The organism is Bradyrhizobium icense (assembly GCF_001693385.1).
GTDB classification, from domain to species: domain Bacteria; phylum Pseudomonadota; class Alphaproteobacteria; order Rhizobiales; family Xanthobacteraceae; genus Bradyrhizobium; species Bradyrhizobium icense.
On sequence record NZ_CP016428.1, the window covers coordinates 6,007,604 to 6,122,946 of the forward strand.

Genomic DNA, 115,343 nt, shown 5'->3' on the forward strand with positions numbered 1-115,343 from the left:
ACCGAGCAGGATGCGAACGAAACCGGAGATCAACAACACCAGGCCGAGGACGTAGGTGAGAATCAGTGCGCTGGCGACCGGCTGGCCCACCAGCACGGCGCCAAAGGAGATGTACAGGATGCCGAGAAGCACCTGCCACACAAATCCTCCCCATCCCTTGGTCCAGAACGCGTGGATGATCTCGAACCCGCCCGCGATGATGGAGACCCAGCCGATGAAGATGGTGCTGATCATGGTGACGAGCATGACGTCTCCGAGAACCAGGAAGCCGGCCAGCATCAAGGCGAGTCCAAGCAGAACACAGATCCAGAATGGCGGCGCTGGCAGGTTGGTGACGCCCATCGGCGAGCTATTGTCAATTGTGGTCATGTCAGCCTCCTCACTTCACGTCTCATCGCAGCCTCGAGCAGCGTGGCCATCACCGCCATCGCCAGCCGCACCGGCGACGGCCGCGGTGCCACCAGCAGACCCAACGGCGACGCCGACGACGATGCCAGTGAGGGGGAGGACGCGATGGCCGCGTGGGCGGCCGTCCCGGTGGCCGTCCAGCCGGTGATCCGGGCGGCCGCGTGCCAGGGCCTTGAGCCTCGAGCTTGAAATCTCCGGCGTTCTTTCCAGGATCCTTCTGCACCGCGAGCGGCGCCGCCTCGGCCATGCCTGGTGGCAGGCTTGTGGCCAGGCCGATAGTCACGGCACCGCACACCAGAGTCCGCAGCGCAGTGCGACGGTCGATTGCATCCATTGTTGTTCTCCTTCTTGCGACGCCCCTTTCCTCGCAAGCTCGTGCTGATCAGCCGGACCTCAATCGGTTGCCGGGCGCATCGCTCGGTATCTCGCCCGGCAGATAGTTCGGAAGCCGGCCCGCCGGGATGATCGCCAGCAGCGCAAGACCGGCCATGATCAGAAGTCCGATCTTCAGGGCACGCAGCCGCGCCTCGGTGTTCACACGCACGGCTTCCTCGACTTGCTGCGGCGTCGCGGTGGTTCCTTCCATCACGCTGCGCAGCCGGTCGTTGCTGACGAAGGTGATGCTATCGAGATCGACCTGGCTCTGGATTTCCTTCGGCAGCACGGGGTTGGCCGCGATATTGCTGAGTGCGATCGTACTCAACAGACCGACCAGAAGCGCACCCGCCACCGCCGTTCCAACCGCAGCGGCAAGATTCTGCGTGGTGCCGCGCAGCGACCCGACGTCGCCTGCGAGCTCCTTGGGCGAGGCGGTGACCAGCACGTTGAACAACAGCGTGACCAGTGAGCCCTGCCCGATGCCGAACAGAACCAGGCCGATCAGCACAGGGACCTCGCTCCAGTCGTTACGTACGACAAAGGCGAGCCACACCAGGCCTATGGTGCAGAGAATGAAGCCGTAGCGGCCGATCTGCCGCGGCGTCAGGCGGTCGTAGACGTTGACGATCAGCATTGCCGTGAAGAACACCGTCAGATTGAACGGCATCATTGCGATAGCAGTCGCAAGCGGCGAACGGCCCTGCACGATCTGGATGTAGAGCGGCACCGAGAAATTCAGCGCCGCCTCCAGCGCGACCACGGCAAACAGCGCATAGACCGCGCAGCGTTCCTCCGGCGAGTCGATCACCTCGAGCGCCAATAGCGGGGTCTTCCCGGCCGCCTGACGCCGATGCGTCCACATCAGGAATGCCTGCCCGAGCACGACACCGAGAACGATCATGATCGGCGCCGGCGAAAGGCCGAGCAGATCGAACGGCGCATTGGCGGTGGCCAGCGCCAGCCCCCATCCGTTCAGGTTGTTGAAGCCGAAGCTGATGAGAACGATCGCCGATGCGGCCAAAACCACACCGAAGACATCGATATGCACATCTGGCCGGCCATAGTCGCGCTTGAGACGGAAACTCAGGAGGAAAACAATCGCGGAAACCGCGATCAAGATGCCGAATGCCGGCCGCCAACCGATATAGGTGCCGAGCACGCCGCCGATGATGAACGCCAGCACGCCGGCTGCCGCGCGCGCAGAGCCAAGCGCGCCCACCGCCGTCGCCTGCTGCCGTCCGGTGTAATTCTCGGCGATCAGCGCCACCAGTGACGGCACGATCACGGCGCCGGCCGCGCCGCAGAGCGCCTGCGCTGTGATCATCAACGTCGCCGTGGGGCTGAATGTCATCAATATCTGCGACGCGCAGAACAGGACGACGGCGAATCGGAACACCTGCAACGCGCCGAACCGCTGCGCGAGCTTGGCGCCCAGCATGACGAAGCCGGCCACCAGCATGGAATAGGCCACGATGCCGGTCGCGACCGTTGTCGGCGGCACCCCGAAACTCTTGACCATTCCGCCGAGTGCGACCGGCAGAGAGGCGACGTTGAAGGACATGATCATCTGGCCAAGCGCGATGGCGATCATCGGCACCCAGGACTCCCGCGCTCCTTCGCGGATTGCTCCGATCGGTATCGAGTGGGTCGCCATGATGTCCTCCCGATTCACTCGGTTTCGGATCGATTAGGCCGTTGGCTCGATCAAGCCGCTCTTTGCATCTGCCTCAGTTTTCCGGTTGCGATACGAATAGATCCATTCCCAGCCGTTGCGACAGGAACTTCGCCGCAAGCTGCCCCTTCACGCTGTTGCCCGCCGCATCGAGCGGCGGCGCGAAGGTGCCGAAGCCGCCCTTGCCGGGAGAGACTGCGACGATGCCGCCGCCGATCCCGCTCTTGCCCGGCAGGCCAATGTCGTACAACCAATCGCCCGAGGTCTCGTATAAGCCGGCGGTAATCATCACGGTCAGCGCATAGTGGCAGACCGCAGCGTCCACCACGCGCTGCCGGGTAACCGGATTCACGCCGCCGTCCGCCAGCGTAGCGCCCATGACCGCCAGATCACGCGCGCTCACGTTCAGCGAGCACTGCTTGGTATAGAGATCGGTCGCCTGCTTGGCGTCGCAATAGATGCGGTCATAGCTCTGCAGCAGCCGGGCGATACTGCGGTTGCGATAGTTCGTTTGCGACGCAGAGGCATATACCTCTTCATTGAGCGCGAGCTTGCGGCCTGCAAAACGCGACAACCCGTCGTGAATGAATTGCCATTGGCCTTCCGCCGTCAGGCCGGGCACGAGGCTGGTGGTCGCGATCGCGCCCGCATTCACCATCGGATTGGTCCGGCCGCCGCCCTGCTCGATGGCGGCGAGCGAATTGAACGGCAAGCCGGTGGCGTTCGCCCCAAGTCTCGCGCGCGCCTCTTCCGGACCGATCGTCTCGCAAACCAGCGCGAACACGAACGGCTTCGACACGCTCATGATCGAGAATTTGTACTCGGTGTCGCCGGCCTCGTAGATGCGCCCGCTGGTGCCGACGACGCAGACTCCGAACAGTTCTCTCGGAACCCTCGCGAGCGCCGGATAGACTTGTGAATTGTGCCCATCGCCGTTCGACTTGAACCGCCGATGCGCGTCGGACACCAGCCTCTGCACCATCTCTGGCTCAGGCAGATGTCCGGTCGAGATATATGGCCGTTCTGTTTGTTCCGAGACCGAAGGCAAGTCCATGGGACACCTCCACCCGGCTCGAGCGATCCTGCTCGCGGATTGTCGAGCCGTTCGGCAACACGAATTGCACGCCGATAAGCGGTCATCGTTGATCGCCTCAGCTTCTTCTCATTGGAACGGAGCAAACGCTCGAAAGTGTACCGAGTCAACTACACAACCTTAAAGAAGGTTTGTGGCGCATGAGTTTGGCTTCAAAACTTTGTGACAAATCGCGGTCACGCCGACGATGCATCGACAAACGTCGGCTAATTAAAAACCAACTTGACCGAGAGCCGTCACGGTTTGATGGGCGCGATCAGCGAACCGTGATCCACTCGCTCGCAGGTTGTGATACGGTCAAAGCCATGCCGTACACCGCCGGCTGAAGCTGCCTGCCTCGGCAAGCCACGGCTCTGCGGGATCGTCCTCGTCGGCCGTTTTCCCGACAGTCGCGTTGTTCGCTTCATTGCCGCAGAAAGGAGCTGATCCATTCAAGCGTCGCGTATGGCTCGGACCATCCATCACATCGAATTGGAGGATACGAAGATGTCAGATCTGATCGCAATCATCTATCCATCCGAAGCAAAGGCTGAAGAGGTGCGGCAACGCCTGTTCAAACTGCAGAAAGAATATCTGATCACGATCAGCGATGCCGTGATTGCGGTGAAGACTGAAGCCGGCCCCGTCAAACTCAATCAGTTCGTCAATACGACCGCGGTGGGTGCGGTATCGGGCAGCTTCTGGGGACTGCTGATCGGCGTGCTCTTTCTCAATCCCATACTGGGTGTCGCCCTGGGTGCGGCGTCCGGCGCGCTCGGTGGCGCGCTATCCGACTACGGGATCGACGACGCCTTCATGAAGGATCTCTCGACAAGTCTGCAGCCAGGCAACGCTGCGCTGTTCGTTCTCGTCAAGAACATGACTGCGGACAAGGTGCTGCGGGAAATCCAGGATGCAGGAGGCACCGTGCTCAAGACGTCGCTCGACGACACCAAGGAGCAGAAGCTTCGTGACGCGCTGGCGAAGGCGAGCGCCGAACAGCCGCCGCCACAGACCAACGCGGCGTAGCTTTCGCAGTCAGTTCGGCGGGACTCGTCGGGCCGCGGTACCGATGCCGCGGCCGGTCCTCCACCGAGCGCGCTCAGCAAGGACGGGCTGTCATGCACCGCGCCACCAAAGCAAGGACTGAAGCAGTAAGGTCCACTACGCCCGCCATAACCGGGTTGGCGACGGGCCGATGAATTCGATCACTCCGCTCGATCCCTACTTCGCGCTCGTTGTCGGCTTTGCCCAGAAGTACGACCGCAAGGCAGGCGTTGGCACCGTCCTCGCGCTGATGTTGCCTTACGTGTTCTGGATGTCAGCGCTTTGGACACTTCTTTTTATCTTGTGGTACCTGTTGGACCTCCCTTGGGGCGTTTAACCCGAGACGGCGCGGGCGACAGGTGCGGGATGGAGCAATGACGAACCCGATCTCCGAGCGAAACGTCGCCAAAGCCGTAGCGAATATGCTGGTAGATCCGCGCGACGGCGATATCGAGGATGATGCCGCCAGTCCGGGACAGCGGTCGCTGCTGGCAATCGCTGGAAGCCTGCTGGTCGAAATCAGTTTGCCGAAGCTCGTGTTCGCCTGGGCGGTCTTGCTGTTGTTGCCGTCGGTGCTGCTCGGTCTGGCGCCGTTGCTGGCTTCGGCCTGGTTCTCCACCTTGTCCGAACAGCTTGCGGCGCTGACCGAAGTCGGCACAGCGCTATTGCTGGCCGCGATCGTCGCGGTGGGATGGATCGGTTGGCGCCCGCTGCTCCGGATCGCCGAGATCAATTTCTGGTCGCTCAATGCACTCGCGGTGCAGCCCGGCTATGCGTTTACGCGCGAAGCCTTGCGTCATGTGACGGAACTGATCGCGGGGAAAAATTTCACCCCTGACGGCCGGGCGCGCTTGCGCAGCGTCAATTCGCTCGGCGCCGGTATCATGTTGTCCGCATGCGCGGTGGTGATCGCGATACTCGCTTGGCCTGCCTCGCGTTGGGCTGGTAACTGGAGCGATCTGATCCTGATGCATCGGCTCGCCGTGCCCACGCTTGCGAACGCCGTTGTACTGATGGCGGGCTATCTGGCCGTCGCATCGCTGATTTGGGGTTTTGCCGATGCCAGCATGCCTCAACCGCTCGATCTTGCCATGTTCGATACCGCCTCGTCGGAAGGCCGGATCTGGCGCGTTGCGCATCTGTCGGATCTTCACGTGATCGGCGAACAATATGGCTTTCGCATCGAAAGCGGACGGGCTGGTCCGCGCGGCAATGGCCGGCTCAATCGAATCCTCGCGCGGCTGGCCGCCATCCACGCCAGCAATCCGCTCGATCACGTGCTGGTCACCGGCGACATGACCGACGCCGGCCGCGCCAGCGAATGGGCGTTAGTCCTCGAAGCGCTGGCGCGCCACCCGGAGCTTGCCGCGCGCACGACCCTGTTGCCAGGCAATCACGACGTCAACATCGTCGACCGCGCCAACCCGGCCCGGCTCGACCTGCCGTTCAGCACCGGCAAGCGGCTGCGGCAAATCCGGACGCTGTCAGCGATGGCGGCCGTGCAGGGCGAACGGGTGCATGTCGTCAATGCCAAGGGGAGACCGGCCGCTACGCTGCAACAGGCGCTGGCGCTCCACCGCGACGCGATCGTGGCCGTTGCTGAGTTTGGAGGTTTGCGCCGTATCGCCGCGCTGCGCCGCCTCTTCGACGACCAGTTTCCGATGATCCTGCCGCCGGAGCCGGAAGATGGCCTCGGAATAGCTATCCTGAACTCGAATGCAAAGACCCACTTTTCCTTCACCAATGCGCTCGGACTGGTATCCGTCGAACAGGCGCATCGCCTCGAGGCAGCCATCGGACATTATCCACGGGCGCGCTGGATCGTCGCATTGCACCACCACCTGACGGAATATCCCATGCCGGTGAAAGCGTTTTCCGAGCGCGTCGGAACGGCGCTGATCAACGGCAGTTGGTTCGTCCGCAGATTGGAAGCATTGGGAGATCGCGCCGTCGTGATGCATGGGCACCGTCATATCGACTGGATCGGCGCATGCGGCGAGTTAAAAATCATCTCCGCTCCGTCGCCCGTGATGGGCGCGACCGACGCTGCGGCGACGTACTTCTATATTCATTCGCTGACCGCCGGCCAGGATGGCAGTCTCGGCCTGTTACCGCCCGAGCGGGTGGAGATCGAGGGCGAGACGGCCGACTAGAGCTTGCCGGCTTTTTCCGGCCCCGGTCCGCCGAGCAGATCCGCAATCCAGCGACTCGACGGATGCTGGGCACAGAAGGTGAGTATGGCGAGCGTGATGGGCACGCCTATAAAGGTTCCGAACAGGCCCCACAGGAATGTCCAGAAGAAGATCGCAAACAGCACCACGACAGGCGAAATCGACAACATGCTGCCGGCAACCCGCGGCTCGATGTAGCTGCCGACCGCGAACTGAATGATGTTGAGGCAGATGAAGACGCCGAGCACCGCCGGCCAGCTCTCGAACTGCGTCATCGCCAGCAGGGTCGGAAACAGTGTCGCGACGAACGGGCCAATGAACGGAATATAGTTCAGCACGAAGGCGATCACGCCCCATTCGAACGCGAATGGCAGACCGGTAATCCAGGCGAAGCTGCCGACCAGCAGGCCGGTGACCGCGCTCATCTGCGTCCGCACCAAGAGGTACTTTCGGAATTTCGCCGCGGTCGCCACGCCGCCGTCGAGCAGCACGCGTGCTGCGGTACGGTTATCCAGCCGCTCGATGTTTCGCCTGATGTGTTCGACTTCGAGAAGCCCCAGCATCACGTAAACCAGCGCAATCACCCAGAAGCTGAGCGTCGTGTTCACCCGTCCGGTGATATATTGCGTGGCGCGCAGCAGCCAGCTTACGTTGAAATGTTCAGCCCACAGGCCCGCAACCGAGACGCCGTGGCCATCCAGCCAATCTACCGTCGCCGCATAAAGGGCCTGGTAGCGTGCCACGTCGGCGAGCAGCGATTGCCCTACCCGACCAAATCCCCAGGCTGCGAGCGAGGCGAAGCCGAGGCAGACTGCCACGGTGGCGATGATGGTGATCGCCAGCGCGGCAAGTTTTGGCATCCAGGACTGCAACTTCTTCTGGATCGGCCACACAATTGCAATGATGAACAATGCCGCCGCAAGCGGCGCGAACACCTGGCTCGCCTGAGCCAGCGCCGCCGCGACCAGCACCGCCGCAATGATTCCTGTGGTGGTCTTTAGCCCGAAGCCCATTTTGGGTTCCTTCGACCGTTCAACAACCCGAGATTGTCAGCGGTATCGTGCGGCGGCAAGTGTGGAAGCGCCGCGCGCTGAACCGTGATCGCGGTCACGTACGACAGCCCGCATTCGGCTTAGCGTCCCAGCAGCCAATCTCGCAACGAGGTCTCGCCTGAGGAGGCAGCCATGTCCCGTTTCAAGTCATTGCTATTGGGTGCCGGCCTGCTGGCAGGCCTGCTGAATTTCGCCGTTACTGGTGCGGCGTTGGCGGAAGCCCCGAACGTCGACATCCGCAACGGCATGCAAACGCCGCCGGCGGACCAGCGCGTCGCGCTGGTGATCGGCAATTCGAATTACCAGATCGCGCCAAAGCTCGCCAATCCCGGCAACGACGCGCAGTCGATGGCGCAGCTTTTGAACTCTGCCGGCTTCGAGGTCACCCAGGCGACCGACCTGACGCGCAGCGACATGGTCAAGGTGGTGCAGGACTTCTCCGCCAGGGTCGCCGAGCGCGGCCCCGGGACCGTCGCCATGATCTACTATGCCGGTCACGGCGTGCAGGTGGCGGGCGAGAACTATCTGCTTCCGGTCGATGCGAAGATCGCTTCGCCGTCCGATCTCGACGGCAATTCGGTCCGGCTGGTCGACGTGATAGGCACGCTGGAATCGATCCCGAGCCGGATGCGCATCGTGGTGCTCGACGCCTGCCGCAACAATCCGTTCCCCGAGATCAACGACGCCGGGCGGGGCTTGGCAATCGTCGATGCGCCCCGAGGCTCGATCGTCGGCTACTCGACCGCGCCGGGTATGGAAGCCCAGGATGGCGACGGCAACCACAGTCCGTATACGTCAGCTTTCCTGAATGTCGCACGCGAGCCGAACCTGCCGATCGAGCAGTTGTTCAAGCGAGTCCGGCTCGAAGTGAACAACACCACCTCCGGAAAGCAGACACCGTGGGAAAGTTCGTCGCTAACCTCCGACTTCTATTTCTTCGGCGATACCGCGCTCGCCGCAGGCCGCGCGCCGGATCGCCGCCCGATCATGCAGACCGCCGCGAATCTGCCGTCGCGTTCGGTGCGCCAGGCTTACGATTACGTGCTCTCGGAAGGCTCGCCCGAGTACTATGAAGAATTCATCCGCCTTTACCCGCACGATCCGCTGTGCGACCACATCCGCCTGCTGCTCGACAATCTGCGGATGGCGACGGCGTGGCACAAAGCTGTGGTCGCCAACTCGCCGTTCGCCTACAAGACGTTTCATGACAATTATTCCAACAGCCCCTACGCCAAGTCCGCGCTCAAGCTGCAGGTCGCGCCGAAGTCCGTGCCCCTGATGCAGTTCACGCATCTGGCGAAGCAGTCTCCGAACTTCAAACCGGGGAACATCGGCAATTCATCCATCCTCGGCATCTCCAAGCACAATCTTGGTGCCCAGGCCCACATGCCGGTGCCTTCCAAGATCATCACGCTGCCTGCCAAGGGCACGGCAACGAATAACCCGATCAATGGCATCAACAACGGCAAGACGGGCAAGATCACGACCCTGCCTGGCAAGCTCACTGGCAACAGTAATGGCATTGGCGGAAAGGCCACGACCCTGCCCGGCAAGATCAACCCGATCCCTGTCAACGCCGGCAACAACAACAGCAAGGTCGGCAAGGTCACGACCTTGCCGCCCAGGATTCATAACAATCCGATACGGGTCACCAAACCCATCACGACCAGGCCCATGACGACCAGACCCATGATGACCACCGCGCCGCGTCGGTTCAGCAGCGGCATGGGCGGCGGAGGTTTCAGCCAGCGCTTCGGCTCAAGCCCGTCCCGCAGCTCGTTCGGCGGGTCATTCGGCGGCGGCTTCAGGCGCTGAATAAGGAGCTCCGGGCAACAAAAAGCGGGCAGAGCACATGCTCTGCCCGCTTCCGTTTAAGATGTGATGATCAGGCGACTAGTTTAGCGAACAGGTCCGCGTCCACATTGCCACCGGAAAGCACGATGACGACGTTCTTTCCCCTGGCATCGATGCGGCCAGCCAATAGTGCGGCGAGGCCGACAGCCCCGCCGGGCTCGACCACCAGTTTCAATTCCCGGTAGGCATAGGCCACCGCCGCGCCGACTTCCTCGTCGGATGCCGTCACGCCGTTCGCCAGCAGCTTGCTGTTGATCGAGAAGGTGAGTTCGCCCGGCATCGCCGCCATCAGCGCATCGCAGATGGTGCGGCCGGCGGCGTGATGGGCCTCGCGATGGCCGGCGCGGAGCGACAGGCCATGATCGTCATAGTCCTTCGGCTCGGCGACGATCACCTGCGCTTGCGGGAATTTGGCCTTCACGGCCGTCGCAACGCCGGCGATCAGCCCGCCGCCGGAGGCCGGCGCCACCACGATATCGGGCACGAGCCCGAGCGCTGTCATGTCCTCGGCGATTTCGCGGCCCGCAGTACCCTGCCCTGCAATGACGATGGGATCGTCATAGGGCCGGACCAGCGTCGCACCGCGTTTGCCGGCAATGCCGTTGGCGATCGCTTCGCGGTCTTCCTTGTCGCGGTCGTAGAGCACCACCTCGGCGCCGTAGCCCTTGGTGCGCTCGCGCTTGGTGACCGGAGAGTCCGCCGGCATCACGATGGTGGCCTGCATGTTGAGAATTTGCGCGGCCGCCGCCACGCCCTGGGCGTGGTTGCCGGACGAGAATGCGACGACCCCGCCGCTACGCTTGTCCTGCGGGATCGAGGCCAGCTTGTTGAAGGCGCCCCGGAACTTGAACGATCCGGTCCGCTGCAGCATTTCGGGCTTGAGAAAGACCTTGGTCCCGACGCGCTCGTTGAGAACGGGGAACGACAGCAGCGGCGTCCGCACCGCGAACGGGGCAACTACTCGCGCCGCCGCATCGATATCTGCAGCACCGACCGGTGCCGTTGAGGCTTTTTCCGTCATGCGCACTTTGTATCGCGCAAGCGGACCGGCGGGCAATACAGATTCAGGTGATGTCAGGCGGCGAAATGCGGGTCCTCCGCCACAAATTCGGCTAGCTCGCCTTCCGGCTGCATGAGGCGAAGATTGAGGGCATGGTCGACAAAAGCCCGTGCCGAGGCCTGCCAAGTATGGGCGGCGGCAAATTCCACGCATTCTTCCCGCGAAATCTGCAGCACCTCCAGGCAGGCCGTGCGCAAATCCTCGTTCAGCACGCCAACCGGCGCCGAGCCGATCACGTCGCGCGGACCGGTGACCGGAAACGCGGCGACCGGCAAACCGCTGGCCAGCGCCTCCAGCAGCACAAGGCCAAACGTGTCGGTCTTGCTGGGAAACACAAAAATATCGGCGGCCGCATAGATTCCGGCCAGTTCCTCGCCATGCCGCGCGCCGAGGAACACCGCGTCAGGATATTTCCGCTCCAGCGCCATCCGGGCCGGCCCGTCGCCGACGACGAGCTTGGTGCCGGGCAGATCGAGATCGAGGAAGGCCTCGAGATTCTTCTCCACCGCGACGCGGCCAACGCTGAGGAACACAGGCGTCGGCAGGCAGAGATCGACGCTGCGCGGATGAAACACCGAGGTATCGACGCCACGCGACCATAGCACCACGTTGCGAAAACCGCGCATGCGTAACTCGGCCGCCAGCGCCGGCGTTGCCGCCATCACTGCCCGGCTCGGCCGGTGGAAGGCACGCAGCGCCCGCCAAACCCAGGACTCCGGAATCGGCGAGCGCGCCGAGACATATTCCGGAAACCGGGTGTGAAAGCTCGTAGTGAACGGCAGGTCACGGTTGCGGCAATAGCGCCGCACCAACAGCCCGATCGGCCCCTCGGTCGCGATATGAATGCTGTCGGGCTTTGCCGCTTCGATCAGTTGCGCGATCTTCCCGGGGAGCGGAAGAGCCAGCCGCAGGTCGGGATAGCTCGGCATCGCAAACGTGCGAAACGATTGCGGCGTCAGGAAACTCACCTCCACGCCAAGTCCCCTGGCCGCCTCCGCCGTCGCGATCAGCGTGCGCACCACGCCGTTGACCTGGGGATGCCACGCATCTGTCGCGACCAGGATATGCGTCATGCGGCGCGCGCCGCAACGCGGGGAACCGGCGCAACCTTTCGCACCGGATCGGTCCAGGTGATGATCTCGAACCGGCCGTCCTCGTGCTCGGCAAGCGCGGTGCAGCTTTCCACCCAGTCGCCGCAATTCATATAGCGGATGCCATGCTCGTCGCGGATGGTGGCGTAGTGGATGTGACCGCAGATCACGCCGTCGGCACCGTGCCGCCGCGCCTCGCCGGCCAACGTCTTTTCGAACGCGCCGATATAGTTCACGGCGTTCTTCACCTTCAGCTTCGCCCATTGCGAAAGCGACCAATAGGGCACGCCGAACATGCGGCGAAAGAAGTTGACGAGGCGATTCATCTGAATGGCGAAGTCGTAGGCTTTATCGCCGAGATGCGCGAGCCAGCGCGCGTTCTGCACGACGAGATCGAAGATGTCGCCGTGGATGACGAGGTAGCGCTGGCCGTCGACACCGGTGTGAATGGTGTTTTCCACCACATCAATTCCGCCGAAATGCGTGCCGTAATAGTTGCGCAGGAACTCGTCGTGATTGCCCGGCACGTAGATGACCTTGGCGCCCTTGCGCGCCTTGCGCAGCATCTTCTGCACGAAGTCATTGTGCGATTGCGGCCAGTACCAGCTCGACTTCAGCGCCCAGCCATCGACGATATCGCCGACGAGATAGATGGTATCGGCGTCGTGGCTTTTGAGGAAGTCCAGCAAACGGTCGGCTTGCGAGCCGCGGGCTCCGAGATGGACGTCGGAGATAAACAAGGTACGAAAGCGCCGTTCGGGGCTCTCTTCACTTAGGGAGTCACTGCCCATATCTGTGCACCTAGCAGATTTCTGTGACAGGGCGATGACCGTTCACGCGGCGTATAGCCCCACGAGAATCAATGCCGCGCCCTTGGCTCTCGCGGATAGCAGCGCGATGCGACAGGCAAGCGACACGGCGTCGGCAACAACTTCTCGTCGTCCCTGCGAACGCAGGGACCCATAACCACCCCGATGCTTATTGTTGGAGAAGACAACGAGCCGCCGCTTCAATTGATAAGCCGCGGCGCCGCGATGAGCGCAATGGCGCTCACGCTCCGGGTCCCTGCGTTCGCAGGGGACGACGGCTAATAAAACGTGTGAAAATGATGCACGGGCCCGTGACCGTGACCGACGCTGAACCGGTCTGCCGCGGCAATCGCAGCGCTGACCCAGGCCTTGGCGTTATGCACGGCGGTTTCCATGTCCTCGCCTTTCGCGAGCTCCGCTGCGATCGCCGAGGACAATGAGCAGCCGGTGCCGTGGGTATTTTTCGTCGCAATGCGCGGCGCGGCCAGTGCGATGGTGCCGCTCTTGCCGAACAGATAGTCGACGCACTCGGCGCCCTTCCCGTGGCCGCCCTTGATTAGCACTGCCTCGCAGCCCATGGCCAGCAATCGCCTGCCCTGACTTTCGACGGCGGCCTCATCCGTAGCCACCGGTTCGTCAAGCAGCGCGGCGGCCTCAGGCAAGTTGGGCGTAATGACCGAAGCAAGCGGAATGAGTTTTGTCCGCAGCGCTTCGACCGCTTCCGCAGCCAGCAGCCGGTCGCCGGAGGTTGCGACCATCACGGGATCGAGCACGACATGCTTCGGCGACCAGCGCTTGAGGCCGGCGACGATGGCGTCGATGACTGATGGCTGCGCCACCATGCCGATCTTGACCGCTCCGACGTCGAGATCGGAAAACACTGCATCGATCTGGGCGGTCACGAACTCCGCCGGCACCTGATGGATGCCGCTGACGCCTTCGGTATTCTGTGCGGTCAGCGCCGTGATCACAGAGGCGCCGTAAACGCCGAGCGCGGCAAACGTCTTCAGGTCGGCCTGGATACCGGCGCCGCCGGAGGAATCGGAGCCGGCGATGGTCAGCGCGATCGGCGTCGTCATCGCAAGCCTCGCGCACATCGTGGGTTGGGAGCCATGGATTGTCCTACCGCGCCATGGCATGGGCAGCAAGCTGGCTTGCCATTATCAGCGGTTTTTGGCCTATTGGGACCAGCCAATTCGGAGACGACAGCGATGGTTCCCTTCTTCGTGCAGTTCAAATGCAAGCTCGGCCAATCCTATGCCGTCGCCAATGCGCTCGCGGAGGCCGAGATCGCCTCGGAGATCTATTCCACCGCCGGCGATTACGATCTGCTGGTCAAGTTCTACGTCGATAAGGACACTGACATTGGCCATTTCGTCAACGAGAAGGTGCAGGTGATTCCAGGCATCCAGGACACCCACACCATCATCACCTTCAAGGCGTTCGGCACGGGTTAGGCAAGGCCGCGTCCCTGGCGCGCCCGATCGGCTCGCTTGTGATGGAGGGGCTGCCAGCCTACCCTCCGGCCACGCCAGATGAGCGTCCAACCGCAACGGATGGTTAACTACGTTAACCATGGCATGCTTTTGCCATAAGAGGATCATCCTACCGCCTTGATATTTTTGATTACCTAGGGCGTCGTCAATCGGAAGCTCCGCAGCCGGGGGACGTTCCGAGGGGGAAGCAGTCGCGAGTACCACCATGGGGACGCTGTACGATTTGCTCGGCGCGCTTCCGAGCGATGACGCCGAGGAATTGCGGAAGGCATTCCGCAAGGCCGCGAAGGCGACCCATCCCGATATCAATCCCGACAATCCCGATGCTGCGCTGAGGTTCAGGGAACTGGTGCGCGCCTATGACATCCTGACCGATACCGAACAGCGCGCGACCTACGATCAGTTGCTCGCCATTGCGTTGCAGCCGCCTGCCACGAAGGCGATCCAGACATACGAGACCGTACGAAAAGTCGCGTCCAATACGATGGCGGCAACGATCATTTCCGCGGTGCTGGTCGGCGGCTACACCGTGTTCGGATTGTTTTCAAAACCGCCAGGCGCCGCCGAAATGCTGAGCGACAGAACCGCCGCCGGCGCGCAGGAAGTTGCGGCCGTGCAGCCCGACGCTCCAGCGCAGGACGAATCGCGCATCCAGCGCGGTGGAGGGGTCGCGCTCGCCTCCGCAGTACCCGCAGCCAAGGAATCGGGCGCCGCCCCCATCGGCCGCTTCGAACCTGTCCCGGCGTTTGCCACGTACAATCTGGGCGTTCACTATTATCCGCGCTTCGCAGCCGCCTATTTCGATCGCGGCGTCGTGCTGTATCGGATGGTCGATTTCGATCGCTCGTTCGCCGATATTGCGTCGGCCAAACCTGCCACGGAATTGAAACGGACCAAAAACGCCGCGCCCGCGCCGCGCAAGCCATTGACGATCGTGCCTACCCTGCCAGAAAGGCGTGAGCCGGTCACAGCCGCCCTGACGCCCTGACGGCGCGCGAAGCTATTTTTCCGTCAGGACTTTTCTGCGTCCTTCTTCTTTGGCCGCGGCGGTCCCTCGACCGGCGACAGCGACTTCAGATATTCCGCGACAGCCTCGCGATCCTCGGCTGACAATTGCGACGTGTTCCTGATGACGCGCGCCATCGATCCGCCCGCAGTGTCACCATCGGGCGTTTGCCCAGTTTCGAGGAAGTAGGCGATATCCTTCGCGCTCCACTCCTCCAATCTTTTCTGGGTGATGTTGGGCACCCAGCCCTCTCCTTCGGGATTGGGCCCGCCTGCAAAGCGCTGCGCGTCGACGATGCCGCCGAGCAAGTTGCGCGGGCTGTGGCACTCGGCGCAGTGGCCAAGACTGTTGACGAGGTAGGCGCCGCGATTCCATGACGCCGAACGTGAGGCATCCGACGTAAATGGTTTGCCGTCCGCGAACAAATGTTTCCAGACGCCGATGTTGCGGCGGATGTTGAACGGGAACGGCACATCATGGTCGCGCGGCTTGCCAGCCACCGGCTCCAGCGTCTTCAGATAGGCGAAGAGGTCGCGAACGTCCTCGACCTTCGTGTGCCGATAGGACGCATAGGGAAAAGATGGGAAATAATGCGTGCCTGCCGGTGAAGTGCCCTTGAGCACCGCGGTGACGAAATCCGCTTCGCTCCACCGACCAATGCCGTAAGCGGGATCAGGCGAGATGTTGGGGACATAGAAGGTGCCGAACGGCGAAGGCATGGCGAGCCCGCCACCCAGCTTCAAACGATCGGGCTGATTAGGCACCGCGTGGCAGGAGGAACAACCGCCGGCATTGAACGCTGCGAGGCCGTTGGCAAGGTTCGGCGCGTAAGGCGTAAGCTCGGATGAAGCCACGGCCGCGGGCACCGTTAGCCACCAGAAAACACCGAAGCCAGCAGCGCCCGCCAAAATCACGCCAAGGAGAAGTCCTCGCAGCATTCACCGCACCATCGTCAGCGCCTCGACCACAACCAGTATGGCCGCACTTTATGTCATAAGCTGCCATGAAATTTCGGGCATTTGGCAGCCTTCCGGGAATAAAACCGGAAAATCGTTGTTTTGATGCTGACACTGCCGTTTGATGGCAACAGGGAGAAACGCCATGTCGAACAAGACCATGCTTGCTACGCTTGCGTTGGGCGCTGCGATTGTTCTTGCCGGTCCCGCTTTCGCCGAGAAGCTGAAGGCGAAACTCGACGGCAAGGCTCAGGTGCCGCCGAACACTAGCGCTGCCACCGGGTCCGCCGACCTCGACTACGATCCCGCCAGCAAAAAGCTGAGCTGGAAACTGACCTATTCCGGCCTGTCCGGGCCTGCCACCGCCGCGCATTTCCACGGCCCCGCGGAATCCGGCAAGAACGCCGGCGTGGCTGTTGCGATCCCCAACGCGACGTCGAGCCCGGTCGAGGGCAGCGCCACGCTCACCGATGCGCAGGCCGCAGACTTCGTGGCCGGCAGGTACTACATCAACATTCACACCGCAGCCAATCCGGCCGGCGAAATCCGCGGCCAGGTCACTAAGTAACGACGGACAAGATCGCGAGGCCAACACTAAAGGGGCGGACACCGCAAGGGTTCGCCCCTTTGTTACGATTCGACGGCTGCGTCGTCAGCCCTTGACGCGGAATTTTTCGTGGCAACCCACACACACCTTGTTGAGCTCGGGAAATTCCGCCTTCAGGCTGTTCGCATCCTTGATCTTGGCCTTGGCTTGGTCGACCGCTTTCACGAATGTCGCAGAGTGCGCCTCGAAATCTGCTCGCTCCGTCCATACCTTGGGCGATGCGTAATACTCGCCCTTCGTCGGCTTCAACCCCTTGATGCTCTCCGGGAACAATGACGGGAAGCGCTTCGCGACGTCATCGAGCTCTGCCAGCGCCTTGTCGACGGCAGCCTGATCGTAAGGCTTTTTGTCCTTGGCTATATCCGAAAGCGCAATCGCGCTCGTGAGGTTGGACTTCATCGCGAGCTGGGTCTTGTCGACCTGCTCCTGTGGATTCTGCGCCAGCGCTACACCGGCACCAAGCAGTAGGGTTCCAGTCAGAGTGATGGTTCTACGCATCGGCAAAATCTCCGTTTCCAGCCTCATGGTGGTTTTTGCGCGGGATATTCCTGATCCACATACGCCGCACCGGCAGGCGCGACGTCGCATCTCTTCAACACCATGCCCGGTGTTTCATTCCATGGGCAGCAGCAAACGTCAGAGATTATGCCGTTTCTGTGCCTCGCGGATTGCGATCCAGACCCGCTCGGCCGTGGCCGGCATGTCGATGTGATCGATCTTGTACTCGCGCCACAGGCCCTCGATGATCGCGTTGACCACCGCGGGGCAGGAGCCGATCGCACCCGCCTCGCCCGCACCCTTGACGCCGAGCGGATTGGTCGTGCACGGCACGTTGTGCGTCTCGAAATGGAATGACGGACCGTCGGAAGCCCGCGGCACCGCATAATCCATGAAGGTGCCGGTGACGAGTTGGCCATCGGTTGCACTATAGACCGCCTGCTCCATCAAGGCCTGACCGATGCCCTGCATTGCCCCGCCATGCACCTGGCCGGCCAGCAGCAGCGGATTGAGCGTCACGCCGAAATCGTCGACGATGACGTAGTTGTCGATCCTGATGATGCCGGTTGCGGGATCGATCTCGACTTCTGCGAGATGCGTGCCGTTCGGGTAGGTGCCGTCGGCCTGCGCAAACGTCGCGCTCGCATTCAGTTTCGAGGGATCGACGCCAGGGCGCTTCGCGAGGTCGGCAAAGCTGATCGATCGATCGGTGCCGGCGATACGCACGACGCCGTTGCTGATCTCGAGGTCGCCCGCGCTGGTCTCCAGCGCCTCTGCGGCGATCTCCTTTAGCTTGTGGCCGAGTTCGCGCGTGGCGCGCTCGACGCTGACGCCGCCGGTCGGAATCGACGCCGAGCCGCCGGTGCCGAGACCGTTGGCGATCTTGTCGGTATCGCCCTGCAGGACGTGGACGCGCTCCGGCGGCACGCCGAACTGCTCGGCGACCAGTTGCGCGTAAGCCGTCTGGTGACCCTGCCCGCTCGACTGCGTGCCGATCAGGATGTTGATGTCGCCGTTGGGATCGAGCGCGACATTGGCGGTCTCCTCGCCCATCGTACCGCAGATCTCGACATAGCAGGACATGCCGATGCCTCGCACCAGACCTTGCTTCTTCGCCGCCTTGGCGCGCTTCGGAAATTCCTTCCAGTTGGCGACTTCCATCGCGCGTTTCATATGCGCGGTGAAGTCGCCGGAATCGTAGACCTTTCCAGTCGCGGTCTTGTAGGGCATCGCCTTCGGCGGAATGAAATTCTTGCGCCGGATCGCATCCGGCGTCACCCCGAGCTTTCGCGCGGCCGCATCGACAAGGCGTTCGACCACATAGGCCGCTTCGGGACGCCCTGCGCCGCGATAGGCGTCTACCGGCACGGTGTTGGTGAACACGGTACGGACGCGGCAATGGAAGGCCTGGATATCATAAAGCCCCGGCAGCATGCCGGCGCCGCCATGAGGGATATAGGGCCCGAAGGTCGAGAGGTAGGCGCCCATGTCGCCCATTAGGTCGACGTCCATGCCCAAAAATTTGCCGTCCTCGGCCAGCGCCATCTTCGCGGTCGTGACGTTGTCGCGGCCCTGCGCGTCGCCCATGAAGTGATCGGAGCGATCGGCGGTCCACTTGATGGTCTTGCGCAGCTTGCGCGCCGCCACCGAAATCAGCGCATATTCGCGATAGGGAAACAATTTGGTGCCGAAGCCGCCGCCGACGTCGGGGCAGATCACCCGCATCTTCTCCATCGGAATCTTCAGCACCATGCCGCACAGGATTTCGCGCAGGCGATGGCTGCCCTGGCTGCCGATTGTCAGCGTCAGATGATCACGCTTGGCGTCGTATTCGGCGACCGCGGCGCGCGTCTCCATAAAGTTGGTGATGACGCGCGGGTTGACGATCGATATCTCGGCGATCGCATGCGCCTTGGCAAAGGCGGCCTCAGCCGCCTTCTTGTCGCCGATCGACACGTCGAACAGCACGTTGCCAGGCTTGTCGGGCCAGACCTGTGGCGCGTCCTTCTTCACGGCATTGACGACGCCGACCACCGACGGAAGCGGCGTCCATTTGACGTCGATCGCCTCGATCGCATCTCGCGCCTGGTCGATCGTGTCGGCGACCACGAAGGCGACGGCGTCGCCGACGTGGCGAACTTCGTCCTTGCAGAGGATCGGGTATGGCGGGCCGGTGAACGGATCGGTTTCCAGGTTGAACAGGCACGGCAGATCGCCGAGATCGGCGACTTCAGCCGCGGTCAGGATCAACGACACGCCCGGCATCCCGCGGGCCTTGGCGACGTTGAGGGTGAATTTCGCGTGCGCATGCGGCGAGCGCAGCATCAGCGCATGCAACGCCGGCTGCGGCGAGTGGTCGTCGGTGTAGCGGCCCTTGCCGCGAATGAGCGCATCGTCTTCCTTGCGAAGAACGCTTTGACCGACGCCAAACTTGATGGGAGTTGCCATCGTATCTCCAATTCCCGGTTTTCCAGCGGCGCCATATTGCAGCGGTTCCCTGCCCAGCGCAAACCGCTTTCGCCCGAATTGCCACAGCACCGGCGCAAGCGAATCGCCGCGCAGCGCGACCCTTTTCGCGCCTGCACAACAAAAAGCCCCGGACAATGCCGGGGCTTTGGTCTTTATGGAAGGAAGATAACGCCGCAATCAATACTTTGCGACCACCGGGCCGCCGAACGTGTAGTTCAGGCCGACACGCAGGACATGGTCGTGGAAGCGCGTATCCACGTCGGCGCGAATCGCACTGGCTGGTGCGAGCGAGAAGCTACCCGCGCGGAAGCTGTCGAAATCCATATAGAGGTATTCGAGCTTGGCGCTCCAGTTGTTGGTGATCTTGCCTTCGACACCAGCGCCAACCGTCCAGCCGAAGCGGATATCGTCGTTCGAGGCGACCGAGACGACCGCAACACCGGCCGGCGTCACGCCAGCCATCGTGCCCGTGGTCTTGAACGAGCCATAGGCGAGACCGCCGGTGCCGTAGAACAGAACCCGGGGAGTTGCGAGCACACCGACGCGGCCGCGCAGGGTGCCAAACCACTCAAGGTGCGTATCGACGGCAAGGCTGGTCCCCGTCACGCCCGGCGGCAGGAACGTCAAGCCGGGAAGGCACGGTCCGCCGATGCCCGTCGCGGCGCAGCGAAACACGCCTCTGCCCTTCTCGTCCGACCACTGCGCGTCGGCTTCAATACCGAACACCCAGTTGTTGCTCTGCCAGTTGTAACCGATCTGGCCGCCAGCGATGGCGCCGTCCATGTCGTAGCCGGCACTGGTAATGGAGCCGGCCGGCGGAGCAATCGGCAGTCCGGTGGCCGTGTTGAAGTAAGAAACGTCCGAGTGGCCGCGGCCCCAGCTATAGCCGGCGTTACCGCCGATATAGAAACCGGTCCAGTTCCAGACCTCGACCACAGGCGGCGGCGCCTTGGTGTAGCGCGGCGCCATGTCGGCTGCGGACGCGACCGAAGTCGCAGCCATTACAGCCAGTGCCGAAGCCGCAATTGCCTTGAAAGCTGAAGCGCGCATGAATGCCCCTCTCCGAAAAACCGTTAATTAAATCTGGGATCAACTTAACGCGGAGTCGCGCCCCAATCATTTACGGATCGGCCGCAAATGGCGTTTTGTGGACGCCTGTTGCAAAAATGCCCTAATGCAGCCATAACGCGCCTTATTCATTATTCCTTTTTATTTACAGCCGTTTAAGGACCAGACCTCCGGTCACGCAGCAGCGAGAATATCCAACCCCGGCCAAACAGCAGCATGATCACGACCCCGTACACGAACGCACCGGTCACGATCAGCAACGCCAATGCGGTCTCATCGCGGAACGTGTGCATCTGCGCGAAGTAGACGTTTGCGAATCGCGCGGTGGCCCACAGCGCGGCGCCGAGTACGATACCGGCCGCGGCGAACTTGGCGAGCGACGTCATCCAGGCGCGGTCGAGTTCGAGGTAGCCCGCCCGCATCGCGAAGGCGAGCACCAGCAAAAGATTGACCCAGGCCCCAATGGCGGTGGCGAGCGCCAGGCCGATTTGCGCCAGCGCGCCCATCAACGCGACCTTCAGCGCCACGTTGACAGCAACACCGGTCAGCGCTGCCTTGACCGGCGTCGCGGTATCCTGACGGGCATAGAAGGTTGCTACCGCACTGCGGATAGTCACGAACGGAATGAGTCCGATGGCGTAAGCGGCCAGCGTGGCGCCGGCAGCCACCGCATCCGCGTTCGAGAACGCGCCACGCGCAAACATCGCGCGCATGATCACATCAGGCACGGTCAGGAAGGCGGCGACGAAAGGCACCGAAAACAGCAGCGAGAATTCGAACGCCCGCCGCTGCGCGGCGGATACACCGGTGATATCGTTCGCCGCAAGGCGCCGCGACATTTCCGGCAGCAACACGGTGCCGATGGCAATCCCGATCACGCCGATCGGCAACTGGTTGAGACGGTCGGCGTAATACAGCGCCGAAAGCGCGCCCGCCGGCAGAAAGGTCGCGATGATCGTATCGGCGAACAACGCGATCTGCGTTCCCATCGAGCCGACGGTCGCAGGCCCCAGCGCCCGAAAGAACGCGCGCACGTCTTCATCGAATTTGATCGAAGCGAATTTCGGCAGGATACCGGTCTTTGCCGCATCACCTGCCAGCAGCAGGAATTCGAGGATGCCGGCGAGTAATACGCCCCATGCTGCGGCGTAGCCCGCGCCCGGAAAGAACGCCGCCAGCGCCAGCGTCGCCATCATCGACAGGTTGAGAAAGATCGGCGCGGCGGCGGCGCTAGCGAAACGGTGCATCACATTGAGCATGCCGCCATACAACGTCACCAGCGTGATCAGCAGCAAATACGGAAACGTGATCCGCGTCAGCGAAATCGCCAGTTCGCCACGCGCCGGATCATCCTTGAACCCCGGCGCGAGAATGGCGATCACCTCCGGCATGAACACCCAGGCCGCGACGAGCAGAACCACCTGGGCAGCAAACAGCAGCGTGAAGATGCGGTCGGCGAACAGTTTTGCCGACGTTTCGCTCTTGCCATGCAGATGCGCGTAAGCCGGCACGAAGGCGGCGTTGAAGGCACCTTCGGCGAAGATCGCGCGAAAATGATTGGGCAGCCGCAGCGCCACAAAAAACGCGTCTGCAACGGGACCCGCGCCGAGGATGGCGGCGAGCATGATATCGCGCGCGAATCCGGTCAGCCGCGAAAGCAGCGTGTAACCGCCGACGGTGAAGATGCGTCCGAGCATGCGCCGCTTCTAGCGCATATCGCGAGACGGGGAAATCAGGCAGCTAACGTTTAGGCATGATCCAGTCCGAAAACCGGAAGGCCACCTTGCGCTAACGCGGCCCTTCGGGTCGCCATTATGCCTGAAGCGCGCCGCGCACCGCCTCGATGATGCGATCCTGCGTCGGCTCATCGAGATAGGCGTGAATCGGCAGGCTGATGACATCGTCCGAGAGCTTTTCGCTCACCGGCAACCCGCCATCCGCAACCGGAAAATTCCGATAGGCCGTCTGCTGATGCATCGATTTCGCGTAATAGACCATCGTCGGCACGCCCTGCGCCTTCAGCGCTGCCGCAAAACCATCGCGGTCGATCCCCTTTGGCAGGCGGATGGTGTACTGCGCCCAAACCGAGGTGCATCCGGAAGCCAGCCGCGGCACCGTCACGAAATTGCCGAGACCGCGCGCATAGCGTTCCGCAACGCGGTTGCGGGCCGCGATCTCGTCCTCGAAAATCTTCAACTTCTCGATCAGCACCGCCGCCTGCATCGTATCGAGCCGGCCGGTCAGGCCAAGACGTACGTTGTCGTATTTGTCGGAGCCCTGGCCGTGCACGCGGATACTGCGCAGCGTCTCGGCAAGTTTGTCATCGTCGGTAAAGATGGCGCCGCCATCGCCGAAGCAGCCGAGCGGCTTGGTCGGGAAGAAGCTGGTCGCGGTCGCAAGTCCCAAGGAGCCGATATGGCGGCCCTTGTAGCTCGCGCCAAAACCCTGCGCGGCATCATCGAGCACGAACAAACCTTCTGCCGCTGCGACCTCGGCGATCGCATCGTGGTCGGCGCTTTGGCCGAACAGGTCGACGGGGATCACGGCGCGCGGCTTCAGGCCGCGCTGCTTGGCGGTTGCGATGCCGCGCTTGAGCGAGGCGGCATCCATATTGAAGGTTGCTTCGTCGACGTCGACGAACACCGGCGTTGCGCCGGTCAGCGCGACAGCTTCACCGGTCGCGCAGAACGTGAACGATGGACACAGGACAGCGTCCCCCGGGCCGACTTCCTTGGCCATCAGCACCATCAAAAGCGCATCCGTGCCGCTTGCGCAGCTCACGACATGCTTGGCGCCGCAAAAATCGGCCAAGGCCTTTTCCAGCACGGCGACTTCCGGACCATTGATGAAGAGGCAATGGCTCGTCACACGCGAGATCGCCTCATCGATCGATGTGCCAAGCCGACGGCGCTGCGAGGCGAGGTCATAGAAGGGAACGGGTTCTGGACGCATGTGCTGGTTCATGGAGCCTTGCAGAAATCTAACGTGAGAGGTTCTCAGCCGGCGATGCGGCGCGGTCCCTTGCGCGCAGCAGACGCCGCGGGCTTGGCGGGCTGCTCGAGGCAGCGGATCGCGATTTCGAGGCTGGCGACGCCCTCGTCGCCGGAAACTGCCGGCATATTGCCGGTGCGGACGGCGTCGAGGAATGCGATTAACTCGGCGCGCAGCGGTTCGTCATGGCCGACCGGCAGATGCCGCATCGAGTAGCTGCCGTCGGGCTTGAAGCCGAAGCACTCGGTCACCTGCCGTGTCAACAGATCGCCCATTACATATTTGCCGCGGGTTGCGACCGTGACGCTGCGCGCCTTGAACGGCGTCAGCCAGTTGGTGTTGATATGGGCAAGCACGCCGGAGGCGGTGCGGAATTGCAAGAGCGCGATGTCCTCGCGCTCGGCAACCGCGCTGGAAAGCTGCGGCTGCACCTCGACGATATCGGACTCGGTAAACCAGCGGATCAGGTCGATGTCGTGCACGGCGAGATCGATCACGACGCCGACATTGGACATCCGCGGCGGGAACGGCCCGACGCGGGTGATGCCGATCGAAAGAATGTCCTCGCCCGAGATCGCCTGCTTGATGGCGGCGACCGCCGGGTTGAAGCGCTCGACATGGCCGACCATCAGTGTCACGCCGGCGCTGCGTGCGGCGTTGACGATGTCCTGCCCCTCCTCGACCGTGGTCGCGACCGGCTTCTCGACCAGGATGTGGATGTTACGCGTGATGCAGGCCAACGCAATCTCGTGATGGAGATGAGTCGGCGCCGCGATCGTCACGGCATCGACGCCCTCGTCGAACATCTCGTCGAGCTCAGCGAAGGCGCGGCCGCCGGCGAGCGCGGTGGCGCGCGCACGGTGTTCGGGCAACGGATCGACGATGCCGACCAGCGTCACGCCGGGCAGACCGGCCAGCACGCGGGCATGGTTGCTGCCCATCACACCCGCGCCGACCACGCCGACGCGCAAGCCGCGTTTTGCGTCGGCCTTCGCGTCGAATGCGGACCCTTTGGAACTCATGATTTGTCGACCCCAAGCAGATTCTAGGCAGAATTGCGCCGGTAGTATCCCCGGCGGTTCTCTAGCACGCCATCACAGATGTGGCGAACCCGATCGACGGTTTTCGGACACGTTTTGATTCAAAGAATTACAACCGCGGGCCCGGTAAAATTACGGTCGGCTCAACTGCGCTGGTAGTCGTCCTCGATGCGGATGATGTCGTCCTCGCCGAAATAGCTGCCGGTCTGAACCTCGATCAGCTCGAGCTGAATCTTGCCCGGATTTTCCAACCGGTGCACCGCGCCGATCGGGATGTAGATCGATTCGTTCTCGTGCACGGTCTTGACCAGTTCGTTGACCGTTACCTGCGCCGTTCCGCGCACCACGATCCAGTGCTCGGCGCGGTGGTGATGCTTCTGCAGCGACAACCGCCCGCCCGGCTTGACGATGATGCGCTTGACCTGATGCCGGTCGCCATTGTCGACCGACTGATAGGATCCCCACGGACGATGCACCCTGATGTGGTCTTCCGTCACCTGCGGCGCCACCGTCTTCAGTTTCGCGACCAGCCGCTTCAGCCCGTTGGCGTTCTTCTGCCTGCTGACCAGCACCGCGTCCTGGGTCGCGACCACCACGAGGTCGTCGACGCCTTCGAGCGCGACCAGCGCGCGATCGGTCGATACGTTGCAATTGCGCGAATCCTCGAACACGGCTGCGCCGCGCGCCGCGTTGCCCTCGCCGTCCTTGCCGGACAATTCCCACACCGCATGCCAGGAGCCGACATCGGACCAGCCACACGCCACCGGCACGACCGCGGCACGCGAGGTCTTCTCCATCACCGCATAGTCAATCGAGATCGATTTCGCCGATCCGAACGCAGCCTCGTCGAGCTTAACGAAACCGAGATCGGCGCCTGCCTTGGCCACCGCAACGGTGACGGCCTGGACGCTGTCCGCATCAACCTTGCGATATTCATCCGACAGCACGGCGGCGCGGAACATGAAGTTGCCGCTGTTCCAGAGATAGCCCGACTTGACGTAATCAGCCGCGGTTGCCGGATCGGGCTTCTCGACAAACTTCGCGACCGCGCGAACCTTGCCGGAAATGCCGTCGCCGGGATTGATGTAGCCATATTCGGTGGCCGCGCGTTCGGGCTGCACGCCAAATGTCACGATGTGCCCGGCTTCTGCCGCAGCAAGCCCCTCGCGGCAGGCGGCGAGGAAAGCGGGCGTGTCGCGCACCACGTGGTCGGCGGCGAGCGCCAGCACGATGGCATCCTTATCGCGCGCTTGCGCAAAGGCGGCGCCGGCCGCAATCGCAGGACCGGAATCGCGCCGCATCGGTTCGAGCAGCACGTCGGCTTCCAGTCCGATCTCCGCCAGTTGCTCGAGCACCATAAAGCGATAGGCGTTGTTGGTGATGATGACGGGTCGTTCGAACAGACCAGCATCGGAAACGCGCAACAGCGTGTCCTGGAACGTCGAACGCGCGCCGAACAGGGACAGGAACTGCTTGGGATGAACCTCGCGCGAGGCCGGCCACAGCCGCGTTCCCGCGCCGCCGCACATGATCAGGGGAATAATTCGTCGGTTCATCGGCGCCTCAAATCCTGTAGTAGTCGCGATACCAGGCGACAAAATCGGCAAGCCCGTCCTCGATCGAGGTTTGCGGCTTGAAGCCGGTGTCGCGCATCAGCTCCGCAACATCGGCAAAGGTCTCGGTCACGTCTCCGGGCTGCATCGGCAGCATCTCCTTGACCGCCGCGCGGCCCAGCGCCTGTTCAAGAACTGCTACCACATGGGTCAGCTCTTCCGGATGATTGTTGCCGACATTGTAAACTTTTGCTGGTGCTCCGGCGGCCCCACCGGCGTCGCCGGGCGCCTGGTCGACCAGCCGCAACACGGCGCGCGTCGCATCGTCGATATGGGTAAAGTCGCGCCGCATCCTGCCATGGTTAAAGAGCCGGATCGGCGCGCCTTCCACGATTGCTTTGGTAAAGAGGAAAACCGCCATATCGGGCCGTCCCCACGGCCCATAGATGGTAAAGAACCGCAAGCCGGTCACTGGAAGACGATAGAGATGGCTGTAGGAATGCGCGATCAGCTCATTGGCCTTCTTGGTGGCGGCATACAGGCTGATCGGATGGTCGGTCTTGTCGTCCACGGAAAACGGTAGTTTCGTATTGGCGCCATACACCGACGAGGACGAAGCATAAACCAGATGGCCGCAGCCATGATGCCGACAACCTTCCAACACATTGACGAAGCCTGCGAGATTGGCATCGACATAGGCATGCGGATGATCGATCGAATAACGCACGCCGGCTTGCGCCGCCAGATGCACCACCCGCGCAAAGCGGTGTTTGGCGAACAGGCGTTCGATTGAACCGCGATCGGCGAGATCGATCTGCTCGAACGCAAAACCCTGCTTCGCGCGCAGGATGTCCAGCCGTGCCCGTTTCAGCGCCGGGTCGTAATAATCGTTGAGATTGTCGAGACCGATCACGGCGCGGCCTTCGGCCAGCAGCCGGCGCGCGACGTGGAAGCCGATGAAACCCGCCGCTCCGGTGACCAATATGGGTTGATCCGGCATCGTATCCTTGGAAGGCGCCGCTCAATGGCTGAGATTTCTGTCGCTAGGGCCTCTTTACCTGCGTTGCCGAGGCCACCGCAACATCTACCAGTCCCGCTATTGCCAGATCGACCTGAAAACCATACCAAGGCGCCGAATTGCACCGCTTTTTGCACCCTCTTCTCAAACCCGGCACGGGCGAGATGCGCCGAATCCTGCTTTCGACATTGAAGATACTGGTCTCGGCGGCACTCTTGTATTTCGCGTTGCGCAAGGTCGACCTCGCCGACCTCGCAGCCCGCATCGACGTTTCCAGCCTGGGCTGGATCGGCGCGGCGATCGCGGTGACGTTCCTGCAGATATTCATCGGCGTCCTGCGATGGCGCGAAATCGGGGCGGAATGCGGCGCGCCGCTGCCGACCCGGCAGGCGATGCGCTTCAACGTGATTGGAACCTTCTTCAATCAGACGCTGCCCTCCTCCATCGGCGGTGACGCGGTACGGCTGTGGCTGGTGGCCCGCAACGGCGCTGGCTGGAGGGCCGCGACCTATTCCATCTTCGTCGACCGCGCCATCGGCCTGATTGCGCTCGCGGTCCTCATCGTCGCGAGCCTGCCCTGGAGCTACCGCCTGATCACTGATCCCCATGGCAGGTCCGCGCTGTTGTTCGTCGATTTCGCAGCGCTTGCCGGCGGACTCGGATTTCTCCTGCTTGGTAGGCTGCAATGGCCATGGCTGAAGCATTGGTGGGGCACCCATCACATCCATGCCTGTTCGGTGATCGCCAATCGCGTGCTGTTCGGCCGCACCCATGGTCCGAAAGTCGTGGTGCTGTCGTTGCTGGTGCACGTGCTCGCCGTCGTCATCGCCTGGTGCGTGGTGCAGTCGATCGCGGCCCCCGTTATGTTCGGCCAGATCTTCCAGCTCGTTCCGCCCGTCATGCTGATCACCATGCTGCCGATCTCGATTGCCGGCTGGGGCGTCCGCGAGGCCACCATGGGGCTGGCGTTCGGCTATGCCGGCCTGATGGCCAACGAGGGCGTCAACATCTCCCTGCTCTATGGCGCGGTATCCTTCATCGTCGGCGCGATCGGCGGGCTGGTCTGGGTATTGAGCGCCGAGAAGGCCGCGCAGGGCACGGTGCCGATCGAGGTTCCGAAGTAATCTTCGAGTAGCGTTCGGCACGGACAGAAATGGCCAATTCACAAGTATTGCTGTCGTTTGCCGCCGCGGCGTTGGCTGTGCTGATGTCGGCCGTGCTGACCTGGGCGGTCCGGCCGCTACTCGTGCGAATAGCGTTGGCAAAGCCGAATGCGCGCTCTTCCCATCGGATTCCGACGCCGCAAGGTGGAGGCATCGCGGTGATCGCGGCCACGCTGATCGCGGCCGTCACGGTCATCGCGTTTGCCGGCGCGGCGGAGATGAAAATCCCCATGGCCGTGTTCGGCGCGACGCTGTTCATCGCGGCGGTCGGCTTTGCCGATGACGTCAATTCGCTTCCCGTGGTGCCGCGGCTATTGCTGCAGGGACTAGCCGTCGCGGCGGTGATCTTGGTCGCCCCCGAAAGCTTACGGATCGTTACCGCCTGCCCACTCTGGCTCGAGCGCGGCCTCCTGATCATCGCAGGCCTGTGGTTCGTGAACCTCGTCAACTTCATGGACGGGCTGGACCTGATGACGGTCGCCGAGATCGTGCCCATAACCGGCGCACTCGTTCTGCTCGGTTGGCTCGGCGGACTTCCGGCATCGACGACGGTCGCCGCCGCAGCGTTGTTCGGCGCGATGCTAGGCTTCGCGCCCTTCAACCGGCCGGTGGCAAAGATCTTTCTCGGGGACGTCGGCAGTCTGCCGATCGGCCTGTTGGCCGGCTGGTGCCTGCTGCAGCTCGCCTGGCATCAGCAAGTGGCAGCGGCGCTGCTGTTGCCGCTCTATTATCTGGCCGACGCCACCGTCACGCTGCTGCGGCGCGTCGCGCGGCGCGAGCCGTTCTGGGCGGCGCATCGCACTCACTTCTATCAGCGCGCCACCGACAACGGCTTTTCGGTTCGCCGCGTCGTGAGCGAAGTACTCGCGCTCAACCTCGTGCTGGCTGCACTGGCAATCGGCTCGGCCATGACCTCGTCGGCCGCAATCGCGAGCCTGCTTCTCGTTGCCGGAGGCATCGCGACGGCGCTGTTGATGTACCGGTTCTCGCGCGGTCAGCCGCCAGCCGGCTAATTCGGCTTGTTTTGCGAAAGCTCGCGGATGAGGCCGCAATAGTCGGCCATGGCGACTTCAAAATCAAAACGCCTGGAGACTTCAGCCGCGCGTTCGGCGCGCTGTGGGTCGTCGGCCCGGGCGGCGCGACTGACCGCTTTCGCCAGTTCGTCGGCGTTGCCGGGCTCGACCACCCAGCCGACATCGTGCTCGATGACCGTCAGTGCCGCCTCGGCATCCGCTTCGGAAACCAGGATCACCGGACGGCCGATCGCCAGCAGATTGTAGAACCGGCTGGGCACCGACACGCCGGCGACGTTCCTGCGGTAGGGAATGATCCAGACATCTGCCGCCGAAAGAAACGCCTCTAGCTGCTCGTCCTCGACGCGATCGACCAGGGTAACGTTCGGAAGCTCTGCCTCGGCTTGCATGGCCTTTAGCTGGTCAAAGCCGATCCCCCAGCCCGACAGCAGGAAATGAATATCCTTGTCGTCGCGCAGCAGGCGCGCCGCTTCGAACACGATAACGGGATCGTGGGTAAAGCCGAGATTGCCTGACAGTCCGACGACGAAGCGCGCGGAAAGCGAACGGCGGTACGGATTGTCCGGGTCGATCGCGCGAACGCCGCGTGCAAGCGTCGCCCAGTTCGGAATGAATCGGATCTTGTGGCTTGTCATTCCGCCATAGCGCAGCAGCAGCTTTTCCGTGTCGCGGCCGATGATGACGACAGCGTCGAGCGCGCGAAACATCGGCACGTTCAAGGCGCGCATTGCTTTCGCCACGATCGACTGCGGCTTCAACAGGCCAGCCATGACGAGGACGTCGGGATAGAGATCGTGCATGATCAGCACCGACCTCGCGCCTTTCAATTTGGCCGCGGCGGCAAAAGCGTAAGGCAGCATGAACGGCGCCGGCACGGTCAGCGTGACGTCGCCGCGCCGCAACCTCGCCAGCAACACGAAAAACATCCGGACCGTGAACAGCAATTCGGCCACGGCGCGCTTTCCCAGCGCGCCCTTGCCTGGCATCCAGTTCTTGACCTCGACGACCTCAGTCCTGCCCGCTTGCGCCGATATCGCGGAGCCCGCCGTCCCCGACAGAACCAGCACCTCGGCCTCCTGCATCACGCGATCGGAAATCGCGGCCATGATCGCCGCCGTCGTGCTCGGATCGGGCGGATAATGCTGGCTGACGATGACGACCTTTCCGGACTTCTGCATCATGGGTTCCGAAGGGCACGAATGGCCACGGGGACGGACCGGGCGAGGCCGCAAGATCAGGCGGCGTTCGATCCGAATTCGGGCACGGCATCCTTGAGCACCGCGCGGATGGCGGAGCGGTCATCCCGCGCGATCGCCTCCTCGAGCGCCGCGAGCCATTTGCGCAATATCTGCATCGGCGGCTCGTTCGGCTTCGCCGCCATGATGCCGGCGACCCCGATCTCCACCGTCGGCTCCTGGCTGGCGAACAGGATCTCGTTCAACCGCTCGCCCGGCCGCATGCCGGTGAACACCACCTCGATATCGACACCCGGTTCGAGTCCGGACAGGCGGATCATCCGCTCGGCCATCTCTACGATCTTGACCGGCTGTCCCATGTTGAGGACGTAGACCGAGACATCCGGCCGCGCCGGCGTCAGTGCGTGCGTGGCTGCGGTCAGCACGAGATCGCAGGCTTCGCGGATCGTCATGAAGTACCGGACCATGTCCGGATGCGTCACCGTGACAGGACCGCCGGCCTCGATCTGCGCCTTGAATTTCGGCACCACCGATCCGTTCGAGGCCAGTACGTTGCCGAACCGCACCGAGATCAGCCTCATATGCGGCTTGCCCTCCGATTGCGTCATCAGGTCGTGGTCGAGCGCCTGACAATACATTTCGGCGAAGCGCTTGGTCAGGCCCAGCATCGAGACCGGCTCGATCGCCTTGTCGGTCGAGATCATCACCATGGCTTCGGCGCCCGCCGCCTGCGCGGCGTCGGCGACATTGACCGATCCGAAGATGTTGGTCTTGACGCCCTCGCTCCAGTCGCGCTCGAGGATCGGCACGTGCTTCAGCGCCGCGGCATGGAACACGATATCGGGCCTGAACTCTCGCATAAGGCTTATGATCCGCTCACGATCGCGGATGTCGGCGATCCGGCCTTCGATGACGGCATTGGCTGCGCGCGCCGTCAGCGCTTCCGTAACCGCGTAAAGCGCCGGTTCCGAGTGCTCGATCACCAACAGCCGCGCAGCGCCAAAGGTCGCAACGCGGTCGCATATCTCCGAACCGATCGAGCCGCCGCCGCCGGTGACGATCACCGCCTTGCCCTTCACCAGCGCTTCAAGCCGCGCGTAGTCGATCTTCTCGCTTGGCCGCAGCAAGAGGTCTTCGACGGCGACATTGGTCAGCCTGGGCACGTCGCCGCCTTCGAGCGACGGCAGGCGGCTGACGAACAGCCCGAGCCGCTTGGCCCGCATCAGAACCGCCTCGGGGTGCGCCTCCGGTTCGAACGCCGACGGCGTCATGACGACCCGCGAAATCGGCTTTCCCCGTCCGGCATAATCGCGGACCACGTCCTCGACGTCGTCGATCCCGCCCAGCACCGGCACGTTGCGGATCGACTGCCCGCGGTCCGCGGCGGACGGCGACAGCACGCCGACCGGCCAAAGCTGCTTGACTGCGCCGCTCTCGATCGCGCGCAACAGCACCTCGGCGTCGGCGGCACGGCCGATCAACAGCGTCGCCGAGGCGCCTTCGGTCTGGGCATGTCGGCGAACGCGCGTGTAACGGAAATAGCGATAGCCGAAGCGGAGCGCGCTCAGCGCGAACACCTGAAGGAACCAGTAGAGCACGATGGTGATACGGCCGAACAGCACCGGCGCCTTGCCGTTCGATGCGGCGAAAATGAAGGCATAGTCCAGCACGACGAGCGCAACCGCCAGAACGGTCGCCACGCGCAGAATGTTCAGCGCATCGGGGAGCGAAATGAAACGCCATTTCGTCGTTGTCAGATTGAAGACGTAGCAGATAACGATGCTGAAAGCGACAAACAGCGGTAATATCTTCAGCAGCAGCGGCAGGCGGGCATAGAAGGCCTCGCCTCCCTCGAAGCGCAGGTAGAAGCTTGCCAGCAGCGCAAGCGCGGTCGCCAACGCATCATGCGCTGCGATCAGGTAGTTGCGACGGGTCAGTTGGGAAAGAGGCGTCATTCCATTGGCCGGCTACGGAAACGATCGGGATTCGCAGAGCGCCCCTCGCCCGCTGATAGCTCATCTCTGGCGTGCATGCCAGCGATCATGGCCGGACTGTTCCGGAAGATTCCGCCGCCTCTGATCTGGCGCGCAGCACCATGCCGCCGGCTACTCCGACACCCAGCACATACATCCAGCCTTCATGGAAGTCGAAGATGTGGGAGTTGAACAGCGAGGTGAAGATATTCTGCACCACGACCAAGAGCCCGATCCAATTCGCAAGCCCGTCGCCACGGAATAGAAGCAGGTGCGACAGCCACATCGCGTACAGTAAGACGACACCGACAATGCCCCACTGCACCGCGACGTTGAGCGTCTGGTTATGGGGATTTCCGATCACTTCGCTGCTGGCCTGGTACGAGTCGTGCGTGGCGACGCGCTCGAACAGGCCTCGCGTCGCGCCCGAGCCATGGCCGATCAGCGGTGCCTCGGCAAAGAAGCCGAGAGACTTCCGCCAGAACTCGAGCCGCAGCCCGATCGATGTGGGAATGTTCTGTTCCTTGTAGAGCTGGTAGTCCCGGACAAACGTCTCGGCGGTCCGGCGCAACGCCGGCGAGGTCTGCCAGGCAACGGCGGCAAACGCGGCCGCTACGCACAGGATGATGACGATGCTGCGCCACCTCAGATGCAGCAGCGCAAATACCGCGAACATGATCGGCACCGTCACCAACGCCGTGCGCGATACCACCAGGAACGCCATATTGACGAAGAAGCCGAAGGCGATGGCAGTGAGCAGCACGGCCAGCGCAATCCGCTTTTCCCGCAGCAGCATGATGATCGGATAGGCCAGCGCAACCGCGCACAGCGTGAATTCCTGGCTCTGGGCGATGTAGTTCTTGACAAAGATGCCGCGCGCCGCGAGCTCCGGCGTCCGCAACGAAAGTTCGGGACGCAAAAACACCAGCCAGGACATCAGCATCAACAGCGTACACGAAACGAGGAACGCCCCGAACACCCACGATCCGCGCGCAGAACGCTCGAAATGATAGAGCAGGACCGGAAGCACCAGGAGCTTCGCGGCTGGCCCCACAGCATAGAATCGCGCGCCCCAAGCGGCGTCCGACCACAAGGTTCCGACAAGCGCCAGAACGAACAGGACGATCGGCAGCGCGGAAATCGGGCGCTTCAGCGAGGCAAGAAAGCCCTTCAACTCGACCGTCGGCGCAACCGTGATGAGAAGCACAGCGCCGAAAATGCCGACCAGCGAGGTCGACCATGGCAGCGACAGCGCAAGGAGGACCGCGACGACGTCGCTCGCCTTCATCCATGCGGCCGGATCGCGCCAGATCGGCAGCGCCTTGGCGATCGGCGACGAAGCTGCGTTCGCGCTCACGCCTTGCCTCCGCGCGCACGGCCTACCAGCGACGTCGTGCTGTGGCCCGGCAGGATGTCGACGAGTACGACCTCGCCGCCGGTAGCTTCGACGATTTCGTGGCCGACGACCTGCTCGCGGGTGTAATCGCCGCCCTTGACCAGCACGCTCGGCCTTACCCTCGTGATCAGGTCGATCGGCGTGTCCTCGGCGAAGATCGCGACGAGATCGACCGCCTCCAGCGCCGCCAGCACTTCGGCGCGCGCTCGCTCATCTTGAACCGGACGCCCCTCGCCCTTCAATCGTTTCACCGAGGCATCGCTGTTGAGGCCGACGATCAGGCGGTCGCAGGCGCCGCGCGCGGCCGTCAGCACCTTGACGTGGCCGGGATGCAGAATGTCGAAGCAGCCATTGGTGAAGCCGATGCGCAGTCCCTGCCTGCGCCACTCCGCCAGATGCACGGCGAGATCGCCGCCTGCCGGCACGATCTTCTCTTCGGCCGCCAGCGACGCATGCGGCAGGATTTTCCGCCGCAGTTCCGCCGGCGTCACCGTAGCAGTCCCCTTCTTGCCGACCGCGACCGCCGCCGCGGCGTTCGCCATCCTGAGCGCCGTCTCCCAATCGGCCTGGGCCGCAAGCGTCAGCGCCAGCACCGCGGCAACCGTGTCGCCCGCGCCCGAGACATCGCGCACCTTGACCGGCAGCGCCGGCACATGGATCGCTTCGCCGCCGCGAACCACCAGCGTCATGCCGTGCTCGCTTTGCGTCACCAGCATGGCCTCGCAGTCGGCAAGGTACATCGCGTCCTGCGCGGCCTCGGCAATGTTCCGGTCTGTGTCGGCGCGGCTGCGGGTTGCTTCGGCAAACTCCTTGCGGTTGGGCGTCAGCAGCGTGGCGCCGCGATAGATCGCAAAATTGGCGCTCTTGGGATCGACAATAACGCGCTTGCCGAGCTTCTTGGCAGCGTCGATGATGTTGCGGATGACGCGCGCCGTCAGTACACCCTTGGCATAGTCGGACAGCAGAACGATATCGGCGCGCGGCACAAGCGGCAGAATTGCATCGATCAGCCGCTGCTCGACATCCGTCGAGGCCGGCACGGCCAGTTCCCAATCCGCACGCAGCATATGCGTGGAAAAATGCTCGGAGACGAAGCGCACCTTGCGCGTGGTCGGCCGGGACGCATCCGAAACCAGCACAGCCTCGATCAGGCTCTCCTTGGCCAGATCGGCTTTCAGCTTCGCGCCTGCCTCGTCCTCGCCGATAAGACCTGCAAAGATGCAGCGCGCACCGAGAGACGCAATGTTGCGGGCCACGTTGCCGGCGCCGCCGACATTGGTCTCGCTACGCTGGACGGCAATCACAGGCGCCGGTGCTTCCGGCGAAATGCGCGACACCTCGCCATAGACGAACTCGTCGAGCATGAGATCGCCGACGCAGAGCACGGTCTGATTTGGGATCGCCTGGCTCAGGGCTTCAAAATCGAACATCTGTAGGACCCATCAGCGAAAGCGATCGGGGCGATCGAGAAAAAACTTCACGTAGGTTTCGACCGCGTCTTCCAGCGCGGTGAAGCCGCCATTATACCCGGCGTTCAGCAGCCGATCGACTTCGCTCTGGGTGAAGTATTGATAGCTGCCGCGGATTGCTTCGGGCATGTCGATATACTGGATGTTCGGTGCGATGCCGAGCGCGGCATAGGCCGACAGCATCAGATCGCGAAAGCTGCGCGCCGTGCCGGTTCCGACATTGAAGATGCCGCTGACATCAGGCGTCGAGAGCAGCCACATCGTGACACGTACGACGTCGTCGACATAGATGAAGTCGCGGCGCTGGTCGCCGTCGGCAATCCCCTCCCGACGCGACCTGAACAATTGCACCGGCCGGCCGGCCTTGATGTCGTCGAAGCGCCGCGCCAGCACGCTCATCATCGTGCCCTTGTGATATTCGTTGGGGCCGAACACGTTGAAGAACTTCAATCCCGCCCATTGCGGCGGCAGCCGCTCGCCGCGCGCGGCGCGCTCGGCGACCGCCATGTCGAACAAATGCTTGCTCCAGCCATAGAGATTCATCGGCCGCAGCTTCTTCAGCGCATCCATCGACTGGTCGTCGCGAAAGCCGCAGCCGCCGTCGCCATAGGTCGCGGCCGAGGACGCGTAGATCAGCGGCGTGGCGTTGGCCGTGCACCAGTCGAGCAGCCGCATCGACAGCCGGAAATTGGTCTCGATCACCAGGTCGCCGTCGGTCGCAGTGGTCTCGGAAATGGCGCCGAGATGGATGATGGCCTCCAGCCGGCGGCCCTTCAGCCAGTCCATCAGTTCCGAAGGCGGTACGAAGTCGGCGAGCCGGCGCTTGGCCAGGTTGCGCCATTTGCCGTCGTGCCCGAGCACGTCGCACACGACAACGTCTCGCCCGGCGTCATTCAACGCGGCCACGACGTTCGACCCGATAAAACCGGCGCCCCCGGTCACCAGCAACATGCCATCCCCTGCCATGATTGTTCGGGCGAAAGCTTTGCCTCACTCCCGCGCGGCAGGCAACTTTGCTGCTCGGGCTGAAGCGGGACTGATTGACTGGCTTTACGTGTTGATGCGGAGCGGTTACCGACGGGACCGCAATCAGTTAGCACCGATACTATCAAGATATGAATTTAAATTCACCAAAGAGGGTCGAAATGGAGGATGCCGCCGACACCCGGCCCATTCTGATCGTTCCCTATATGTGGATTGGCGATTTCGTCCGCGGCCACACCGTGGTGCGGGTATTGAAGCAGCGCTGGCCGAATCGCCCGGTCGACCTCCTTGTCACCTCCCTCTGCGCGCCACTGGTCGATTACATGCCGGGCGTCCGGGCGGGCATCGTCTGGGACCTTCCCCGCAACCGGCTTGCGCTGGCCAAGCAGCGGAGGCTGGCTTCCGAACTGCGCGCCCGGGGTTATGGAACCGCTCTCGTCCTGCCCCGCACCTGGAAGGCGGCGATTGCGCCGACACTCGCCGGGATCCCGGAGCGCGTCGGCTTTTTCGGCGAGGCTCGGTTCGGGCTGATCAACCGCATGCGCTGGGGCGAAAAGGCGCTGCCCCGCTTCATCGACAAGAATGCCGCGCTGGCGCTGCCTGACGGCGCTCCACTGCCGCCGGAGTGGCCGGTGCCGCAACTCGTCGTTCCGTCGGAGGAAACCGCACGCTGGCGGCGGGCCAACGGGCTGGGATCGAGGTCTGCGGTGGCGCTGGCGCCCGGCTCGGTCGGCGCGTCGAAGCGATGGACCTATTATCCGCAAGTCGCGCGGCTGTTGATCGAGCGCGGGCTCGACGTCTGGGTGGTCGGCGGTCCCGGTGAGAAGGGGCTGGCGCAGGACATCGTCACCGCCGGCGGCGGCAAAGTCCGCGACCTCACCGGTACCGACCTGCGCAACGGCATTCTCGCGATGGCAGCCGCCGGTGTCGCCATATCGAACGATTCCGGCCTGATGCACATTGCGGCGGCAGTCGGCACGCCGACCATGGGCATTTTCGGTCCCACCAGCCCCTATCTCTGGGCGCCGTTGAACGGTCTTGCGGCAACCGTCGTTCAGACCAAGGCCGAGCTCGCCTGCCAGCCGTGCCAGCGCACCGTCTGCACCATGAACGACCATCGGTGCATGCGCGACATCGACGCCCCCTACGTGGCCGACCTCGCCCATCGCCTGCTGGTGACTCAGCCGAGCGTACGGTAAACTGCGGCAATCGCGTTCGCCTCGGCGTCGAGGCTGAATTTCTCCAGCACGCGCGCACGCGCCCGCTCGCCTATCGCGACAGCCGCCGCCGGATCGCGCATCAAAGGCTCAAGCGCCCCGACCAGCGCATCAACGTCGCCCGGCGGTGTCAGCACGCCGGTCACGCCATCCTCGATCACGAATTGCGCCGCGCCTGCCCGCGCCGCCACCAGCGTCACACCTGCCGCCATCGCCTCGATCAGCGTCAGGCCAAAGCCTTCATTACGCGAGGTGAAGGCATAGATCGTCAGCCGCTGATACCAGCGCTGCACTTCCTCGATTTCGAGCTCGCCCATGATGACGATGCGCGATTGCAGCCCGGCCTTCTCGATCTGCCGTTTCAAGCCGTCGGCAAATCCCTGCTGCTCCGGCACGACCGCGCCGACGATGACGGCGGTGAAATCGGGATAGCGCGGCAACAGCCGGCACATCGCTTCGACGAAAACATCCGTGCCCTTTTGCGCGCGCACCCGCCCGAAGCAGCCGATGGCGTAGCGTCCCGGCAGTTTCGCCTCGGCAAACGCCGCCGCGCGGTCGGCTGGCGGCGCGTAGCGCGTCGTGTCGACGCCGTGCATCACCACCGTTGCCTCGCGCTTGAGAAACGAGGCCGACAGTTCGGAGGTGGCGATCACGGCATCCATCTGCCGGATCAGCCAGCGCGTCAGCCAGGTGTGATGTCGCTGCGCCGCCGAGGTGAAGACCAGCTTCAGCGGCCAGCCCAGCGCCCGCAGCAAGACGCCGACAATCATCTCGTCATTGCGCCGCGCGTGCCAGATCAACGGCCAGCGGTGCCGCCATAATTTCAAAAGATCCGCAAACCCCATCCGCGCGATGCCGTCAGGCGCGTACGGTCCGAGCCATGCCGCCCGATACATCTGCGCGAGTTTCGGCGCTACCATCCGGTTGGTCGCCGTGACGCCCGAATAGCGCCTGTGCAGATTCGGCACGATCAGTTGCAGATCACTGGCCAAATTGTTCTCGATCGGCACGTCCGGCTCCGTTTCGGCCAGTTCCTATACGCAACATTAAGCATAGTGGCCAGTTCGCCGGCGCCGAAACCCCCTCTTCACCGCGAGCCCCCTAGCATCGCCTGCAAATAAAACGGGAGAGGTGACCCATGACCGTGCTCGTCACCGGTGGCGCCGGTTATATCGGAAGTCATACGGTTCATGCGCTGGTGGATGCCGGCGAAAACGTCGTCGTGATCGACAATTTGTCCACCGGATTTTCCTCACTTTTGCCCCGCTCCGTGCCGCTGTTTATCGGCGACGCCGGCGACGAAAACCTCGTCGAGGGCGTGATCGCCCAGCACCGCGTGGAGAGCATCATTCATTTCGCGGGCTCCGTCGTGGTGCCGGATTCGATGCGCGATCCGCTCGGCTATTACCGCAACAACACCATGACGACCCGGAGCCTCTTGAATTCAGCGGTGAAGGGCGGTGTCAGCCGCTTCATCTTTTCGTCGACGGCTGCCGTCTACGGCAATCCGGACCAGGTGCCGGTACCGGAACACGCGCCGACGCGGCCGATGTCGCCTTACGGCTCCTCCAAGCTGATGACCGAAATCATGCTGCATGACACAGCCAGTGCACATGACATGAAGTATGTCGTATTGCGCTACTTCAATGTCGCAGGCGCCGATCCGAACGGCCGCTGCGGCCTCTCGACCATCGGCGCGACGCATCTGCTCAAGATCGCGGTCGAAGCCGCCACCGGCCAGCGCGCCAAGGTCGACGTGTACGGAACCGACTACCCGACGCCGGATGGAAGCTGTATCCGCGACTTCATCCACGTCAGCGATCTCGCAGAAGCTCATCGCGCCGCGCTGTCATACCTGCGAGGCGGCGGAAGCTCGATCACGCTGAACTGCGGCTACGGCCGTGGCTACTCGGTGCTGGAAACCATCGAGGCCGTCCGCCGCGTCTCGATGCGCAATTTCGCGGTTCAGTATGCGCCGCGCCGACCCGGAGACATCATGACCATGGTTGCCGATACCAGCCGCATCCGTTCCGTATTGGATTGGACGCCGCAATACGACAATCTTGAAACCATCGCCGGCCACGCGTTGACCTGGGAAAAGAAGCTGTTCAGCGAGCGCGGCGGCCTTCCGCAGCGTGCGGAATCGGCCTGAAATCAAGCGCTTATTTGGCTTGAAAAAGCCCCTCTAAGCAGGCAAGGAGGCATCGCAGCAGCCCTGACGCGCCGGGCTATCCAGGCGCAGTCAATGGAACGCGGATGACCGAACGTCCTACAGAAACTCCGAAGAAAATCACAGACGACCCATATGGTGCGGCGATCCTGATTCGGCGCCTCGTCGCAGAACAGGGGCTCGCCTATTGGCGGCGCTATCTGCTCGCCTTTTCGCTGATGGGATTAGCGGCGGTGACGACCGCAGGTTCCGCCTACCTGCTCGGCGAGGTCATCAACAAGGCTTATGTCGATAAGGATGTGCGCGGGATTGCGCTCTTGTCGCTGGTCACCGTCGTCATTTTTACGATCAAGGGTGCGGCGACCTACGGGCACACCGTGATCCTGTCACAGATCGGCAATGCGATCCTCGCAAATAACCAGCGGGCGCTGTTTGCCAAGCTGATGAACGAAAACATCGCGTTCTTCTCCGAGCGGCATTCATCGGAATTCCTGGCGCGGCTGACCGCTGGCGCCACCGCGGTGACGCAGGTGCTCAATCTCCTGATAAACGCCATCGGTCGCGATCTGCTGTCGCTGATCGCGCTCGTCGTCGTCATGGTGATGACCGATCCCCTGATGGCGCTGCTCGGCTTTGCGGTGGCGCCGCCGGCGATGATCGTGCTGCGCAAGCTGGTGAAGCGCATCAAGGGTCTTGCACACAACCAGTTCTCCGGCACCGCCGACATCATGGAGACGATGCAGGAATCGCTGCAGGGCATCCGCACCGTGAAAGCCTTTACGCTCGAACAGGCCATGCGCGAACGGATCGACGCCAGCATCGCCGCGGTCGAGCGCAACGCCAACAAGATGGCGCGCGTTTCCAACCGCTCCAGCCCATTGATGGAAACTCTCGGCGGCTTCGCGATTGCGGGCGGCCTGATGTATGGCGGCTATCGCGTGGTCGCGATGGGCGCTTCGCCCGGCCAGTTCTTTTCATTCCTGACCGCGTTCCTATTGGCCTATGAGCCGGCCAAGCGGCTGGCGCGGCTCAACATCGAGCTCAACAGCAACCTGATCGGTGCGCGCAAGCTGCTCGAAATCGTCGACAGCCCGCCGAGCGAGCCTGACGACAGTAACAAGCCGACGCTGAAACTCACTGACGCGCGGGTCGAGTTCCGCGACGTGACCTTCGGCTACCGGCCAGGCGAACCGGTCCTCAATCGCATGAGCTTCGTCGCCGAGCCCGGCAAGACCACCGCGCTGGTCGGCCCCTCCGGCGGCGGCAAGTCCACGGTGCTCGCGCTGCTGCTGCGGCTCTACGAGGTGAACCAAGGCGACATCCTGATCGACGGCCAGGCGATCTCCGGTTCGTCGCGGCAATCGCTGCGGCGGCAGACCGCCTATGTCGGCCAGGACGTTTATCTGTTCCGCGACACGATCGGCGCCAACATTGCCTTCGGCAAGGAAGGCGCGCGCCAGGACGAGATCGTGGCGGCCGCGAAAGCCGCCTGCGCGCACGATTTCATCATGGGCTTTCCGCTCGGCTACGATACGCCGGTCGGCGAGCACGGCGCGCAGCTATCCGGCGGCCAGCGCCAGCGCATCGCGGTGGCGCGGGCGCTGATCAAGAACGCGCCGATCATCCTGCTCGATGAAGCGACCGCGGCACTGGATTCGGAATCCGAAAAGGCCGTACAGGAGGCGATCGAGCATCTCTGCCAGAACCGCACCACCATCGTGATCGCCCACCGCCTGCACACCATCATGCATGCCGACGCCATTCTGGTGGTCGAGGCCGGCGAGATCGTCGAACGCGGCCAGCATGACGATTTGCTGCGCCGCGGCGGGCGCTATGCCTCCTTCTTCCGCCTGCAGCAGCGCGAAGCCGGTCCGCCCAGTCTGGCGCCGGTCAGCGCAACCGCGTAAAAGCTACCGCCGGACTTCCACGTAACCCGAGACCCGTTTCATGACCGCAGCCTCCTACGTCATATCAGCAGCCCCACAGCCCGCGCTCCCCGTCGTCGGCGAGACCGGCTCCTATCCGGTCCGCCGCATCTGGTGCGTCGGGCGCAACTATCTCGAGCACATCCGCGAGATGGGCAATGACGAGCGCGCACCGCCGTTCTTCTTCGCCAAGCACGCCGATATGCTGGTGCCTGATGGCGCCACGATCCCCTACCCGCCGCTGACCAAGGACCTGCACCACGAGGTCGAGTTGATCGTCGCGATGAAGAGCGGCGGCCTCAACATTCCCACTGAGAAGGCGCTCGACCATGTCTACGGCTACGCCGTCGGCATCGACCTCACCCGCCGCGACTTGCAGATCGCCTCTCGCAAGAAGGAGCGGCCGTGGGAAATCGGCAAGTCGTTCGACTATTCCGCGCCCTGCTCCGCGATTCAGCCGGCCTCGAAGATCGGCCATCCCACCAAGGGCAGGATCTGGCTGATGGTGAACGGCAAGGAAACGCAGAAGGGCGATCTCACTGAGCTGATCTGGAACGTGCCGGAGATCATCTGGCAGCTTTCGCAGCAGGTGAAGCTCGCCGCCGGCGACATCATCATGACGGGCACGCCGGCTGGCGTCTCCCAGCTTCAGCCCGGCGACAAAATCGAGTGCGGCGTCGACGGCGTCGGCACGCTGAAGGTGAACATCGGCAAGCCGGAATAGGCCGACAATATTTTCGAACAGAGGCCCGGCTACATCCGGGGCTTTTTCATTGCAGGGAAGCCCGGCTTGCCACGGCCACTATGACTGCGGCGGATAGCGATCGAAAGTGGGTAGTTCGTGCGCGCGCTCCATCCAGCGAAGGCGCTCTGCGACCTGGATATGCACCATGGCTGGCACGGCGTCGGGATCATCGTAGGTCGCGCTCTGGATATCGACGATCCCGGGCAGCACATTGGCATTGGTGTAGAAGAGACCGGTGCCACAGTTCGCGCAAAACTGTCGCCGGCCATGTTCCGATGATTCGTAGACCTTGGGCGTTCCCTTCGTCACCTTGAGCGCGTCCTCCGCGTACATCGTCCACCCAACCATCGGCGCGCCAGCGTGACGGCGGCAATCCGCGCAATGGCACAGCGCATGAACGATAGGTTTCCCCGCGATCTCATAACGGATGGCACCGCAGTGACAGCCGCCGGTGATGTTGCTCATGCTCACCTCCAGAATTCTGTGCGTGGACGTAGGGCGGATCAGTGACGTGCAATCCGCCGACAATCGTCGAGCGTTGATACTGGCGGCGGATTACGCTTCGCGAATCCGCCCTGGAAGTCGCCCGTTCAGGCCGACTTCCTGACCGCGTTGTCGACCAGTGTCTTGCCGAGCGACCAGATCGCGCCAGGCACCTTGTGGCTGGCGGCGATGACGTCGTCGAACGATTTTTCGATCCAGGTGCAATCTTCTTCCGTGATCACCAGCGGCGGCAGCAGCTTGATGGTGTGGCTGCCGTGGCCGGAGACCTGCGTCAGGATCTTGTGATCCTTGAACAGCGGCACGGTGATGAGCTGGCAGAACAGGCCTTTATTTGCGGTCTCCAGCAGGTTCCAGGAAGCCTTCAGCTTCAGCGATTTCGGCGGGCCGAACTCGATGCCGATCATCAATCCCTTGCCGCGCACTTCCTTCAGCAGTTCATAGCCGGGCACCATGCGGGTCAGCGCAAGGCGAAGCTCGGCGCCGCGCTTGGCGGCCTGCTCGACAAGTTTCTCCTGCTTGATCACATCGAGAGTGGCGATGCCGGCGGCCATCGCCATATCGTTCTTCGAAAAGGTCGAGCCGTGCACGACCGCGCGATCCATCTGGCTGAAGATCTTGTCGAAGATGGACTTGCGGGTCAGCAGCGCGCCGACTGGCACGTGACCGCCCGACAGCGCCTTCGCCAGCAGCACCATGTCGGGCTCGACATTCCAGTGCTCGACCGCGAGGAATTTTCCGGTGCGGCCGACACCGGTCTGGATTTCGTCGGCGATGAAGATCGTGCCATATTTTTTGCACAGCGCAGCAGCGCCCGGCAAAAATTCATCCGAGGGCATGTTGACGCCCTTGCCCTGGATCGGCTCGACAATGAAGGCCGCGACCTGGCGCGAGGACAATGCCTGCTCGAGCGCGGCGAGATCGTTGAAAGGTATCTGCGTGCATCCCGGCAGCAGCGGCTCGAAGCCGCTTCTGAAGTTCGCATCGTCCATCAGCGACAGCGCGCCGTAGGACAGGCCGTGGAAGGAATGCGAGCAGGAGACGATGCCGGGACGGCCGGTCGCACCGCGCGCGAACTTGATTGCGGCCTCGACGGTCTCGGCGCCGGAATTGGCAAAGAACACCTTGTCCAGATATGGAACATGTTCGAGCAGGCGTTCCGCCAGCACGCCCGCGAGCGTCGAGACGTCGAGTTGCACCAGATTGGGAAAATCGCTGTCGAGCACGCTTTTCAGCGCCTGACGCAGTGCCGGATGATTGCGGCCGATCGCAAAAACGCCAAATCCGCTGAGTAGATCGAGATAACGGGCCCCCTCACGATCGAACAGGTATTGTCCTTGACCCTTCTGAAAGCCCACATCGTAGCCGATGGTCTTCAGCACCCGGACGAGCTGCTCGTTCAGATGGCGCGCATGCATGGAACTGCGCTGCGCCTGCCGCTCTACAAACAGCCCGGAAACGTCTAGATATGAATCTGGCATTGGCTACATACGTCGGTTGATGGCTGTTTCGTCAACTGAAAACGCCCAATGTGGCGTTTTGACCCCCGCTTGGATCATCTACTTAAACACAGGTTCGAACCATGTTGCACTGCCTAAGAACTGTCGCGCGCACAATAGTTTATTCGGGAATCATTTTAGCCACAGGTCTTAATGCGGCGACGGCCGCCGATCCCACCGGTGACTGGAAAGTGGCCGATGGTGTTGCCAACATTCGCGTCGCCCAATGCAACGGCAACATGTGGGGCGTCGTTTCCTGGGAAAAGACGCCGGGCGGCAAGGACAAGAACAATCCGGATGTCGCCAAGCAGAGCCGGCCGACTTTGGGCATGCCGATCCTGATCGACATGAAGAAAAAGCCCGGCGTCGATGCGTGGGAAGGTGAAGTTTATAACGCCAAGGACGGACAAAACTACAGCTCGACTATCAAGCCGATTGGGACCGACCAACTCGAGATTCAGGGCTGCGTGCTCGGCTTCCTGTGCGGCGGCGAGACCTGGACCCGTGTCGGTCCGCCGATCCCCTCGAGCTCCAGCAACAGCATGGCCAAGGGCGCGCCGAAGGGCCCAGCCGGTGCACCACCCAAGACCGCAGCCCCGGCACCGGCGCAGCCGAAGACCACGGGTGCGGTAAATCCTGCGCCCGCGTCCAAGGCCGCGCCCGGTCAGAAGCAGGCGGCCGGCCAGCCTGGCGATATCGGCGATATCTGCCTACTGCCCGACATCGCGCGGTTTGCCCATTAATGCAGGCTGGAACAACAGCACGGCGGCCAGCGTGATCACGAACGAAAGTGCCAGCAGTTTTCCCATGCTGGCGGTGCCGGGATGACTGGATAGCCACAGACTTCCGAACGCGGTCGCGGTCGTCAGCGCCGAGAAAAAGATTGCGCGCGTGAGGCTGGACTGCAGCAGATTCGTCCTGCCCTCGCGCCAGGCCACGACGTAATAGATCTTGAAGGCAACGCCGACGCCGAGCAGCAGCGGCAATGCTACGATGTTGGCGAAGTTGAGCGGCAGTTCGATCAGCACGCAGAGCTCCAGCGTCACCGCGCCCGCCACCAACAGCGGCACCATCGTCATCAGCACGTCGGTGACGCGCCGCAACGTCAGCCAGAGCAACAGGCTGATCACCGCCAGCGCCCAGATCCCGGCGTGAATGAACGCCTTCACGATGGTGTCGCCGGATTTGAGGATCGACACCGGTCCGCCGATCGCATTTGGCTCGGCGGCCAGAACCGCATCGGCAAAGCGGCGCAAATTGTCGTTGTCGTTGGGATCGCCCTTCGGCAGCGCCTCGACGCGGATCAGCCCGTCCTTGGACTTCCAGCTATTCAACAGTTCCGGCGGCAGCGTCTTCAGCGTCACCGGCCCGGCTTGCATCGTGTTCCTGAGCTGGTCGAACACGATCTTGAGCGGGGCGACGAAGATGTTCTGGGCCTTGTCGCGCGTCGTCTGGTCGCTTCCGGCAAGCTTCGACAGCGCATCGGCCAACCTTCGCGAGGCGACCGCGCCCGGCCCCTTGCCGTCGCCCGCGGTCCTGCGCAGGCTGTCGACCGAACTCTTCAGCGCCTCCACATTCTCTTCATCTGTGGGAGCGGCATCGACCGAGTCGGGATTGAGCGCGGGGCCGACCACCTTGGCCGCTTTCGCGATCAACTGGAGCTTGGCCGGCTGGTCTTCGGGCACGAAACTGTCGATCGACATCACGCGCAGGACTTCGGGCAGCTTTTCCAGCCGCGCCTCGATCTTTTTCGCTTCGGCCTCCGAATTGGTCAGCACGTTGATGGCGTTGGCGCCGGTGTTGGGATCCTTGCGCAGGTCGAGGAAGGTCGCGATCGATTCGGCCTTCGGATTGCGCAGGTTGATCGGGTTGAAGTCGAACTTCATGAAGTAGAGCAGCGGCAGGCCCGCCACCACGAGCAGCAGCGTTCCGGCGACGATGATGACGCGGTGCCGCTCGAGGAACGCGTCGACCGGCGCCAGAAACGCATAACCGACAGGCTCGCTTTCGCCTGGCGGGTGCAGCAGCTTTAGTATGGCCGGCAGCACCGTGATGCTCGATATGAACGCGATCAGCATGCCGGCGCCGGCAATCTTGCCGAGCTCGGAAATGCCCTTGTAATCGGTCGGCAGGAAACACAGGAAGCCGGCGGCGGTCGCCATGGCGGCGAGCGACAGCGGGACCGCGGAACGTCGAGCTGCGCTCTCCAGCGCCAGCGCCATATCCTCGTTCTTGAAACGCTCCGAACGGTAGCGGACACTGAATTGAATGCCGAAATCGACGCCGAGCCCGACGAACAGCACAGCGAATGCGATCGACAGCAGGTTCAGCGAACCCACCATCATCAGGCCGACCGCGGTCGTGATAGCAAGGCCGATGAACAGATTGAGGAACACCGCGAAGATGATCTTCGCCGAGTGCAGCGCCATCCAGAGGATCACCAGGACGATCAGAACGGTTGCGACGCCATTGACGATCGCGCCGTCCTGCACGGTCGAATATTCCTCGTTGGCGATCGGAACCGGGCCGGTCAGGCGAACGCGCGCGTCGTACTGGCCGGCGAAGTCGAGCTCGGTCGCGGCCTGCCGAATCGCGTCGGTCGCGTCCTTGCCGGGTTCGAGCGCGTTGTAGTCGAGCTTCGGCTTGAATTCGATGAAGGCGCGGCGGTCGGCATCGGTCAAAGGCGCGTCGCTGACGAGCTCGCGCCAGGAGAACGTCGCCGTCCCCTTGCTCAGGATGTCCTCGACCGTCTGGCTGATCAGGTTGAAGGGGCGCTCGGTATTGTCGAGCTTGACCTGCCCGCGCTTGACGCCGGCAAGCCCGGTTTCCAGCGCACCGGTCAGGCCGCGGATCGACGGATCGCCGGCCATGATCTCTATGAGGGGCGCCGCGGCTTCGAGCTGGCCGGCGACCTTGCCGACTTCCTCCACTGGAAGGAACAATAGTCCGTTCTTCTCGAAGAATTCGCCGGAACCCAGCGGCTGCACCGATTCGAAATGTTTGGTGTCGCCGGACAGCTTCGTGGCAAGCGCCTTGGAAGCAGCACTGGCAAGTTCCGGGGTCGGCGCCTCGACGACAGCCAGAATCAGCTTTTCACGGTCGAAGGCCTGCTCGAACTGATTGTCGCGCTGGCGCCAGTCGAGGTCGGGCGAAATCAGGATGTTGATATCGGTATTGATGGCGAAATTGCGAGCCCCGTAGTAGCTCGCCCCTACCGCGAGAAGCAGCGAGACGATGACAACGAGAGTGGCAAACCGCGTAGAGGTTCTGACAATGGCGACAACAATACTGGTCAGCACTTCGTTTCTTTCTAAATCTGAAGGAAAGCTGGGCGAAAACGCCCGCTGTCTAGCGGAGTTCCCGCAGCCGATCTAATGTTGTTTTGGCTACTTCCCAAGGTCGCCAAAACAAATCGGAACGGGCGTTCGAGCGCCGGTATAGCCGGTCCGAGTGGGCGAGAAAGTGACGAACCAGTGAGGAACCTGGGCCCGTGCAGCGCATTTATCGGTATTAAAATACCTATTATCTGGTAACCATTGCGCGATGCACCTTTTCCAGCCGCATAATTTTTGACACATAGTCCTGCGCTTCCATCTACCTGGATGGGGATTACCTACGGGTTCCGGTCGTGGTGCGGATATTGCAAATCCGGATGTGACCGGCTGCACGGAGACGTTCGGGTGAATTTGCGAAATCAGTACCTCTTGCAACTTGCGTAATGGACATCCCATGGAAGTGTATCTAGCGCAGCCCCGCGGATTTTGTGCGGGCGTCGTGCGTGCCATCGAAATCGTTGAGCGTGCGCTTGAGAAATATGGCCCGCCGGTCTATGTCCGGCACGAAATCGTGCACAACAAATACGTGGTCGAAAGCCTGAAGGCCAAGGGCGCGATCTTCGTCGAGGATCTCTCGGAGGTGCCGCCGCTGGCGGTAACCGTGTTCAGCGCCCATGGCGTGGCCCGTACCGTCGAGGAAGAGGCCGCAGCCCGCGGCCTGCCGGTCCTCAATGCCACCTGCCCGCTGGTCACCAAGGTCCATAATCAGGGTAAACGGTATATGTCCAAGGGCCGCACGCTGGTCCTGATCGGGCATGCCGGCCATCCCGAGGTCGAGGGCACCATGGGCCAGGTTCCGGGCCCGGTTCTCCTGGTCCAGAACGTCGAGGACGTCGCGGCGCTGACGCTGCCGACCGACGCCCCAATGGCCTATATCACCCAGACCACCCTCAGCGTGGACGACACAAAGGACATAATTGCCGCCCTTCAGGCCAAATTTACAGATATTCAAGGCCCCGACATCCGGGATATCTGCTATGCGACACAGAACCGCCAATCTGCGGTAAGGGACCTGAGCAAGCTGGTGGACGTCATCTTGGTGGTGGGGGCCGCCAATAGTTCCAACTCAAACAGGCTTCGCGAAATCGGCACCGAGGTCGGCGTCGCGAGTTATCTCATTGCCGATGGGAGCGAGCTCAACCCTGATTGGCTGAAGGATGCAAAGGCTGTCGGCATTACGGCGGGCGCATCGGCGCCCGAAGTTTTGGTCGACGACGTGATCGAGGCTTTGAGGCGTATCGGACCCGTCACGGTCTCGGTGCTTCCTGGCCGGGAAGAAAATATCGAGTTCCGGCTTCCGGCCGAACTGACTGCGGGTTGATCCAGTTCAAGATTTACAGGTCCAGAAAGAAAATCTCCAAATGGCAATACCGTTCTTCAAGGAAATGCGTATCGGCGGCTATCTGATGAAGCAGAAGCTGCTTGGCCGAAAGCGCTATCCGCTCGTGCTGATGCTGGAGCCGTTGTTCCGCTGCAACCTCGCCTGCGTCGGCTGCGGCAAGATCGACTATCCCGACGCGATCCTCAACCGCCGAATGTCGGCGCAGGAATGCTGGGACGCGGCCGACGAATGCGGCGCACCGATGGTGGCGATTCCCGGCGGCGAGCCGCTGATCCACAAGGAGATCGGCGAGATCGTGCGCGGCCTCGTGGCCCGCAAGAAGTTCGTCTCGCTCTGCACCAACGCGCTGCTTCTGGAAAAGAAGCTCGATCTGTTCGAGCCCTCGCCTTATCTGTTCTTCTCGGTGCATCTCGACGGCCTCAAGGACCACCACGACAAGGCGGTATCGCAGAAGGGCGTGTTCGACCGCGCGGTGTCCGCGATCAAGGCCGCCAAGGCCCGCGGCTTCACCGTCAACGTCAACGCGACGATCTTCGATGGCCATGCGGCCGAAGACATCGCCAAATTCCTCGACTTCACCACCGAACTCGGCGTCGGCGTCTCGATGTCGCCGGGCTACGCCTATGAGCGCGCCCCGGACCAGGAGCACTTCCTGAATCGCACGAAGACCAAAAAACTGTTCCGCGACGTGTTTGCGCTCGGCAAGGGCAAGAAGTGGAACTTCATGCACTCCGGCCTATTCCTCGACTTCCTGGCCGGCAACCAGTCCTACGAATGCACGCCCTGGGGCATGCCGGCGCGCAACATCTTCGGCTGGCAGAAGCCCTGCTACCTGCTCGGCGAAGGCTATACCAAGACCTTCAAGGAGCTGATGGAGACCACGGACTGGGATTCCTACGGCACCGGCCGTTACGAGAAGTGCGCCGACTGCATGGCGCATTGCGGCTATGAGCCGACCGCCGCCGACGCCGCGCTGACCAATCCGTTCAAGGCGATGTGGATCGCGCTGCGCGGCGTTCGCACCTCGGGCCCGATGGCGCCCGAGATCGATCTCTCCAAGCAGCGCCCGGCGCAGTACATCTTCTCCGAACAGGTCCAGAAGAAGCTTTCGGAAATCCGCCGCGACGAGGCGGCTGCCGCCGCTGCCAAGCAGCAGGAGAAAGCCTCCACCGCCGCCTAAGCGAATGGAGAAAAGATCAAGGGCCTCGATTCTCAGCGAATCGGGGCCCTTTTCTTTTTGTTTGACGCCTTCGAAACCTCTGAAGCTGCCTGCCGCCCCCGCCCTCAGGCCTCCGCCATTGCAAAGCTCTCGCCGTGCAGGAAGCCGCGGCAGCCGCGGAGCGACCGCAGCGCGCGATTGAAATCCAGCCCGGTCGATACCAACGCGCGCAGCGTGGCCGGATTGCGCACGACCCCGCGCAGCACCTTGCCGAGATCGATATCGCCGTTCGGCTTGATGGCGCTCTTGGCGAGCGCCGGAAGCGCCCTGGTGGCCGGATCGGAGATCACCCGCAGCGCCGCGAACGGAAGCCCCGCCTCGGCCGCATAGGCGGCCGCGATGTGGCTTTCCATATCGACCGCTGCCGCCCCGGTCTCGGAATGCAGCGCGGCCTTGCAGGCGGTCGCCGCGATCACCTGTTCGACGCCCGAAAGGACACCCCGAACCACGCGCCGGCGGCGCAGCGCGGCGCGGGTAATCATTTCCTCGTTCAGCGCCAAGCCTGCCAGAAACCGGGTATCGCCGGCCAGAACCTCGGTCGCCACCACTACATCGCCCGATTTCAGGGACGGATCCAGCCCGCCGGCAACGCCGAACGAGATCACACCCCTGAAAGTGGAAGGATCCAGCGTTGCCAGCAGCGCGCGCAATTGCTGCGGATCGCTGGAACTGCAGATAACGATCATGCCGGGCCCGGCCGCAATTCGGGCTTCCTGCACCAATCCTGTAACGATCAAAACCGGCCGCGGATCATTCGAATTGCGATCAACCGAATTGTCCACGATCGCGGCGGCCCCCGCCCCCCAAGTCACATCCCGACCCCTACCACCCTGCTGTTGGTGCTTCTCAAATTCCGATACCGCGCCAGCGCCCAGAGCGGAAAGAACTTCGAGTAGCCATGATACCGCAAGTAAAACACCCGCGGGAAGCCCGTAGCCGTGTAGCGCGCCTCGTCCCACAGTCCTTTCTCGGTCTGTGTGGCTTTTAGGTACTCCACACCCTGCACGACCGCCGGATGTTCCACCTCGCCGGCCGCCATCAGTCCAAGCAAGGCCCATGCCGTTTGCGAAGCGGTCGACGGCGCCTGCTCATATCCCTTGTAATCGCGTCGGTAGCTGACCGCATCCTCACCCCAGCCGCCATCCCGGTTCTGGATCGAAACCAGCCAGTCCGCCGCCTTCCGAATCATGGGATCCTGGTGGTCGACTTCGGCGGCATTGAGCGCGCACAGCACCGACCAGGTTCCGTAGATGTAGTTCAGCCCCCAGCGGCCGTACCAGGACCCCTCCGCGAGCTGGGTGCGGCGCAAATAGGCAATCCCGTTGGCGACCGCCTTGCTGGTCTGCGCGGTCTCGCCGAGTTGCGCCAGCATCGAAATACAGCGCGCGGTGACGTCCTCGGTCGGCGGATCGAGCAGCGCGCCGTGATCGGAGAACGGGATGTTGTTGAGGTAGTATTCAAGGTTGTTGACGTCGAAGGCGGCCCAGCCGCCGTCACGGCTCTGCAGGCCCTCGATCCACTCGCGGCCGCGCGCAATCGCCTGATCGTATTCCTTGCTGCCGGTCTGCCGGCGCGCGCGGTCCATCGCCATCACGACCACGGCGGTGTCGTCGAGATCGGGGTAATGGTCGTTGTTGTACTGGAACGCCCAGCCGCCCGGACGAACGTCGGGCGCCTTCGCCGCCCAGTCGCCCTTGAGGTCGAGCACCTGCCGTGGCTTCAGCCAGTCGAGGCCCTGCTTCATCTTCTTGAGCGTGTCCTCGCCGCCGGCCTCCGCCAGCGCGTGGCAGGTCAGCGCGGTGTCCCACACCGGGGAGACGCAGGGCTGGCAATAGGCCTCGTGCTCGCCGATCACGAGCAGTTTGTCGATACCCTTGCGGGTGACCGCACGCGGCGGATAATCCGGTCCCTTGCCCAGCGCGTCATACATCATGACGATATTGGCCATCGGCGGGTAGATCGCGCCCATGCCGTCTTCGCCGTTGAGCCGCTCCTCGATGAACGCGAGCGCGGCGTCGATCGCGCGCTTGCGCAGCTTTTTGGGAAACAGCGGCTCGACGACGCGCAGGATCCTGTCGAGCGTGCTGAACAGCGCGTACCAGCCCCAGCTCTGATGCGGCGCCTTCTTGTTCATGCCGACCGTTTTGGGGTCCTTCAGGAACAACTCGTCGACACCGACGCCTTTCGGGTTCTTCGCCACCGGCTTCAGCGCCGCCAGCACCATCAGCGGCACGATTGTGGTACGCGCCCAGTAGGAAATCTTGTTGAGATGGAACGGCGACCACGTCGGCAGCAGCATGATCTCGACCGGCAGCACCGGCACCGCGCGCCAGCTCAGCACACCATAGAAGGCCAGCAGGAATCGCGTGAACACGTTGCTGCCGGCGGCGCCACCGCGCGAGCGGATCGCCTCGCGCGCACGGACCATATGCGGTGCATCGACGGAATCGCCGATCATCTTCAGCGCGAAATACGATTTGACGCTGGCGCTCATGTCGAACGGGCCGTCCTGCACCAGCGGCCAGCCGCCATGATTGCCTTGCGTGCGGCGCAGATAGTTGGCGATCTTGGCTTCGAGCTCGGTGTCGACGGGCTCGGCGAGATAGTGGCGCAGCAGGATGTATTCGGCAGGGATGGTGCTGTCGGCTTCCAGCTCGAATATCCAGTGTCCGTCGGATTGCCGGTAGCCGAGCAGCGCTTCGGTCGCGGAGGAGATGCTCTTCTCCAGGGCGACGGGATCGACTGTCGCGACGGAATCGACCGCAATTTTCTTGTCCACGGAAAGCATTCGCTAGACATCCCTCTATTCGCGACCCGGCTCTGTGAAGCCGGTCACGGAACGTCCGGTCGAGCCCTTAGGGCCTCGCCAGGACCAGATCAGCGGCGCGGTCGCCAGACCGCACCGATCCCTCGATGGTTGCCGGCAATCCGGTATCAGTCCAGTCGCCGGCGAGAAACAGGTTCTTGAACGATGTCACCGGGCCCGGACGCAGCGCATTCTGCTCCGGCGTAGCCTCAAAAGTCGCTCGGCGTTCGCGCACGATCTGCCAGGGCGGCAGCGGCAATTCGCCCGGCAGGCCAGCGGCCTTGCAGACATCCCGCCAGATCGCCTGCGCGAGTTCTTCGCGCGGCATGTCGACCAGCCGGTCGCCATTGCTGATGGTGACCGACAACCGCTGCGGGAATGCGAACAGCCATTCGACGAGGCCGCCGACGACGCCGAGGATCGGCGCCGCATCCTTGGGCGGATCGAAGCGGAAATGCGCATTGACGATGGCGCGGAATTTCGACGGCGTCTTCAGGCCCGGCAGGAGTGCTGCCGCCGGGCGCGGCGGCACCGCGAGCACCACGACGTCGTCGGGGCCGAGCGCGATGGTGTCGCCACCGAATTTCAGCTCGCCGACATGGCTCCCCTTCATCACGAGTTCGCGCAGCTCATGGCCGAGTTGGATCGAAGCGCCTTTGTCCTGCAACAGCTTGATCGCCGGCTCGACCAGCACGGCGCTGAGGCCATCGCGTGCGATCAGCGGCCGGCAGGCCTGCCCGCCCGCCAGCAGTGTTTCCCGCACGATCGCGCCGGCAAGGCCCGCCGAGCCCTCGGGCGGATCGACGTTGAGCGCGGCGAGCAGCAGCGGCTGCACCAGCCGGTCGTACAGCGTGCCTTTGCAGGGGATCGCATTGCCGACGGGTTTGTCGGTCCCTGCCCAGATCAGCGGCATCAATGCGAAATAGTCGAGCAGCTTCGTATCGGGGACGCGGCGCGCATCGTCGAACACCCACAGCGGCAACTTGCCGTCACCGAGGTCGAGCTGCCAGCGCTGGCCGGTCACGATATCGACGAACGGAAACTGCGCGAGCTTCGGCCCGACCAGTCCCGCCTCGGTGCCGATCGATTTGGCGTAGGCGAGCGCATGGCGGTTGCCGGACAACAGCAAATGATTGCCGTTGTCGATAGTAAGGTTGGTGGCCGCGTCGAAATAGGACCGGCAACGGCCGCCGGCCTGCTGCGTAGCCTCGTGGACATGCACCCGGTAATTGGCGTTGGCGAGCCGCACGGCCGCTGAAAGGCCGGAAATGCCGGCGCCGATGATATGAACGTTTTTCTGCATCAGATGATCGCGTAACGAAGGAGGATGGCAATCTTCGCCCATTTGTGGACGCGGACCGGCTCGCGCGGAGCGGCAAAGCCCCGGGCCAGCAGCAAGTCCAGGATCGCGCGGTAATATTTCGACATGATCCGCGGTGCGCGCACCATGCGCCGCGAATTGCGCTTCATGATTTCGTCGGCCTTCTCAAAATGCTTTTTCGCGCGCTCGGCCAGCGGCAGGCATACTTTCGGCAATGCGCGATCGACGATCACCCGTTGCGGATCATCGGTCGTGATACCGGCAAGCAGCAGCCCCTCGCGTGGCAGATAGAGCCGACCGAGGCCGGCGTCTTCATCGACGTCGCGCAGGATATTGGTCAATTGCAGCGCCCGGCCGAGATGGTGGGCGAGCAGGATCCCGTCTTCCTCGGGCAGGCCGAACACGCGCACCGACAGGCGGCCGACCGCGCTGGCGACGCAGTCGCAATAGAGATCGAGGGTAGCAAGATCCGGCGCGCGAATATCCTGCGGCACGTCCATTTCCATGCCATCGACGATGGCGAGAAAATCCTCGCGCTTGAGGCCGAAGGTTTTGATCGACGCAGCGTAATCCTGCAGGCGCGGCGGTGGGTGACCCTGGTACAGCGCATCGATATCGTCGCGCCATTGCTGGAGCGCGGCCAGCCGCTCGGGCCGCGGGCCGTCGGAATCGGCGATATCGTCGACTTGGCGGCAGAAACTGTAGATCTGGAACATCGCCTCGCGCTGGTCGCGCGGCAGGATGCGCATCGCGGCATAGAACGAACTGCCGGACGCGGTGGCACCGTAATCTGCGTTGGCCGCCGCCGGATGCAACGTCATGCGCCGGCCGCCGGATTTGCCTGGGGGCGGCGTCCGATCGCGCGGTGGCTGATCTCGCCGGCGATGCCGCCGATGGTATGGCCGAGCAACTCCAGCTTGCTCAAATGCACGCGCTCGCTGAGCGGATCGCGCACTTTCAGCATGCCGACGATCTTGTCGGCAAAGGCTTGGATCACGGCAATATCGAGCCCGAGCCGGAAATCCTTTACCTCGGCACTCAATGACTTGCTTTCATTGAGAAGAGTTTCAGTCCGCACCGCGAGCGCATGGAGACATTGCAACAGCGCCGGCTGCGATTTCGCCTCGCCCAGCATCGCCACGGTGGCGCCGCTTGCTGCCAGCGCATCGCGCGGCAGGTAGACGCGGTTGAGATTCTTGTAGTCCTTGGCGCAATCCTGCAAATGGTTATTGATCTGCAACCCGGCGCACAGCGCGTCGGAAGCGGCCCAGGTCGAGGTGCTCTCGCCATGAACGTCGAGCATGAAACGGCCGACCGGCATGGCCGAATAGCGGCAATAGTGAATGACGTCGTCCCAGTTCTCGTAGCGCAGCTTGGTGACGTCCATCCGGAATGCGACCAGCACGTCGAGCGCGTGGCGCGGCGCCATCGAACGCTGGGCGAGGGCCTGGCGCAGGCTGATCGCTTCCTTCTGCGTATCGCCCGTGCCCAATAGATCCGCCTCGAGCAGGTCGAGATAGCGCAGCTTCTCGTCCGCGCTAAGTGTCGCATGGTCGGCGATATCGTCGGCGGTCCTGACGAAATTGTAGAATGCGAGGATCAGCGCCCGGTGACGCGGATGAATGATCCACGACGCGACCGGAAAATTCTCGTCGCGCTCGGTCTTTCCGGATCGCAGGTCGCTCGCGCTGGTCATCAAGAACTGGCTACATTCATCGGGATTGGCGGCATGTGCCGAGCATCGGCGCATGCCGGGAGATCGCGCCCCATATAGGGGAATACGTCGCCAAAACCAATGCTATATGGGCTGATTAGCCCCGCCCGTGACGCGCGTCATAGAGCCGAAAATTGGCTTTCCGCGAGGGTTAACGGACGCTAGCCGCGCCCTACTGGCCGTTGTTCTTGAGAACCTGGTTGCAGGCCGCGCTGATCTTGGGCCGATTTTCCTTGAGGCACGCCAGGATCGTGAAATCGCCCTGATCGATGACCGGGCGGCAGAATTTCTGCACATCGCGCGTACAGGCCTTCTGCTCCTCCGCCGTTCCGCTGCGCTGTTGCTGGGCGAAGGCGACGTTCGACGAGACCGACATCGACAACAAAGTGAGGGCCAGGAGAGATTTACGCATCGTATTCCTTCATTTCGGCAGCATGAAATCCCGTTCCCGATTTGCGTTTCGGCATCGCCGGGGCGGATTTGTTTGGATGGCAGGTGCCGCGTAACGCAGCAGCGTGCACAGGACAAGCATGGCAAATGCGGCCAAATTTACGGCGATCTCAGCACGTTAAATAACCATCTGATATTTAACGTGTATTTTTGTCACAGCTCTCCCGCAATTGGCTGTTGCAGACAATGCGGCGCAAAGCTAGATGCTGCGCCGACGGAGCCGATGGGAATGATTGATTCCATTCGGCCACTTGTGCCCTTTTTCCTGCCGCTACCGGTGGAAACAGCACGCCGTCATTTGAACCTAAGATACTGCGGAAACACTAAATCTTCGATGCGGCGAGACGTATCTTGCAAGAGAGGCGTCTATTTTATGGGAAAACTCACGATGAAACTGCTTGGTTCCAGCTTGTTCGGTCAGGCTCTCGCAGCGGCCGGGGTCGGCGCCGCGCTCATGTTATCGGTCACCGCAGGCCATGCCCAGGCGGGAGGCCCGTTTGCCGGCTTTGATGGAAACTGGAGCGGCTCGGGCACTGTCGCGCTGTCCAACGGCACCACCGAGAACATCCGCTGCAAGGCAGACTACAAGGTCAACGCCAACGGGCTCGGCCTGAAACAAAATCTGCACTGCGCCAGCGACAGCTACAAGTTCGACCTGTCGAGCGACGTCACCAGCCAGGGTGACCGCATCTCCGGCAACTGGAGCGAGAAGAGCCGGAATATCTTCGGCAATCTGCAGGGCACTGCCGGCGGCGGCCAGATCGACGTGTTCGTCGAAGCGTCGGGATTTGCAGCCAACCTGAATCTGCGCACCACCGGCAACAAGCAGAGCGTGCAGATCGACTCCAAGGGCGAGATCCGCGGCGTCAAGATCACGATGACGAAGACCTGATACAGACTTTCAAACGGGTAGCGCGAATGGCGGCCCTCCCTGGGTGCCGCCATTTTCATTTTCGGCAGCTCAGCGGAACTGCCAACCCCAGTGAGCGTCGCCACGGTCACGACGTTCCGTCACGTCGACGCGCATGAAGCGGTCATGCGCAAGCGCAGCCCCCACCCACAATTCGTTCCAAGCATCGAATACCGCCGGCGACAGCGCCTCGCGCTCCGCCATCAGCCGCCACGACGTCTGGCGCACGGTTGCGCCCGTACCTTCGACCTGTAATTCCGCATCGTCGTCCTGCCCCCGCGCAAGCCGGGCGAAGGCCTTGGCGAAACCCACCGCTCCCGCTTCCACGCCGCCCAACAGCTCAGCGACATCGTCGAAGGTGTGCATCCCGACGAGCCGCGCCGCGGCACCCGCGAGATGGCCGCCCTCTTCCGGACCGAGCACGGCGATCGTCTCCGGTACGATCGAAGTGATGTATTCCATCGCATAGTTGCGAAGCACCTTCTGCAGCCGCTCCTCCGGCCATGTATTCACGGGCAGCCGCGGCGCGAGATCGGCGCGAAACGGCGAACAGCGCTCGCCGGGCGAAAACTGCAAGCGTTCTTCCGGCGCGAGTTCGTGATCCCACTCCTTGTAATAGCCCTCCAGCCCCGGCTGGCCATCGACGGTCTGCCCGGTGCAGACGAAGCCGAGCCTGGGATTGCCGAGCACAACGCCGTTGTTGGCATGCCATCCGCGCAGCATCGCCCGCGACACTTCCGAGGGGATTCCGCAAATGGCGGTGCCGGACCAAATCCAGCGCGGCGGCGGATAACGCACCCAGGCCTTGCGGTCGCTCTCATAGACATACTCGACCTTCACGCCGCCGACCTGGTTCGACAGATAGTGATATTGCGCGCACGCCACTGCATGCGGGAGCCGGTCGAGGCCGAGCTTCTTCAATCCGGGAAGGAAGCGCGCCAATTGCTGCCGCCGGAAGGTGCGAAATACCACCTCGGCGGCGCGTGGCGCGCCGGCCCGCGACGCCAGCATCAGGACCAGCCCGGTTAGATAGGAATGATAGATGTGTTCGACCGCGCGGTAGGCGGCAGCGTCGGCCGCAGGGCGCGCGGCTAATCCGGCAGACGTCATTCCTCAGCCTCTCTTCGGCACGCCGTTGATCGGCAGCCCTTGTTGTTCAGCAGCGCTTGCTAGCTGGTCGGCTTGTTCTCCGCCGGCTTGGCGTGGTCGATCCCGCGAATCTTTTCCGACAGGTTGATCAGGAACATCGAGGTCGGCCGCAGGATGAAGAGATCAGCTACCAGCGCCGCGATCATCGAGAACGCGCTGAGCCAGCCGAACAGCCGCAGCGACGGCAAGTCGGAGAACACGGTGACGACGAGGCCGCAGGCCAGCACCACTGTGGTCAGGATCAGCGCCGGGCCTACCAGCACGGTGGCGCGCTCGACCGCCAGTCCCGAACCGATGCCCGGCTTGCTCTCCAGCCGCAGACGGTTGAGGAAATGGATCGTGGCGCTGAGCCCCAAGCCGAACGACACGATGAGCGCGACCACGCTGGCGAATTGCAGCCCCTCGCCCAGTATCCACAGCACCGTGCCCGATGCCACCACAGGGAAAATGCCGGGCAGGATGCAGGAGAACATCACCACGACCGAGCGGAATGCGAGGCCGATGAAGACCGCAACCAGCAGGAATTCCACCGTGAGGGCCTGATTGAGCTTCGAGATCATGTTGGCGCTGTTGCGCGCGGCAATCGCCGACAGACCCGTGACCGCGATCTCATAGCCGGGGTGCTCGGCGCGCACCTTGTCGAGCGCCTTGTCGAGCTTGTCGACCACGGGAAGGATTTCGCTGGAATCGAGGTCGGGAACGCGTCCCGAAACCACCACCGCATCCTGATCGGCCGAGATGAAGCGGCGGACCAGATGTTCAGGGATTACACTGACATATTCCTTCAGCGTCGCGACGTCGGTGCTGCCCGCCTTCTCCGCGAGCCAGCGACGCAGCGTTTCCAGCGACCAGACATTGCCGACGCCTGCCGATTTTTCGACCATGGCGTGAACGTCGGCGATCGTCTTCAACGTTTCCGGCGCGTAGAGCGAGGCACCCTTGGGGAATTCGATCAGTACGTCGATCGGATTGGCGCCGGTGAGCTTGGCGTCGAGACGGCCCGATGCCGCGACCGCCTGCCGCTTGTCCGGCACCTGGTCGGCGAGCCGGTAGCGCGGCTCGAGCGTGGCGTAGATGTAGCCGAGGGCGCCGACGAAGAGCAGCGCGATCAGGCTGAACATGCCGGGGCGGCTGACCATGCGCACCGCGATCCAGTAACAGAAATTGCGCAGCGCCTGGACGCCGGCGTCCGCGCTCTGGAACTTGACCGCGAAGATCTTTTCGTTGCGGACGAACAGCACGCCGAATACCGGCACGAGCGACAGCACGGCTACCAGCGCGATGATGGTCGCGGCAAGGCCGGCTTCGCCGAATTTCCGGATCAATTCGGAATCGGAGAATTGCAGGGCGATGAAGGATATGCCGGCGGTCGCGTGGGTGAGCACGCAGGCCGGGCCCACCACCAGCACCGCGTTGGTGAACGCGGTGATCTTGTCCTGACCCGCGATCAGGCGGTCGCGCGCCGCGAACGTTAGTTGCATGGAGTCCGAGAAGCTGATCACCATGATGAGCGGCGTCATCACGTTCAGGAACATGTTGAGATTGAAACCGGCCCACCCGAGGGAGCCGAGCGCGAGCAGGATCGCGATGATCGGCGGGAAGGCCGCGACCACCATGAACGATATCTTGCGGAAAAAGACGATCGCGATGATGCAGCCGGCCAGAATGCCCAGGATGTTGTAGGTCAGCCCGTCGCGCTTGACCGCATTGCGGATCTCGAGCTGCATGACGGGAACGCCGGAAAGCTGCGCATTGAGCCCGCTGCCGGCGAGATCCTCGGCCATGATTTTCCGCATTTCGCCGACCACCTTGCCCAGCTCGTTGGACGAAACGACCTTCGGCTCCAGCGACAGCACGATCAGCGCCAGCGTGCCGTCCTCCGACAACAGCTTGCCGCGAATGATTTCGTTGGCTTTGACGGTTTCGACGAACTTGTCGTAGGCGGCGCCTTGCGGCAGTTCGGGCGGGAACAGCGCAGCCGGCAGCTTGCCGGGCTCCGGCGCCTGGCGCGCCGAGAACAGCGAGACCAGACCGCGCACGCCCTCGACCAGTTGCAGGTCGGTGACCATGTCGCGGATCTTTTCGAGGTTCTCACGGGCCAGCAGCGTCTTGCCCTCGACCACGACCAGCACGTCGAATTCGGTCGCTGGGAAGCGCTTGGTCACGGCCTCATATTGCTTGAAGTCCTTGGAATCGGAACGGAACAACTGGCTCAGCGAGTCGTCGATCTTGATCCGCTCGATACCGAACAGCGCGGCCACGATCAGCACAGCGAGAATGACCATGGACAGAATCGGCGCCTTGACCGCGATCAGTCCCATGCGCTCTAGACCGAAGGCGATGCTCTTGCCCGGCGGCGGCTCCTCTATGGCTGCGACGTGGACGCGACTTTCGGAGTTCTTGTCGAGCATACCCTGTCCAGTTCTCACGTCGGCCTGTTTGTGCAGCTTGGTTTTTGTGCAGCTTGGTGGCGCGAATACGGCTTGCCAGCCCCTATCCGATCGGCGCTAGCCCTTGAAATCACGCGGTAAATTAATCGGCGCCGTTTTACAGGCCCGAACCTGATCCGGCAAGCGCGCGCGGCAGGGCAAATCGGCCCGCAAATGTCGAAAATGCGCGTTAAGTCTCTGATTTGCCACACCTGCCGGCGCCACTTTGGACCGCTTTGGCGCGTTCAGGCCGGCAACGCCAACGCTGGCCGCAACGGGGCGCCACAAACCTCACCGGTCAATTTTGGGAGAAGCGGCTCACATTGGGTTGTCAGGCAAGTGTTGGCTCACAACGACCACGCAGGCAGGTGTCGATCCGTCAATCGATCGGTCTGGCGGCGATCAGCGCGGTTCCGCTTTCGTCCTTCAGCGCCACGCCGGTGACCTGGCGCGCGATGCCTTCACGCACCAGCCACGCGATCTTGAAGGCGGCCTCATCGTGGCTCAGGCCTGCGCCGTGGATATTGGATACACAATTGCGCTTCTCGTCGGTGAGGCCGATGCGCGGCGCAAACGTCAGATAGGCGCCGAGGCTGTCGGGCGCCGACAGGCCGGGCCGTTCGCCGATCAGCATCACCACCATTCGCGCGCCGAGCACGGCGCCGATCTCGTCACCCAGCGCCACGCGCGCGCCGGAAGCGACCACGACATGGCCGCACGGGATCCCGGCCTCCGTCAGGCGCGGAGCAAGATGGCGAACCAGCTCGACCGCGTGGACATTGACGGCCGCAGGCGACAGCCCGTCGCCGATCACGATCGCAACCTCGTTCGCACTGCCGCCTTGCTTTTCCAGCACGCGTCGCGAATCCGGATCGAGCATGCGTCCGAGATCGGGACGGCGCAGATAGTCGCGCCGGTTGCGCGCCTGACTGCAGACCTCGCTGACTTGCAGGCCGAGACCGGCCAATTCCGCAGCGAGTTGCTGCGCATCGAGCGCGGCATGCACGGCATCCCGCGCGCGTGCGTGGTCGAGGGTAAAGGCAAGCAGGGCGTCGGTCGGCATGCTCGCGCCGGAGCGGCCGAGCCCGACGCGCGCCGGCGTCATCTGCCGCAGGGCTTCGAGCGAGCGGGTCGGCGGCGCCGGCGTTTTCATGGGCTTTACTCGGCAGGCACGGAGGCCTCGCGCAGCCGGATCGAATAGTTCGACGCGTTCTGCTGACCGCCGGAGGCGGCACGCGCGAACTTGATCAGATGATGCGCGATCGTGGCCGAACCGATCAGCCCTTCGAGATCGCCGCGCCTGAGCCGCCCGATCGCGAACTTCCAGAACACGCGCCTGTAATCGCTGAGCACGCCGACCTGCCAGAAGATGTTGCGCAGCATGACCAGCGCGCGCCTGATGTTGGGCCAGGTCTTCATCTCGGGCGCGACCGGCACCTTGATGCGGTTGGCGTAAGTGTAGTCGCATTGATACTGGTAACGCGCGTACAGCTTCTCGGGCCGGTAGGCGACCTCCATGCATCGCTTCCAGGAATTGATGACCTGGTCGTAGGGCATCAGGAATTCGACGTTGGAGTCGCGGCTGTCGTCGTCATTGACCAGCCGGCCTTCACGCTCCAGCCGGTCCCAGAGCGGCGTCTTCGGCAGCGCCTGCAGCAGATTGATCGTCAGCAGCGGAATCCGCGATTCGTCGACGAAGTCGAGCAGTGCGTCCGCGGTGCCCGGCTTGTCGGTGTCGAGACCCATGATGATGCCGGAGACGACCTCCATGCCGTAGGAATTGATGGTGTGGATGCCTTCGTGGATCGGGACCATCATGTTGTGGTCCTTGTGCATCGCGTGCAGCGCGTCGGGATCCGGCGTCTCGATGCCGCAGAACACAGTGACGAACCTCGCTTCGCGCATCTTCTCCAGGATCTCGGGCCGCTTGGCAATGTTCAGCGTCGCCTCGCAGGCCAGCCGCACGACGTAGCCCGTCCGCTTCTGCCATTCGATCAGATGCGGCAGCAAATCCAAGGTTGCCTTGCGGTTGCCGATGAAATTGTCGTCGACGAAATAGACCGTATCGGTGATGCCGCATTCGCGCATCTTGTCGAGTTCAGCGACGATCTGTTCAGGCGTCTTCAGGCGCGGGTTGCGGCCATAGAGCCCGGGGATGTCGCAGAACTCGCACTGATAGGGGCAACCGCTCGAATATTGGATGCTGCCGAGCAGATATTTTTTCACTTCCGCCAGCTCGTAGGCCGGTATCGGAAACTCGGTCATCGACAGGCGGTCTTTGGTCGCCAGCACCACCTGCTGCGCAGGACGCGAAGGGTCGTGCGCTAGCCGCGCGATCAGCTCATTGGTCGCGTCGCCGAGTTCGCCGACATGAAGATAGTCGAATGAGGGATAGTAATCCGGGCACGCACTCACGGATGGTCCGCCGATCGCGACCGCAAGATCGAACGCATGCGCGCGGCGGCAGATGTCGTTCATCTGCTGGCGCTGGATGTGCATGCCGCTGACGAACACCGCCTCCGCCCATTCGAAATCCTCCCTGGAGGCGGGGCGAATGTTCTCGTCGATGAAACGCACCTGCCAGTTTGCCGGGAGATAGGCCGCGATCAGGAGGAGGCCCTGGGGCGGCATGAAAGCCTTCACCCCATCGGTCAGGGGGTAGGCGTATTCGAACGTACCGAAAGAAGACGTATAGCGCGGGAAGACGCACAGGATACGCCGTACCGTTCCAATGCCTTCAGCTCTCATCAAATTTCCTCAAGGCTGACATGAATTTAAGCACGACATTGAAAGTTGGGCCAGAAATTCTTCAATATTGTGACTGTGACTTCTAACTCGCTTTGGGTTCAATTGGTTGCACGAAAATCTGCAGGCCGGAGTTCAGGCGATCAGTCGCGAGGCAAATTCGGGCAGCAGGCCGGCGTTGCCGGCAAGCCGGAAATTGCCGTCCGCGAGGCCTGAGCGGACCAGCCAATCGTCGAACTCGGGTGCCCGCTTCAAGCCGAAGAGGTCCCGGACGTAGAGCGCGTCGTGGAACGAGGTCGACTGATAGTTCAGCATGACGTCGTCAGCGCCCGGCACGCCCATGATGAAGGTGACGCCGGCAGCAGCCAACAGCGTCAGCAGATTGTCCATGTCGTCCTGGTCGGCTTCGGCGTGGTTGGTGTAGCAGATGTCGACCCCGAGCGGCAGGCCGAGCAGCTTGCCGCAGAAATGGTCCTCGAGGCCGGCGCGGATGATTTCCTTGCCGTCGTAAAGATATTCCGGACCGATGAAGCCGACCACGCTGTTGACCAGCAGCGGATCGAAGGCGCGCGCCACCGCGTAGGCCCGCGCCTCGCATGTCTGCTGGTCGACATTGTGATGGGCGTTGGCCGACAGCGCCGAGCCCTGCCCGGTCTCGAAATACATCACATGATCGCCGACCGTGCCGCGGCGCAGCGACAGTCCGGCCTCGCGCGCCTCGCGCAGCAGCGCGAGATCGACGCCAAAGCTGCGGTTCGCAGCCTCGGTTCCCGCGATCGACTGGAACACCAGATCGACCGGCGCGCCCTGCCCGATCAATCCAAGCGTGGTGGTGACATGCGTGAGCACGCAGCCCTGCGTCGGGATCTGCAGCCGCGCGATGATGCCGTCGAGCAGCCGCAACAACTCGCCGATCACGGCCGGATCGTCGCTGGCCGGATTGATGCCGATGCAGGCATCGCCCGATCCCAGGAGGATTCCGTCGAGGATCGAAGCGGTAATGCCCTTGGCATCATCGAAGGGATGGTTGGGCTGCAGCCGCACGCTCATCCGCCCCTTCAGGCCGATGGTGTTGCGAAAGGTCGTGGTCACCGCGCATTTGCTGGCGACCAGGATCAGATCCTGGTTGCGCATCAGTTTTGAGACGCCGGCGGCCATTTCCGGCGTGATCCCGCGTGAGACCTTCGCCAAAGACTCGCTTGTTGCGGCGTCGGAGAGCAGCCAGTCGCGGAAGCCGCCGACGGTCAGCGACGATATGGCCGCAAAACCCGGGGCATCGTGGCTGTCGATGACCAGCCGGGTGACCTCGTCATCCTCATAGGGGATGACAGCCTCGTTGAGAAACTGCTTCAGCGGCACGTCGGCGAGCGCCATTCGCGCTGCGATCATCTGTTCCGCGCTATCGGCCGCGACGCCGGCAAGGCGGTCGCCGGATCGCGGCGGCGTCGCCTTCGCGAGCAGCTCGCGCAAGCCGTCGAACGCATAGGTGGTGGCACCGATGATCTGCCGATAGACCATGCTGACCTTCCTGCGCCGTACCCACTTCGTTGCCTGGCCAGTCTATGCCGGGCGAACGGCCAAGGCTACAGGCCGCGGAGCGTCGGCGTCATCCGGGCATCCATCCGATCGAGGCCCTGGCGCGGTGGATGGGGCCAGCCATCAGCGTCCCCGTCTGCAACTAATCCAGCGTACCAAAGTGGCGGATCGAAAAACTTATCTCATAAGCCACCGCGCCGAGCGCAAACAGCATGTGGAATTTTGGGTTGCGCGTTCTCGTAGCTACCACGGACAGCAATATGAATGCGCTGGTGGCGACGAGATATTCCAGTCCCAACGATCGCAGATGCGCTTCGCCCTTGATCCAGGTATCGACCACATCGAGCGCTTCCGTGAGGGCCGCAAAACCAAAGAACCAGCGGCGACGGGAGAGAAAGTAATCCTCGTAGCCCTTATATTCATCGAGATCCTGCGGGAAAAGCAGGACGCTCAGGAAATAGTACATCGATGCGTACACGCAAACGAAGAAGTATAGGCCGTACGTCCAGTGCTGGATGTGGCTCAGCCGAAACTCCCACCACCAGAACGTGACCACGTTCAGGAGCGTCCAGGCGACCCAGCCAAGATGTACCGGCCAGATCGGGTAGCGACCGGGGTGCTGGACTAGTGCCGCGATGCCGCTGACCAGACGCGTGACGCTGAGCCCGAGGATCAGGGCGATCAGCACGCGCACGTGAAGATAGAGATCGAGATTGCCCGGCAAGGCGGCACTTTGAGTCATAAGTCCCAATTCTCACGCATAGTCGAAGCAGCGCGGTGCTTGCAGCAGGCGCCACCTTCGCCGTGCTCGTTGTCTAGCTTGATTCGCGCCGCGGATGCTTGCCAATGCGAACCGTCCTTCGGAAGACGCGCGGGGTGCTTCCGTTTGGCGGCATTGCCCGCGTCGGCCGCACAAGCGACCTCCAATTGCGCTGATATGCCAAGGCCCGCTCCAGTCGCGCCAACCTGCCGAATTTTCCCGGCGAGGTATCCCGCAATATTCAGGTAATCGTCTGAAGTTGCTCGATAATTTGTCTTTAGTTGCAGTTCCGCGAACTTCGCGCGTTAAGACATTTTCCACCAAGATTCAGCACATTGCCTGCGCTGACGGCATTCACCGGATCCCACTCCGGCGTGTCGATACGACTGAATTTTCCCGTACTTATTCTGGTGGCACCATGGCATCCCGATTTTCGCTTGCAGCCAAATTGTATTCGATCTTCGCGCTGTTCGCGTTGCTCGTCGCATCCATCACGGCCTTGTCCGATTACAACACCCGCCAGAATGCCCAACTTACCGAAGCGGTCTCGATCGCCAGCCGCGCCGCGCTCAATGTCGAGCGCATCAATTCGCTGGTCTATGCAGTCGTGATGGAATCGCGCGGCATCTACATGTCGAGCGAGCCGGCGGTGGTGAAGAAATACGGCGACGGACTCCTCAAGTTCAACGAGCGCATCCTTGATGTCGTGAAGAACTGGGAAGGGCTGGTCCAGGCCGACGACGCCCAGCAGTTCGCCACCTTCAAGAAGCGCATCGAACAGTTCGTCGACTTCCGCAAGGAGCTGGTTCGCCGCGGCGTCGAGATCAACGGGGCTGCGGGGCGTGAATGGGGCGACAACGACGCCAACCGCCAGGTGCGCACCGCGCTGAACAAGGATCTCGAGGCGCTCTCCAAGGTCTATGCCGAACGCAGCAGGAGGCTGGCCCAACAGACCGACACCAACCATACGATGGCCTTTGTCCTGACTTGCCTCGGCGTGTTGGCGCTGGTGGTGGTCGTCCTCGGCGTGCTGATCATTTCCCGTTCGATCGCGCGCCCGCTCTCGGTCATCACCGCCACCATCAAGCAGGTGGCCGATGGCGCCGAAGGCATCGAGGTTCCGCATGCTGAACGCACCGACGAAATCGGCGCGCTCGCCCGTGCCATCAAGATCTTCCAGGAAGCAATGGATCGCAACCGCAACCTCAATTCGCAGGTGCTGGAGGATTCAAAAGCGCGCGACGAGCGTACCCGTCACATCGAATCCTCCGTCGACGCCTTCCGGGAAGCCATTGGCGGTGTGCTGCGCGCCGTCACCGACAATGCGACCGCGATGCGCGGCACCGCCCAGACCATCGCCAGCGTCTCATCGGAAGCAAGCGGACGCGCGGTGGCCGCCAATAGCGCGACCGAACAGGCGTCCAGCAACGTTTCTGCCGTCGCCAGCGCCGCCGAGGAGCTTTCCGCTTCCGTCGAGGAAATCGGCCGCCAGGTGCGCCAGTCGGCCGGTGCCGTCGAGCAGGCGGGCCAGCGCACCGAGAAATCGGTGTCCGAAATCGAGGGGCTTGCGGCTGCGACCCAGCGCATCGACGGCGTGCTCAACCTGATCCAGGCGATCGCCGAGCAAACCAACCTCCTGGCGCTCAACGCGACCATTGAGGCCGCACGCGCCGGCGATGCCGGCCGCGGCTTTGCCGTGGTCGCCCACGAGGTCAAGGCGCTGGCCGAGCAGACTGCCAAGGCCACAGCCGAAATCGGCCAGAACGTCGGCCTGATCCAGACGTCGACCAAAACCTCCGTCGAAGCGGTCCGAGAAATCGGCAACGCAGTGCGCGAGATCAACGAGGTGACTTCCATCATTGCCAGCGCGATCGAGCAGCAGGATGCGGCGACCCGTGAAATCTCGGCGAATGCGCAATTGGCGGCGCAGGGCAACGGAACGCTGGTCGTCAATATCGGGTCGCTCGGCGACGCCATCGGCACGACGAGCACGGCGGCGACTTCGGTCCTTACGGCATCCAGCGAACTAACGGCCACGGCCGAAACGCTGTCGCGCGAGGTCGAAAAATTCTTCCGCAACCTGCGCGCCGATTCGTCCGACCGGCCGCGGAAGACCGGAACCTAGTTCCTACTGCGTCATAACTTTTCGAGCCTCTCATCCCTGAGGAGCCCGCAGAGCGGGCGTCTCGATGGATGTAGGCCACAGATGGGGCCTCATGGCTCTCCCGGCGATGCGAAGCATTGTCCGGAGAGACCATCGGGCCGCGCTACGCGCCGACCCGTTGGCGCTCCTCGCAATGAGGGGGGCTTGTGCACAGTAAGATTGGGCGGACGGGATCCGACTCCACGCATCGCGCCGGAGGCACGACGCCCTACTTCGCAGCACCGTTCGCCCGAATGCTGCGCAGCGCTCCGCGCGGCCCGAGCAACGGTTCTGTGGTGCGCTGCTGATCGGGAGGCATACAACGATGCTGCTTAGGTCGCGGCTCTGTGAGCAGCGCTGCCGCACGATGCTTCGCATCGCCTGGGCTGCACCGCGTCCAAGGCATGAGATGATTCGTATCCGGCACTCTGCGCGTATATCCGCGGGACGAGGCCGCGTGTCCGCCGCGCGCGAGAACCGGCCTGCGGCTTCGCGCCGATAACAGTATCGTTGGCTCCAAAGCCGTTTACGCCGACCGCACGGTCGCGAGAAACTTGCCGACCTCGGCCTTGAGCCGCTTGTTTTCGTTGGAGAGCAGTTGCGCGTTGGCCAGCACCTGTGACGACGCCGTGCCGATTTCGCCGGCGCCACGGTTGACGTCGGCGATGCTGGTCGCGACCTGGGTCGATCCTACTGCCGCCTGCTGCACGTTGCGCGCAATTTCCTGGGTAGCAGCGCCCTGCTCCTCGATGGCGGCAGCGATCGCCGCGGCGATTTCGGAAACCCGGCCGATGGTGCCGCTGATCTCCTTGATGGCGTGCACCGATTCTTGCGTCGCCGACTGCATCTCGGCGATCTGGGTCGAGATTTCGCTGGTTGCCTTGGCGGTCTGGGTGGCGAGCGCCTTGACCTCCTGGGCAACCACCGCAAAGCCGCGGCCGGCGTCACCGGCGCGTGCGGCCTCAATGGTCGCGTTGAGTGCCAGTAGATTGGTCTGCTCGGCGATCGTGGTGATCAACCTGGTTACGTCGCCGATGCGGTTTGCCGCCTCCGACAATTCGATGATCCGGGCGTCGGTCTTTTGCGCCTGAACGACGGCTTCGTTGGCGATCCGGTTGGAATTCGCGACCTGCCTGCCGATTTCATTGACGGAGCTGGCCATTTCCTCGGTGGCGGACGCCACCGACTGCACGTTGCTGGAGGTCTCCTCCGAAGCTGCGGCGACCACGGTAGAGAGCTCCTGGGTGGCCACGCTGCTGTTGGTCAGGATCGCGGCGGAATTCTCCAGTTCGGCCGAGGCTGAGCCAACGTTCTCGACGATATTGCCGACCGCGATCTCGAAGCTCTCGGCCAGGTTATGAAGCTCGGCACGGCGGGCCGATGCCAGTTCGCGGTTCTTTTCCTCGCGCTCCGCAGTTTCGCGTTCGGCCTTGGCGATCGCCTGCACCTTGAATTCCTGGATCGCGTGCGCCATCTGGCCGACCTCATCGCGGCGCTCAAGGCCGGGCAGTTGGACCTCGAAATGCCCCGCGGCAAGTTCGCGCATTGCCCTCGACATCGCCACGACGGGGCGGGAGATGCTGCGGCCGATCAGAAACGAGACGACGATACCGGCGAGCGCAACGGCGAGAAGCACCGCCATCAGCGTTATCTGCTGCTGCTCGAGCTTGATCCCGGCGCGGGCAATTTCGCGGTCCTTGCTCTCGCTGCTGTGCGTGATCAGGTCGTCGGCCAGCTTTTCGATGACGGAAAAGTTTCGTTCCGCGCCCTTGATGAAGATCAGCGCCGATCCGGCGTCGCCGTCCGCCATCTCGATCGCGTTTTTCGATTGCTTGAGATAGCCTGCGACCGCGGCCTTCAGCTTTTCAAAAGTCTCCGGGCTCAACCCATCCTTGATGCCTTCGACGGCCTTCAGCGCGTCCGAAATCTTGCCGGCCGCCACGGAAGCTTCCTTGGCGACCTGCACAATTTTCTTCTCGTCCTTTTCGTTGGCTGCAGTGGCAGCAAGACGATACAGCTTGGCATGCGCCGTCCACACCGTCGTGGTGAGATCGTTGGCCAGCTCCGATTGCCGGACCGGACCGGACACCAACGCGTCAACGGCGGCCTGATTCGACCGCAGCGTTTGCAACGCATAGGCGCCGAGCCCGATCAGGACGGCGATCAGGAACGCCGGAGCGAGCTGGACTTTCCATGAAAGGCCAATGTTCTTGATCCAGCCGAGCATGTCATCCCTTCAGTGCGGCGATCGCCGCACAACAACGCAAACGCTTGATCGGGGTCAGAGCTTGTAGACGCCCGCACAGACGGCCGTGTTATTCAGCTTCTCGCAGTACATTTCCTTCGGCTCGACCTTCTTGCTCACCGGATTGACGAACTTGTAGTCCTGCCAGAACGAAGGCTGCTTGGCGGCGAGTTCGACGCGCTCCTTGACGTAGAGCTTGCCGTCGACATCCTGGGCGTCGATCAGATCCTTGCCGACGAACTTCTCGTTCGAGCCATGAGCCAGCACTTTGCCGTCGAGCTGGTAGACCACGACATAGAGATCGCGGTCATGGAACTTGCTGGCCTTGTTGGTGATCTCGGGATACGCCTTTTCGGGTCCCTGCTCCTTGATGAAGGTAACGGCCTGCTTGACCATGGCAACGGCTTCATCCTTGTTTGCGCCGCCGCCCGCGCTGGCTGTACCGCCGAAAACGAGCATGGCTGCCACGGCGGAAACGAAAGGCTTTGTTGACCAATTGTTCACGATTATCTCCCGGCTAGGTGAATGCAACTTGCAGGCGCGGATCCGCGCACGTCATGCTGGCAACAAAAGTGCAAACCTTCCGTTAAACTGCCTATCCGTAGTGCAGCGGAGATTGGCGCGGCTTAACCGCTGCGGCAGGACAATCAGTTCTTAAGAAATCCGGCACGGAGGCAGCCTCACTCCACCAGCACCACATCCACGGCGACGTTGAGCTTCTGCTTGGGCGATCCGACGATGATGCCGTCGACCGGCGAGACGTCGGAGAAATCTCTGCCGATCGACAGGATGATGTGGTCGTTCTCGACCAGGAGATCGTTGGTCGGATCGAAGCCGACCCAGCCGAGCTCGGCGCCGCACCAGACCGAGACCCAGGCGTGGCTGGCATCGGCGCCCTGCAGCCGCGGCTGGCCGGCGGGCGGGATGGTACGCAGATAGCCGCTGACATAGGCCGCCGGCAGGCCGAGCCCCCGCATGCCCGCAATCATCACATGGGCAAAGTCCTGGCAGACGCCGTGGCGCTTCTCGAACACTTCCTTAAGCGGCGTCGAAATCACGGTGGCCTTGGAGTCGTACCTGAAATCGCTGCGGATGCGGCGCATCAGGTCGACGGCGCCCGAGAGTATGCCGCCGCCCGGCGCGAAGCTTGGCGCGGCATAGGCAGTGAGCGGCGCCAACACCGGCACCAGAGAGCTCGCAAAGACGTATCCAACCGGCGAAGCGGGACCGAGGCTGGTGGCTTCAAAGGCCAGGTCACGGATGCGCTCCCACGGCGGGCTGGGTGCCGCGCGACCAGGGGCCTGACGCGCGACCGAAACCCGTGAGCGGGAATCGATCCGCAAATTGCGATGCGCGGTCTCGATCAGCACGCTCTCGGTATGCGTTCCGAAAAAGTCCCGTCGTACCGTGCGTTCAGCCGGCCGCGGCCGGATCTCGACCGTGTGGGAAATCAGTTGCTGTCCATCGCCGCCCCGCGGCTCCAATCGCAGCGAGCAGCGCGCAAAGCTCACCGGGTTCTCGTAAGCGTAAGTCGTGACGTGACGGATATCGTAGATCACGCAAGGCCTGTCAGCTTCTCCGGCCGGCTCGCATGCGGTCCGTGCGGGAAATAATGCTGGCCGATTGCGTCGGCGAGATTGAGCAGAGACTGTTCGAGCGCGAACATGGTTGTGACATCGAGCGTCGCGGCCTCCGCCGTCGTCAGCGTCGCCTGCAATGCCACTGCCAACCGTTGCGGCCGCTCGATCAAACCGTGCTCCTTCAGGCTCGGGAGGGCTGCGATGTGGTCGTTGAGCGCCGCGACCTGAAACGCCACCGAGCGCGGATTGAAGGGATCGAGCACCGCAAGATCCCGCACCGGTGCCAGCGCCGGGCCTACCAGGTAGCGCGACCTATAGGTGATCTGGCAATCTACCAACGTCAGCAGTACGTCGAGGTCTTCCTCACCCGCTTCGTCATAGGCGAACTGCCGCGCGAACCGCACGGTGTTGATGGCGCGCTCGGCGCGACGCCCCATGTCGAGGAAGCGCCAGCCGGCGGCGCGATTCATGTTCTCCTGCGCCAGGCCGGCAAGGCTCGCCAGCTCCTGCAGCGTCAGTTCGGCGGCGCTGACGATGCTGTCGTCGTCGTCGACCTGCAGCGCAAGGCGTTCCACCATCTCGGTGATAATCTGCCAGGCGTCGGGCGAAAGCCGCTCTCGGAGAGAGCTCGCAGTGCGCTGCACCGATCGCACCAATGAGAGGGCCGAGCCGAACTTCTCCTCGCTCTGCAGCGCTTCCGCGATGACCCGCGCCGGATTGGTCCGCGTAGCCTGCGAGGTGGCGCCCCAGGTCACGAGAATCCGCTGGATACGCTCGACCGAATGCAGCGCGGTTGATGCTCCCTTGGCCGGATCGCGGGTCGAAGTACCGAGCGCACGGATCAGCCGCAGCGTCGCTTCTGCGCGCTCGAGATAGCGGCCGAGCCAGAACAAATTGTCCGCGGCACGGCTCGGCACCACGCCGGCAATCCGCCTGATCCGTACGGTGTCGGCGCCGGGCAACAGCGTCGCCGATGATACGGCTCTGTCGGACACGACCCAGACATCTGCCGACCGCACGCCGTCGCCCATCGACACCGCGCGGGCATCCGCCTTTTCGGCAATCCGGCAGAAGCCGCCGGGCATGATGGTCCAGCCTTGCGGGGTCGCGGCGGCGAACACCCTCAGCACGAATGGGCGCGGCGTGATCCGACCCTGCTCCCACACCGGCGTCGTCGACAGCCGCACCAGTTCCTGTCCGACATAATCGATGCCGCGGTCGGCGATCGTCTGGCGGAGCCGGTCGCGCTCGGCTGGCGGCAGATCGCCGGCGAGCACGGGCGCATGGCTGGAAAAGCCCGGAACGGCGCGGCCATAGGCGCCCTCGATGACGAAATCCTCCAGCCGCGATAATACTTCCTCGCGGGCCGATTTCTGGCCGCACCACCAGGTCGCGATGTGCGGCATGATCAAATTCTCGCCAAGCAGGCGCCGGCACAGGCTCGGCAGGAATCCGAGCAGCGCCCTCGCCTCCAATACGCCGGAGCCCGGCATGTTGGCGACCACGACGCCGCTCTTGCGCAGCACGTCGATCAGACCGGGCACGCCGAGTTGCGACGAGGCGTCGAGCTCCAGCGGATCGAGAAAATTGGAATCGACCCGGCGCAGCAACACGTCGAGCCGCTTCAACCCGGCGACGGTGCGGATGTGGATGCGGTCGCCGCTGACGGCGAGATCGTCGCCCTCGACCAGCAGAAAGCCGAGATAGCGCGCCAGCGTGGCGTGCTCGAAATAGGTTTCGCTGAAGGCGCCCGGCGTCAACAAGCCGATGCGCGGCTCGTCGCGGTCGGCACTGGCGCGAAGCGAGTCGCGGAACGCCTCGAAGAACGGCGCCACGCGCTCGACGTTCATCGACTTGTAGAGACTGGAAAAGGCGCGCGACAGCACCAGGCGATTTTCCAGCGCATAGCCGGCGCCCGATGGCGCCTGCGTGCGGTCGTTCAGCACCCACCAGCGCCCGTCGGGGCCGCGCCCGACGTCAGCCGCATAGAAATGCAAATAGCGGTTGCCCGGCGGTTTGACGCCGCAAACGGCGCGAAGATATTCGTTGCTGCCGGCAATCGCCGCCGCGGGCACCGCACCATCGGTGACCAGCCGCGCCTCCCCATAGAGATCGCGCAGGATCATTTCGAACAATTGGGCGCGCTGCGCGATACCCGTGGTCAGTTGCTGCCAATCGGCCTCGTCGATGATCAGCGGCAGATGGCTGAGCGGCCACAGCCGGTCGGCGGTCTCACCGGGCGCCCGATAGGTGACGCCGGCCTCGCGCAGATGGCGGTCGGCCGAGGCGAAGCGCCGCTCGATATCACCGGGCGAAAGCGCCGCAAAGGCCTCGAAGAAACGGGCCCAGGCCGCCCGCGGCGCTCCGTCAGGCCCGATATATTCGTCGGGAATGCCGGGCAGCCGCGCATAGTCGCGCGCCCATTGCGCCATCCGGCGCTGGCCCGGACGGGCCTTGCTCTCCTGATTGCTGCCTTGGCCTGACATTCCGATTCCCCGAGACCGTCGCCTCCGATTAGATCAGGAGCGGCGTCCTCAAGTCGAGCGTCAAAGGGAATTCAATTGTGCGTTCCTCGGGCGGCGGCTCGATTCTGCCCGGGGTGTGGCCGTGATCCTGAAACCGGGCCAGCCGCCGCGCCTCCGCCTCATAGGAATTGACTGGCTTGGTGTCGTAGTTGCGGCCGCCGGGATGGGCGACATGGTAGACGCAGCCGCCGAGCGAGCGGCCGTTCCAGCTATCGATCAAGTCAAATGTCAGGGGCGCGTGGACCGGGATGGTCGGATGCAGCCCTGAGGCCGGCTGCCAGGCCTTGAAGCGGACGGCGGCGACGGCCTCGCCCGAGCGGCCGGTAGGTGTCATCGGCATCCGCCTGCCGTTGCAGGTCACGACGTGGCGTCCCTCGACAAAGCCGGTCGCCTTGACCTGCAGGCGCTCCACGGAAGAGTCGACATAGCGCACAGTGCCGCCGGCCGAACCCTCTTCGCCGAGCACGTGCCAAGGCTCCAGCGCCTGCCGCAGTTCCAGCGCGACGCCGCCGTGATGGACACGGCCGAACACCGGAAAACGGAATTCGAGTTGTGCCTGATACCATTCCGGCGAGAAATCGTAACCGGATAGCTTGAGCTCATCGAGGACACCGAGAAAATCCTCCCAGAGGAAATGCGGCAGCATGAAGCGATCGTGCAGCGCGGTTCCCCAGCGTACGAACTTGCCCTGCTGCGGTTCGCACCAGAGCTTTGCGATCAGCGCGCGGATCAACAATTGCTGCGCCAGCGACATCCGCGGATCGGGCGGCATTTCGAGCGCACGGAATTCGACGAGTCCCAAGCGTCCGGTCGGGCCATCGGGCGAATAGAGCTTGTCGATGCAGATTTCGGCGCGGTGGGTGTTACCGGTGATATCGACGAGGATATGCCGGAAAAGCCGGTCGACCAGCCATAGCGGGGCTTCGATATCTGGCGGCGGCACGTGGGCCAGTGCGATCTCCAGCTCATAGAGCCCGTCATGCCGCGCCTCGTCGATGCGCGGCGCCTGGCTGGTCGGGCCGATGAACATGCCCGAGAACAAATAGGACAGCGACGGATGGCGCTGCCAATAGAGCACCAGGCTCTTCAGCAAATCCGGGCGACGCAGGAAAGGCGAGTCCTGCGGCGTCGAGCCGCCGACTACGACGTGATTGCCGCCGCCGGTGCCGGTATGGCGGCCATCGACCAGAAAGCGGTTGGCGCCGAGCCGCACCTTGGCAGCGTCTTCATATAGGCCGAAGGTGATGTCGACCGCCTCGCGCCAGCTTTGCGCCGGCTGCACGTTGATCTCGATCACGCCGGGATCGGGCGTCACCTTGATGACCTCGATGCGCGGATCATAGGGCGGCCCATAGCCCTCGACATGAACTGCGATCTGCATTTCCTCGGCGGTCGCCTCCACCGCCGCGATCAGCTCGAGATAGTGTTCGATCTTCTCGACCGGGGGCATGAAGACGCACAGTACGCCGTCGCGGATTTCAACAGCCATGGCGGTGCGCACCGGCTTGGGTTTGGCCTTTGGCTTCGGCACAAGCTTTGTTGGCACGCCTCCCGCTGTGGCATCCTTGTCTTCGGCTGCCAGCTCCAGCCGCGCATCCATTGGATCCTGCTCGACGACATAAGGATATTCTTCCGGCGGAACATGCGGCAGCGACGCCATCGGCAGGCGGAGCCCGAGCGGGGAATCGCCCGGTATCAGAAACAAATGACTGCGCCGGAATTGCCAGAGCTCGCTCATCCAGCGATGACCATCGGCGTCCGCATGCTGGATCGGCAGCACGAACCCTTTCGGCTTGTCGAGCCCCTCATCGAACACACGCGCCATGCGTGAACGTTCTTCGGGATCGGACAGCTTGGAGTCGCCGGGATCGACATTGACCGGAAGTGCGGCTTCCTTCTGCAGCCAATGCACGGGGTCTTCGTATGCCGGCACCACGTAGCTGGCCTCGAGGCCGAGCCGCTTCGCGATGCCTTCCATGAGTTGTCGAGCGTCTTCGATTACCGCTTTGCGCGGGTTATCGATTCTGGCGATCAGCTCGGTATCCTTCCAGATCGGCACGCCGTCCTTGCGCCAATAGAGGCCGAAGGCCCAGCGCGGCAGGCTCTCGCCCGGATACCACTTGCCCTGCCCGTAATGCAGCAGCCCGCCCGGCGCGAAGCGTGCGCGCAGCTTGCGGATCAGTTCATCCGCGAGCGCCTGCTTGGTCGGGCCGATGGCAGCGATGTTCCATTCCGGCGATTCCAGATCGTCGATGGAAACGAAGGTCGGTTCGCCGCCCATGGTCAGCCGCACGTCGTCCCGCCTGAGATCGGCGTCGACCTGCTCACCGAGGCTGTCGAGCCGTGCCCAGGATTCATCGGAGAACGGCCGCGTGATCCGCGGCGCCTCGCGGATGCGCCTGACGCTCATCTCGAAACCGAACTCGACATTGGCGAAACCCGCACTGCCGGAGACCGGTGCCGCGGAGCGATAATGCGGCGTGGCGGCGACGGGGATATGCCCCTCGCCCGTCAGCATGCCCGAGGTGACGTCGAACCCGATCCAGCCGGCGCCGGGAAGATAGACCTCCGCCCAGGCGTGCAGATCGGTGAAATCGCTTTCGACCTCGCGTGGGCCTTCGACCGGATCGATATCGGGACGCAACTGCATGAGATAGCCGGAGACGAAGCGCGCAGCGAGGCCGAGATGCCGCAGGAGTTGGATCAGCAACCACGCCGAGTCTCGGCACGAGCCGGAGCCGCGCGCCAGCGTCTCTTCCGGCGTCTGAATGCCCGGCTCCATCCGGATGACATACTTGACCTTCTTCTGAAGCTGCGCGTTTAGCTCGACCAGAAAATTGACAGTGCTATCGGCCTCTCGCGGAATCTCCTTCAAGTAGGACGCGAATAGCGGCCCCTGCTCGGAGGTGACGAGATACGGCGCAAGTTCGATCTTGAGATCGTTGCTGTACTGAAACGGAAAGGAGCTGGCGTAGGGCTCGACGAAGAAATCGAAGGGATTGACCACCGTCATCTGCGCGGTGAAGTCGACTTCGATCTTCAGCTCAGATGCCTTCTCCGGAAAGACGAAGCGCGCCAACCAATTGCCCTGCGGATCCTGCTGCCAGTTCACGAAATGATTGGCGGGCGTCACTTTGAGCGAATAGCTCAGGATCGGGGTACGCGTATGCGGCGCGGGGCGCAGGCGAACGGTTTGCGGGCCGAGATCGATCGGTCGGTCGTATTTGTAGTGCGTGACGTGGTGTAGTGCGACGAAGATCGACACGGACCAGAAACTCCAGCGGCTTTTTTAAGCAGAACACCGGTTCCGAGCGGGATCAAGCATTAACAACGGGCAGCGCGTGCCTATGGGAAGTGCGGCTCCACTGTCGTCCCTGCGAACCGCAGGGACCCATACCGCGTGATCTATCGATGGGGCAGTTTGGTCGACGGGCTCGTGCAACAACGAAGGCCGGTGGTTATGCGCCCCTGCGTTCGCAGGGGCGACGGCTCCCGTGTGTTGCACTTCACATCGTCGCCCCAAGCACCCAGGGCGCGAACTCGGCGCCGCCGAAGTCAAAACTCTCACTTTTGGTCGGCTGGCCGGATGCCGTCTTCAGCATCAATTCGAAAATGCGCTGGCCGCATTGCTGCACGGTTTCCTCGCCATCGAGGATGGTGCCGCAATTGACGTCCATGTCGTCCTCCATTCGCTTGTACATCGGCGTGTTGGTTGCGAGCTTGATGGAGGGCGCCGGCTTGCAGCCGAACACGCTGCCGCGGCCCGTCGTGAAGCAAACGAGGTTGGCGCCGCCTGCCACCTGCCCGGTCGCTGCGACCGGGTCGTAGCCGGGCGTGTCCATGAAGACAAAACCCTTCTTGGTGATGGGCTCGGCGTAGTTGAGCACGTCGACCAGATTGGTGCTGCCGGCCTTGGCCATAGCGCCCAATGATTTCTCGAGGATCGTGGTGAGGCCGCCGGCCTTGTTGCCGGGGCTTGGGTTGGCGTTCATCTCGGCGCCTTCGCGCCTGGTGTATTCTTCCCACCAGCGCATCAGGCCAACGAGCTTTTCGCCGACCTCGCGGCTCACTGCGCGCCTCGTCAGGAGATGCTCGGCGCCATAGGTCTCCGGCGTCTCCGAGAGGATCACGGTGCCGCCGTGGCGCACCAAGAGATCGCTCGCCGCGCCCAGCGCCGGATTGGCCGATACGCCGGAGTAACCGTCGGAGCCGCCGCATTGCAGCGCCACCGTCAATTCGCTGGCCGGCACGGGTTCACGCTTGACCTTGTTGGCATCCGTTAACGCTTCCTTCACGAAGGCGACGCCAGCCTCCACCGTCTTGCGGGTGCCGCCGACTTCCTGGATGTCCATCGCGCGCAGGCGTCCGGCGAGCTTCTGCTCTTCCATCAACCCGCCGATCTGGTTGACCTCGCAGCCAAGCCCCAGCACGATCACATGGGAGAAATTCGCATGCCGGGCGTAGCCGCCGAGCGTCCGTCGCAACAGCGCGAGCGGCTCGTTCTGCGTCATGCCGCAGCCGGTCTTGTGGGTCAGCGCCACCACGCCATCGACGTTCGGATAGTCGGCCAGCGGGTTATCGCCGGTGAAGGGGTTCTTCTTGAACATGTCGGCGACGATGCCGGCGACGTGGGCGCTGCAATTCACCGAGGTGAGGATGCCGATATAGTTGCGCGTCGCCACCCGCCCGTCGGCGCGGCGGATGCCATCGAAGGTGGCGGGCAGATCGAAATTCGGCACCGGTTTGACGTCGACGCCATAAGCATAGTCCTTGGCGAAATCGCCCATGCCGCAGTTCTGGGTGTGCACGTGCTGCCCCGGCGCAATCGGCGCGGTGGCAAAGCCGATGATCTGGCCGTAGCGGCGCACCGGCTCACCCTGGGCAATCGACCGGATCGCGACCTTGTGGCCCGCCGGAATCCGCTCAGTCGTGGCGACGCCCTCGGCCACCACCATCCCCGGCGGCAGGCTCGCGCGCGCGATCAGCACGCCATCGTCTGGGTGCAGGCGGATCACGGGTGCGGGGGTGGTCATGGGAGTGTCTCCTTAAAGACGGCGAATAGCAAATAGTGAGTGGCGAATAGTAAACACTGTTACGCCGCTCTCCATCCCCTATTCGCCATTCGCTACTCGCTATTCGCGTCTCAGGCTTTTCCGCCCGAGTCCTTACGGGTCTGGTTCACCTGCATCTTGGCGTAAGTCATCATCAAGCCGCTCTCGTTCGAGAGCGTGACGAGCTTGAAGCCCATGTTGATGGCGCGCACTGCGCCCTCGGCGCCGGAGCAGTGGATGCCCGGATTGAGGCCGCGCTTGCCGCATTCCTTGACGATCTTCTCATAGATCTTGAGGATTTCCGGTTCGTCGCGGTCGAGCTTCGGCACCAGGCCATAGGAGAAGCCGAGGTCGGACGGGCCGATATAGACGCCGTCGATGCCCTCGACATCGAGGATCGATTCCATGTTCTCGACCGCGGTCCTGGTCTCCATCATCGGCAACAGCACGATCTCGTCGTTTGCCGTCTGCTGGTAAGAGCCGGCCGAGCCGTACATGCCGGAGCGGATCGGGCCGTTCGAGCGCGTGCCCTTCGGCGGATACTTGGCGTACTGGACCAGGTTCTTCGCTTCCTGCGGGGTGTTGATCATCGGGCAGATCACGCCATAGGCGCCGCCGTCGAGTACTTTGCCGATGATGCCGGGCTCGTTCCAGGGCACGCGGACCATCGGTGTGACGGGGTGGCCGTTCATCGCCTGAAAGCACTGGACCATCGAGAGGTAGTCCTGCACGCCGTGCTGCATGTCGACGGTGACGCTGTCGAAGCCGCATTGCGCGATCACTTCGGCCGAGAAGCCTGAGGGGATCGCGAGCCACGCGTTCACCACGGCCTTGCCGGAGGCCCATACTTTCTTGACGTTGTTGGTTGCCATTGATCGCTTTCCCTTTGTGATCGTTACGATTGTTGCAGTTCGTGAAGTGGATTAGCTGGTGGCGCGCTGGATGCTGGTCTCGCTGACGCCAACCTCGCGGGCGGTGTTGACGATCGCGGCCCAGGTATCATCAGGCAGCGGCACGCCATTTTTGGTGCGCTCGGCGCGCATCTTGCGTTCGGGGTCACCGGGGACCAGCACGGATTCGACGCCGGCAATCGGCTTGGTCTCGCGGATGAAGTCGGTATAGCGCGAGATTTCGGCGTCGAAATAATCTGTCGTGTCGATCACCTTGGGATCGATATAGAAGGCGAGCATGCCGTTGGCGAACTGCCGGCCACCCGAGGTGGCGCCGGTGCCGGTGAGCGCGCCGCCGAGCAGTTCGCAGATGAAGGCGAGGCCCGAACCCTTGTGCTCGCCGAACGCGCGGATCGCGCCCGTGCCCTTGGTATGGTCGCGTAGCCCGTCCGGAGTGTAGGGACCGTAGAGTACCGAGGGATCCTCGCTCAGCGTGCCGTCGGCATCTACGAGCGCGCCGGTCGGCAGTTTCTTGCCGCCGCGGCTGGCCACCAGCACCTTGCCTTCGGCAACGATGGACGTCGCAAAATCGAGCACGATCGGGTCCTGACCCTGGCGCGGAATGCCGACGCAGTAAGGCGCGGTCGAGAGCCGTTTCTGGACGCCGCCGTACGGCGCGACAAGCAGCGAGCCGGCTGCATTGACGAAGTGAACTGAGACCAATCCTTCGGCGGCAGCCATCTCGGCCCAGTCGCCGACGCGCCCGATGTGGCCGGCGTTGCGCAGCGCGATGGCCGAGAGCCCGGCCTTCTTGCACTTCTCGATGCCGGTCCGCACCGCAAATGGCGTTACGGTCTGACCATAGCCGAACTTGCCATCGACCACGGCGAGCGACGGGGTGTCGACCACGATCTCGGGGGTCTGGTTGGGAACGACGTTGCCTGTCTTCTTCCAGCGGATGTAGACCGGAACCCTGATCACGCCGTGGCTGTCATGGCCGGTGAGATTGGCTGTCGTGAGGTAGGTTGCGATACGGCTGGCTTCCTCGGGCGAGGATTCCGAATGAGAAAAAACCTCTGCAACGAAATCGATCAGATTGTTGACTTTTATTGTGACCATGTCCGGATTTCAGCCCTGTCCTTTGCACGGGAAAGCCTGCATTTGAGCACCTATCCCCGCGACTCCCGCGCCGGTTTTGATGACCGGCTTGGCCGGCACTTTGAACGAAAAATCGCGCGCGTGTCTATGGCCTCAGTCGCATAAGCCAAATGATTGCAATCATTTGCCCGGCCGCTATGCATCGGGCCAGTAGCATCATGCAAATTTGCGCTTACTCGTCAGCTTCGACCTCGCCGTCACCCGTCACCTCCATAGCGGCAAGGCTGCGCTCGAGTTCGCCTAGCATGTCCTGCAATTCGGCGAGCTTGCGCGCGCCATAGCGATCGGTGATCTCGGCGTAGATCGCTTCCGAAGTGGGCGCGACGGCCTCGATCAGCTTCAACCCCTTGGACGAGATCGACACCTCGCCGCGGCGGAGATCGGCCTTGGCGGTCCGCCGCTCGATCAGATCGCGCGCTTCGAGATCCCGCAGGATACGCGACAAACTCGGACCCAGCAGGAATGCGACGCGCGCCAGTTCGGTCACCTCGATGGTATCCACCGCCGTCAGCGCGCGCAGGATACGCCATTGCTGTTCGGTTAGCCCGTGATTGCGCAAGGACGGACGGAACTGGCGCATCACGGCTTCGCGCGCGCGTAAAAGCGACATCGGCAGCGAACGCGAGAACTCGCGCATCGGCATGCGGCGGGCCTCCATCGTTTCCTCCTGGTCCGAACGCGATCCGTCCGGCGATTTCTTGCCTGCCATTTTCAGTGGTCCGCCATCGGGAATTCGCGACTCTGCGAAGGATAGAGTTTTGCGGCGCAACAAGCATCAAATCAGTTTGCGCCGGATAACTTAACATGTTAAACAAATTTCAGCACCCGCTTTTTGCTGATTGAGCCGGACGCCTCCCATGGCCCTTTCCAAAGACGAAATCCGAAGTGCCGCCGAGCGGCTCGATGCGGCCGAAAAGACCCGCAAGCAGATCCGCCAGCTTTCGCTCGAACATCCCGGCATAACGATCGAAGATGCCTACGCTATTCAAAAGGTGTGGGTCGAAATGAAGGTCGCGCAGGGGCGCACCGTCAAGGGCCACAAGATCGGACTGACATCGAAGGCGATGCAGAGCGCGCTTAATATCGACGAGCCGGATTCCGGCATCCTGCTCGACGACATGTTCTTTGCAGATGGCGGGCTGGTGCCATCGGACCGCTTCATCGCCACCCGCGTCGAGGCCGAGCTCGCCTTTGTGATGAAGTCGCGGCTGGCTGGACCGGACTGCTCGATGTTCGACGTGCTCAACGCCACCGATTTCGTGGTGCCCGCGCTGGAAATCCTCGACACTCGAGTCGAGCGCGTCGACCCGCAGACCAAGGCCACCCGGAGAATCTTCGACACCATCGCCGACAACGCAGCGAATGCTGGCATCGTGCTCGGCGGCCGCCCGATCCGGCCGATGGACGCCGACCTGCGCTGGATCGGCGCGCTGTGTTTCCGCAACGGCCAGCTCGAGGAGACTGGACTTGCCGCCGGCGTCCTCAACCATCCCGCCACGTCGGTGGCGTGGCTGGCCAACAAGATTGCGCCGAACGGGCTGGCGCTCGAAGCCGGGCAAGTGGTGCTGGCGGGATCGTTCATCCGCCCGATCGAGACCCGCAAGGGCGACACGATCCAGGCCGACTATGGACCCTACGGTTCAGTGAGCTGTTACTTCGCCTGATGCTTTTGGGATCACTGGAGCCATCGCAACATGCCGCACTTCACGATTGAATATTCAGGCAATCTCGATGGCCGCGTCGACATGGGCGCGGTGGTGGAACTGGTCCGGAAGGCTGCCGTCGAGACCGGCATCTTCCCGCTCGGGGGCATTCGCGTCCGCGCCATCAAATGCGAGCACTATGCGGTCGCCGATGGCCGCGAGGCTTATGGCTTTCTCGACATGGTGCTGCGGCTTGGCGCGGGCCGCGATCTCGCCACCCGCAAGAAAGCCGGCGAACATATTTTCAAGGCGCTGTCGGCCTATCTTGATCCGGTATTTGCGAACCAAAAGTTCGCGCTGTCGTTCGACATGCAGATCAACGACAAGGAAACAAGCTGGAAGCGCAACAACATCCACGAAGCTCTGAAAGTGGAGGCTATCCATGGATAAGGCGACACCAAAGGACCTGTTTCAGGCCAATCGCGACCGCGCGGCTCCTCTGCTCGCCAAGCTGAAGAGCGAAGGCATCGGGCACATGATCGACGGCAAGACTGTGCCGTCGGTCTCCGGCCGGACATTTGAGACGAAGTCCCCGGTCGATGGCGCGGTGCTGGCGTCGGTCGCCCGCGGCAACGCAGAAGACATCGACCGCGCCGCAACCGCCGCCGCAACGGCCTTCAAATCCTGGCGCGACATGTCCGCCGCCGCGCGGAAAAAATTGCTGCATCGCGTGGCCGACGCGATCGAGGACAACGCCGATGACCTCGCGGTGCTGGAATGCATCGACACCGGTCAGGCGCACCGCTTCATGGCCAAGGCCGCAATCCGGGCCGCGGAGAATTTCCGCTTCTTCGCCGACAAATGTGGCGAGGCCCGGGACGGCCTCAACATGCCCTCCGAGGAGCACTGGAACATCTCCACCCGGGTGCCGATCGGCCCGGTCGGCGTGATCACGCCGTGGAACACGCCGTTCATGCTGTCGACCTGGAAGATTGCGCCTGCGCTGGCTGCCGGCTGCACCGTCGTGCACAAGCCGGCGGAATGGTCGCCGGTTACGGCAGACCTGCTGACGAAGCTCGCGAAACAGGCCGGCCTTCCCGACGGCGTGCTCAACACCGTCCACGGCATGGGTGAGGAAGCCGGCAAGGCGCTGACCGAACATCCCGCGATCAAGGCGATTGGCTTTGTCGGCGAGAGCTCGACCGGTTCGGCGATCATGGCGCAGGGCGCCCCTACCCTGAAGCGGGTCCATTTCGAGCTCGGGGGCAAGAACCCCGTGATCGTGTTCGACGACGCCGATCTCGAACGCGCACTCGATGCGGTGGTCTTCATGATCTACTCGCTCAACGGCGAGCGCTGCACCTCCTCCAGCCGGCTGCTGGTCCAGCAAGGTATCGCTGATAAATTCATCGAAAAGCTGACCGCAAGGGTGAAGGCGCTGAAGATCGGCCATCCGCTCGACCCGGCGACCGAGATCGGCCCCCTGATCCATGAGCGGCATCTGGCAAAAGTCTGCAGCTATTTCGAGGTCGCGCGAAAGGATGGCGCCACCATCGCGGTCGGCGGCAGGCCGCATGATGGCCCCGGCGGCGGACATTACGTGCAGCCGACGCTGGTCACCGGCGCGCACTCGAAGATGCGGGTGGCGCAGGAGGAAGTGTTCGGCCCGTTCCTCACCGTGATCCCGTTCAAGGACGAGAAGGACGCCATCGAGATCGCCAACGGCGTGCAATACGGCCTCACCGGCTATGTCTGGACCGGCGACATGGGCCGCGCGCTGCGCGTGGCGGATGCGCTGGAGGCCGGCATGATCTGGCTCAATTCCGAAAACGTCCGCCATTTGCCGACGCCGTTCGGCGGCATGAAATCCTCAGGCATCGGCCGCGACGGCGGCGACTACTCGTTCGAGTTCTACATGGAAACCAAGCACGTCTCGCTCGCCCGCGGGACGCACAAGATTCAGAGACTGGGAGTGTAACAGCCACCGTCGTTCCGGATGGTGCGTAAGCACCAAACCTCAGATGTGCAATTGCGCATCGGGGAACCTCGAGATTCCGGGTTCGATGCTGCGCATCGCCCCGAAATGACAAAGCCAGGGAAACGCCTATGCCCGTTCCGACACACACATTCACCCCACCCTTCAACATCATCCGCTGCAGCCACGCCGTGCTTGATGTCGTCGACCTCAGCAAAAGCCGCGCCTTCTATGAGACTACCGTCGGCCTTCACGTCGAGGACAGCGACGACAAGACAGTGTACCTGCGCGGCAGCGAGGAGCATCAGCATCACTCGCTGGTGCTGCGGAAGGCGCCGGCCGCCGCCTGCAATCGGCTCGGCTTCAAGGTCGGCAATGACGGCGATCTCGACAAGGCCGCGACCTTCTTTTCCGAGAATGGCATCCCTTACGCGTTCGCCGATCAGCCGTTCCAGGGCCGCACCCTGCAGTTCACCGATCCCGCCGGCTTCCAACTCGAGCTCTATGCGTCGATGGACAAGCGCCCGCACCTGCTGCGGCGCTACGATCTCTACAAAGGCTGCCATCCGCAGCGGCTCGATCATTTCAACATCTTCGCGCCCGAGGTTCAGGGCACCATCGACTTCTATGCGCGGCTCGGCTTCCGGCTGACCGAATATGGCGAGGAAGACGGCCCGAACGGGCGGATCGCGGCGGCCTGGATGCACCGCAAGGGCAATGTCCACGACTTGGCGATCACCAACGGCCGCGGCCCTCGCCTGCACCATTTTGCCTATTGGGTGCCCACGGCGATGAACGTGCTGCATCTCTGCGACGTGATGGCTTCAAGCGGATATCTGAAGAACATCGAGCGCGGCCCGGGCCGCCACGGTATCTCGAATGCATTCTTCCTCTATGTCCGGGACCCGGACGGCCACCGGCTCGAACTCTACACCAGCGACTACTTCACGGGCGACCACGACCACGAGCCGCTGCGCTGGTCGCTCAAGGACCCGCGCCGGCAAACACTGTGGGGCGCGCCGGCGCCGCGCTCCTGGTTCGAGGAGGGTTCGCCTTTCACGGGGCAGGAGGTTCGCGATCCGCTCTTCGTCGCCGATGTCACAATTGCGGATTGATCGGATGGCCCTCCCCGTCTCGCTACCTTCACCGTCAACGGCGCGCAGAAATACGGCGCCGTGACCGATGCCGGCATCGTCGACCTCTCGGCGCGCATCGGAAAGGAATACCCGACGCTGCGCGAAGTCATCGCCGCCGGCGCGCTGATGAAACTCGCCGAAGACGCGGCGCGCCGTTCGCCGGACCATGCACTCGATGCGATCAATTGGCAGCCGCCAATCCCCTCGCCGGAAAAGATCATCTGCATCGGCGTGAACTACCCCGACCGCAACGCCGAATACAAGGACGGCCAGGACGCGCCGAAATATCCGAGCATGTTCATGCGCACGCCCCGCTCCTTTGTCGGCCACAATACGCCACTGGTGCGCCCGCGCGCTTCGGCGCAGCTCGATTACGAGGGCGAACTGGTGCTTGTGATCGGCAAGGCCGGCCGGCATATCAAGGAGAGCTACGCGCTGGACCACATCGCCGCCGTCACGCTCTGCAACGAAGGCACCATCCGCGATTGGGTGCGGCACGCCAAGTTCAACGTCACCCAGGGCAAGAACTTCGATTCCACCGGCAGCCTCGGCCCGTGGCTCGTGCCCTACACCGATGAAAGCCAGATTGCGGACATCCGCCTCACCACGAAGGTCAATGGCGAGACGCGGCAGGACGACCGCACCGGACGGTTGATCTTCAGCTTCCGATACCTCATCAACTATCTCTCGACTTTCACCACGCTGATGCCCGGCGACGTGATCGTGACGGGAACGCCGACCGGCGCCGGTGCGCGGTTCGATCCGCCGCGTTATCTCAAGCCAGGCGACGTCATAGAGGTTGAAGCCGAGGGCGTCGGTGTGCTCAAAAACGGCGTCATCGACGAAGCCTGACAAATCCCGCGAGCGAGTGGACAGAACCATGAAATCAACTTCCGGCGGCGAAGCGATCGTCAATGGCCTTGTCGCGCATGGCGTCGACACGGTGTTCGGCCTGCCCGGCGCGCAGATCTACGGCCTGTTCGACGCCTTTCATCAGGCACAGTTGAAAGTGATCGGCGCGCGGCACGAGCAGGCCTGCGGCTACATGGCCTTCGGCTATGCACGCTCATCGGGCAAACCGGGCGTGTTCAGCGTGGTGCCCGGTCCGGGCGTACTCAATGCCAGCGCGGCGCTGCTCACCGCGTTCGGCTGCAACGAGCCGGTGCTCTGCCTGACCGGGCAGGTGCCGACCGCGTTTCTCGGCAAGGGCCGCGGCCATCTGCACGAGATGCCGGACCAGCTTGCGACGCTGCGCACTTTTGTGAAATGGGCCGAGCGAATCGAATATCCCGACGCGGCGCCCTCCGTCGTGTCGCGCGGGTTTCAGGAAATGCTCTCTGGGCGCCGCGGTCCGGTGTCGCTGGAAATGCCGTGGGACATCTTTACGCAGCGCGCCCAGGTCGGCGCGTCAGCCGTGTTCGATCCCTTCCCGGCGCCGCAGCCGGATCCCGACCGGATCAAGGCGGCAGCGGCGCTGATCAAGGACAGCAAGCGCCCGATGATCTTCGTCGGTAGCGGCGCGATCCATGCGCGCGAGGAAATCCTCGAACTCGCCGAGATGATCGATGCGCCTGTCGTTGCGTTCCGCAGCGGCCGCGGCATCGTCTCCAACGCGCACGAGCTCGGGCTGACCATGGCGGCCGCCTACAAGCTCTGGCCGAACACCGATCTGATGATCGGGATCGGCACGCGCATGGAGCTACCGGCCTCGGGATTCCGCTGGCCGTACCAGCCGAAGGGATTGAAGTCCGTTCGCATCGATATCGATCCGGCCGAGATGCGCCGGCTTGCATCCGATGTCGCCGTGGTCGCGGACGCGAAAGCCGGCACGGCCGATCTCGTGGCTGCTGTGAAGAAGGCCGGCTACAGCAGAACCAGCGGCCGGCGCGGTGAAATCCGCGAGGCCACCGCGACGGCGCAGCAGGAGATCCAGAAGGTTCAGCCGCAAATGGCCTATCTGAGCATTCTGCGCGAGGTACTGCCGGCCAACGCGATCGTCACCGATGAACTGTCGCAGGTCGGCTTCGCCTCCTGGTACGGCTTTCCAGTCTACGAGCCGCGCACCTTCATCACTTCGGGCTATCAGGGCACGCTCGGCTCCGGCTTCCCGACCGCGCTCGGCGCCAAGGTCGCCAACCCGGACCGCCCGGTGGTCGCGATCACGGGCGACGGCGGCTTCATGTTCGGCGTGCAGGAATTGTCGACCGCCGTGCAATTCAAGATCGGCGTGGTGACGCTGGTGTTCAACAACAACGCCTATGGCAATGTGCGGCGCGACCAGCGCCAGCATTTTGACGGACGCGTCGTGGCGTCCGACCTGGTCAATCCGGACTTCGTGAAGCTGGCCGAATCCTTCGGCGCGGGTGCTGCGCGGGTAACTTCGCTGGATCAGTTCCGGCCCGCGCTGGAAAAGGCGCTGGCCGACGGCGGGCCTTACGTGATTTCTGTGGAGGTGCCGACGGATTCGGAAGTGAGCCCGTGGGCGTTCATCCATCCGCCGAAGAACGCTTAGGCCTGCTTTCCACGCCACCGCGCTGCATCCGCGAGGCTGCGATCACCAGCAGTCCCGCCCCCGCCACCGACCAGCACGCCACCGGCGCCCACTGCAACAGCGGCGCGTATTCCGGCAGTTTCTGCAGGCCGCCGGCCACCGCCGCCATCCGCGCAAAGGTCGCGAGCGCCAGTGCGGAGAACACCAACCCAACCACCTTACCCTCGGCGCCGGTCTCCCCGATTGCGAGCGCCGCCGAGACTGCGGCCATCAGCATGCAGCCCCAAGCGGCACCGGCCAGGAATTGCGCCGCAATCAGGATATTGAGATTGCCGGCCATTTCCGCGCCCAACACGGCCAGCGCGCCGAGCAGGCCGGCAGCACCCATCACGACAAGCCCGCCGCGGTGCTTGACCACGACGCTTGCCGGAAACATCGCGATGTTGAAGCCGATCCAGAACACCGGCATCAGCCATGGCAATTCGTCCGGCTTGGCAAACCGCAGGAAGAACGGCGTGCTGTTGATGGAAAAATGCAGTTGATAGCCGAGCGAGAGGATGACCATCGAGGCGATGAAGAACATCGGTACCGGGCCGAGCGGTTTCGCAGGCGCAACCGGTTGCTTTGCGACGGCAGGTGCCTGCGCCAGATCGCGCTCCACCTTCGAGAGTGCCAGCGCGGTGAGCAGCAGCACCACGCCCGAGATCACGAAGGGTAGCCGTGGATCGTGGTTGCGCAGCACCACGCCGAGATAGGGCGATACCGCGCCGGCCAGCCCGTAGCCGAGCATCGTCAACGCCGACAAAAACGGAATCGCCGGCCGCGCGGCGTATTTGCCAAGCAATGTCAGCGGCGGCGCGCGCAGGGCCGATGACGTCACGACCCAGATCAGGATCAGGGCGATGAACCAGACCTGCGCGCCCGGCCCCGTACCCGCCACGAACGGCAGCGCGACAAAGGCCGCGCAGGAGATCGCGGTTAGCACGCTCACGAACGCGCCAAGCTTGCCGACGAACGGGGCGATCTTGTCAGCCGCAATGCCCATCGCGGTATCGGTGATGGTGAAGATCGCCTGGTCCAGCATCAGGATCAGGATCACGGCCGATGGCGCGATCCCGACGTCGGCGCACAGTTTTGGCAGGTAGATGACGTAGGTGGTCCAGCCCAGCGTGAACACGAGTTGCAGCACGGCAAGATAGACGCCGGTGCGGTTGGCGGTGGTACTGGACGTTGCTTCTGTCGTGCTCATTCTGGCCCCCTGCATTTGGAGCATAGACCAAGGGACACTTTACTGGAAAGCGATCGTGCGCCTTTCGTGCCCCGGATGCTGCGCAGCGCCACAGGCACGTTTACGCGCGTCTTCGACGCGGCGCAGCGTTGCCACGCTGCACCGCGTCTGGGACACGCATCACCGCGCTTTGCGAAAAGTCAGGTTGATGCGCTGGCGCCCCACCACGGCGTGTTCGCCGTCGGCCAGCGGCGCGACGCCATGAAAGAACAGCCGCGACGGTCCGCCCCAGACTACGACATCGCCATGCTCGAGCCGGTAGCGCTTCGGTTTGTCGGCGCGCTTCGGGCCGCCGAACAGGAAGATGGCGGGCAGGCCCAGCGATACCGACACGATCGGCGCGGCGAAATCCCGCTCGTCCCTGTCCTGATGCAGCGACATTCGCGCGCCGGGGGCATAGCGGTTGATCAGGCAGGCATCGGGCGCGAAGTCGGCAAAGCCAGCCCCGGCAGCCGCCTGCACCGCAAGTACGCGAAAGACCGGCGGCATCGCCGGCCAAGGCTGGCCGGAGTTCGGATCAATGCCGTCATAGCGATAACCGCTGCGGTCGGTCACCCAGCCGGCACTGCCGCAACTGGTCATGGCCATCGACATCTGATGGCCACCAGGCGTGAACATGCGCCGGAACGGCGCTTGCGCCACGATCACGCGCAGCGCCGCAATGATCTCACTCTCGAACGGCCTCGCAAAGCCGCGCAGCAATACCGCACCCTCTGCCATCGCTTCGCACGATGCGCGCACATCGGGAACAGCTTCGAACAAATCCGCAGTCAATTCAGTCCGCTCTCACTTGGCGTCGTGAAAGATCACGCCGACGGTATGCCGGTGACCGGAACGGATCCGGCTGACGCCATGGCGCAGGTTAACGCGATAGGGCCCTCGCGTCCCCTGCACCGGGCGGTGATGCACAGCAAACGCCACCGCGTCGCCCTGCCTCAGCGGAACTACCTCGGGCCGCGACTGCATCCGCGGCCGCTGCTCCGTCAGCACGAACTCGCCGCCTTCGAAATCGCGACCCGGTTCCGACAGCAGGATCGCGACCTGCAACGGAAACACGTGTTCACCATAGAGGTCCTGATGCAGGCAGTTGTAATCGCCCTCGCCATATTGCAGCAGCAGCGGTGTCGGCCGCGTCTGTCCGGCGCCGTGGCAACGTTTCAAAAACGCCTCATGCCGATCAGGATAGCGAATGTCGATTCCCATCGTCTCGTTCCAGCGATTGGCGATACCGCAGAGCCGCACGTAGAGCGCCGGCCGCAACTGTGCGATCAGATCGGGCAGTGGATAGGCAAAATATTTGTATTCGCCGCGGCCAAACCCGTGGCGCCCCATCACGATGCGGCTGCGGAAATTCTTGTCATCGGGATAGAGCGCGGCCAGCGCGGCGCATTCTTCCGGCGATAGCAATCCCTTCAGCACGGCGCAGCCCTGCGCGTCGAGATCGGCGTCTACTTGCGCCCATTCGATGGCATCGACGCGAGCGGCGATATCGGAGGACGCGGGATGCCTGAGAATTTTTGCGGTTGTTTTCATGACGGCTAGTCTCGCAAGCCATTGCGCCCTTCGCCACCCGATTTCCGACGCCCCCTCGCCACGTCGTCCCTGCGTTCGCAGGGACTAGTCGAGCGGTGGCTCCAGCTAGCCACAACAACGAATAAAAGTGGTTATGGGTCCCTGCGTTCGCCGGGACGACGGCTAGCCCAGCACTGGCAGCGCGATCACGTCATATCCATGGCTGATCTTCCGCTTCAGCACGGGATCCTCCAGTTCGAACTCGAAGCGATCAGCGGGCCGGATGCCGCCCTTGGCCGCAAAGGTACCGCCGAACATGGCGCAGCCGTCGGGCAGGCCCTTGCCGCCGAACCCGCGGTCGATCAAATCCTTGACCGGCAGCATCGCATCCAGCGTACCTTCCTGATAAAGCACCCGCGCGCCGCCGATGACGGCCCAGGAGCGCAGGATCAGCTTGTCCCAGTGACCGATGACCTCCTCCAGTTCCCACAGCACCGACGCCACCGGCTTGTCGCACATTTGTTTTGACACGGTGACGCTGTAGCTCTCCACCTTGCGGTCGGTATGGTCGGAGCCGCAGCCGACAAAGATGCGGCCCTGCCAGCCGATCAGCACGAACTCGACCTCGCCGCTGGAATCGCCGCCCGTTACCTCGATGCGATCGTCCTGGGTAATCCGCCGGGCCGAACATCGATAGTAAATCGGCGTCGTTGCGGGGCGTGCGATACCGATCGCTTCCAGTTCGGCGATATGCTTGTCGCGCGCCACCGGATCGCGCCCGGTCCAGCCGGCGATCACGGCCTGCTCGATCGCCAGCGTCAGCGGCGTCAGCATGCCCTTGTCGTCGACGTTGAAGGTGAGATCAAACACGGATGATATCCTCCATTCCGGCCGCCAGTTCGAAGATGCGGCGGTCCGATCCGCCGGCGGCTGCGAGCATCAGCCCGACCGGAACCTCGCCGTCGCGATGCGCCGGCAGCGAGATCGCGCAGCCGTCGAGCATGTTGATCAGCGTGCAGTTGCGGAGCGACCGCAGATTCTGCGTGGCAAACAGCTTGTCGTCGGCAACGAGGTCGGCGATGACAGGCGGCGCATTCGCCGTGGTCGGCAATACCAGCGCGTCGTACGGCGCGATGCGCTGTTCGGTGCGCGCGATGAAAGAACGGCGCGCGCCGACGATATCGATATAGTCGGCGGCGCTGATGGCCTCGCCGCGCAGGATCCGGACGCGAACACGAGGATCGTAGACATCACCCTTGCTCGCGATCAGATAACGGTGCCAGGCATAGCTTTCCGCCGCGGCAAATCCGCCCTTGCTGTTCATGACGGCGACATCGTCGAATTCCGGAACTGCAACCCGTTCGATCAGCGCTCCCTCGCGCGACAGCGTCGCCAGCGCGCGCTCAAAGGTTTTCGCGACGACATCGTCGAGGTCGTCGAGCGCGACCGTGGTCGGCACAGCGAACCGCATGCCCCTGACCGGGCGCGGCTGCAACGGCTTCACCGCTTCATCGGCGAGCACAGCATCGAGCACCGCGCAGCAGCCGACGGTACGGGCGAGCGGCCCAAAACTGTCAAGCGAGGACGACAGCGGCACGCCGCCATCGAGCGGCACGCGGCGTTGCGTCGGCTTGAAGCCGACAATGCCGTTGAAGGCCGCCGGAATCCGGCAGGAGCCGCCGGTATCGGTGCCGAGCGCGCCATAGGCCATCCGGTCGGCGATCGATACTGCAGCCCCCGAGGAGGAGCCGCCGGGCACGTGGCCGACACCGCGATTGAACACGCTCTTCGGCGTGCCGTAGTGCGGATTGATGCCGATGCCGGAATAGGCGAATTCGGTCATATTGGTGCGGCCGATCACGATGAAGCCGGCCCGGCGCAGCCGCGCGACCACGGGCGCATCGGCTTCGGCCGGCGCAGAATCTTCCAGCGCGCGGGATCCGGCGCGGGTCACCTGTCCCTTGATGTCATAGAGATCCTTGATCGAGACAGGAATGCCGGCATAGGGCGACGGCGCAGCGCCCGCTTTGCGCAAATGATCCATTGCATCTGCGGTGGCAATTGCCGCGTCCTTGTCGACGTGAATAAAGGTCCGCGTCCCCTCGCCGGCGGGATCGGCAATCCTTGCCAGGCACTCTTCAACCAGTTTGCGCGCGGTGGTGCGTCCGGCATCGAGATCGGCGGCGAGACTCGCAAGCGTCGGATGGTCAGGCATGGCTCTCTTGTTCGTTTGCTCTGGATGCTTCCGTACCCGAAAGCATCCCGTTGAGAAGTGTTCCGACAATTTACCGTCGCGCGGACTATCTCCGATGAGAGGCTGGCATACAAGCGCTCTCGGGCGCTGGAATGCGGCCATGCAATCACCGCTGCCGCTGGACCGTTGACGGCCCACAGTCAATGTCGCATCAAGATCGCAACAAGCGGGCAAGCGCCCGACTTCTTCAAGGAGAAATCGCCGACATGGCCGAGCCCGCCCGCGCGAGACCGAAGCCCACACCGGAGACCCAGCATTTCTGGGACGGCACGCAGGCCGGCGAATTGCGCCTGCAGCGCTGCGACGCCTGCGCCAATGTCTATTTTCCGCCGCGCCCGTTCTGCCCGTCCTGCGCCTCGCGCAAGGTTTCCATCTTCAAGGCCAGCGGCAAGGGCAAGCTCTACAGCTATGTGATCAACCACCGGCCGGCAGCGCCCGGCTTCACCCCGCCTTACGCGATCGCGGTCGTCGAGCTCGACGAAGGTCCGCGCATGATGAGCAACGTCATCGATTGCCCGCAGACGCCGGAGGCGCTGGAGCTCGACATGAAGCTCGAGGTCGCGTTCGAAAAGCTCGACGACAAGATCACCCTTCCCATGTTCCGTCCGGCGAAGGGTTGAGCACCATGCGCAGGAATCAAATTGCCGTCGTCGGCGCTGCCGAGACCACTGAGCTCGGCGTCATCCCGAACATGTCGCAGATCCAGCTCCACGCGGATGCGGCGCTCAATGCCATCGCCGATGCCGGGCTGAAGCTGTCCGACATCGACGGTATTGCGACCGCCGTAGAAACCCCGCAGCAGATCGCGCACTACCTCGGCATCACGCCGACCTGGGTGGACGGCACTTCCGTGGGCGGCTGTTCGTTCATGCTGCATGTCCGCCATGCAGCGGCCGCGATCGAGGCCGGGCTCTGCAAGACCGTGCTGATCACCCACGCCGAGAGCGGAAAATCGATGATCGGCAAATTGCCGCGCTCGATCCCCGCTGATAGCCTGCAGGGCCAGTTCGAGGCGCCGTTCGGCGTCTACGGGCCGCCCAGCATGTTCCCGATCCCCGTGCTGCGCTACATGAAGACCTACGGCATCACCCATGAGCAGATCGCCATGGTCGCCGTGGTGCAGCGCGAGTGGGCCGCGAAGAACCCGCGCGCGACAATGAAGGACCCGATCACGGTCGAAGACGTGCTGAACTCGCGGATGATCGCCTACCCGTTTCGCCTGCTGCAGTGCTGCCTCGTCACCGATGGCGGCGGCGCGCTGATCCTGACCTCGGCCGACCGCGCCAAGGACTTTCCGAAGAAGCCGGTCTACATATTGGGCACCGGCGAGAGCGTGGAAACGCCGATGGTCAGCCAGATGGAGACATTCAACTCCTCGCGCGCCTTCAGGGTCGCGGGGCCGACTGCGTTCAAGGAGGCCGGCATCACCCATAAGGACGTCGATCATTTGATGATCTACGATGCCTTCGCGCATCTGCCGCTGTATGGCCTCGGCGATCTCGGCTTCATGCCGCACGAAGAAACCGGCAAGTTCATCGCCGACGGCAACACCCGCCCCGGCGGCAAGCTGCCGCTCAACACCAATGGCGGCGGATTGAGCTACATGCATTCCGGCATGTACGGCATGTACGCGCTGCAGGAAAGCGTCCGCCAAATGCGCGGCATCGCGCCCGCGCAGGTCCAGGACGCGAAGATTTCGGTCTGCCACGGCGTCGGCGGCATGTTCGCGGCGTCAGGCACGATCATCTTTACGAACGAGAAGTAACACCCTGTCGTTCCGGGGCGCGCAAAGCGCGAACCCGGAATCTCGAGATTCCGGATCTGGTGCTTCGCACCATCCCGGAATGACGGGGACAACCGGAGACTCCCAATGACAAAATCACTGCAAGACAAGGTCATCATCGTCACCGGCGCCGGTCGCGGCATCGGCCGCGAGATCGCGCTGCTCTGCGCCGCGGAAGGCGCAAAAGTCGTCGTCAACGATCCCGGTGGCGCCGCCGACGGTGCCGGCTCGAGTGCAGCTCCCGCCGAGGAAGTGGTCGAGGAGATCAAGAAGCGCGGCGGCACCGCCGTCGCCAATTTCGAGTCGGTGGCGGAAGCGATCCCGGCGAGCAAGATCGTCAAGACGGCGACCGATCATTTCGGCCGGCTCGACGGCGTCGTCAACAATGCCGGCATCTTGCGCGACATGATCTTCCACAAGATGAGCGTCGAAGCTTTCGAGGCCGTCATCAAGGTCCACCTGATGGGCTCGTTCTATGTCAGCCACGCCGCGGCAAGGCTGTACCGCGAACAGGAGAGCGGCTCCTTCGTGCACTTCACTTCGACCTCGGGCCTGATCGGCAATTTCGGCCAGGCCAACTACGCCGCCGCCAAGCTCGGCATCGTCGGCCTGTCGAAGTCGATCGCACTCGACATGGGCCGCTTCAACGTGCGCTCGAACTGCGTCTCGCCTTTCGCCTGGACCCGCATGATCGGCACCATCCCGACCGAGACCGAGGCCGAGAAGGCGCGCGTGGCGAAAATCCAGCAGATGGGACCGGAGAAGATCGCGCCGCTCTGCGCCTATCTGCTCAGTGACGCCGCCAAGGACGTCACCGGACAGATCTTCGGCGTGCGCATGAACGAGATCTTCCTGTTCAGCCAGAATCGTCCGCTGCGCTCGGTACAGCGGAGCGAAGGCTGGACGCCGCAGACCATCGCCGAGCACGGCATGCCGGCGCTTGCGGGATCGTTCTACAAGCTCGACCGCTCTGCGGATATCTTTACGTGGGATCCGATCTGACAGAAATGTAGGATGGGCAAGGCGCACTTTTGCGCCGTGCCCACCATCCTTCCGAGATCGTCAGCTTGAATGGTGGGCACGCTTCGCTTTGCCACCCTACCAAGCAGCTCGCCATCGCGGGTTGTTTCACCGCAGCCCGCCCGCTTTATGCCGGAATGCGAGCCGATGTTTTCCTTCCAACAAAAACGTGGGAGGAAATCATGACAACCTCACTGACCTTTTCCGATTCCCAACAACAAGGCGGCGGTTTTGACCGTCGCAAGATATTGACGGGCGCGGCAGCGCTTGCCGCTTCCGCCGTGACGATGAAGACGGCCTCTGCCGCCTCCGTAGCGCCGCTCGGCCAGACCGGCGCGCCGACCACGGCAACGCAGCCCCTGCCGCTCGGCCCGCTTCCCGGCGCCCGCTATCCAGACTCTCGCCTGGAGTCGATGAAGAAACCGAAGGTTTCGTTCGGGCCGACAGGCTTTCCGGCCTTCGCCGGCACCATGGCGGTCGAGCGCGTCGCGACCGGATTCCGCTGGGCCGAAGGCCCGGTCTACTTTGCAGCCGGGCGTTACGTGCTGTTCTCCGACATTCCCAACAACCGCATCATGCGCTTCACGGAAGACGACGGCCACCTCAGCGTCTATCGCCAGCCGTCGATGAACTCGAACGGCAACACCATCGACCGCGAAGGGCGCCTGATCACTTGCGAACACAGCGGCCGTCGCGTCACCAGGACCGAACTCGACGGCTCGATCACCATCATTGCCGACAAATACAACGGCAAGAAGCTGAACTCGCCGAACGACGCGGTCGTCGCGGCCGACGGTTCGATCTGGTTCTGCGATCCAGCCTACGGAATCGGCGGCTACTACGAGGGCATCAAGGCCGATCCCGAGCAGGAAAAGAAAAACGTCTACCGGGTGGATCCGAAATCCGGCGACATCAAGATGGTGGTCGATGACTTCGTGCAGCCGAACGGCCTTTGCTTCTCACCTGACGAGAAGAAGCTCTATATCTGCGATACCGGCTTCACCGACGGACCGGATAACCCGTCGCATATCCGCGTGTTCGACGTGGATCTCGGGGCCGGAAAGCTTTCGAACAGCAAGGTCTTTGCGGACATGCCCAAGCCCAGCATTACCGACGGGCTGCGCTGCGACACCGCGGGGCGCCTTTGGTGCTCGGTGGGTTGGGGCGATCCGAATGAGGACGGCGTGCGCTGCTACACTCCTGACGGCGATCTCCTCGGCAAGATCCACATACCGGAAACTGTCGCCAACCTATGCTTCGGCGGCCAGCAGCGGAATAGGCTCTACATCTGCGGCTCGTCATCGCTTTATGCGGTCTACACAAGTGCGCAGGGTGCGATGAAGCCATGAACGCGAAGGGCGCTGATCGCTAGGTGCGATCTCCACCACGAGTCGTCCCTGCGTTCGCATGCGTTCGCAGGGACGACAGCCGAGGTTTGCTCCCGTCACCCGCTGTTTCGCAACCCCGCCGATATCCCGTTGATGGTAAGCTGAATCCCGCGCAGCACCTGCTCGTCCGGATTATGCGAGCGATGCTCCTTCAATAGCTCTACCTGCACGTGGTTGAGCGGATCGAGATAGGGAAAGCGGTTGCGGATCGAGCGTTCCAGCAGCGGGTTACCCTGCAGCAGCCGTTCATGTCCCATGATATCGAGCAGGCTCTCAATGGAGGAATGCCATTCGCGCCGGATGCGCCCAAAGATGCTCTCGCGCAACTTCACGTCAGGCACCAATTCGGCATAGCGCGAGGCGATCGCAATCGAACTCTTGGCCAGCACCATGTCCATGTTGGACAGCAGCGTGCGGAAGAACGGCCATTCGCGGTAGAGCTCCTGCAAGAACGGCATGCCCTGCTCCGGATGCTCCGCGATCCAGATCTCGACCGCCGAGCCGAAACCGTACCAGCCCGGCAGCATCAGCCGGCATTGCGCCCAACTGAACACCCAGGGGATGGCGCGGAGGTCCTCGATCTCGCGGGTCTTCTTGCGCGACGCCGGGCGGCTGCCGATGTTGAGCGTCGAGATTTCGGTGATGACCGTGGAGCCCCAGAAGTAATCGGCAAAGCCTTCGGTCTCATAGACCAACCCGCGATAGGCCTTGAATGCCAACGCCGACAATTGCTCCATCGCGGTCAGATATTCTTTTCGCGGCGCGCTCTGCCGGGGATGCAACAGGCTCGCCTCCAGCGTGGCCGCGGCGAGGATTTCCAAATTGCTGCGGCCGACCTCCGGGTTGGAATATTTGCTGGAGATGATTTCGCCCTGCTCGGTGATGCGGATCTGTCCGTTTACCGCACCTCCCGGCTGCGCAATGATGGCGTCATAGCTCGGCCCGCCGCCGCGGCCGACCGATCCGCCGCGGCCGTGAAACAGCCGCAAGCGCAGGCCGTGGCGCTCGAACACATCGACCAGCTCGATTTCGGCCTTGTAGAGCTCCCAGCCCGAGGTGACGAAGCCGCCGTCCTTGTTGCTGTCGGAATAGCCCAGCATCACTTCCTGGATGCCGCCGCGGCTGTCGACCAGCCGGCGGTAATCGTGCAGCGCCAGCATCCGGTTCATGATGCCGGATGAGGCCTGCAGATCCTCGATGGTCTCGAACAGCGGCACGATGTTGATGGCGCTGCGGCCGGAAGGATTGACGAGGCCGACCTCCTTCAACAGCACCGCCACCTCCAGCATGTCCGACATCCCCTTGCACATGGAGATGATGCATTGGTGGATCACGTCGGGGCCGAAGCGCGCATGAGCTTCGGCGGCGGCGCGGAACATGGCGAGTTCGCCGAGTGTTTCTTCGCTGTACTTGACGAACACCGAGCTCAGCGGCCTTGCACTGCGCAGCTCGCGCAGCAGCAGATGGACGCGGGCCTCCTCGTTCAGTGCCAGATAGGACATGCCGGGGATGGCGGCATCAAACAGTTCCGCGACCGTGCGCTCGTGCACCGCGGAATTCTGCCTGATGTCAAGTCGGGCCAGATGAAAGCCGAAGCAATCCACGGCACGACGTAGCAAGCGCAACCGTCCCCGCGCGATCACGCCCGAATTGTTCGCAATCAGCGATCGATCCAGCACGTCGAGATCGGCCTTGAACTCCTTCACGCTTGCATAAGGCGCGGCCTCGCCAACCGGACGACGCGTCGTCTCGACCTCGAGCTTTGCAGCGGTCGCGGTCAACCTTGCATAGATGCCCGATACTGCCAGCCGATACGGTTCGCCGCTCCTGTGCGGCGAAGTATCCGGCGAGCGCTCGGCCAGCGCGCGCAACTCGTCCGAAATGTCGGCAAGGTGCGCCGCCAACGACAGTTCCGAGCCGAGAACGTGCAATTCCTCCAGATAGAAGCTCATCACCCGGCTCGACTGCAGGCGCAGCGTGCCGCGCATGACGTCGGCGGTGACAAAGGGGTTGCCGTCGCGGTCGCCGCCGATCCAGCTTCCCATGGTCAGGAACGACGCCAGCTCGCCGGGCGTACCGCCCTCCTCCTGGTTCAGCCGGTCTTCCAGCGCGCTATGCAGCCGCGGCACTTCATGGAGGAAGGTGTAGTCGTAGAATGACAGGCCGTTGGCGACTTCGTCGAGCACGGTCAGCTTGGTCCGCCGCAGCAGATTGGTCTGCCACAGCGTCAGCACAGCGCGGCGCAACTGCTCATCGCAGGCCTCGGCCTCCTCCGGCGTGAGCTGAACGCGTTCGCGCCGGTCGAGCAGTGCGGCGATCTCCATCTCACGGTCGAATGTGCTCTTGCGGCGGACCTCGGTCGGATGCGCGGTCAGGACCGGGCTGACTTGGGCGCCCTTAAAGAATCGCCGCAGCTCGACCGCACTGATCCCCGCCGCCTTGGCATGCGCCAGCGTCTGGGTCAGCGCGCTCGCCCGCGGCCCGCCGGGACCACGCCCGCGCATCTGGCGGATGTTGTTCTGGTCCTCGGCGATATTGGCGAGATGGGAGAAATAGCTGAAGGCGCGAACGATCCGCACGGTGTCGCTGATCGACATGCTGTCGAGGATGGTCTCGAGTTCGCGCCGCGCCAGCTTGTCCTCGTCGCGATGGAACCGGATCGAGGTCTGCCTGATACGTTCGACCAGATCGAAGACGTCAGCGCCTTCCTGATCGCGGACGGTATCGCCGAGAATCCGCCCGAGCAGGCGAATGTCGGTCCGCAGCCGCGCATCCTCCTCCAACGCCAACGATTCATCGGTACGGTTGAACCGGATCTCGATCTCGGAAGGCATGGTCTGGGAAGACATTGGCTGGCCACCTCAAACTGCCCGGCTCTTCCGAGTGTGCAATTTTTTTGCCGCAGTGCAAGATAAAGATGGAGGCGGTGCCTATTGTCTCTGCCCTTGCGTCGTCCCCGCGAACCGCCGGGACCCCATACTCCGTGTCCTCTTTTAGGGCACTCTGGGAGAGTCCTTTTGCGAACCCCACGGCCTGTGGTTATGAGTCCCTGCGTTCCGCAGGGACGACAGGATGCTAAATCCTCCGCCCTGCCCGCTCCCAATAGGGATCGCGCAGGCGGCGCTTGAAGATCTTGCCGGAATCCTCCCGCGGCAGGTTGGACTGGATTTCGATGTGTTTTGGCACCTTGTAGTCGGCCAGCGCGACCTTGAGCTGGCTTCGGATAGAAGCCGGGTCGAGCGTCACCGCCGGCTGCGGCTCCACCACAGCCATCAGCGCCTCGCCGAATTCAGCGTCGGGAATGCCGAACACCGCGCAGTCATGCACCCCCGGTATCGCGTGCAACGCGGCCTCAATCTCAGCCGGGTAGATGTTGACGCCGCCTGAAATCACCATGTCGCGCTTGCGGTCGCAGATGAAGACATAACCGTCCGCGTCGATGTAGCCGACGTCGCCCGAGGTGATGAAACCTTCACGATCGATCTCGGCGCGCTTTTCCGGCTTGTTGTGATAGGTAAAATCAGGGTTCCCGGCGATGCGCGAATAAATCTCGCCGATCTCGCCCTGCGGCAATTCGCGGCCGTCATCGCCGATGAAGCGCAGTTCCGCGCCCGGCGCGATCTTGCCGACGGTGCCGGGCTTCTTCAGCGCGTCCTCGGACGTCGCAAAGGTCACGGCGCCGGACTCGGTCGATCCGTAGAATTCGTAGATGATCGGTCCCCACCACTCGATCATCGCGCGCTTGACGTCGGCGGGACATGGCGCGGCAGCATGGATGACGTGGCGCAGGGACGACATGTCGTACTTCCTGCGCACTTCCTCCGGCAGCTTCATCAGCCGGATGAACATGGTCGGCACCATGAAGATGGTGTCGATCTTCTCCGTCGCGACCACGCGCAAAAATTCTTCCGCATCGAAGCGCGGCATGATCACCAGTGCGCCGCCGAGGCGGCCGGCGCGCAGGCCGAACGAGTTCGGCGCGGAATGATAGAGTGGCCCCGGAAGCAGCGCGCGGGCGCCGGGCTTGAGGCCGTAGATCAGCGCGCGCATGCGCTCGGCGTTGGCGCTCTGTTCGGGCGTCGGCGCAAAGCGGCGCACGCCCTTGGGATGGCCTGTCGTGCCCGAGGTGTAGATCATGTTCTGCGGCTGCGGCACCGCCGGCCCGTCATAGCGCGGATGTAGCTTGAGCCAGGATTCGAAATCGATCGCGAAGTCAGGCGTCGTCAGATGATCCGGATTGATTTTGTAGTTGGCGATGATCTCCGGCGGGGTCGGCACGCTGAGCGCCGTGACGCCTTGCGGAATCGCCTCGCGCAACTGATGCAGCATGTCGGCATGCGCGATCAGCACGGATGTGCCGGAATCCTTCAGCACATAATTGATCTCTTCCGGCTTGAAGTGCCAGTTTACAGGCACGCCATAGGCGCCGAGCCGCATCGCGGCATAGGCCGCCTCGATGAAGGCGATGTCGTTGCGCATCAGCATGGCGACGCTGTCGCCCTGCTTGACGCCGAGCTTTTGCAAGCCGCTGGCGATGCGCTCTGTGCGCTCGGCGATCTCGCCGTGGTCGCGCCGGCGCTCGCCGCTGATGATGCCGTGGAAGAGTTGGGAGGCTGACATTGTCTCTTTCCGATCTGGTGTCGGGTTTGAGTGACTTTCATGGTGAGGAGCGCGTCTTCGCGCGTCTCGAACCATGAGGCCACAGACGGGCCCGCATCCTTCGAGACGGCGCTTTCGCGCCTTCTCAGGATGAGGGGCTCATATTACCCAACATCCGCAAACCGCGGCGCGCGCTTCTCCATATTGGCGCGCACGGCTTCGGTCTGGTTCGCGCTGCCGAGCAGTTTCTGCTGCTCGACGGATTCGGCCAGCAGCGCCGGAGCGGGATCAACGGACAACTTGTTGAGCATGCGTTTGGCGGCGCGAATCGCATCGGGACTCTTGCCGGCAATCTCGCGCGCGACCTCGAAGGCCGCCGCGCGCGGATCGTCGCAGATCCGCGTCGCGAGGCCATAGCTCATCGCTTCCTGCGCGGAGAAGATGCGGCCGGTATAGGTGAGTTCGCGCAGGACATCGTCGCGAACGAGGCTTGCGAGAATGGGCGTGCCGGCCATGTCGGGCACCAGGCCCCATTTGATCTCCATGATCGACATCCGCGCGTCTGGTGTGAGGAATCGCATGTCGGCGCCGAGCGCGAGCTGGAAGCCGCCGCCGAACGCCACGCCCTGGATCGCGGCAATCACCGGCACCGGAAGCTGGCGCCAGCCCCAGACCGCCTGCTGCGGAAAGTTCGCGATACCATGCGTGCGTGCAGTGAGGTCGCGCTTCTCGCCGCCGGCGATCCCGTTACCGCCGCTTTCCTTCATGGCCTGAAAGCGTCCCATATCGAGGCCGGCGCAAAACGCCCGCCCTTCCCCGGACAATACTACCACCCGGACGCCCTTTTCGTGGGCCAACCGCTCGGTCGCGGCCACCAGCGCCTCAAACATCGCGGCATCGAGCGCGTTCATCTTGTCGGCACGCACCAGCCGGACATCGGCAATGCCGTCCGAAATCGAGATCGAGACGCGCTGCTCCATGAAAAATCTCCTCAGTTGCTGCTTTACAGAAAGGCCGTTGTCCGGTTTTAGTCAATCGACCAATTAACAGACAATCCCGTGGGTGGAAACGATGTTCAACGATCAGCTTCTCGCCGGGCGACGCATTCTGGTGACCGGAGGCGGCACCGGCCTCGGCAAATCCATGGCCGCGCGGTTTCTCCAACTGGGAGCCGAGGTCCACATTTGCGGCCGCCGCAAGATCGTGTGCGACGAGACCGCGACCGAATTGATGGATCTTCACGGCGGGCGCGTGGTCAGCCACGGCGTCGATATCCGCAATGCGATGGCCGTCGACGAAATGATCGAACAGATCTGGGCCTCGGGGTCCCTTACCGATCTCATCAACAATGCCGCCGGCAATTTCATCTCGCGTTCGGAAGAGCTCTCGCCGCGCGGCTTCGACGCCGTCGCCAACATCGTGATGCATGGCACCTTCTACGTGACGCACGCGGTCGGTCGGCGCTGGATCGCCGCCAAGCAACGCGGCAACGTGGTGTCGATCACGGTGACCTGGGTGCGCAACGGATCGCCCTATGTGGTGCCGTCGGCGATGAGCAAGTCGGCGATCCACGCCATGACGATGTCGCTTGCGGTCGAATGGGGCAAGTACGGCATCCGCCTCAACACCATTGCGCCGGGGGAAATCCCGACCGAGGGCATGAGCAAGCGCATCAAGCCGGGCGACGAGGCCGGCGCGCGCACGCGGGCGCAAAACCCGATGGGCCGCGTCGGCACCATGGAGGAACTGCAAAACCTCGCGGTGTTCCTGATCTCCGGCGGCTGCGACTGGATCAATGGCGAGACCATCGCCATGGACGGCGCGCAAGCGCTCGCGATGGGCGGCAATTTCTATCAGTTGCGCGACTGGAGCGACGACGACTGGAACAAGGCGCGCGACTCGATCAAGGCGCAAAACGAGAAGGACCGCGCCGCAAGGGGGTAGGTTGTCGTCCCTGCGAACGCAGCGCCCCATAGCCACCGTCGTTCGTTTTGTGAAGGCTACTAGCCGCATCGGCTCACCGATAGGCCGCGGCGTATGGGTCACTGCGCCGAGTGCGCGATTGCGCACGGAGGCAGGGACGACAGAGCCGTATTGTCTTTGTCGCGCGATACCGCCAAACTCCACGCAACGATAACAAGACGATACGGGAGAGACATGTCCGCACCGGAGCAATTGACGAACCTTGCCGACATGGTACGCGATCGCGCCAGAACGCGCGGCGACGCCATCGCCTATGAATTCGAGGGACGCCAGACCACGTTCGCCGACTTCGATATCAGCACCAACCGCGTTGCGAACGCGCTGATCGGGCTTGGTGTCAAGCCGGGCGAACGCATCGCCTATCTCGGCAAGAACAGCGACATCTATTTCGAACTGCTGATGGGCGCGATGAAGGCCAAAGTGGTGATGGCGCCGGTCAACTGGCGGCTCGCCGGCCCCGAGATCGCGTTCATCGTCGGCGATTGCAAGGCGCCGGCGCTGTTCGTCGGGCCGGAATTCATCACGCAGGTTCGCAACATCCAGGTGCAATTGCCCGACGTGCGCCACGTGATCACGACCGAGGGCGGCGCGCCGGAATGGCAGGATTTTATCGCCTGGCGCGACGCTGCCAGCGGCGACGATCCGAAGGTGCCGATCAGTCCGAAGGACATCGCGATCCAGCTCTATACCTCGGGCACCACGGGCAAGCCGAAGGGCGCGATGCTGTCGCACGCCAACTTTCTCAATCTGGTGAACGCCGGCAGCGAGGCCGAGAAGCCCGAATGGAACAAATGGTCGGCCGACGACGTCTCGCTGGTAGCGATGCCGGTCTTCCACATCGGCGGCTCCGGCTGGGGCGTGATGGGGCTTTATCACGGCGCCAAGGGCGTGATCGCCCGCGAGTTCGATCCGACCAAGGTGCTGGACTTCTTCGAGCAGTCCGGCATTACCAAACTGTTCATGGTGCCGGCCGCGATGCAGTTCGTGGTGCGGCAGCCACGGGCGCGGCAGGTCGATTTCTCCCGCCTGAAATATATGCTCTACGGCGCCTCGCCGATTCCGACCGCCCTGCTGAAGGAGTGCATTGAAGTGTTCAAGTGCGGCTTCGTGCAGTTGTATGGCATGACCGAGACCACGGGCACCATCGTCGCCCTGCCGCCCGAGGATCATGTCGAGGGACTGGAGCGCATGCGTTCCGCCGGCAAGGCGTTGCCCGGCATCGAGCTTGCGATCATCGACCCCGACGGCAAGCGGCTGCCGCCGCGCCAGGTCGGCGAGATCGCCACCCGCTCGGGCTCCAACATGGTCGGCTACTGGAACCTGCCGGAAGCCACCGCCAAGACGCTCGGCAGCGACGGCTGGTTGCGCACCGGCGATGCCGGCTACATGGACGAGGACGGCTACCTCTACATCCACGACCGCATCAAGGACATGATCATCTCCGGCGGCGAGAACATCTACCCGGCCGAGGTCGAGAGCGCGATCTGCGATCATCCTGATGTCGCCGAAGCCGCGGTGATCGGAATCCCCGACGATAAATGGGGCGAAGTGGTGAAGGCGATCGTGGTGATGAAGCCGGGCAAGCAGGAGAGTGCCACCGACATCATCAATTTTACGCGCGAGCGCATCGCGGGCTTCAAGACGCCGAAATCGATCGACTTCATGGAGGCGCTGCCGCGCAATCCGTCGGGGAAGATCTTGCGGCGGAACCTGCGCGAGCCGTACTGGGTGGGCAAGGACCGGCAGGTGAATTGAGTCCTCCTCTTGTCGTCACCCGCGAAGGCGGGTGATCCAGTATTCCAGAGGCCGCGGAGATTTAACGGCAAGCCGCGGCGTACTGGATACCCCGCCTTCGCGGGGTATGACGACAAGATGTGTGGCGGTCACCGCGGCTTTCCCCTCAGTGCTTCCCCGCCCCCATATAGCCGAACAGGAATCCCGCCACCTTGCGCTTCTGGATTTCCTCGCTGCCCTCGGTGATGCGATAGCGGCGGTGGTGGCGGTAGATATGCTCAAACGGCTTGTGGCGCGAATAACCCATGCCGCCGTGCACCTGCATGGCGCGGTCGGCGGCCTCGCAGCACAGGCGGTTTGCCCAGTAATTGCACATCGAGACCCGATCGGAGAGCGTGTGTTCGACCTGGGCCTGGGTGAGCTGGTCCATCTCCCACGCGGTCTTGCGGATCAACAGCCTGAGCATCTCGGCCTGCGTCGCCAATTCCACCAGCGGCCACTGGATCGCCTGGTTCTCGGCCAGCGCCTTGCCAAACGGCTTTCGCTCGCGCGCGTATTTGACGCTCTCGTTGATGCAGTAAACGGCTGCGCCCAGCGAGCTCGCCGCCTGCCGGATGCGGTTCTCGTGGACGAAGCATTGTGCCAGCGAGAGCCCCCGGCCCACCTCGCCGAACAGTGCATCTTCGGGGACAAACACATCCGTGAAGCTAACGCGCGGATGGTCGGTCGGCATGTTGAAGGTCCACAGATATTCCTCGACCTTCACGCCCTCGCTTCTAGCCGGCACCAGGAAGCAGGTGATGCCGCGCGCGTCGCCGTCATTGCCTGATGTCCGGGCAAACAGCGCGCAATGGGTCGCGACATGCATGCCGGTGGTCCACATTTTCTGGCCGTCGATGATCCAGCCCTTGATGTTGTCACGCGTCGCCTGCACGGCCCTGGTTTCCATATGCGTCGCGTCGGAACCATGATCAGGCTCGGTGAGGCCGAAGGTGATGCGGTATTTTCCAGTGATCGAGCCTTCGATCATCGCCTTCTGCTCGTCGGTGCCGTAGCGGTCGAGCATGGTCACGAGCGGCAGGTTGCCGACGATCGAGTGCTCGTTCTGCAGATCATTGTGCAGACCGAGGCCCTTTGCGGCGAAATGCTCGCGGATCACGGCCATCCAGAGGTTGGAACCGTCCTTGCCGCCATAGCGCTTCGGGATCGCGAACCGCAAATGGCCGGCGGCGTCGGCGAGATTCTTGGCCTTGCGCAGCAGCGCTTCCCATTCATGCCGCGGCAGGCCGCCGTTTTCGAAATCGGTGCGCGACCATTCACGGCGATGATCGAAAAAGCGGATGTTGTCATCGGCCTCCTCCAGCGGCTTGATCTCGCGCGCGATAAAGCGGTCGAGTTCGTCGAGATAGGCTGTGAGGTCGGCAGGCAGGTTGAAATCCAAGGCGGTCTCTCCCGGAAATGTCGTTTATTGCTTTTGCGTCTAGGCGCTACGCGGCGCTCCTGCTCGGATCGATTTAGGTTGGAACACCCCGCCCAAGTCAAGCAACGGAATGAAGCTTGGCACGCGCGGGGGCCTTGCGTAATTGGATGGTTTCAGCCGCCGGGCTGGCGCTATGATCGCAGCCAATATTCTTCGCCGCAGAAAATCGAAACGGGAGCAGACATGGACCTGAAATTCTCCAAGGTGACGCGCAAGGGACCGATCACGATCATCACGCTGTCGCGGCCCGAAGTGTACAATGCGCTGCATATCGATGCGCATTTCGAGCTCAACAAGGTGTTCGACGACTTTTCCGCGGACCCTGCGCAATGGGTGGCGATCGTCACCGGTGCCGGCGACAAGGCGTTCTGCGCCGGCAACGATTTGAAATGGCAGGCGGCCGGGGGAAAACGCGGCTGGGACAAGGGCGGCTTCGCCGGCCTCACCTCGCGCTTCGACTGCGACAAGCCGATCATCGCCGCGGTCAACGGCGTCGCGATGGGCGGCGGTTTCGAGATCGCGCTGGCCTGCGACCTCATCATCGCCTCGGAGAATGCGACCTTCGCCCTGCCCGAGCCGCGCGTCGGCCTCGCCGCGCTTGCCGGCGGCGTGCACCGGCTGCCGCGCCAGATCGGGCTGAAGCGCGCCATGGGCATGATCCTCACCGCACGCCACGTCTCGGCCAAGGAGGGTCTTGAACTCGGTTTCGTCAACGAGGTGGTTCCCGCCGGTGAGGCGCTCGCGGCGGCGGAGCGCTGGGCGGAGACCATCTGCAAGAACTCGCCGATGTCGATCCGCGCCTCCAAGCAGGCGATCCAGCGGGGGCTTGAGGTCTCGCTGGAACAGGCGATCGCCGAACAGCGCGAATATCCCGCGGTGAAGGCGATGGCGGCGTCCCAAGATTACATCGAGGGGCCGAAGGCGTTTGCGGAGAAACGTCCGCCGAAATGGCTGGGGCGGTGAGATCCTCGTGTCCCGGACGCGGTGCGGCGCATGGCGCCGCTCCGCAGAGCCGGGACCCATGGCGCCGCGGATGGACCCCGGAACAGCAGCGCACCGCCATAGCGTGTCGAAGACGCGCGTAAACGCGCTTATGGCACTGCACAGCATCCGGGGAACGCCGGCGAGACGGCGGTCGCACACCCTACTTATTCCCCAACTCCCTCTTGTACGACGCGTAGTTCGGCTGATCGACGGCGAGCTTGTCCATCGTGGTCTGCCAGAGATGCTCGGCCAAGCCCGGCCTCTGCAGATCGACTTCGCCTTTGGCGATCTTCTCACAGAGCGCTCGGTTGAGATCGATCAGCGAACCATCGGCCCCGAGCAATTGCTTCAGCCGCGCGGCCTCCGCTGCATCGCTCCCCTGCTCCAGCGCCAGTTGCCGCGTGACGAGGTCCAGCGCGTTGATGCCGACGCGGAGCTTGAAGGCGTTGTGGCCTTTGATCTCGGGCGCTATCTCGTTGCGGAGGAAATCCGCGACCGCCTTGATCAGTTCGGTGGGTGTCGGTTCGTCTTGCATCTCACTTCTCTTCTTTTGCGCATGATCTTTTCCGAAAACCGGCCTCCACTTTTCGGGATCATGCGCGCGGCGCAAGCAATCGTAGCAGATCGATCTCCGTCTCCGACGAGCGGCGGCCAATCATGGCACGTTCCATCGAATGATCGGGGCCTTGCCGGAAGCGCTGCATCATGCCGCAGCACATGATGCCCCAGCGCAGCGTGCCCATCACTTCCCAGAACGTCACTCTGATAGGATCGACTTTGCGGCCGGCTTCCTCGTAGCCGGCGAACAGTTCCTCGCGCGACCCGAAGCCTCCGACGGGTTTGTCGATTTCGCCGAACCGCCAGGAGTTGACGCAGATCCACCCCAAATCTTCCATCGGGTCGCCGAGATGGGCGAGCTCCCAGTCCAGCACCGCGCGCACGCCGTCGGGGCCGATGATGAGGTTGCCATGGCGGAAATCGCCATGCACCAGTGTCACCTCTTTCGACGGCCCGGGATCGCGCTCGCGTAACCAGCGAAGGGCGAGTTCGAACACGGGTCGGGGCCAGTTGAAGCTGCGGTATTCCCGCTCGAGGTCAGCGATCTCCTTTGTCGCGCTCATCTCGCGCAGCTTCGGCAGTTTCGTAGCCGGCAGGCCATGGATGCCGGCGATCACGCGGCCGAGCTGCCGCGCCAAAACCGGACGTGCCTTGGCGAACTGTTCATCGCGCAGAATCTTGCGCGCGATGGTCTCCCCCTCGATGCGCTGCATGATGAAGCCGCGGCCGAGTTCGTCCTCGGGCTTGAGCACATGCATCACGCGCGGCGACGGCAGGCCGGCGTCATGGGCCAATTGCATCAGCGTGGCCTCGGCATCCAGCCCAGCGGCCCGTCCCGGCGAAGCGCCATAGCCCGGCGGCGCGCGGCGCAGGATGGCTCCGACATTGCCGCTTGCGTGCACGATGTCGAACGTCCAGGTTTCCTGGCTGGCGCCGCCGGAAAGTTTGGCGGCGCCGGTGACGCCGGTCGCTCCCGGATACCAGGCGGCGACGCAGCGCCCGAGTTGTTCCTCGATCATTTGCCTTTGAACTTGGCGGGGCGCTTTTCGAGGAATGCGCTAACGCCTTCCTTGAAATCCTCCGCCGCGCCCGCGATGCGTTGCGATTCGAATTCGAGGTTGAGCTGTTCCTCGAAGGAATTTTCCGGGCTGTCCCAGTAGAGCTTTCGGATCAGCGACAGCGCGATCGTCGGACCATTGGCGAGCTCATGCGCGAGCTTCATCGCCTCCTCCATCAGAACTGCATCGTCATAGACGCGGTTGACGAGGCCCCATTCCAGCGCCTTCTCGGCCGGCAGCCGCTCGCCCATCAGCGACAGTTCGACCGAGCGCGCCTTGCCTATCATGCGCGGCAATAGCCAGGTCGAGCCGCAGTCCGGCACCAGGCCGATGCGACGGAACGCCTGCAGGAAATAGGACGAGCGCGCGCAGAGGATCATGTCGCCCATCAATGCAAAACTCATCCCGGCGCCCGCGGCGGGACCGTTGACGGCGGTAACGAGCGGACAATGCAGCCGGCGAATGCGGCGCAGGAACGGATGAAAGCCGATCTCCAGCGATTGCCCGGCGTTGCTCTTGCCGGGCTTCTGGTTGTTGCGGCCCTGCAGGTTGGCGCCGGTGCAGAAGGCGCGCCCGGCGCCGGTCAGCACGACGCAGCGCACCTCCTCACGCTTGTCGTCGATCGCATCGAGTGCTTCGCCGAGCCCGCCCAGCATGTCCATCGAGACCGCGTTCATGACCTCCTGATGGTCGAGCTTGAGAACGGCGACCGCGCCGTCGATATCGAGCGTGACGTGCTTGAACTGCATTGTTTCCTCTTAACTTGTGTTTACGCGCTATTTCGCTGCGCGGAAGACCGGATGGTCCATATTTGATTTTCCTGGCTGTGTTGTCCATGCTTGCACCAGAACATCTGCCCACCACCGGGCGCAACTCTGTTGCCAAACAAATGGAAACATCCAATGAGCATCTTTGACCTCACCGGCCGAACAGCGGTCATTACCGGCGGCAATGGCGGCATCGGCCTTGGCATTGCGCAAGCGTTGAACGCCCAAGGCTGCAACGTCTCGATCTGGGGCCGCAATGGCGAGAAGAACGAGAGTGCGGCAACGACGATGTCGGCCGGGCCCGGCAAGGTACATACGCAGATCTGCGACGTGACCGATCCCGCCTCCGTCAAGTCCGCGATGACGGCCACGCTCGATACGTTCGGCCGCGTCGACGGCTGCTTTGCCAATGCCGGCATCGGCGGCGGCGGACGGCGCGCCTTCATCGACCGCACCGAGGAGGAGTGGCGGCGCATGTTCGCGACCAATCTCGACGGCGTCTTCCATGTCTTTCAGGCCGCCGCCCGCCACATGACCGAACGTGCGGAAGCCGGCGACAAATTTGGCCGGCTGGTCGCGACTTCCAGCCTCGCCTCGCTGTTCGGCACCGCCCGCAATGAGCATTACGCCGGCACCAAGGCGGCGCTGAACGCGCTGTGCCGGGCGCTCGCGGTCGAACTCGCGCGTTACGGCGTCACCGCCAACGCGATCCTGCCCGGCTGGATCAAGAGCGACATGACTTCGGGGCTGATGGCCAACGACAAATTCGTTGCCAACGTGATGCCGCGCATTCCCCTGCGCCGCTTCGGCGAGCCGAGCGATTTCGGCGGCATCGCGGTGTACATCATGAGCAAGGCGTCGTCGTATCATACGGCGGATTGCTTTGTGATCGATGGCGGGTATACGGCGTTTTGAGGGTGGTTGACGTAGGCGACCTCAACGCTGTCGTCCCTGCGAACGCAGGGACCCACAACCATGGATTCCAAATGTAGGCAACGCTGTAGCGACAACTTCGCAGAAACATGAGCATTTGTGGTTATGGGTCCCTGCGTTCGCAGGGACGACAGCGAATATGCGTTAGCCTTCTCGCGACGCATTGCGCCCGAGGTTTGCTCTTCACTTCCCGCCCTCTCATTTAGAGGGTTAACGCCAGCATGGCGGCGCCAGAACCACACGACTTCGCCGTACACGATCACCACGCACGTCGGTCATGGCTTTCGTGTCCATCGCATCTCACCGCACGTTAGTGACGATGGCCAACGCCCCTCATCTGCCGTGAGACGGACGGAGTTATGCCGGTGATTTGGGTGAGAACGAAAGCGGAATATTTCTGATTCCGAGGCTTGACACGATTTCGGAAAATCAGAAGTCATTTGCCCGTCGTCGGGCAGTCACGTCACAGGTGCCGTAGAGTGCTACCCACCATCACGAACCGTGCTCGAGGATGGCTGGTGGGCACGGCGCTGACGCCTTTGCCCACCACGAATTCGCGTCACCTTACCCCCACGGGCCGCGCGAGGCCGAGGGGCGGCCCCATGGGCCGCGGCCCGGATAGTTGGCGCGCGCGGTGGCGGAGAAGGTGCCGCCCTGCGCGCCCATCTGCGCCGCGAGCTGCTGCAGCGCGGCGATGCGGTTCTCGGTCGAGGGGTGCGTCGTGAACAGATTGTCCATGCCCTGCCCCGACAGCGGGTTGATGATGAACATGTGCGCCGTTGCCGGATTGCGCTCGGCTTCCGGATTCGGGACCACATGCGCCGCATTAGCGATCTTGGCCAGAGCGGACGCAAGCCACATCGGCTGGCCGCAGATGCGCGCGCCGAGATCGTCGGCGGCGTATTCGCGCGTCCGGCTGATCGCCATCTGCACCAACATGGCGCCGAGCGGGGCCAGGATCATCATGGCAATCGATCCGATGATGCCCGGACCGTTGTCGCGGTTGCCGCCGAAGAACATGCCGAACTGCGCCAGCATCGAGACCGCACCGGCAATGGTCGCGGTGATGGTCATCAGCAGCGTATCGTGATTTTTGATGTGCGCGAGCTCGTGCGCGATCACGCCGGCGAGTTCTTCGCGGCTGACCGACTGCACCAGACCCGCGGTCACGGCGACCGCCGCGTTCTGCGGATTGCGGCCGGTGGCGAAGGCGTTGGGCTGCGGCTCGTCCATCAGGAACACGCGCGGCATCGGCAGACCGGCGCGGCCGGCGAGTTCAGCCACGAGATTGAAGAGGTCGGGCGCCGTGCGCTGGTCGACCTCATGGGCGCCGTACATCGACAGCACCATGCGGTCCGAATTCCAATAGGCGAAAAGATTGGTCGCAGCCGCGATCACGAGCGCGATCGTGGCACCGGTGGCGCCGCCGATCAGATAGCCGACGCCCATGAAGAGGCCGGTCAGACCGGCCAGCAGAATGGCAGTCTTAAAATAGCTCATTGTCGTCTCCTTGCCGCCCGCGGCTGAACGCCGTGGCAGGCATCCCAGAGGTAGGAACTCACCCGAGACCGCTTCAAGATGCCAGGGTGCGTCGAGGCGCCGCGTTTGGCGACAGGAACCAACGCGCCAGCCGGATTAACGATCCGTAATCCGGTGGGATCGCGTGGCTTTTCGGCTATCGGAAGGGGCCGCTTGTAGAATGCCCGCGCCGCCGTCTACATTGCCCGGCAACGAGCAGCGTGATGGGCGGCCCGGGAAAGTGAAGTGGCAAGCAATTTGCGTTTGTTCGTCTGGAAAAATCTGTTCGTCCGGAAAAACTGGGAGGAAATTGAAGAAATGTTTTCGCATGTAATGATCGGCACCAACGACCTCGACAAGGCCAAGGCGTTCTATGACGCATTGCTCGGCACGCTCGGTGTGCGGCCGGCACGGGTCGACGGCCACCGCATTTTCTACATCACCAAGACCGGAATATTCTCGGTGACCAAGCCGATCAACGGCCAGCCCGCGACGCCCGCCAATGGCGGCACGATCGGCTTTGCGGCCGAATCGCCCGAACAGGCCGACGCATGGCACGCGGCCGGCATCGCCAATGGCGGAACGACCTGCGAAAATCCACCGGGCATCCGCGAAGGCAGCACGGGCAAGCTCTATCTCGCTTATTTGCGCGATCTCGACGGTAACAAGATCTGCGCGATGCACCGCATGCCGGCGTAAACGAAGATTGTAGGGTGGGTTTAGCCGAAGGCGTAACCCACCCTACGCAGCACAGATTGCGGCAAAATCGAAGGAACGTCAGGCCATGAAGCGATCTGTCATCTCATTGGCGGCGTCCGCCGCGCTATTCGCAACTATCACGCTGCCCGCCCACGCCGAGCTCGATGTCGCCACCCTGCAGAAGGCGATCGAAGCCTCGCTCGCAAGCGACTATCCGAAGCTCGACGCGCTCTACAAGGAAATCCACGCCCATCCGGAGCTGGCGTTTCAGGAGGTAAAGACCGCCGCGAGACTCGCTGCGGAAATGCGCGCGCTCGGCTTTGAGGTCACCGAGAAGGTCGGCAGGACCGGGCTGGTCGCCATTTACAAAAATGGCGACGGCCCGACGATCATGGTGCGCACCGAGCTCGACGGCCTGCCGATGGAAGAGAAGACCGGCCTCGACTATGCGAGCCGCGATAAAGCCAACTGGAACGGGCGGGAGGTGTTCGTCGCCCATAGCTGCGGCCACGACATCCACATGGCGAGTTGGGTTGGAACGGCGAAGACGCTGCTCGGCCTGAAAGACCAGTGGCGCGGCACGCTGATGTTCATCGCCCAGCCGGCGGAAGAAATCGTGGCGGGCGCCAAGGCCATGCTGGCGG

The 115,343-nt window shown here is 63.1% G+C and carries 94 protein-coding genes and 1 pseudogene (2 of these 95 running past the window's edge); 35 read left to right on the forward strand and 60 right to left on the reverse strand.

The annotated features are described in order from the left end of the window. Nucleotides 1–369, reverse strand: the 5' portion of a protein-coding gene (locus tag LMTR13_RS28110) for an HdeD family acid-resistance protein (protein ID WP_065730608.1). It extends 195 nt beyond the left edge of the window; only the first 369 of its 564 coding nucleotides appear in the window; its start codon is at nt 367–369; the stop codon falls past the left edge of the window. A 42-nt stretch (nt 370–411) separates the two neighbouring features. Here LMTR13_RS28110 and LMTR13_RS28115 point away from each other — a divergent pair, with 42 nt between their 5' ends. Then, a complete protein-coding gene (locus LMTR13_RS28115; RefSeq protein WP_065730609.1) occupies nt 412–597 on the forward strand; it encodes a hypothetical protein in 186 nt (61 codons plus the stop codon). 193 nt (nt 598–790) lie between these two features. Here LMTR13_RS28115 and LMTR13_RS28120 read toward each other — a convergent pair whose 3' ends face one another. Together LMTR13_RS28120 and glsA are read right to left on the reverse strand one after the other, a co-directional pair. Next, entirely contained in the window at nt 791–2,440 is a 1,650-nt protein-coding gene (locus LMTR13_RS28120) for an MFS transporter (protein ID WP_236843179.1), read from the reverse strand. A 73-nt stretch (nt 2,441–2,513) separates the two neighbouring features. Next, nucleotides 2,514–3,512: a glutaminase A gene (gene glsA, locus LMTR13_RS28125; protein ID WP_065730610.1), complete on the reverse strand. Its 999-nt coding sequence runs from the start codon at nt 3,510–3,512 to the stop codon at nt 2,514–2,516. Nucleotides 3,513–4,037: 525 nt separating this feature from the next. Here glsA and LMTR13_RS28130 point away from each other — a divergent pair. The 3 genes and pseudogenes from LMTR13_RS28130 to LMTR13_RS28140 all read left to right on the forward strand — a co-directional run bounded on the left by LMTR13_RS28130 (nt 4,038) and on the right by LMTR13_RS28140 (nt 6,730). Next, nucleotides 4,038–4,559 (forward strand): DUF1269 domain-containing protein, encoded by a 522-nt coding sequence (locus LMTR13_RS28130; RefSeq protein WP_065733028.1) that lies wholly within the window; start codon nt 4,038–4,040, stop codon nt 4,557–4,559. Nucleotides 4,560–4,710: 151 nt separating this feature from the next. Next, nucleotides 4,711–4,914: pseudogene (locus LMTR13_RS28135) on the forward strand (AbgT family transporter); the annotation flags it as partial. A 37-nt stretch (nt 4,915–4,951) separates the two neighbouring features. Next, nucleotides 4,952–6,730, forward strand: coding sequence for a metallophosphoesterase family protein (locus LMTR13_RS28140; protein WP_065730612.1), 1,779 nt, complete (start codon nt 4,952–4,954; stop codon nt 6,728–6,730). On the opposite strand, the gene LMTR13_RS28145 is transcribed toward LMTR13_RS28140, so the two are convergent. Next, on the reverse strand, nt 6,727–7,761 hold the full coding sequence (locus tag LMTR13_RS28145) for an AI-2E family transporter (RefSeq protein ID WP_065730613.1): 1,035 nt from the start codon (nt 7,759–7,761) through the stop codon (nt 6,727–6,729). The two genes, LMTR13_RS28140 and LMTR13_RS28145, sit on opposite strands and share 4 nt — an antisense overlap. Nucleotides 7,762–7,932: 171 nt before the next feature. Between LMTR13_RS28145 and LMTR13_RS28150 the strand changes: the two genes are divergently transcribed. Then, on the forward strand, nt 7,933–9,615 hold the full coding sequence (locus tag LMTR13_RS28150; RefSeq protein ID WP_065730614.1) for a caspase family protein: 1,683 nt from the start codon (nt 7,933–7,935) through the stop codon (nt 9,613–9,615). 70 nt (nt 9,616–9,685) lie between these two features. On the opposite strand, the gene LMTR13_RS28155 is transcribed toward LMTR13_RS28150, so the two are convergent. From LMTR13_RS28155 to thiD, 4 genes are all read right to left on the reverse strand, one after another. Further along, the gene (locus tag LMTR13_RS28155) at nt 9,686–10,675 is read right to left on the reverse strand and encodes a threonine ammonia-lyase (RefSeq protein ID WP_065733029.1); all 990 of its coding nucleotides are present in this window, start codon (nt 10,673–10,675) and stop codon (nt 9,686–9,688) included. 53 nt (nt 10,676–10,728) lie between these two features. Continuing rightward, on the reverse strand, nt 10,729–11,787 hold the full coding sequence (locus LMTR13_RS28160) for a glycosyltransferase family 4 protein (RefSeq protein ID WP_065730615.1): 1,059 nt from the start codon (nt 11,785–11,787) through the stop codon (nt 10,729–10,731). Beyond that, on the reverse strand, nt 11,784–12,596 hold the full coding sequence (locus LMTR13_RS28165) for a UDP-2,3-diacylglucosamine diphosphatase (protein ID WP_065730616.1): 813 nt from the start codon (nt 12,594–12,596) through the stop codon (nt 11,784–11,786). The genes LMTR13_RS28160 and LMTR13_RS28165 overlap by 4 nt, the downstream gene beginning before the upstream one ends. Nucleotides 12,597–12,892: 296 nt before the next feature. Beyond that, nucleotides 12,893–13,693, reverse strand: a complete 801-nt coding sequence (gene thiD, locus LMTR13_RS28170; protein ID WP_065733030.1) for a bifunctional hydroxymethylpyrimidine kinase/phosphomethylpyrimidine kinase — start codon at nt 13,691–13,693, stop codon at nt 12,893–12,895. A gap of 132 nt (nt 13,694–13,825) precedes the next feature. Here thiD and LMTR13_RS28175 point away from each other — a divergent pair, with 132 nt between their 5' ends. Both LMTR13_RS28175 and LMTR13_RS28180 read left to right on the forward strand, forming a co-directional pair. Beyond that, nucleotides 13,826–14,071, forward strand: a complete 246-nt coding sequence (locus LMTR13_RS28175; protein ID WP_065730617.1) for an Lrp/AsnC ligand binding domain-containing protein — start codon at nt 13,826–13,828, stop codon at nt 14,069–14,071. A gap of 244 nt (nt 14,072–14,315) precedes the next feature. Continuing rightward, nucleotides 14,316–15,098 carry a J domain-containing protein gene (locus LMTR13_RS28180; protein ID WP_065730618.1) on the forward strand — a complete coding sequence of 261 codons (783 nt, stop codon included), beginning with the start codon at nt 14,316–14,318 and terminating at the stop codon, nt 15,096–15,098. 23 nt (nt 15,099–15,121) lie between these two features. On the opposite strand, the gene LMTR13_RS28185 is transcribed toward LMTR13_RS28180, so the two are convergent. Next, nucleotides 15,122–16,054 (reverse strand): c-type cytochrome, encoded by a 933-nt coding sequence (locus LMTR13_RS28185; protein ID WP_065730619.1) that lies wholly within the window; start codon nt 16,052–16,054, stop codon nt 15,122–15,124. Nucleotides 16,055–16,217: 163 nt separating this feature from the next. Between LMTR13_RS28185 and LMTR13_RS28190 the strand changes: the two genes are divergently transcribed. Continuing rightward, on the forward strand, nt 16,218–16,640 hold the full coding sequence (locus tag LMTR13_RS28190; RefSeq protein WP_065730620.1) for a CHRD domain-containing protein: 423 nt from the start codon (nt 16,218–16,220) through the stop codon (nt 16,638–16,640). Between the two features lie 84 nt (nt 16,641–16,724). Here LMTR13_RS28190 and LMTR13_RS28195 read toward each other — a convergent pair whose 3' ends face one another. The 8 genes from LMTR13_RS28195 to LMTR13_RS28230 all read right to left on the reverse strand — a co-directional run bounded on the left by LMTR13_RS28195 (nt 16,725) and on the right by LMTR13_RS28230 (nt 27,298). Continuing rightward, nucleotides 16,725–17,177 carry a c-type cytochrome gene (locus LMTR13_RS28195; protein ID WP_065733031.1) on the reverse strand — a complete coding sequence of 151 codons (453 nt, stop codon included), beginning with the start codon at nt 17,175–17,177 and terminating at the stop codon, nt 16,725–16,727. 138 nt (nt 17,178–17,315) lie between these two features. After that, nucleotides 17,316–19,625: a xanthine dehydrogenase family protein molybdopterin-binding subunit gene (locus tag LMTR13_RS28200; protein ID WP_065733032.1), complete on the reverse strand. Its 2,310-nt coding sequence runs from the start codon at nt 19,623–19,625 to the stop codon at nt 17,316–17,318. Nucleotides 19,626–19,823: 198 nt separating this feature from the next. Beyond that, nucleotides 19,824–20,696, reverse strand: a complete 873-nt coding sequence (locus LMTR13_RS28205) for an outer membrane protein (RefSeq protein WP_083219265.1) — start codon at nt 20,694–20,696, stop codon at nt 19,824–19,826. 173 nt (nt 20,697–20,869) lie between these two features. After that, a complete protein-coding gene (gene murJ / locus LMTR13_RS28210; RefSeq protein WP_065730621.1) occupies nt 20,870–22,411 on the reverse strand; it encodes a murein biosynthesis integral membrane protein MurJ in 1,542 nt (513 codons plus the stop codon). A 115-nt stretch (nt 22,412–22,526) separates the two neighbouring features. Beyond that, nucleotides 22,527–23,678, reverse strand: coding sequence for a DegT/DnrJ/EryC1/StrS family aminotransferase (locus tag LMTR13_RS28215; protein WP_065730622.1), 1,152 nt, complete (start codon nt 23,676–23,678; stop codon nt 22,527–22,529). A 32-nt stretch (nt 23,679–23,710) separates the two neighbouring features. After that, nucleotides 23,711–24,727 carry a Gfo/Idh/MocA family protein gene (locus LMTR13_RS28220; RefSeq protein ID WP_065730623.1) on the reverse strand — a complete coding sequence of 339 codons (1,017 nt, stop codon included), beginning with the start codon at nt 24,725–24,727 and terminating at the stop codon, nt 23,711–23,713. Nucleotides 24,728–24,888: 161 nt separating this feature from the next. Then, nucleotides 24,889–26,301 carry a mannose-1-phosphate guanylyltransferase/mannose-6-phosphate isomerase gene (locus LMTR13_RS28225; protein ID WP_065730624.1) on the reverse strand — a complete coding sequence of 471 codons (1,413 nt, stop codon included), beginning with the start codon at nt 26,299–26,301 and terminating at the stop codon, nt 24,889–24,891. A gap of 7 nt (nt 26,302–26,308) precedes the next feature. Continuing rightward, complete coding sequence (locus tag LMTR13_RS28230; RefSeq protein ID WP_065730625.1) at nt 26,309–27,298, reverse strand: SDR family NAD(P)-dependent oxidoreductase; 990 nt, start codon at nt 27,296–27,298, stop codon at nt 26,309–26,311. A gap of 182 nt (nt 27,299–27,480) precedes the next feature. Here LMTR13_RS28230 and LMTR13_RS28235 point away from each other — a divergent pair, with 182 nt between their 5' ends. Then, nucleotides 27,481–28,440, forward strand: coding sequence for a lysylphosphatidylglycerol synthase transmembrane domain-containing protein (locus tag LMTR13_RS28235; protein ID WP_065730626.1), 960 nt, complete (start codon nt 27,481–27,483; stop codon nt 28,438–28,440). A gap of 29 nt (nt 28,441–28,469) precedes the next feature. Then, nucleotides 28,470–29,492, forward strand: a complete 1,023-nt coding sequence (locus LMTR13_RS28240) for an MraY family glycosyltransferase (RefSeq protein ID WP_065730627.1) — start codon at nt 28,470–28,472, stop codon at nt 29,490–29,492. On the opposite strand, the gene LMTR13_RS28245 is transcribed toward LMTR13_RS28240, so the two are convergent. From LMTR13_RS28245 to rfaD, 5 genes are all read right to left on the reverse strand, one after another. Next, nucleotides 29,489–30,691, reverse strand: a complete 1,203-nt coding sequence (locus LMTR13_RS28245; protein ID WP_065733034.1) for a glycosyltransferase family 4 protein — start codon at nt 30,689–30,691, stop codon at nt 29,489–29,491. The genes LMTR13_RS28240 and LMTR13_RS28245 overlap by 4 nt on opposite strands. Before the next feature lie 56 nt (nt 30,692–30,747). Further along, nucleotides 30,748–32,664 carry an SDR family NAD(P)-dependent oxidoreductase gene (locus LMTR13_RS28250; protein ID WP_065730628.1) on the reverse strand — a complete coding sequence of 639 codons (1,917 nt, stop codon included), beginning with the start codon at nt 32,662–32,664 and terminating at the stop codon, nt 30,748–30,750. Nucleotides 32,665–32,749: 85 nt separating this feature from the next. Further along, complete coding sequence (locus LMTR13_RS28255) at nt 32,750–34,039, reverse strand: O-antigen ligase family protein (protein WP_065730629.1); 1,290 nt, start codon at nt 34,037–34,039, stop codon at nt 32,750–32,752. Further along, nucleotides 34,036–35,508, reverse strand: coding sequence for a D-glycero-beta-D-manno-heptose-7-phosphate kinase (rfaE1, locus tag LMTR13_RS28260; RefSeq protein WP_065730630.1), 1,473 nt, complete (start codon nt 35,506–35,508; stop codon nt 34,036–34,038). Before rfaE1 ends, LMTR13_RS28255 begins: the two co-directional genes overlap by 4 nt. 12 nt (nt 35,509–35,520) lie before the next feature. Continuing rightward, complete coding sequence (rfaD, locus tag LMTR13_RS28265) at nt 35,521–36,498, reverse strand: ADP-glyceromanno-heptose 6-epimerase (protein WP_065730631.1); 978 nt, start codon at nt 36,496–36,498, stop codon at nt 35,521–35,523. 164 nt (nt 36,499–36,662) lie between these two features. Between rfaD and waaF the strand changes: the two genes are divergently transcribed. Next, entirely contained in the window at nt 36,663–37,730 is a 1,068-nt protein-coding gene (gene waaF / locus LMTR13_RS28270; RefSeq protein ID WP_065730632.1) for a lipopolysaccharide heptosyltransferase II, read from the forward strand. Here waaF and LMTR13_RS28275 read toward each other — a convergent pair. Further along, nucleotides 37,712–38,758 carry a glycosyltransferase family 4 protein gene (locus LMTR13_RS28275; protein WP_065730633.1) on the reverse strand — a complete coding sequence of 349 codons (1,047 nt, stop codon included), beginning with the start codon at nt 38,756–38,758 and terminating at the stop codon, nt 37,712–37,714. The two genes, waaF and LMTR13_RS28275, sit on opposite strands and share 19 nt — an antisense overlap. A 128-nt stretch (nt 38,759–38,886) precedes the next feature. On the opposite strand from LMTR13_RS28275, the gene galE reads away from it, so the two are divergent. The 3 genes from galE (at nt 38,887) to LMTR13_RS28290 (ending at nt 42,567) form a co-directional block, all read left to right on the forward strand. Continuing rightward, on the forward strand, nt 38,887–39,900 hold the full coding sequence (gene galE / locus LMTR13_RS28280; RefSeq protein WP_065730634.1) for a UDP-glucose 4-epimerase GalE: 1,014 nt from the start codon (nt 38,887–38,889) through the stop codon (nt 39,898–39,900). Between the two features lie 104 nt (nt 39,901–40,004). Then, nucleotides 40,005–41,825, forward strand: a complete 1,821-nt coding sequence (locus LMTR13_RS28285; protein WP_065730635.1) for an ABC transporter ATP-binding protein — start codon at nt 40,005–40,007, stop codon at nt 41,823–41,825. Nucleotides 41,826–41,865: 40 nt separating this feature from the next. After that, nucleotides 41,866–42,567 (forward strand): fumarylacetoacetate hydrolase family protein, encoded by a 702-nt coding sequence (locus LMTR13_RS28290; protein WP_065730636.1) that lies wholly within the window; start codon nt 41,866–41,868, stop codon nt 42,565–42,567. 78 nt (nt 42,568–42,645) lie between these two features. Here the strand turns inward: LMTR13_RS28290 and LMTR13_RS28295 are convergent, their stop codons facing one another. Together LMTR13_RS28295 and hpnO are read right to left on the reverse strand one after the other, a co-directional pair. Beyond that, entirely contained in the window at nt 42,646–43,053 is a 408-nt protein-coding gene (locus LMTR13_RS28295) for a GFA family protein (protein WP_065730637.1), read from the reverse strand. Nucleotides 43,054–43,178: 125 nt separating this feature from the next. After that, entirely contained in the window at nt 43,179–44,570 is a 1,392-nt protein-coding gene (gene hpnO, locus LMTR13_RS28300) for an aminobacteriohopanetriol synthase HpnO (RefSeq protein ID WP_065730638.1), read from the reverse strand. A 101-nt stretch (nt 44,571–44,671) separates the two neighbouring features. Between hpnO and LMTR13_RS28305 the strand changes: the two genes are divergently transcribed. Further along, nucleotides 44,672–45,331 carry a DUF2147 domain-containing protein gene (locus LMTR13_RS28305; protein ID WP_065730639.1) on the forward strand — a complete coding sequence of 220 codons (660 nt, stop codon included), beginning with the start codon at nt 44,672–44,674 and terminating at the stop codon, nt 45,329–45,331. Here the strand turns inward: LMTR13_RS28305 and hpnN are convergent. After that, on the reverse strand, nt 45,299–47,887 hold the full coding sequence (gene hpnN, locus LMTR13_RS28310) for a hopanoid transporter HpnN (protein WP_065730640.1): 2,589 nt from the start codon (nt 47,885–47,887) through the stop codon (nt 45,299–45,301). The two genes, LMTR13_RS28305 and hpnN, sit on opposite strands and share 33 nt — an antisense overlap. Before the next feature lie 430 nt (nt 47,888–48,317). Between hpnN and ispH the strand changes: the two genes are divergently transcribed. Together ispH and hpnH are read left to right on the forward strand one after the other, a co-directional pair. Then, nucleotides 48,318–49,244 (forward strand): 4-hydroxy-3-methylbut-2-enyl diphosphate reductase, encoded by a 927-nt coding sequence (gene ispH / locus LMTR13_RS28315; protein ID WP_065730641.1) that lies wholly within the window; start codon nt 48,318–48,320, stop codon nt 49,242–49,244. A 40-nt stretch (nt 49,245–49,284) separates the two neighbouring features. Beyond that, on the forward strand, nt 49,285–50,445 hold the full coding sequence (hpnH, locus tag LMTR13_RS28320; RefSeq protein WP_065730642.1) for an adenosyl-hopene transferase HpnH: 1,161 nt from the start codon (nt 49,285–49,287) through the stop codon (nt 50,443–50,445). A gap of 104 nt (nt 50,446–50,549) precedes the next feature. On the opposite strand, the gene LMTR13_RS28325 is transcribed toward hpnH, so the two are convergent. The 6 genes from LMTR13_RS28325 to LMTR13_RS28350 all read right to left on the reverse strand — a co-directional run bounded on the left by LMTR13_RS28325 (nt 50,550) and on the right by LMTR13_RS28350 (nt 56,737). Then, entirely contained in the window at nt 50,550–51,266 is a 717-nt protein-coding gene (locus LMTR13_RS28325) for a phosphorylase (RefSeq protein ID WP_236843180.1), read from the reverse strand. Nucleotides 51,267–51,292: 26 nt separating this feature from the next. Next, nucleotides 51,293–53,263, reverse strand: a complete 1,971-nt coding sequence (gene shc, locus LMTR13_RS28330; protein ID WP_418219728.1) for a squalene--hopene cyclase — start codon at nt 53,261–53,263, stop codon at nt 51,293–51,295. A gap of 76 nt (nt 53,264–53,339) precedes the next feature. Further along, nucleotides 53,340–54,593, reverse strand: a complete 1,254-nt coding sequence (gene hpnE / locus LMTR13_RS28335; protein WP_065730644.1) for a hydroxysqualene dehydroxylase HpnE — start codon at nt 54,591–54,593, stop codon at nt 53,340–53,342. Next, nucleotides 54,593–55,432 (reverse strand): presqualene diphosphate synthase HpnD, encoded by an 840-nt coding sequence (gene hpnD, locus LMTR13_RS28340; RefSeq protein ID WP_065730645.1) that lies wholly within the window; start codon nt 55,430–55,432, stop codon nt 54,593–54,595. Before hpnD ends, hpnE begins: the two co-directional genes overlap by 1 nt. Then, nucleotides 55,429–56,307 (reverse strand): squalene synthase HpnC, encoded by an 879-nt coding sequence (hpnC, locus tag LMTR13_RS28345; protein WP_065730646.1) that lies wholly within the window; start codon nt 56,305–56,307, stop codon nt 55,429–55,431. The genes hpnD and hpnC overlap by 4 nt, the downstream gene beginning before the upstream one ends. 190 nt (nt 56,308–56,497) lie before the next feature. Next, on the reverse strand, nt 56,498–56,737 hold the full coding sequence (locus tag LMTR13_RS28350; RefSeq protein WP_065730647.1) for a hypothetical protein: 240 nt from the start codon (nt 56,735–56,737) through the stop codon (nt 56,498–56,500). A gap of 426 nt (nt 56,738–57,163) precedes the next feature. Between LMTR13_RS28350 and LMTR13_RS28355 the strand changes: the two genes are divergently transcribed. Continuing rightward, nucleotides 57,164–57,667, forward strand: coding sequence for a hypothetical protein (locus tag LMTR13_RS28355; protein ID WP_065730648.1), 504 nt, complete (start codon nt 57,164–57,166; stop codon nt 57,665–57,667). A 69-nt stretch (nt 57,668–57,736) separates the two neighbouring features. Here the strand turns inward: LMTR13_RS28355 and LMTR13_RS28360 are convergent, their stop codons facing one another. The 6 genes from LMTR13_RS28360 to LMTR13_RS28385 form a co-directional block, all read right to left on the reverse strand. Beyond that, a complete protein-coding gene (locus LMTR13_RS28360) occupies nt 57,737–58,795 on the reverse strand; it encodes a hypothetical protein (RefSeq protein ID WP_065730649.1) in 1,059 nt (352 codons plus the stop codon). 59 nt (nt 58,796–58,854) lie between these two features. Further along, complete coding sequence (locus tag LMTR13_RS28365; protein WP_065730650.1) at nt 58,855–61,245, reverse strand: efflux RND transporter permease subunit; 2,391 nt, start codon at nt 61,243–61,245, stop codon at nt 58,855–58,857. Between the two features lie 397 nt (nt 61,246–61,642). Beyond that, nucleotides 61,643–62,416: an ethanolamine ammonia-lyase subunit EutC gene (gene eutC / locus LMTR13_RS28370; RefSeq protein ID WP_065730651.1), complete on the reverse strand. Its 774-nt coding sequence runs from the start codon at nt 62,414–62,416 to the stop codon at nt 61,643–61,645. Between the two features lie 5 nt (nt 62,417–62,421). Next, nucleotides 62,422–64,011 carry a B12-binding domain-containing radical SAM protein gene (locus LMTR13_RS28375; protein WP_065730652.1) on the reverse strand — a complete coding sequence of 530 codons (1,590 nt, stop codon included), beginning with the start codon at nt 64,009–64,011 and terminating at the stop codon, nt 62,422–62,424. Between the two features lie 132 nt (nt 64,012–64,143). Next, a complete protein-coding gene (locus LMTR13_RS28380; RefSeq protein ID WP_065730653.1) occupies nt 64,144–65,526 on the reverse strand; it encodes an ethanolamine ammonia-lyase subunit EutB in 1,383 nt (460 codons plus the stop codon). Nucleotides 65,527–65,686: 160 nt separating this feature from the next. Beyond that, nucleotides 65,687–66,286, reverse strand: a complete 600-nt coding sequence (locus LMTR13_RS28385; protein WP_065730654.1) for a hypothetical protein — start codon at nt 66,284–66,286, stop codon at nt 65,687–65,689. A 436-nt stretch (nt 66,287–66,722) separates the two neighbouring features. On the opposite strand from LMTR13_RS28385, the gene LMTR13_RS28390 reads away from it, so the two are divergent. After that, nucleotides 66,723–68,429 carry a methyl-accepting chemotaxis protein gene (locus LMTR13_RS28390; RefSeq protein WP_065730655.1) on the forward strand — a complete coding sequence of 569 codons (1,707 nt, stop codon included), beginning with the start codon at nt 66,723–66,725 and terminating at the stop codon, nt 68,427–68,429. A 544-nt stretch (nt 68,430–68,973) separates the two neighbouring features. Here the strand turns inward: LMTR13_RS28390 and LMTR13_RS28395 are convergent. From LMTR13_RS28395 to hpaR, 9 genes are all read right to left on the reverse strand, one after another. Then, a complete protein-coding gene (locus tag LMTR13_RS28395; protein WP_065730656.1) occupies nt 68,974–70,674 on the reverse strand; it encodes a methyl-accepting chemotaxis protein in 1,701 nt (566 codons plus the stop codon). 54 nt (nt 70,675–70,728) lie between these two features. Then, on the reverse strand, nt 70,729–71,151 hold the full coding sequence (locus LMTR13_RS28400; protein WP_065730657.1) for a cache domain-containing protein: 423 nt from the start codon (nt 71,149–71,151) through the stop codon (nt 70,729–70,731). A 221-nt stretch (nt 71,152–71,372) separates the two neighbouring features. Continuing rightward, on the reverse strand, nt 71,373–72,251 hold the full coding sequence (locus LMTR13_RS28405) for a transglutaminase family protein (protein WP_065730658.1): 879 nt from the start codon (nt 72,249–72,251) through the stop codon (nt 71,373–71,375). Next, complete coding sequence (locus tag LMTR13_RS28410) at nt 72,248–74,758, reverse strand: circularly permuted type 2 ATP-grasp protein (RefSeq protein ID WP_065730659.1); 2,511 nt, start codon at nt 74,756–74,758, stop codon at nt 72,248–72,250. The genes LMTR13_RS28405 and LMTR13_RS28410 overlap by 4 nt, the downstream gene beginning before the upstream one ends. A 28-nt stretch (nt 74,759–74,786) precedes the next feature. After that, entirely contained in the window at nt 74,787–78,062 is a 3,276-nt protein-coding gene (locus tag LMTR13_RS28415) for a transglutaminase family protein (RefSeq protein WP_065730660.1), read from the reverse strand. 241 nt (nt 78,063–78,303) lie between these two features. Beyond that, entirely contained in the window at nt 78,304–79,830 is a 1,527-nt protein-coding gene (locus tag LMTR13_RS28420; RefSeq protein ID WP_065730661.1) for a UxaA family hydrolase, read from the reverse strand. 110 nt (nt 79,831–79,940) lie between these two features. Then, nucleotides 79,941–80,720: an HpcH/HpaI aldolase family protein gene (locus tag LMTR13_RS28425; RefSeq protein WP_057901996.1), complete on the reverse strand. Its 780-nt coding sequence runs from the start codon at nt 80,718–80,720 to the stop codon at nt 79,941–79,943. Nucleotides 80,721–80,771: 51 nt separating this feature from the next. Further along, nucleotides 80,772–81,857, reverse strand: a complete 1,086-nt coding sequence (locus LMTR13_RS28430) for a malate/lactate/ureidoglycolate dehydrogenase (protein WP_065730662.1) — start codon at nt 81,855–81,857, stop codon at nt 80,772–80,774. 211 nt (nt 81,858–82,068) lie between these two features. Beyond that, nucleotides 82,069–82,605 carry a homoprotocatechuate degradation operon regulator HpaR gene (hpaR, locus tag LMTR13_RS28435; protein ID WP_065730663.1) on the reverse strand — a complete coding sequence of 179 codons (537 nt, stop codon included), beginning with the start codon at nt 82,603–82,605 and terminating at the stop codon, nt 82,069–82,071. Nucleotides 82,606–82,753: 148 nt separating this feature from the next. Between hpaR and hpaH the strand changes: the two genes are divergently transcribed. The 6 genes from hpaH to LMTR13_RS28465 all read left to right on the forward strand — a co-directional run bounded on the left by hpaH (nt 82,754) and on the right by LMTR13_RS28465 (nt 89,162). Continuing rightward, the gene (gene hpaH / locus LMTR13_RS28440) at nt 82,754–83,560 is read left to right on the forward strand and encodes a 2-oxo-hept-4-ene-1,7-dioate hydratase (protein WP_065730664.1); all 807 of its coding nucleotides are present in this window, start codon (nt 82,754–82,756) and stop codon (nt 83,558–83,560) included. A 30-nt stretch (nt 83,561–83,590) separates the two neighbouring features. Next, nucleotides 83,591–83,989, forward strand: a complete 399-nt coding sequence (locus LMTR13_RS28445) for a 5-carboxymethyl-2-hydroxymuconate Delta-isomerase (protein ID WP_065730665.1) — start codon at nt 83,591–83,593, stop codon at nt 83,987–83,989. Continuing rightward, on the forward strand, nt 83,982–85,517 hold the full coding sequence (hpaE, locus tag LMTR13_RS28450; protein ID WP_065730666.1) for a 5-carboxymethyl-2-hydroxymuconate semialdehyde dehydrogenase: 1,536 nt from the start codon (nt 83,982–83,984) through the stop codon (nt 85,515–85,517). Before LMTR13_RS28445 ends, hpaE begins: the two co-directional genes overlap by 8 nt. Nucleotides 85,518–85,645: 128 nt before the next feature. Then, entirely contained in the window at nt 85,646–86,629 is a 984-nt protein-coding gene (gene hpaD / locus LMTR13_RS28455; RefSeq protein ID WP_065730667.1) for a 3,4-dihydroxyphenylacetate 2,3-dioxygenase, read from the forward strand. A gap of 60 nt (nt 86,630–86,689) precedes the next feature. After that, the gene (locus LMTR13_RS28460) at nt 86,690–87,502 is read left to right on the forward strand and encodes a fumarylacetoacetate hydrolase family protein (protein WP_065730668.1); all 813 of its coding nucleotides are present in this window, start codon (nt 86,690–86,692) and stop codon (nt 87,500–87,502) included. A 28-nt stretch (nt 87,503–87,530) separates the two neighbouring features. Continuing rightward, on the forward strand, nt 87,531–89,162 hold the full coding sequence (locus LMTR13_RS28465) for a thiamine pyrophosphate-dependent enzyme (RefSeq protein WP_065730669.1): 1,632 nt from the start codon (nt 87,531–87,533) through the stop codon (nt 89,160–89,162). Here the strand turns inward: LMTR13_RS28465 and LMTR13_RS28470 are convergent. The 5 genes from LMTR13_RS28470 to LMTR13_RS28490 form a co-directional block, all read right to left on the reverse strand. Then, nucleotides 89,137–90,390, reverse strand: a complete 1,254-nt coding sequence (locus tag LMTR13_RS28470; RefSeq protein WP_065730670.1) for an MFS transporter — start codon at nt 90,388–90,390, stop codon at nt 89,137–89,139. The two genes, LMTR13_RS28465 and LMTR13_RS28470, sit on opposite strands and share 26 nt — an antisense overlap. A gap of 159 nt (nt 90,391–90,549) precedes the next feature. Then, a complete protein-coding gene (alkB, locus tag LMTR13_RS28475; RefSeq protein WP_065730671.1) occupies nt 90,550–91,203 on the reverse strand; it encodes a DNA oxidative demethylase AlkB in 654 nt (217 codons plus the stop codon). A 12-nt stretch (nt 91,204–91,215) separates the two neighbouring features. Next, complete coding sequence (locus tag LMTR13_RS28480; protein WP_065730672.1) at nt 91,216–91,962, reverse strand: 2OG-Fe(II) oxygenase; 747 nt, start codon at nt 91,960–91,962, stop codon at nt 91,216–91,218. Between the two features lie 162 nt (nt 91,963–92,124). After that, nucleotides 92,125–92,811 (reverse strand): DUF2848 domain-containing protein, encoded by a 687-nt coding sequence (locus LMTR13_RS28485; RefSeq protein ID WP_065730673.1) that lies wholly within the window; start codon nt 92,809–92,811, stop codon nt 92,125–92,127. Continuing rightward, nucleotides 92,804–94,156 (reverse strand): amidase, encoded by a 1,353-nt coding sequence (locus LMTR13_RS28490; protein ID WP_065730674.1) that lies wholly within the window; start codon nt 94,154–94,156, stop codon nt 92,804–92,806. The genes LMTR13_RS28485 and LMTR13_RS28490 overlap by 8 nt, the downstream gene beginning before the upstream one ends. A 245-nt stretch (nt 94,157–94,401) precedes the next feature. Here LMTR13_RS28490 and LMTR13_RS28495 point away from each other — a divergent pair, with 245 nt between their 5' ends. The 4 genes from LMTR13_RS28495 (at nt 94,402) to LMTR13_RS28510 (ending at nt 98,347) form a co-directional block, all read left to right on the forward strand. Then, the gene (locus tag LMTR13_RS28495) at nt 94,402–94,815 is read left to right on the forward strand and encodes a Zn-ribbon domain-containing OB-fold protein (protein WP_065733036.1); all 414 of its coding nucleotides are present in this window, start codon (nt 94,402–94,404) and stop codon (nt 94,813–94,815) included. Between the two features lie 5 nt (nt 94,816–94,820). Beyond that, nucleotides 94,821–95,960 carry a thiolase C-terminal domain-containing protein gene (locus tag LMTR13_RS28500; protein WP_065730675.1) on the forward strand — a complete coding sequence of 380 codons (1,140 nt, stop codon included), beginning with the start codon at nt 94,821–94,823 and terminating at the stop codon, nt 95,958–95,960. Between the two features lie 105 nt (nt 95,961–96,065). Then, complete coding sequence (locus tag LMTR13_RS28505) at nt 96,066–96,980, forward strand: SDR family oxidoreductase (RefSeq protein ID WP_065730676.1); 915 nt, start codon at nt 96,066–96,068, stop codon at nt 96,978–96,980. Between the two features lie 431 nt (nt 96,981–97,411). After that, nucleotides 97,412–98,347 (forward strand): SMP-30/gluconolactonase/LRE family protein, encoded by a 936-nt coding sequence (locus LMTR13_RS28510; RefSeq protein ID WP_083219513.1) that lies wholly within the window; start codon nt 97,412–97,414, stop codon nt 98,345–98,347. Between the two features lie 95 nt (nt 98,348–98,442). Here LMTR13_RS28510 and ppc read toward each other — a convergent pair whose 3' ends face one another. The 3 genes from ppc to LMTR13_RS28525 all read right to left on the reverse strand — a co-directional run bounded on the left by ppc (nt 98,443) and on the right by LMTR13_RS28525 (nt 103,965). Next, on the reverse strand, nt 98,443–101,235 hold the full coding sequence (ppc, locus tag LMTR13_RS28515) for a phosphoenolpyruvate carboxylase (RefSeq protein ID WP_065730678.1): 2,793 nt from the start codon (nt 101,233–101,235) through the stop codon (nt 98,443–98,445). A 226-nt stretch (nt 101,236–101,461) separates the two neighbouring features. Beyond that, a complete protein-coding gene (locus LMTR13_RS28520) occupies nt 101,462–103,006 on the reverse strand; it encodes an acyl-CoA synthetase (protein WP_065730679.1) in 1,545 nt (514 codons plus the stop codon). 143 nt (nt 103,007–103,149) lie between these two features. Further along, nucleotides 103,150–103,965 carry a crotonase/enoyl-CoA hydratase family protein gene (locus LMTR13_RS28525; protein ID WP_065730680.1) on the reverse strand — a complete coding sequence of 272 codons (816 nt, stop codon included), beginning with the start codon at nt 103,963–103,965 and terminating at the stop codon, nt 103,150–103,152. Between the two features lie 91 nt (nt 103,966–104,056). Here LMTR13_RS28525 and LMTR13_RS28530 point away from each other — a divergent pair, with 91 nt between their 5' ends. Further along, entirely contained in the window at nt 104,057–104,929 is an 873-nt protein-coding gene (locus LMTR13_RS28530) for an SDR family oxidoreductase (protein WP_065733037.1), read from the forward strand. 213 nt (nt 104,930–105,142) lie between these two features. After that, on the forward strand, nt 105,143–106,723 hold the full coding sequence (locus LMTR13_RS28535; protein WP_065730681.1) for a fatty acid--CoA ligase: 1,581 nt from the start codon (nt 105,143–105,145) through the stop codon (nt 106,721–106,723). Between the two features lie 145 nt (nt 106,724–106,868). On the opposite strand, the gene LMTR13_RS28540 is transcribed toward LMTR13_RS28535, so the two are convergent. Further along, nucleotides 106,869–108,143, reverse strand: a complete 1,275-nt coding sequence (locus LMTR13_RS28540) for an acyl-CoA dehydrogenase family protein (protein WP_065730682.1) — start codon at nt 108,141–108,143, stop codon at nt 106,869–106,871. Nucleotides 108,144–108,365: 222 nt separating this feature from the next. Here LMTR13_RS28540 and LMTR13_RS28545 point away from each other — a divergent pair, with 222 nt between their 5' ends. After that, the gene (locus tag LMTR13_RS28545; protein WP_028350950.1) at nt 108,366–109,145 is read left to right on the forward strand and encodes an enoyl-CoA hydratase-related protein; all 780 of its coding nucleotides are present in this window, start codon (nt 108,366–108,368) and stop codon (nt 109,143–109,145) included. Between the two features lie 181 nt (nt 109,146–109,326). On the opposite strand, the gene LMTR13_RS28550 is transcribed toward LMTR13_RS28545, so the two are convergent. The 3 genes from LMTR13_RS28550 to LMTR13_RS28560 are packed head-to-tail and all read right to left on the reverse strand — an operon-like array spanning nt 109,327 to nt 111,531. After that, the gene (locus LMTR13_RS28550) at nt 109,327–109,701 is read right to left on the reverse strand and encodes a DUF6285 domain-containing protein (RefSeq protein ID WP_065733038.1); all 375 of its coding nucleotides are present in this window, start codon (nt 109,699–109,701) and stop codon (nt 109,327–109,329) included. Between the two features lie 58 nt (nt 109,702–109,759). Continuing rightward, nucleotides 109,760–110,743, reverse strand: coding sequence for a phosphotransferase family protein (locus LMTR13_RS28555; protein ID WP_065730683.1), 984 nt, complete (start codon nt 110,741–110,743; stop codon nt 109,760–109,762). Then, complete coding sequence (locus LMTR13_RS28560) at nt 110,740–111,531, reverse strand: enoyl-CoA hydratase/isomerase (protein ID WP_065730684.1); 792 nt, start codon at nt 111,529–111,531, stop codon at nt 110,740–110,742. The genes LMTR13_RS28555 and LMTR13_RS28560 overlap by 4 nt, the downstream gene beginning before the upstream one ends. A 153-nt stretch (nt 111,532–111,684) precedes the next feature. Here LMTR13_RS28560 and LMTR13_RS28565 point away from each other — a divergent pair, with 153 nt between their 5' ends. Beyond that, nucleotides 111,685–112,464 (forward strand): SDR family NAD(P)-dependent oxidoreductase, encoded by a 780-nt coding sequence (locus LMTR13_RS28565; RefSeq protein WP_065730685.1) that lies wholly within the window; start codon nt 111,685–111,687, stop codon nt 112,462–112,464. Between the two features lie 582 nt (nt 112,465–113,046). Here LMTR13_RS28565 and htpX read toward each other — a convergent pair. Beyond that, nucleotides 113,047–113,982, reverse strand: coding sequence for a zinc metalloprotease HtpX (gene htpX, locus LMTR13_RS28570; RefSeq protein ID WP_065730686.1), 936 nt, complete (start codon nt 113,980–113,982; stop codon nt 113,047–113,049). A 336-nt stretch (nt 113,983–114,318) separates the two neighbouring features. Here htpX and LMTR13_RS28575 point away from each other — a divergent pair, with 336 nt between their 5' ends. Together LMTR13_RS28575 and LMTR13_RS28580 are read left to right on the forward strand one after the other, a co-directional pair. Next, entirely contained in the window at nt 114,319–114,699 is a 381-nt protein-coding gene (locus LMTR13_RS28575) for a VOC family protein (protein WP_065733039.1), read from the forward strand. A gap of 85 nt (nt 114,700–114,784) precedes the next feature. Next, a protein-coding gene (locus LMTR13_RS28580; protein ID WP_065730687.1) for an amidohydrolase crosses the window boundary here: on the forward strand, nt 114,785–115,343 show its 5' end (the start). The gene runs 779 nt beyond the window's last position; only the first 559 of its 1,338 coding nucleotides appear in the window; it begins with the start codon at nt 114,785–114,787; the stop codon falls past the right edge of the window.

Excerpts from the sequence above, each read along its gene's own strand:
- LMTR13_RS28530 (WP_065733037.1), top strand. The coding sequence starts at position 104,057 with ATGTTCAACGATCAGCTTCTCGCCGGGCGACGCATTCTGGTGACCGGA.
- LMTR13_RS28355 (WP_065730648.1), top strand. The coding sequence starts at position 57,164 with ATGAAACTGCTTGGTTCCAGCTTGTTCGGTCAGGCTCTCGCAGCGGCC.
- LMTR13_RS28420 (WP_065730661.1), bottom strand. The coding sequence starts at position 79,830 with ATGACCACCCCCGCACCCGTGATCCGCCTGCACCCAGACGATGGCGTG.
- hpnD (WP_065730645.1), bottom strand. The coding sequence starts at position 55,432 with ATGACGTTGCATCCGGCGGCGGCCAACGCAGATTACGGTGCCACCGCG.
- LMTR13_RS28240 (WP_065730627.1), top strand. The coding sequence starts at position 28,470 with ATGGCCAATTCACAAGTATTGCTGTCGTTTGCCGCCGCGGCGTTGGCT.
- LMTR13_RS28510 (WP_083219513.1), top strand. The coding sequence starts at position 97,412 with ATGAAGAAACCGAAGGTTTCGTTCGGGCCGACAGGCTTTCCGGCCTTC.
- LMTR13_RS28500 (WP_065730675.1), top strand. The coding sequence starts at position 94,821 with ATGCGCAGGAATCAAATTGCCGTCGTCGGCGCTGCCGAGACCACTGAG.
- LMTR13_RS28190 (WP_065730620.1), top strand. The coding sequence starts at position 16,218 with ATGTCGAACAAGACCATGCTTGCTACGCTTGCGTTGGGCGCTGCGATT.
- thiD (WP_065733030.1), bottom strand. The coding sequence starts at position 13,693 with ATGACGACGCCGATCGCGCTGACCATCGCCGGCTCCGATTCCTCCGGC.
- LMTR13_RS28225 (WP_065730624.1), bottom strand. The coding sequence starts at position 26,301 with ATGAACCGACGAATTATTCCCCTGATCATGTGCGGCGGCGCGGGAACG.
- LMTR13_RS28395 (WP_065730656.1), bottom strand. The coding sequence starts at position 70,674 with ATGCTCGGCTGGATCAAGAACATTGGCCTTTCATGGAAAGTCCAGCTC.
- LMTR13_RS28180 (WP_065730618.1), top strand. The coding sequence starts at position 14,316 with ATGGGGACGCTGTACGATTTGCTCGGCGCGCTTCCGAGCGATGACGCC.
- LMTR13_RS28555 (WP_065730683.1), bottom strand. The coding sequence starts at position 110,743 with ATGATCGAGGAACAACTCGGGCGCTGCGTCGCCGCCTGGTATCCGGGA.
- rfaD (WP_065730631.1), bottom strand. The coding sequence starts at position 36,498 with ATGTTGCTGGTGACCGGGGGCGCCGGTTTTATCGGGTCGAACGTCGTG.
- galE (WP_065730634.1), top strand. The coding sequence starts at position 38,887 with ATGACCGTGCTCGTCACCGGTGGCGCCGGTTATATCGGAAGTCATACG.
- LMTR13_RS28385 (WP_065730654.1), bottom strand. The coding sequence starts at position 66,286 with ATGACTCAAAGTGCCGCCTTGCCGGGCAATCTCGATCTCTATCTTCAC.
- LMTR13_RS28365 (WP_065730650.1), bottom strand. The coding sequence starts at position 61,245 with ATGCTCGACAAGAACTCCGAAAGTCGCGTCCACGTCGCAGCCATAGAG.
- LMTR13_RS28390 (WP_065730655.1), top strand. The coding sequence starts at position 66,723 with ATGGCATCCCGATTTTCGCTTGCAGCCAAATTGTATTCGATCTTCGCG.
- LMTR13_RS28575 (WP_065733039.1), top strand. The coding sequence starts at position 114,319 with ATGTTTTCGCATGTAATGATCGGCACCAACGACCTCGACAAGGCCAAG.
- LMTR13_RS28350 (WP_065730647.1), bottom strand. The coding sequence starts at position 56,737 with ATGCGTAAATCTCTCCTGGCCCTCACTTTGTTGTCGATGTCGGTCTCG.
- htpX (WP_065730686.1), bottom strand. The coding sequence starts at position 113,982 with ATGAGCTATTTTAAGACTGCCATTCTGCTGGCCGGTCTGACCGGCCTC.
- LMTR13_RS28305 (WP_065730639.1), top strand. The coding sequence starts at position 44,672 with ATGTTGCACTGCCTAAGAACTGTCGCGCGCACAATAGTTTATTCGGGA.
- ppc (WP_065730678.1), bottom strand. The coding sequence starts at position 101,235 with ATGTCTTCCCAGACCATGCCTTCCGAGATCGAGATCCGGTTCAACCGT.
- LMTR13_RS28215 (WP_065730622.1), bottom strand. The coding sequence starts at position 23,678 with ATGAACCAGCACATGCGTCCAGAACCCGTTCCCTTCTATGACCTCGCC.
- LMTR13_RS28120 (WP_236843179.1), bottom strand. The coding sequence starts at position 2,440 with ATGGCGACCCACTCGATACCGATCGGAGCAATCCGCGAAGGAGCGCGG.
- LMTR13_RS28230 (WP_065730625.1), bottom strand. The coding sequence starts at position 27,298 with ATGCCGGATCAACCCATATTGGTCACCGGAGCGGCGGGTTTCATCGGC.
- LMTR13_RS28380 (WP_065730653.1), bottom strand. The coding sequence starts at position 65,526 with ATGGTCTATCGGCAGATCATCGGTGCCACCACCTATGCGTTCGACGGC.
- LMTR13_RS28545 (WP_028350950.1), top strand. The coding sequence starts at position 108,366 with ATGGACCTGAAATTCTCCAAGGTGACGCGCAAGGGACCGATCACGATC.
- hpnH (WP_065730642.1), top strand. The coding sequence starts at position 49,285 with ATGGCAATACCGTTCTTCAAGGAAATGCGTATCGGCGGCTATCTGATG.
- LMTR13_RS28430 (WP_065730662.1), bottom strand. The coding sequence starts at position 81,857 with ATGGTCACAATAAAAGTCAACAATCTGATCGATTTCGTTGCAGAGGTT.
- LMTR13_RS28205 (WP_083219265.1), bottom strand. The coding sequence starts at position 20,696 with ATGCGCGCTTCAGCTTTCAAGGCAATTGCGGCTTCGGCACTGGCTGTA.
- LMTR13_RS28375 (WP_065730652.1), bottom strand. The coding sequence starts at position 64,011 with ATGAGAGCTGAAGGCATTGGAACGGTACGGCGTATCCTGTGCGTCTTC.
- hpaR (WP_065730663.1), bottom strand. The coding sequence starts at position 82,605 with ATGGCAGGCAAGAAATCGCCGGACGGATCGCGTTCGGACCAGGAGGAA.
- LMTR13_RS28160 (WP_065730615.1), bottom strand. The coding sequence starts at position 11,787 with ATGACGCATATCCTGGTCGCGACAGATGCGTGGCATCCCCAGGTCAAC.
- LMTR13_RS28130 (WP_065733028.1), top strand. The coding sequence starts at position 4,038 with ATGTCAGATCTGATCGCAATCATCTATCCATCCGAAGCAAAGGCTGAA.
- LMTR13_RS28145 (WP_065730613.1), bottom strand. The coding sequence starts at position 7,761 with ATGGGCTTCGGGCTAAAGACCACCACAGGAATCATTGCGGCGGTGCTG.
- hpaH (WP_065730664.1), top strand. The coding sequence starts at position 82,754 with ATGGCCCTTTCCAAAGACGAAATCCGAAGTGCCGCCGAGCGGCTCGAT.
- LMTR13_RS28295 (WP_065730637.1), bottom strand. The coding sequence starts at position 43,053 with ATGAGCAACATCACCGGCGGCTGTCACTGCGGTGCCATCCGTTATGAG.
- LMTR13_RS28520 (WP_065730679.1), bottom strand. The coding sequence starts at position 103,006 with ATGTCAGCCTCCCAACTCTTCCACGGCATCATCAGCGGCGAGCGCCGG.
- glsA (WP_065730610.1), bottom strand. The coding sequence starts at position 3,512 with ATGGACTTGCCTTCGGTCTCGGAACAAACAGAACGGCCATATATCTCG.
- LMTR13_RS28445 (WP_065730665.1), top strand. The coding sequence starts at position 83,591 with ATGCCGCACTTCACGATTGAATATTCAGGCAATCTCGATGGCCGCGTC.
- LMTR13_RS28140 (WP_065730612.1), top strand. The coding sequence starts at position 4,952 with ATGACGAACCCGATCTCCGAGCGAAACGTCGCCAAAGCCGTAGCGAAT.
- LMTR13_RS28495 (WP_065733036.1), top strand. The coding sequence starts at position 94,402 with ATGGCCGAGCCCGCCCGCGCGAGACCGAAGCCCACACCGGAGACCCAG.
- LMTR13_RS28250 (WP_065730628.1), bottom strand. The coding sequence starts at position 32,664 with ATGACGCCTCTTTCCCAACTGACCCGTCGCAACTACCTGATCGCAGCG.
- ispH (WP_065730641.1), top strand. The coding sequence starts at position 48,318 with ATGGAAGTGTATCTAGCGCAGCCCCGCGGATTTTGTGCGGGCGTCGTG.
- hpnO (WP_065730638.1), bottom strand. The coding sequence starts at position 44,570 with ATGCCAGATTCATATCTAGACGTTTCCGGGCTGTTTGTAGAGCGGCAG.
- LMTR13_RS28525 (WP_065730680.1), bottom strand. The coding sequence starts at position 103,965 with ATGGAGCAGCGCGTCTCGATCTCGATTTCGGACGGCATTGCCGATGTC.
- LMTR13_RS28565 (WP_065730685.1), top strand. The coding sequence starts at position 111,685 with ATGAGCATCTTTGACCTCACCGGCCGAACAGCGGTCATTACCGGCGGC.
- LMTR13_RS28195 (WP_065733031.1), bottom strand. The coding sequence starts at position 17,177 with ATGCGTAGAACCATCACTCTGACTGGAACCCTACTGCTTGGTGCCGGT.
- hpnE (WP_065730644.1), bottom strand. The coding sequence starts at position 54,593 with ATGCAGAAAAACGTTCATATCATCGGCGCCGGCATTTCCGGCCTTTCA.
- hpaE (WP_065730666.1), top strand. The coding sequence starts at position 83,982 with ATGGATAAGGCGACACCAAAGGACCTGTTTCAGGCCAATCGCGACCGC.
- LMTR13_RS28425 (WP_057901996.1), bottom strand. The coding sequence starts at position 80,720 with ATGGCAACCAACAACGTCAAGAAAGTATGGGCCTCCGGCAAGGCCGTG.
- LMTR13_RS28550 (WP_065733038.1), bottom strand. The coding sequence starts at position 109,701 with ATGCAAGACGAACCGACACCCACCGAACTGATCAAGGCGGTCGCGGAT.
- LMTR13_RS28235 (WP_065730626.1), top strand. The coding sequence starts at position 27,481 with ATGCGCCGAATCCTGCTTTCGACATTGAAGATACTGGTCTCGGCGGCA.
- LMTR13_RS28505 (WP_065730676.1), top strand. The coding sequence starts at position 96,066 with ATGACAAAATCACTGCAAGACAAGGTCATCATCGTCACCGGCGCCGGT.
- LMTR13_RS28285 (WP_065730635.1), top strand. The coding sequence starts at position 40,005 with ATGACCGAACGTCCTACAGAAACTCCGAAGAAAATCACAGACGACCCA.
- LMTR13_RS28400 (WP_065730657.1), bottom strand. The coding sequence starts at position 71,151 with ATGCTCGTTTTCGGCGGTACAGCCAGCGCGGGCGGCGGCGCAAACAAG.
- LMTR13_RS28490 (WP_065730674.1), bottom strand. The coding sequence starts at position 94,156 with ATGCCTGACCATCCGACGCTTGCGAGTCTCGCCGCCGATCTCGATGCC.
- LMTR13_RS28165 (WP_065730616.1), bottom strand. The coding sequence starts at position 12,596 with ATGGGCAGTGACTCCCTAAGTGAAGAGAGCCCCGAACGGCGCTTTCGT.
- waaF (WP_065730632.1), top strand. The coding sequence starts at position 36,663 with ATGAATTTAAATTCACCAAAGAGGGTCGAAATGGAGGATGCCGCCGAC.
- LMTR13_RS28175 (WP_065730617.1), top strand. The coding sequence starts at position 13,826 with ATGGTTCCCTTCTTCGTGCAGTTCAAATGCAAGCTCGGCCAATCCTAT.
- LMTR13_RS28245 (WP_065733034.1), bottom strand. The coding sequence starts at position 30,691 with ATGCAGAAGTCCGGAAAGGTCGTCATCGTCAGCCAGCATTATCCGCCC.
- LMTR13_RS28200 (WP_065733032.1), bottom strand. The coding sequence starts at position 19,625 with ATGGCAACTCCCATCAAGTTTGGCGTCGGTCAAAGCGTTCTTCGCAAG.
- eutC (WP_065730651.1), bottom strand. The coding sequence starts at position 62,416 with ATGAAAACGCCGGCGCCGCCGACCCGCTCGCTCGAAGCCCTGCGGCAG.
- murJ (WP_065730621.1), bottom strand. The coding sequence starts at position 22,411 with ATGCTCGGACGCATCTTCACCGTCGGCGGTTACACGCTGCTTTCGCGG.
- LMTR13_RS28410 (WP_065730659.1), bottom strand. The coding sequence starts at position 74,758 with ATGTCAGGCCAAGGCAGCAATCAGGAGAGCAAGGCCCGTCCGGGCCAG.
- LMTR13_RS28480 (WP_065730672.1), bottom strand. The coding sequence starts at position 91,962 with ATGAAAACAACCGCAAAAATTCTCAGGCATCCCGCGTCCTCCGATATC.
- LMTR13_RS28470 (WP_065730670.1), bottom strand. The coding sequence starts at position 90,390 with ATGAGCACGACAGAAGCAACGTCCAGTACCACCGCCAACCGCACCGGC.
- LMTR13_RS28360 (WP_065730649.1), bottom strand. The coding sequence starts at position 58,795 with ATGACGTCTGCCGGATTAGCCGCGCGCCCTGCGGCCGACGCTGCCGCC.
- hpaD (WP_065730667.1), top strand. The coding sequence starts at position 85,646 with ATGCCCGTTCCGACACACACATTCACCCCACCCTTCAACATCATCCGC.
- LMTR13_RS28155 (WP_065733029.1), bottom strand. The coding sequence starts at position 10,675 with ATGACGGAAAAAGCCTCAACGGCACCGGTCGGTGCTGCAGATATCGAT.
- LMTR13_RS28560 (WP_065730684.1), bottom strand. The coding sequence starts at position 111,531 with ATGCAGTTCAAGCACGTCACGCTCGATATCGACGGCGCGGTCGCCGTT.
- LMTR13_RS28290 (WP_065730636.1), top strand. The coding sequence starts at position 41,866 with ATGACCGCAGCCTCCTACGTCATATCAGCAGCCCCACAGCCCGCGCTC.
- LMTR13_RS28465 (WP_065730669.1), top strand. The coding sequence starts at position 87,531 with ATGAAATCAACTTCCGGCGGCGAAGCGATCGTCAATGGCCTTGTCGCG.
- LMTR13_RS28185 (WP_065730619.1), bottom strand. The coding sequence starts at position 16,054 with ATGCTGCGAGGACTTCTCCTTGGCGTGATTTTGGCGGGCGCTGCTGGC.
- LMTR13_RS28535 (WP_065730681.1), top strand. The coding sequence starts at position 105,143 with ATGTCCGCACCGGAGCAATTGACGAACCTTGCCGACATGGTACGCGAT.
- hpnC (WP_065730646.1), bottom strand. The coding sequence starts at position 56,307 with ATGACCAGCGCGAGCGACCTGCGATCCGGAAAGACCGAGCGCGACGAG.
- LMTR13_RS28150 (WP_065730614.1), top strand. The coding sequence starts at position 7,933 with ATGTCCCGTTTCAAGTCATTGCTATTGGGTGCCGGCCTGCTGGCAGGC.
- LMTR13_RS28220 (WP_065730623.1), bottom strand. The coding sequence starts at position 24,727 with ATGAGTTCCAAAGGGTCCGCATTCGACGCGAAGGCCGACGCAAAACGC.
- rfaE1 (WP_065730630.1), bottom strand. The coding sequence starts at position 35,508 with ATGTTCGATTTTGAAGCCCTGAGCCAGGCGATCCCAAATCAGACCGTG.